The sequence below is a fragment of the Aquibium oceanicum genome (assembly GCF_001889605.1).
Taxonomy (GTDB): domain Bacteria; phylum Pseudomonadota; class Alphaproteobacteria; order Rhizobiales; family Rhizobiaceae; genus Aquibium; species Aquibium oceanicum.
The window spans coordinates 1,174,355-1,286,374 of sequence record NZ_CP018171.1; the positions used below are offsets into that span (position 1 = coordinate 1,174,355).

Genomic DNA, 112,020 nt, shown 5'->3' on the forward strand with positions numbered 1-112,020 from the left:
CGATAGGGCCGGAGGTGGCGGACGCGCTGGAGATGGCCGCCGTGACGGGCGGGCGGAAGGCGATCGCCACGGTGCTTTATATCGGCGACGATGCCGACGGTTTCCTCGCGCAGGCGCGAGACGTGATCGGCGAGGACGGCGGGGCGAGCGTCTGGTCGATCGGCGATTCTGGCAAGCTTCTTGCGAGGCTTGCAGCGCGCGACGGATACGACTTGAGAAAGCGGCTGGTTCCATTGATCGGGTTGCTCAACGGGAAGGCAGGCTTGCCCAAAACATGGTCAATCTAGGGAAGAGAGCATGAACCTCACGCCGAGGGAAAAGGACAAGCTGCTGATCGCCATGGCGGCGATCGTCGCCCGCAAGCGGCTGGAGCGCGGGGTGAAGCTGAACCATCCCGAAGCGATCGCGCTGATCACCGATTTCGTGGTGGAGGGCGCGCGCGACGGCCGCTCGGTGGCGGAGTTGATGGAGGCCGGCGCCCACGTGATCACCCGCGAACAGGTGATGGACGGCATAGCCGAGATGATCCACGACGTGCAGGTGGAGGCGACGTTTCCGGACGGGACCAAGCTCGTCACCGTGCACGAGCCGATAAGGTAGGGCGGCGAGATGCTCGAGCTCAGGCCGAACTGCGAATGCTGCGACAGGGACCTGCCGCCCGACGCTCCCGACGCGATGATCTGCACCTTCGAATGCACGTTCTGTGCGGCTTGCGCGGCAGACGTCCTCGGCGGCACCTGCCCGAACTGCGGCGGCGGCCTCGTCACGCGCCCGATCCGTCCGGCGAAAATGCTCGAACGATTTCCGGCCTCGACGAAGCGTGTCCTGAAGGCCGAGGGCTGCGCGCCGCCGGGCCGCAAGGCCGCGTAGATCGGACGGGGACAAGTGAGAGGGAAAAGATGATCAGAAAAACCGCCACCGCCGCCGTGCTTCTCGCGGCAAGCACGCTGCCCGCCTTCGCGCATCTGAACCCGGCAGAGCATGGCTCGTTCGCCGCCGGCTTCTCGCATCCGCTCTTCGGCGCCGATCACGTCCTGGCGATGGTTGCCGTCGGGCTGTGGGCGGCACTTCTCGGCGGGCGGGCGCTCTGGCTGGTGCCGGCGGCCTTCGTCGCCACCATGGCCGCCGGGTTCGGCGCGGCAGTCGCGGGGCTCTCCCTGCCCTTCGTGGAGCCGGTCATCCTCGCCTCCGTCGTCGCGATCGGTCTGCTGGCGGCGATGGCGCTGCGTGTTCCGACCATGGCCGCGATGGCGATGGTCGGCTTCTTCGCCTTCTTCCACGGCGCCGCGCATGGCGGCGAACTCGGCGCGGCCGGGGCGGCGAACTTTGCCGCCGGTTTCGCGGTGGCGACCTCGCTGCTTCACGCGGTGGGCATCGCGGCGGGCCTCGGCGTCGGCCGAGCTTTCGGCGGCGATGCCGGCCGGCTCGCAATGCGCTTCGGCGGGGTCGCGACGGTGCTGGCCGGCGCCTGGCTCGCGGTCGGCTGAGGGAGGGGGCGATGATACCGGGCGAAGTGATCACGGCCGAGGGCGACATCGAACTGAATGCCGGGGCCACCGCGATCACGCTGAAGGTCGCCAACACCGGCGACCGGCCGATCCAGGTCGGCAGCCACTACCATTTTTTCGAGACCAACGAGGGCCTCGCCTTCGACCGCGACAAGGCGCTCGGAATGCGCCTCGACATCGCGGCCGGCACGGCCGTGCGTTTCGAGCCGGGCCAGGAACGCGACGTGCAGCTGGTACCGCTCGGCGGCGACCGGATGGTCTATGGCTTCCAGCAGAAGGTGATGGGACCGCTCTGAATGGAGATCGTTCGCGCCTCCGGTCCCGGCATTCCGCGTCTACTCGGCGGGCTTGGCAGCGGCATAGATGACGGCGCCCTTGGCGTCGTCGAACTCGATCGCCAGCACGTCGTCGACCAGGATGCTGCGGGAATCGATGGCGTGGAACAGCATGGCGTTGCCGCGCAGTTCCTGGCGCAGCGCGCGCACGTCGTCGTCGTATTCGGCGAGCTTCTCGTCGATCGCGGCGGGAGGACCGCCTTCGGTTGCGGCCGCGTCGGGCAGGAAGACGATGTCGAGGCGGTCGAGATTGGTGACCTTGCGGACCGTCCCGGTGTTTTCGGCCGACTTCTCGATCGCCGCGATGACGCGGTCGGAATCGGCCGTCGCCTGCTGCTCCTCCTCGTGCACGTCGGAACCGACGATCTTCTCGATCGCGTCAGGCGCATCCAGCCCCTGCGCCTGCACGCGGATATCGGAGGCGACGAAGGCCACCAGCGCCGTCGCAAAGCCGAGGTGAACGAGTGCGTTCCCGCGATTCATGATGTCCAGCATGCCGTGCTCCGCTTCGCTTCCGGTTTCCTGTCGGTCTGCAGCGCCTTCAACGTCCGCATCCAAGGCAATGTTCCTCGCAAGGCGGGGACCTTTTGCGGATGCCGCCGAACTTCCAACATAAGTTACGCCGGAGCCTGATCAATGCCAGCACGGATTTCCCGTTCCTCCTACGCGCAGATGTTCGGCCCGACCGTCGGCGACCGGGTGCGGCTCGCCGACACCGAACTCTTCATCGAGGTCGAGAAGGATTTCACCGTCTACGGCGAGGAGGTGAAATTCGGCGGCGGCAAGGTCATCCGCGACGGCATGGGCCAGTCGCAGCACACCCGGGCGCAGGGCGCGGTCGACACCGTGATCACCAACGCGCTGGTGGTGGACCACACCGGCATCTACAAGGCTGACATCGGCCTGAAGGACGGGCGCATCGCGGCCATAGGCAAGGCCGGCAACCCCGACACGCAGCCCGGCGTGACCATCATCGTCGGGCCCGGCACCGAAGCGATCGCGGGCGAGGGCAGGATCCTGACGGCCGGCGGGTTCGACGCGCACATCCACTTCATCTGCCCGCAACAGATCGACGAGGCTCTGATGAGCGGGCTGACCACCATGCTCGGCGGCGGCACTGGCCCTGCGCACGGCACGCTCGCCACTACCTGCACGCCCGGCCCCTGGCACATCGGCCGCATGATCCAGTCCTTCGACGCCTTCCCGATGAACATCGGGCTTTCGGCCAAGGGCAACGCCTCGCTGCCCGCGGCACTGGAAGAGATGGTGCTTGGCGGCGCTTGCGCGCTCAAACTGCACGAGGACTGGGGCACGACGCCGGCCGCGATCGATTGCTGCCTGTCGGTGGCCGACGACTACGACGTGCAGGTGATGATCCACACCGATACGCTGAACGAGAGCGGCTTCGTGGAAAACACCGTCGCCGCCTTCAAGGATCGCACCATCCATGCTTTCCACACGGAAGGCGCCGGCGGCGGGCACGCGCCCGACATCATCAAGGTGTGCGGGCTGCCGAACGTAATCCCCTCCTCGACCAACCCGACGCGGCCCTACACGGTCAACACCATCGCCGAGCATCTCGACATGCTGATGGTGTGCCACCATCTTTCGCCATCGATCCCCGAGGACATCGCGTTCGCCGAAAGCCGCATCCGCAAGGAGACCATCGCGGCCGAGGACATCCTGCACGACATGGGCGCCTTCTCCATCATCTCGTCCGACAGCCAGGCGATGGGCCGCATCGGCGAGGTGATCATCCGCACCTGGCAGACCGCCGACAAGATGAAGCGCCAGCGCGGACGGCTGAAGGAGGAGAGCGGCGACAACGACAATTTCCGCGTGCGGCGCTACTTGGCGAAATACACCATCAATCCGGCCATCGCGCACGGCATCTCCAAGGAGATCGGCTCGATCGAAGTGGGCAAGCGCGCCGACCTCGTCTTGTGGAACCCGGCCTTCTTCGGCGTTAAGCCCGACATGGTGCTGATCGGCGGCAGCATCGCTGCAGCGCCCATGGGCGACCCGAACGCCTCGATCCCGACGCCGCAGCCCGTCCACATGCGCCCGATGTTCGGCGCCTTCGGCAAGGCGGTGACGAACTCTTCCGTCACCTTCGTCTCGAAGGCGGCGCTCGATGCCGGCTTGCGGGAAAAGCTCGGGGTGGAGAAGTCGATGGTGGCGGTGGAAAACACCCGCGGCGGCATCGGCAAGCGCTCCATGATGCTCAACGACGCCACGCCGCAGGTCGAGGTCGATCCGGAGACCTATGAGGTGCGCGCGGACGGGGAGTTGCTGACCTGCGAGCCGGCGACAGTGCTGCCGATGGCGCAGAGGTATTTCTTGTTCTGACACTCTTCGCCCGCCAGCCGCGAGCCCATTGGCTCGCGCCCACTTTCGGCGCAATATGCTCTGCATGAACAGGATCACTCGGATCGCGCGGCTCTCGGGCTATGAGGAGGACTTCGCGCTGTGGAGCGTTGAGCAGGCCGCGCTCTTGCGCGACGGCCGTTTTGACGGGCTCGACCGGGAGAATCTCGCCGAGGAGATCGAGAGCTTGGGACGGAGCGAAAAGCGCGAAATTGAAAGCCGGTTGAACGTCGCCATCGTCCACCTTCTGAAATGGAGGTTTCAGCCCGAAAAGCGGAAGAGCGGCTGGAAGGCTTCGATCCTGGAGGCGCGTCGAGGATTGTTGCGCACACTGCGCGAGAGCCCGAGCCTCAAGGCATATCCATCGGACGTGGTCCATGAAGAGTATGAAAGCGCCCGCATGAAGGCCGCAGACGAGACCGGCCTCCCCGAAGACGCGTTCCCCGCAGCCTGCCCCTTTACGATCGAACAGATCCTCGATCCCGGCTTCCTGCCGGACGCGCCCTGAGCGGCGCTCCCCTTCGTCCTCCAGCCAAGGCAAATCGGACTGCCCATGATCTACGTCGTCGCCACGCTCACCATCAAGCCCGGCTCGCTGGAGGCGCTGCGCGCGCCGGCGGCTGCCTGCATCGCCGAGACTCTCAAGGAGAAGGGCTGCATCGCCTACGAACTGCACCAGAGCCTCTCCGATCCCGAGAAGCTCGTCTTCGTCGAAAAGTGGGAGACGCGCGAGGATCTCACCGCGCATTCTAAGCAGCCGCATTTGGCGGTCTGGCGCGATGCGAGCGCGCCGCATCTGGTCTCGCGGGCGATCGAGATTGTCCACGCCGACAAGGTGGAGGAGTTCTGAACTCGCACCGCAAAGGCTGGCGTGGTAAGGGTTCGGTCATGGGAAAGGCTCTCGAGAAACCGCAAGACACGCTCTACGAGCGTGATTTCCACGCCTGGCTGATGGACCAGGCCGGAAAGCTGCGCGCGCGGTCGGGAAACGACATCGACTGGGACAACCTCGCGGAGGAGGTCGAGAGCGTGGGACGCAGCCAGAAGCGTGAGATCGCCAAGCGGCTCGGTGTCCTGCTGATGCACCTGCTCAAATGGGAGCACCAGCCGGGGCGGCGAAGCCACAGTTGGCAATCGACGATTTCGGAACAGCGCGCCCATCTTCAGGGCCTGATCGAAACCAGCCCCAGCCTGGTTCGGTATCCCGACGAGGCGCTCGACTGGTCGTATCGCTGGGCGGTGCGGCATGCGGCCCGCGAGACCGAGCTCCCGGCCTCGGCCTTCCCGCCGGAGCCACCCTATACGGCTGCGCAAGCTCTGGACGACCTTTTCATGCCCGGGCCGCCCTTCAAGGCGGACGAGCTCATCCGCGATTGAGGAAACTGCCCATGTACCAAGCCGTCGGAGCACCGGGGTCGCGCCTGACCCGCGTCCTGTGGATGCTGGAGGAACTCGGCGAGCCCTACGAGATCGTCAAGGCCAAGCAGCATTCCGAGACGATGCGGCGCTACAATCCGAGCGGCAAGATGCCGGCGCTGGTCGACGGCGACTTCGTGCTGACGGATTCGGCCGCGATCTGTACCTATCTTTCGAAGAAACATGCCGAAAAGGGCTTTGGACCGGAGCCGGGCCTGCGCGGCGAGGCCGAGATGGAGGCCTGGATGCAGTTCGCGCAGTCGGAGCTGGAGGCGCCGCTGTGGAACAAGCTACGCCACAAGTTCATCCTGCCGGAAACTTACCGCGCCGACGTGAGCGCGGCCACCGCGCACGACTTCGCCAATGAGGTCAAGGCGCTGGAGGCCAAGCTCGGCGGGCGGACCTACGCGCTGGGTGACCGATTCTCGGCCGCCGACGTCATCCTGGGCCATTGCGGCCAGTGGGCGCGCGGCGGCAAGTTCGCGGTGGAGTCCGACGAGGTGAACGCATACTTCGAGCGGGTGCTCGGCCGGCCGGCGCTGGCTCGCGCCCGCGAACGGGAAAAGGAAACCGCCGCCGCATGAAACTCTCGCTCAACGCCGACTTCACCAAGCTGCCCCGCGCCGGCCAAATGGTGCGCCGCGCCGATCTCGAGGCGGAAGCAGATCGTCCCATGCCCTTCGACGTGGCCGTGCTCGCCCATGACGAGCGGCATCTGCGGCGCCGCGTGATCCCGCTCGCGCATGGCGACAAGCTTCTGGTGGACCTGCCAGAGCCGGTGTCGCTCGACAATGGCGACCAACTGGTTCTCGATGACGGGCGGCGCGCCGAGATCATCGCGGCGGAGGAGGAGGTCTACGAGATCCGGGCGAAAAATCCGGTGCACTTGGCCGAACTCGCCTGGCACATAGGCAACCGGCATCTCGCCGCGCAGATCGAGGCGGACCGCATTCTCATCCTGCGCGACCACGTCATCAAGGCGATGCTGGAGGGGCTTGGCGCGACGGTGACGGACATTTCGGAGCCGTTCCAGCCGGTGCGCGGCGCCTATTCCGGCCATTCGCATGGGCATGATCACGGGCACGGCCATCACGACCATGGCCACGGCGAGGGCGACAGCCACGGACGCTTGCCGGGCGACCCGCACTACGGCCACAACCATGCCTGACGCGCCGCCGCGCGGACGTCGACACCTTCAGGAAGCGAGACGCACCTGCCCGGAATGAGCTTCTTCGATCCCCGCACCCGAAGCCGGAGCCACCGCAACCGCAAGCTCTACGCGACCTACGAGATCGCCTACACCGCCGTCGACGTGATCGCGGCGCTGCTCTTCATCGTCGGATCGGTCCTGTTCTTCTGGCAGTCGCTCTCCATCCCCGCGACCTGGTGCTTCCTGATCGGTTCGATCTTCTTCGCGCTGAAACCGACGCTGCGGATCGTGCGCGAGTTCCACATGCTGGCCGAGGGCGACTACGAGGACCTCGAGGAGGGCAAGGGCTGATGGCCGACGCGCTGCTTCGCCTGATGGCATGGCTGTCGCCGGCCTTCCCGGTCGGCTCCTTCAGTTACAGCCACGGTCTTGAACGGGCGGTGCAGGACGGTCAGGTCGCGGGTCCCGACGGGCTGGGGGCGTGGATCGAGGCACTGGTGACCCAGGGTTCAGCGTGGAACGATGCGGCGCTGTTCGCCGAAAGCTGGCGCCGCGCCGGAGCCGGCGGGGATGTCGGCGACATCGTGGCGCTCGCCGAAGCGTTGGCGGGCTCGCGGGAACGCCACATGGAGGCGACGCTGCAGGGCGGCGCCTTCGTGCAGGCGGCGCAAGCATGGGGGGCTGCGCTGGCACCGGTAGCCCCACCCCCGGCCCCTTCCCAAAAGGGGGAGGAGGACATCGAGACGGATGATCGGTTCCCGACGCCCCTGCCCGAAAACTGCCCCTATCCGGTCGCGGTGGGCGCCACCGCGGGCCGCCACCGCGTGCCGCTGGAAGATGCGCTCGCGGCCTACCTCCAGGCCTTCGCGTCGAACCAGTTGCAGGCCGCGATCCGCCTCGGCGTCATCGGGCAGAGCGATGCAGCCCGGTTGCTCGCCGGGTTCGAACCGGTCCTCGTGGCGACCGCCGCACGGGCAGCGATATCCACGCTCGACGATCTCGGCTCCTGCACCTTCATGGCCGAGATCGGGGCGATGAAGCATGAGACGCAATATTCGAGGCTTTTTCGGTCGTGAACGAGACGAAGGCGCGTGTTTTTGCTGCTCGAACGCTGAGTCGCCTGGTGGGCGAGTCCGTTTCTCAGGTGGGCCACTCCGTCGGTTCGGTCATCAACGTTGGAATAGGTCCGACACGTCCGCGAAGAACGAAGTCTCGACGAAGCGTCCGCCGACCCCACCACCGATGGGATCGCAGCGCGAAGACGGATTTCCTTCTCTGGACCATAGCGTGGCGCTTGCATTCGGGTGGTTCGGTACGTCTTGATGGTGAGAGGACGCTCGACCGCCGCATCAAGCGCGAGATTGGCGGATTGGTTGGAAAACGGATCGTCGGCGTTCGCTGGTGCGACGCCCTGCTTCAGTTCGCACTGATATTTGGGCGCGGGTCGTTTCTGATGGTGGACCTCAAGAAGCCGTATATTCTAGATGGCGATGACTGGACGCGGTTCGTTCATAACTCATCGGTGTCCAGGAGCGGAAGCGAAGGCCGTTTCCTTGTTTCGATAAAGTAGCCACGACGGAGGTCGCACATGAACCCCACCGGCCCTCTTCGCATCGGCATCGGCGGACCCGTCGGCTCCGGCAAGACGACGCTGACGGAAAAGCTCTGCAAGGCGATGCGCGAGCACTTCTCCATCGCGGTCGTGACGAACGACATCTACACCAAGGAAGACGCCATGATGCTGGCGCGGCTCCAGGCGCTGCCCGAGGAGCGCATCATGGGGGTGGAGACCGGCGGCTGCCCGCACACGGCCATCCGTGAGGATGCCTCGATCAACCTCCAGGCGATCGCCGAGATGAACCGGAAATTCCCCGACCTCGACATCGTCTTCATCGAATCCGGCGGCGACAACCTCGCCGCGACCTTCTCGCCCGACCTCGCCGACATCACGCTCTACGTCATCTCGGTGTGCCAGGGCGAGGAGATCCCGCGCAAGGGCGGGCCCGGCATCACGCGCTCGGATTTCCTCGTCATCAACAAGAGCGACCTCGCGCCCTACGTGAACGTCGACCTCGACGTGATGGAACGCGACGCGGCGAAAATGCGCGGCGCGAGGCCCTTCGGCTTCACCGACCTGTCGCGCGGGCGGGGGCTCGACGCGGTGGTGAAGTTCATCGTCGAGATGGGCGGTTTGGAGGCGGGAAGGTCGGCGGCCTGAGGAGCGTGGTTCTCACTTCGGCAGGTTCGGGAAGCACGTGCCGCCTGGCTCTCGCGGGCATCATGTCGCCCCGGCACATGCGGTGATGCGGCAGCATCCGGCACGTCGCTCGCCTTGGCGCGGACGGATCGCCGATCGATCTCGAAACCTGGCTCAGACAGGCAGCATGAACCGCTCCGACGCAAGACCGGAAGCGCGTTCATCATGGGTGACCAGATACGGACGTCGCGATCAGCTTCCGGCGCAGACTCAGAAAAGCAGGAACAGATGCGGGATCGCACCCACCTCCTGGGCCTCTTCGATGGCCTCGAGCACCGGGATCGCGGCCAGGAAGACGAGACCGTCGACAAAGGTGACGCGAAACCGACGGGTCTGGAACGTCACTTCTGCGTCGTCGCGATAGATCAACGGATTGGGCAGAAAGCGCGGAACGCGCTGCAGGTAGGAAAGATACTCGCCGCCCAGCTTCGCGGACAGGAATCGTTCCTCGCGCCGGGCCACGAAATAGAACGCTGCCGCACACACCACCATAAACAGGCAGGCGACGACGTAACTGCCCGTCTGCGCCCCGACGCCGGCGGCCGCTATCGAGGAAAAGACATACAGCGGATTGCGGCTGACGGAGTAGGGCCCGGTCGACACGACCTCAGCCGACTTGCGCCCGCCAATGTAGAGCGTCGCCCAAAGCCGTCCGCCGATCCCGATCAGGATAAGCACGAGGCCAAGCGTCTCGATGTACTCATGCATCAACTCGTCGTGAAGCGATCCCACGAAGACCAAAGTCGCGAAGGCGATCACGATGATGACTGCGAGGATGGCACGTCGGGCAGCCTGGTATCGCGACAAATCGCCTGCGTCTTCGGAATTCACCCGTCTCTCCACTGAATCGTTCGAGAAATTGCTGGCTACGCTGGCGAGAAACCGTGGCTATAGTCCGGTTGGCGCCGTCATCATTTGATTGCCACCGCGTGCCATCGTCAACCCCTTGGCCTTCCCCTTGACGCCCTCTTGCCCCCTCGCGGAGCCCGCCGGATTCCCTCATAGTAGGCTTGCCAAACCACGCACGGTCGCCTCTCCAGCGCCAAGTCTCATCCGGAAACAAGCAGAATGAACCTTACCGGCCGCCAGTATCTCGCCATTCCGGGTCCGTCCGTGGTGCCGGACCGGGTGCTGAACGCGATGCATCGCGCCTCGCCCGACATCTACACCGGCGAACTGCACGAGATGATGCCGGGGCTCTGCGAGGACCTGAAACAGGTGGCGCGCACGACGCATCATGTCGCCATCTACGTCGCCAACGGGCATGGCGCCTGGGAGGCGGCGAACACCAATCTGTTCAGTCCCGGCGATCATGCGCTGGCGCTCGTCACCGGCCGGTTCGGCGAGGGGTGGGCGCAGTCGGCCGAGGCGCTCGGCGTGACGATGCAGCGGCTTGACTTCGGGCGCCGCAGCCCGGTCGACCCCGACGAGGTGGCGCGGGCGCTGGGCGAGGACCGGGGCGAGCGGATCAGTGTCGTGCTGATGACGCACGCCGATACCGCCACCTCGGTGCGCAACGACGTCGCCGCGGTGCGGGCGGCGATCGACCGGGCCGGCCATCCGGCGCTGCTCGCCGTGGACTGCATCGCCTCGCTCGGCTGCGACCGGTTCGAGATGGACGCGTGGGGCGTCGACGTGATGGTGTCCGCCAGCCAGAAGGGAATGATGACCCCGCCCGGTCTCGGCTTTGTATGGCTGAACGAAAAGGCGCGGCAGGCGAGTGCCGGCGCGCGCTGGCGCACTCCCTACTGGGACTGGACGCCGCGGATCGAGGCGAAGCAGTTCTACCAGCGCTTCGGCGGTACGGCGCCGACGCATCATCTCTACGGCCTGCGCGCCGCGCTCGACATGCTCGTGCGCGAGGAGGGAATCGAGGCCGCCTGGAGCCGGCACGAACGCCTCGCGCGCGCCGTCTGGTCGGCCTTCGAGGCCTGGGGCGACGGTGACGGCGAGGCCGCCGGCATCGGGCTGAACATCGCCGATCCGGCCTTCCGCTCGCACGCCGTCACTACCGTGAAGATGGCGTCTCCGCGTGCCACGCAACTGCGCGAATGGACCAAGGCCAATGCCGGCGTGACGCTGGGTATCGGGCTCGGCATGGCGCCGGAGGGCGATCCGGCCGCAGACGGCTTCATGCGGATCGCCCACATGGGGCACGTCAACACGCACATGGTGCTGGGCGCACTGGGGGCGATCGAGGCGGGCATGACCGCGCTCGGCATCCCTCACGGCGTCGGCGCGCTGTCGCGTGCGGCCGAGGCGCTGGCCTGAGGTTTTCCGCCGGCTGACGCCTTCCGGCAGGTCGCCGGGACAGCATCGTCCCAGGACATCTTGCACAAGCGGCCGCGTCGCATCAGGATGGGCCGACCACGGAGGATGCCATGTCAGTCACTGCCCTTGCCGACCGCCGACCCAACCTGCCGCACTACGAGGAGCGGGTCGATCTCGCCGCCGCCTTCCGCTGGACCGCCCGGCTTAACATGCACGAGGGCGTGGCGAACCATTTCTCGCTGGCGGTGAACGAGGATGGCTCGCAGTTCCTGATAAACCCCAACATGATGCACTTCTCGCGCATCAAGGCGAGCGATCTGCTTCTGATCGACGCCAACGATCCCGCCACCATGGAGCGTCCCGACGCGCCGGACCCGACCGCCTGGGGCCTCCACGGCGCGGTCCACCGGCGCGTGCCGCATGCGCGTTGCGCGATCCACGTCCACTCCGTCCATGCCACCGTCCTCGCTTCGCTGGCGGATTCGACGCTGCCGCCGATCGACCAGAACTCGGCGATGTTCTTCGAGCGCATCGTCGTGGACGGGGATTATGGCGGGCTGGCCTTCGAGGAGGAGGGCGAGCGCTGCGCCAGCCTGTTCTCCGACCCGAAGGTCAAGGTGATGGTGATGGGCAATCACGGCGTGCTGGTGATCGGCGAGACGGTGGCCGAAACCTTCGACCGGCTCTATTATTTCGAGCGGTCCTGCGAAACCTACATCAAGGCGCTGTGGACCGGAAAGCCGCTGCGGGTGCTGCCGGACGAGGTCGCCCGCACGGTGGCGCGGCAGATGGACGAGTACCCGGTCGCCTCGGCGTCGCGGCACCTGTCGGAACTGAAGGCGATCCTCGACGAACAGGAGCCGGCCTACAGGAACTGAAGCGCGTCAGCTCTCCGGGCCGTAGACGCGGCCGAAGTAGAGAGCGGCGAGCGAGGCGGCGATCAGCAGGGCGAGGCCGACGCCTTCTTCACCCAGGATCATCACGGACATGGTGGCGATCATCATCCGACCTCGCTCTAGCGATCTGGCTCCGGGCAATGAACGGGAAATCGGCGCCCGTGTTCCCTTCAGATCGGGATGTTTGATCGCCGGCTGATCGGGCGCCGGCTGCGATTGTTCGATGGCACGACGCGCGCTACGAATGGTGTGCCACGATGCCCGCCGAAAGACGCTCCAGGGATGAGAGCGTCGCGGCACCGGCGGTGGTGGGGGGATCTTCCGTGCCGACCATGCGCGCCCGCGTCCACATGCATCTCGAGCCCGCCGCGTGGCCGCACAAGGGGCTGTCGCCGGTCAACAAGGTTCTGGCGGCGCTGATCCTGCTCGCGGTGTTCTTCGCGGTGGTGGAGACCGAACCGATCGTGGTGGAGCGCCGCGGCGCCGCCATCCTGACGATCGAGGCCTTCTTCACGATCGTGTTTCTCGTCGAATATGTCCTGCGGGTATGGATCGCCCCTGAAAAGCCGGCCTACGCGGGACGTTTCGGGCGGCTGCGCTACATTGTCTCCGTGCCGGCGCTGATAGACCTGGTCGCGCTGTTGCCCGGCCTCTTCGTCTTCATCGGCAGCGAGGCGTTCGTGGTGCGGCTCTTCCGGCTGCTGCGCATCCTGCGGCTGGCGCGGCTAGGCCGCTTCTCGATGGCGATCCACGCGATCACCGATGCGATGAAATCGCGGCAATACGAATTGCTGATGAGCCTGACGATCGCCGGCATCCTGCTTTTGATTTCCTCGACCCTGCTCTATCTGATCGAGGGGAGCGCTCAGCCGGACCGGTTCGGCAGCATCCCGCGCGCCATGTGGTGGTCGGTCGCGACGCTGACCACCGTCGGCTACGGAGATGTTTATCCAGTCACGCCCTTGGGGCGGATACTGGCGGGCCTCACCGCCATCACCGGCATCGGCCTGATCGCGATGCCCACCGGCATCCTCGCCGCGGCGTTTTCGGACGCGATCCAGACGCAGCGCAAGGAGGAACGCGACGACGTGAAGGGGGATGGCAGGTGAGATCACCACGCCGTCGTGGCATCGGTCTCGTGCCGGCAGGAGGCATGGAAGGTGTCGAATCCGGTCGGGGGTTGATCGCGACTTCGCGATCCCCAAGCATGCTACGGCTTGCAATCAACATCTAAGTGTCCGGTTATTACCATTTATGCGAAAATGCTAATAACAACCGCTTGAAAATTCTTCTATCCCGGTTATTACCACTTAAGCGAAAGCGGTGATAACACATGCAGCCGATCTCCCACATCTATCAGACGGTGTATAGCGAATTGGCTGAGAGGGCGCTGGATGCCACTTTCAAATCGGATTTCGATCTTCGCGGCCGCTTCGTCATTCAGGAGGTGAAGGGTCGGAGATACTGGTACTTCGATCTGCCGGAGGATGGCACCAAGAAGAGGACTTATGTCGGCCCGGTCGACGACGAAGAGATCACGCGTCGGGTAGAAAATTTCAAGGACCTCAAGGCGGACAACCGTGAACGGCGCCGGCTTGTGAGCACATTGGTACGGGAAGCCTATCTTCCGCGCGCCGAAGCCCTCACTGGTGATATCATTAAGGCACTCGCAGCGGCCGGCTTCTTTCGCTTGCGGGGCGTCCTGATCGGCACGGTCGCATATCAATGTTATCCGCCGCTCATCGGTGTCAGACTGCCAAATACAGCGATGGTCACCAGCGACGCAGACTTTGCCCAGTTTCACTCCATTTCCGTAGCCGTTGGAGACGCGATGCCGCCGATCTTGGAAACCCTGCGGGCGGTGGACGAGACTTTCCGGGAGATTCCCGATCGGATCGATGGCCGCAAGACGACCCGGTTCGCGAACCGCGCCGGCTACAAGGTCGAATTCCTGACGTCTAACACCGGATCGGACGACTACGGCGGCAAGCCCACCGCGATGCCCGCCCTCGGCGGTGCGTCGGCACAGCCGCTGCGTTTTCTCGATTTCCTCATTCATCAACCGATGCGGGGAGTGCTTCTTCACGGTGCCGGCGTGCCGGTTCTGGTGCCTTCCCCCGAACGCTACGCCATTCACAAGCTGATCGTCTCCAGCCGCCGCCGCATGGATGACGACCGACCGTCAAAGAGCCGCAAGGATGTCGCCCAAGCCACGGCGATCATCGTTGCGATGATGGAGCAGCGCCGCGGAGACGATGTGGCGGATGCCTTCATGGAGGCTCGCGACCGCTGGCCTGCGTGGCGCGAGGCTCTTCTGGATGGGCTGTCTTCGATCGAAGATGGCGCACGCGCGACCGTCACGGCCGGGCTGTCGAGAGGGATCGTCAATCTCGGTAGCGATCCGGAGGCATACGGACTAAAACGGTCCGCGAACGACGACGATAAGGAAAGCGAACTGCGCCGATGATTACATTGAGCGTCGAATTCCCATAGGCCTAGGTCCCGTACAGAGCCCGCCTCCGCGAACCATTGCCCCGGAGCATCTGGACCGCATGATCCGGAACGTTATCCTTCAGAGATGGCGGGTCAATTCAATCCCGGGCGAAGAAGCAAGACTTCGCGGCATCGCGCATCCCTGCCCGATCAGATGTCCAGATTGGCGACGCTCAGCGCGTTGTCCTGGATGAACTCGCGGCGCGGTTCGACCTCGTCGCCCATGAGGCGGGAGAAGAGGGAGTCCGCGTCGGTGGCGTCCGCGACCTTCACCTGGAGCAGCGAGCGCACGTTGGGGTCGAGCGTGGTTTCCCACAGCTGCTCGGCGTTCATTTCGCCCAGACCCTTGTAGCGCTGCATCGACAGGCCCTTGCGGCCGGTGGCGAAGACGCCTTCGAGCAGGTGGAGCGGTCCCGTGATCAGCTCTGACTTGTCCTTGCGGCGCAGCGTCGGAAGCTCGCCGTAGATCTCGCCCAGGCGCGGCGCATAGCGCTGCAGGGCGCGGGCGTCGGCCGAGGAAATGAGCCCCATGTCGAGGACGACCGCCTCCTTGACGCCGCGCACGGTGCGCTCGAGCACGTAGCCGCCCTGTCCCTCGTTCGAGGTGGAGGTGCGGCCGGTCCAGCCGCGCTCGGTCTCCTCGGCGATGGCGTCGAGCCGCGCGGCGATACGCTCGGCCATGTCGTTGGCGCGTCCGAGGTCGAGGAAGATTGCGGGGTCCAGTGCGCCGGCGATCGCCGCCTGCCCCACGACCTCGCGGCTGTAGCGCGTGTGCAGTCCGTTGACGAGCGAGCGCACGGCGAGCGCGTCGTCGATGAGGGAGCGCAGATCCTGGCCGGCGCGAACCTCGCCCGAGGCGAGTTCCAGCGAGGCTTCGTCGAGGCCCGAATTGATCAGGTATTCCTCGAAGGCCGGCTCGTCCTTGATGTATTGCGAGCTCTTGCCGCGCGACACCTTGTAGAGGGGCGGCTGGGCTATGTAGAGGTGCCCGCGCTCGATCAGCTCCGGCATCTGGCGGAAGAAGAAGGTCAGGAGCAGGGTGCGGATGTGGGCGCCGTCGACGTCGGCGTCCGTCATGATGATGATCTTGTGGTAGCGCAGCTTGTCGGCGTTGAACTCGTCCTTGCCGATCGAGGTGCCGAGCGCGGTGATCAGCGTGCCGATCATGTCGGAACCCAGCATGCGGTCGAAGCGGGCGCGTTCCACGTTGAGGATCTTGCCGCGCAGCGGCAGGATCGCCTGGTTCTGGCGCGAACGGCCACCCTTGGCCGATCCGCCGGCCGAGTCGCCCTCGACGATGAAGATTTCGGACTTGGCCGGATCGCGCTCCTGGCAGTCGGCGAGCTTGCCGGGCAGCGAGGTGATATCGAGCACGCCCTTGCGTCGGGTGAGCTCGCGCGCCTTGCGCGCCGCCTCGCGCGCCGCGGCCGCCTCGATCACCTTGCCGATCAGCACCTTGGCCTCGGCCGGATGTTCCTCGAACCAGGTGCCGAGCGCCTCGTTGACGAGGCTTTCGACAACAGGCCGCACCTCCGACGAGACGAGCTTGTCCTTCGTCTGGGAGGAGAATTTCGGGTCCGGCACCTTGACCGACAGCACCGCCGTCAGCCCTTCGCGGCAATCGTCGCCGGTGAGCGATACCTTTTCCTTCTTGAGCGCGCCGGAGTGCTCTGCATAGCTGGTGACCTGGCGCGTCAGCGCGCCGCGGAAGCCGGCCAGATGCGTGCCGCCATCGCGCTGCGGGATGTTGTTGGTGAAGGCCAGCACGTTCTCGTGGTAGCTGTCGTTCCACCACATCGCGACCTCGACGGTGATGCCGTCGCGCTCCGCGCGGATGGCGATCGGATCGGCGATGAGGGGCTTCTTCGACCGGTCGAGATACTTGACGAATTCCTCGAGCCCGCCCTCGTAGAACAGTTCGACCTTCTTCTCGTCGGCATGGCGCCGGTCGGTCAGGAGGATGCGCACGCCCGAGTTCAGGAAGGCCAGCTCGCGCAGCCGGTGCTCCAGCGTGCCGAAGTCGAACTCCACCATGGTGAACGTCTCGGAGGACGGCATAAACGAGATCTCGGTGCCGGTCTCGTCGCCCGCCTCGCCGGTCACTGCGAGCGGGCCGTCGGCGACACCGTGGGTGAACGACATCTCGTGGATCTTGCCCTTGCGGCGGATCTTCATCTTCAGCCACACCGACAGCGCGTTGACCACCGAGACGCCGACGCCGTGCAGGCCGCCGGAGACCTTGTAGGAGTTCTGGTCGAACTTCCCGCCGGCGTGGAGCTGCGTCATGATGACCTCGGCGGCCGAGACGCCTTCGGTGTGCATATCGGTCGGGATGCCGCGGCCGTTGTCGGTCACCGAGCAGGAACCGTCCGCGTTGAGCGTCACCGTCACTCGGGTCGCATGACCGGCCAGCGCCTCGTCGATGGCGTTGTCGACCACCTCGTAGACCATGTGATGCAGGCCCGAGCCATCATCGGTGTCGCCGATGTACATGCCGGGCCGCTTGCGCACGGCATCCAGCCCCTTGAGAACCTTGATGGAATCCGCGCCATATTCGGCCGGTGCGCCGGGAAGTTCTACGGACGTTTCGCTCATGAAAACCTGTCGTCTTGAGATCGCTGCGGCAGCGTTGAAAAGGGGCTGCGAATCAACGCCCCGACATGGATGAGATATAGGGACTTCCGCGCCGTTTTTCCAATTTTCGCGGGCATTTCGGCGGTTCTTTCACCGGCTTTGTGGCGCTTTCGCGGGGATGGACGCCGCCGCCGCCCGTTCGCGGTCGTCACGGCTTTGTGGGAGGGCCTGCTACCCCTATATTCGGCGCCGAGGAGATCCGCCAGATGGACGCCACGCCGGCCCCTTTCGTTCCGCCCGCGCCGAAGCCGCGCACCACGCCGCCATCGCTGCTGCAGATGCTGCGGATCGTCTATCGGAACCCGCTCGAACTGTGGGGCGAGCCGTCCTATAACGAAAAATGGGTCTCGATCTCGACCGGAGTGGGCGGGCCGCTGGTGATCGCCAACGACCCGGGCCTGATCCGGCACGTGCTGGTCGACAATGCGAAGAACTACAAGATGGCGCGGGTGCGCCAGAAGATCCTGCGTCCTATCCTGCGGGACGGACTGCTAACGGCAGAAGGTGAGGTGTGGAAGCGCTCGCGCAAGGCGATGGCGCCGGTCTTCACGCCGCGCCACATCAACGGCTTCGCCGCACCGATGCTACGCCGCTCCGAGGCTTTCGCCGAGCGCTACGAAGGCGAGACCGGCACGGTGGACATCGCCCGCGACATGACGCTGCTGACCTACGACATCCTGGCAGAGACGCTGTTTTCGGGCGAGATCGCAGGGGAGCCGGGCAGCTTCGCCAAGCAGGTCGACCGCCTGTTCGAGACGATGGGCCGCGTCGATCCGCTCGACCTGCTTGGTGCGCCGGACTGGCTGCCGCGCTTCACGCGCATCCGCGGCGCCCGCGCCATGGCCTTCTTCCGCCGGCTCGTGGCCGACACGGCCAGGATGCGCAAGGAGAAGCTGGAGTGCGATCCCGAGGGTGCGCCGAACGATTTCCTGACGCTGCTGCTCAAGGCGGAAGGACCGCAGGGCCTGTCGCGCGACGAGATCGCCGATAACATCATCACCTTCATCGGCGCCGGCCACGAGACCACGGCGCGCGCTCTCGGCTGGACGCTCTACTGCCTGGCGGAAGCGCCCTGGGAACGCGAACGGGTCGAGGCCGAAATCGATGCCGTGCTGGCGCGCGAGGCGGACCCGGCGAAGTGGCTCGACGCTATGCCGGTGACCCGCGCCGCCTTCGAGGAGGCGATGCGGCTCTATCCGCCGGCGGCCTCGATCAGCCGCGAGGCGCTGGCCGACGAGTTCTACGAGGACCTGCACATCCGCAAGGGCGCTCAGGTCCAGGTGATGCCATGGACCGTGCACCGGCACCGCAAGCTGTGGGACAACCCCGAAGCCTTCATGCCGGAGCGCTTCCTGCCGCATAACCGCAACCGGATCGACCGCTTCCAGTACCTGCCCTTCGGAGCGGGGCCGAGGATCTGCATCGGCGCCAGCTTCGCCATGCAGGAGGCGATGATCGCGCTCGGCGTCCTCCTGTCGCGCTTCCGTTTCGACACGGTGGCCGAGACGAAACCCTGGCCGGTGCAGAAGCTGACGACCCAGCCTGAGGGCGGTTTGCCGATGCGGGTGACACGGCGAAGGTAGTTGTGCTCATCCCGCGGCGCGGATCAGGTCGGCCGCCTTCTCGGCGATCATGATGGTCGGCGCGTTGGTGTTGCCGCCGATGAGGGTCGGCATGATCGAGGCGTCCACGACGCGCAGACCTTCCAGCCCGCGCACGCGCAGCAGTGGATCGACGACCGCTTCATCGTCGACGCCCATGCGACAGGTGCCGACGGGGTGGTAGATCGTGTCGGCGCGGGCGCGGATGTGGCGCATCAGGTCGGCGTCGGTCTCCACGCCTTCGGTGTGGATCTCCTTGTGCCGGTATGGCGCGAAGGCCGGGGCGGCGAGGATGTCGCGCATCAGCCGGGCGCCTCGAAGCAGCAGGTCCGAGTCGCGCTCATCGGCGAGATAGGCAGGGTCGATGCGCGGCGGCGCTTGGGGATCGGCGCTCGACAGCCCGACGGTCCCGCGCGAATGCGGCCTCAGCACGCAGACGTGGCAGGAATAGCCGAAGCCGAGGTGGATCCTGCGGGTGTGGTCGTCGACGATGCCGATGCAAAAGTGCATCTGCAGGTCGGGTCGCTCCGCTTCCGGCGAGGATTTGACGAAGGCGCCGGCTTCCGCGATCGGCGAGGCCAGCATGCCCGTGCCGTCGCGGCGCCATTGCAGGGCATGGCGCACCATGGCCCAAGCGCCGCGCGGACCAATGCCGAAACAGTCGGTGTGCTTCGTCTTCCACGACAGGATGAAATCGAGATGGTCCTGGAGGTTTCGGCCCACGCCGGGAAGCGCATGACGCACGTCGATGCCTTGGGCGCGTAGTTCCTCCGGATCTCCTATCCCCGACAGCATGAGAAGTTGCGGCGAGCCGAAGGCGCCGGCCGAGAGAATCACCTCGCGCCTTGCCTCGGCAAGTTGCTCCGTGCTGCCGCGGCGATAATTTACGCCGGTGGCGCGTCTACCTTCGAACGTGATGCGCGTCGCATGCGCGCCGGTCACCACCGTGAGGTTCTTGCGTTGCATGGCCGGTTGCAGGTAGGCCGCCGCCGCCGAGCAGCGTTCGCCGTTGCGGATGCCGTCGTGGAACTGCGTGACCTGGTAGAGGCCGGCGCCTTCCTGATCGGGTCCATTGAAGTCGTCGTTTCGACGGATCTGGTGCTGCGCGCAGGCTTCGATGAAGGCGTGCGCGAGCGGCCGCGGGCTCGCCTGGTCGCGGACCTGGAGCGGACCGTCGGCCCCGTGCAGTGGGTCTCCGCCGCGTTGATTGCCTTCCGCCTTGCGGAAATAGGGAAGCACGTCTTTCCACGACCAGCCAGCGCAGCCGCCCTGGGCCCAGTCGTCATAGTCGGACGGATGGCCCCGGACGTAGAGCATGGCGTTGATCGCGCTCGAGCCGCCGAGCGCACGTCCGCGCGGCTGGTAGCCGCGGCGGCCATCGAGGCCCGGCTGCGGCTCGGTCTGGAAGGCCCAGTTGTTGATTTTCGGCCGCCCGGGGAGCATCGCGGCTATGCCGACCGGAACGCGGATCAGGAGATCGCGGCCCTCGCCGCCTGCTTCCAGCAGGCAGACGCTGATCGACGGATCCTCCGACAGCCGGGCCGCCAAGGTAGCGCCGGCGGAGCCGCCGCCGGCGATCACATAGTCGAATGACATGGTCCCCTCCCGGACGCAGCCTCGTGCGACCGGGAGATGGAAGCTTCAAATCCGGGGCTTGTCCAGAGCCTTGAACCCTCAGACCATCGCGAAAATGCGTGCGGGGCCGCCTGTTCCGCCGCGGATCTTCGGTGCGCCGACGACGATGGTCGCGCCCGAGGCCGGGAGCCGGTCGAGATTGGCGATGGCCTCGATGCCGTACCGCCCGCTCGGCAGCCAGGTGTTGTGCACGATGAAGTCGGGCGACATTCCGAAGTCGAGCGAGAGTGTGTCGACGGCGATCGCCTTGACGGACGGCCCTTCCATCAGCGCCTGCGCGGCCTCGACGTGGAAGCCGGGGAAATGCATGGTCTTGCCGTCGTCGCCGACGTTGCGGAACTTGTCGGTGGCGACGTGATCGCCCCAGCCCGACAGCATGGCGACGACCGCGCCTTCAGGGATGTCGCCGTTCGCGTCCGTCCAGGCCTTCAGGTCGTCCGGCGTCACCTGTGCGTCGGCGTTCTCGGAGGCTTTGGGCCGGATGTCGACGACGACCAGCGGCGCGACGAGGTCCTCGACCGGCAGTTCGGCCACCGACTTGCCGTCGGCCGTGAAGTGGAGCGGCGCGTCGATGTGGGTGCCCGTATGCTCGTTCAGTCTGAGCTCGAAGAGGTTGAACGTGTGTTCGGCATGGTTGAACTTCTGGTCGTAGAAGAGCTGCTGCGCGCCGAAGTAGGTCGGGAAGGTGTCGTAGAGTTCGTGGGTCAGGTCCTCGGCCTTCGTCGGCATCGACTGCTGGGCAAAGAGCGGTTGCGGCGCGGCGGCGGCCCCGAGTGCCGCGGCTCCCGCGGCGGCAACTGTTCCCCTGAAGAAGGCCCGTCGCGACAGCATGTCCTTCTTGACGCCTTCGATCACGCAATGATGGCACATTTCGATGACTCCGCTGGTAATTGCCTCGCCGCATCAGGCGACAGAATGAGCCGGCAAAGGCCAGGTGGCAAGCCTCACCAGCGGCCCTGGAAGGCATTCTCGACATGTACGGGCCAGCGCCAGGGAAGCACGGCGACCATATCGAAGCGGACGGAGAGGCGGACGTAGTCGGGCTGACGGGCGAGCCACAGATCGGCCGCCGCCTCGATCCGGCGCTCGGACTGGCCGCCGATGGCTTCCATCGCTTCCGCCAGCGTGCGCCGCGCCTTCACTTCGACGATGGCGACGAGGTCGCCCTTGCGGGCGATGAGGTCGATCTCGCCGAGCTTTGTGCGATGGCGGCGTGCGACGATGCGGTAGCCTTTCACCATCAGGGCGACGGCCGCGGCGCGCTCGCTCCAGTGGCCTTTCCGGTAGGCGCGGAAGCGCCTGGCGCGCGCGTCAGCCGTCACCGCCGCGTTCCTTGAGTTCGAGGAGGCGGCGGTAGAGGTCCTGCTTGGGCGAGCCGGTCATCCGCGCCGCCTCGCCGGCGGCCTTGGAGGCGGGGAGTTCGGCGGCGAGCGAGAGGAGCAGGCGGTCGAGGTCCTCCGGGCTGGCCGCTTCCTCCTCGCCGGGCGGTGCGACGCAGACGACGACCTCGCCCTTCGGCGAACCCGCTTCGGCATAATGCTCCGCGAGTTCGGCGAGGCTGCCGCGCCGGAATTCCTCGAAGGTCTTCGTCAGTTCTCGCGCGATGGCCGCCTGGCGGTCCGCGCCGAGTGCGTCGCGCATGGCGGCCAGGCTTTCGGGCAGGCGATGCGGGGATTCGTAGAAGACGAGCGTGGCCGGCATCGCCTTCAGCGCCTCCAGCCGGGTGCGGCGCTGCCCGTCCTTCACCGGCAGGAAACCGGCGAACAGGAAAGCGTCGGACGGTAAGGTGCTGGCGGTCAGCGCGGCGAGCACGGCCGAGGCACCGGGAATGGGCACGACGCGGATGCCGGCTGCCACCGCCTCGCCGACCAGCCGGTAGCCCGGATCGGAAACGAGCGGCGTGCCGGCGTCGGAGACCAGCGCGACCGCTTTGCCCTCCGCGAGATCGGCGAGCAGGCGCGGCCCCGCGCTCGCCGCATTGTGCTCGTGGTAGGGGGCGAGCTTGCGGCGGATGCCGTAGCGATCGAGCAGCACGCGGGTGACGCGCGTGTCCTCGCAGGCGATCACGTCGGCCGCGGCAAGCGTCTCCAGCGCGCGCACGGTGATGTCGGAGAGGTTCCCGATCGGGGTGGAGACGATATAGAGCGCCGGCTCCAGCGGCCGGGCCGGAATTTCATGTCCGTCGATCAGGAAACTGCGCCTGGCGGCGGGTTCGGTGCGCAATTCTGCCATGCAGCCACACCTACAGCCGATGTCCGATCGCGCAAAGCGGCAATCGCCCCAGGCCGGCGCCTCAGGTGCCGCAGAATGTACGCAGTACGAGCTCGTGCGCTTCCGGCGGCGCGGCGTAGCGGGCCTTGTCCGGCTGCTCATCGAACGGCTTCGCGAGCACCGCCACCAGTTCCTCGAAGGGGGCGAAGTCGCCGTGGTCCTCGGCCGCGCGGATCGCCTCCTCGATGCGGTGGTTGCGCGGGATATACTTGGGGTTCGCCGCGCGCATCCGCTCCAGCCGCCCGGCATCGTGCTGCGGCTCGCGCGCGATGCGCGCATGCCAGCGCTCAGCCCACTGGTCGAACGCTGCCGGGTCGGAAAACAGCATCCGCGCGCCGTCGCCTTCGCCGTCCAGTTCGCCGCCGAGGCCGCGGAAGGTGAGGGTGAAGTCGGTCTTCTGGCTGGCCATCAGGGCGAAGAGGTCGCTGATCAGCTGGGTGTCCTCGTCCGCCTCAGTCGCCAGACCGAGCTTGTCGCGCAGGCCGCCGTGGAAGACCGGCTCGTAGTGCTCTTTGAATGTCTTCAGCGCACCTTCCGCTATCTTCAGAGCCTCGTCCGGGTCTTCGTGAAGCAGCGGCAGCAGGGTCTCGGCAAAGCGCGCCAGGTTCCAGACCGCGATGTTGGGCTGGTTGGCGAAGGCGTAGCGGCCCTGCTGGTCGATGGAGCTGAAGACCTTGTTCGGATCGAAATCGTCCATGAAGGCGCAGGGGCCGTAGTCGATGGTCTCGCCTGAAATCGTCATGTTGTCGGTGTTCATGACGCCGTGGATGAATCCGACGAGCATCCATCTCGCAACGAGCCGCGCCTGCGCGGCGATGACGGATTCGAGCAGGCGCAGATAGGGCTGGTCGCCCGCGGCGGCGTCCGGATAGTGACGCGCGATGGCGTAGTCGGCCAGTGTACGGATGCCGTCGGTGTCGCCGCGCGCGGCGAAGTACTGGAAGGTGCCGATGCGGATGTGGCTCGCCGCGACGCGCGTCAGCACGGCGCCGGGCAGGCGGTGCTCGCGGTAGACCGGCTCGCCGGTCGCGACCGCGGCCAGGCTGCGCGTGGTGGGCATGCCGAGCGCATGCATGGCTTCGCTGACGATGTATTCGCGCAGCACCGGGCCGATGGCGGCGCGTCCGTCGCCGCCGCGCGAAAACCGCGTCGGTCCGGAGCCCTTGAGCTGCAGGTCGCGGCGCACGCCGTCCGCATCGATCGCTTCGCCGAGAAGCAGCGCGCGGCCGTCGCCGAGCTGCGGCACGAAATTGCCGAACTGGTGGCCGGCATAGGCTTGCGCGACCGCCTGCATGTCGTCGGGGATGCGGCTTCCCGACAGGACGTCGAGTCCTTCGGGGCTCCGGAGGCGGTCTGCGTCTAGCCCGAGCTTTTCGGCCAGGGACAGGTTCAGCTTGATGAGCCGCGGAGCGGCGACCGGGGTCGGCGTCGTGCGCTCGAAAAAGCGCTCGGGCAGGCCGGCATAGGTGAACTCCAGCGTTGGCATCGGATTGTCGCTGGAATTCGGCGCGGCCAGCACCGAGGAAACCTGGCTGGGCATGGCGGAACTCCTCTTGCCCTCATGTCGAGAGCGTGACGTGTATGTCATCCTATGTGTTGCAGCAGGCGGGCGAGTGCAAGGTTTACCTGCTTCCGCGAAACGGAAAGCCGCGGCGAGACGGGACGACGTCGAGGTTGACGCCGCGTGACGGCTGTTGCGATGGTCCGCTATGAGCCGGCGAAGCGATGTGACCATTCCGTCGCATTTCTCCGATAGTAAGGAGCGACGGAACGGGCGGATCGTCGATTCGCTCGGATCGGACGAGGCGGACGGGCGAGTAACCTTCGGCGAAAGGAGCCAGCGCATGACCACGGTAGCGGTACTCGGAGGGGACGGCTTCGTCGGATGGCCGACATGCCTGCATCTGTCGAGCAAGGGCTACGACGTCCACATCCTCGACAATCTCAGCCGGCGCTGGATCGACACCGAACTTGGGGTGCAATCACTGACCCCGATGGACTCCATCCAGGAGCGCACGCGCATCTGGCGGCAGGAAACGGGGCGTCGCATCCATTTCCATCTGATCGATCTGGCCAAGGACTACGAAGTGCTGAAGCGCTGGCTTTCCGAGCACCGGCCGGACGCGATCGTGCATTTCGCCGAGCAGCGCGCCGCGCCCTATTCGATGAAGAGCGACCGGCACAAGAACTACACGGTCAACAACAACGTCAACGCCACGCACAACCTCCTGAACGCAGTGGTCGAGATCGGCCTCGACGCGCATCTCGTCCATCTCGGCACGATGGGCGTCTACGGCTATTCCACGGTCGGTGCGGCCATTCCCGAGGGCTACCTGCCGGTTGGCATCGAGACGATGGCGGGCGAACAGGTCAGCCAGGAGATCCTCTACCCCGCCAATCCGGGCTCGATCTACCACATGACCAAGTGCCTGGATCAGCTGCTGTTCCAGTTCTACGCCAAGAACGACGGCGTGCGGATCACCGACCTGCACCAGGGCATCGTCTGGGGCACGCACACCGACCAGACCCGGCTGCACCCGCAGCTGGTCAACCGGTTCGACTATGACGGCGACTACGGCACGGTGCTGAACCGCTTCCTGATCCAGGCGGCGATCGGCTATCCGCTGACGGTGCACGGCACCGGCGGCCAGACGCGCGCCTTCATTCACATCCAGGACTCGGTGCGTTGCATCGAACTGGCGCTCGCCAATCCGCCGACGCGTGGTGATCGGGTCGAGATCTTCAACCAGATGACCGAGACGCACCGCGTGCGTGACCTCGCGGCGCTGGTCGCAAGAATCACCGGCGCCGAGGTGGCAAACCTTCCCAACCCCCGCAAGGAGGTGGCCGAGAACGATCTCGTCGTCAGGAACGAAAAATTCCTTGCGCTCGGTCTCGATCCCATCACGCTGGAGGAGGGGCTGCTCTCGGAGGTGGTCGACGTGGCGAAGAAGTTCGCCTACCGCATCGATCGCAGCCGCATACCGGCCGCCAGCGCCTGGACGAAGGAGATCGCCAGCACGATCGACGGCAGCGAGCTTCCGGTCGTGCGCAAGGTCGCGGGAAAGTAGCCAGCCGAGGGCCGCGCGGCGGATGAGGATCGGCGTCATTTCCGACACGCACGGGCTGCTGCGGCGCGAGGCGCTGGAGCGGCTCGACGGCGTCGACCGCATCATCCACGCCGGCGACGTTGGTTCGCCCGACATCCTGCCGGAACTGGAGAAGATTGCGCCCGTCACCGCGATCAAGGGCAACGTCGATACGCAGGCCTGGGCGGATGCCATCCCGGAGACGGCGCGGGTCGCGTTCGAAGGCCATGCGATCTTCGTCATTCACGACCGCAAGGCGCTGGGTTTCGATCCGGCGCAGGAAGGCATCGGCGTCGTGATTTGCGGCCATTCTCACAAGCCGGGCATCGAGACGGTCGATGGTGTCCTCTACCTCAATCCCGGAAGCGCCGGACGGCGGCGGTTCAGGCTGCCGGTGACGGTTGCCATACTGGACCTGGACGCGGAGGGTGCCGTCGCGCACCTGCACGAGATCGTCGGCGGCTGAAGCGGGCGGTGTCAGACCGGCATGTCGCGGGGCGTTTCGATGCTGTCGGGCACTTGTGCCGGCTCGCTGGCCGTCAGGATCCGCGCCAGGGCGCCGCGCAGCTGCTCGCGCGAATAGGGTTTGTCGAGGACCGGCGCGTCGCCGATCTCTTCGAGCGTGCCACCATAGCCGGTCGCGAAGACCATGGGTATGCCGCGGTCGCGCAGGATCTCGGCGACGGGGTAGCTGTAGCTTCCGCCGAGATTGACGTCGAGGACCGCCGCGTCCATCGCCTCGGCCCGCGCGATCTCCAGTCCCTTGTCCAGGCGATGCGCGGGACCGACGACGATGGCGCCGAGATCCTCGAGCGCTTCCGCCGCTTCGATGGCGATGAGGATTTCGTCCTCGAGGAGGAAGATCCGTTTGCCGGTGATGTCGTTGCTCAATCAGTTTCCTCCGCCATCGGCACGGGGGCTTCGATGGTGCAAACGAGACCATCCGGCCGGAAATCCATGGTCACCTCTGCGTCCAGCTCCGACCGCAGGGCGCGGTCGATCATCGTGGAACCGAACCCGCGCCTGGAGGGCGTGGCCACCGGTGGGCCGTCACGCTCCTGCCAGGCGAAGCTGAAATGGTCCGCATTCTTGCTCCACCTGATGTCGAGCTTGCCGTCGCCGGTGGAGAGTGCGCCGTATTTCAGCGCGTTCGTATAGAGTTCGTGCAGCGCCATCGCCATGGTGACCGCCTGCTTGGGCATCAGCTTGACCGAGGGACCGCTCCAGTTGGCCCGCCCTTCGGCGACGAGCGTGCCGAGCGAGTGGCGCACGAGATCGACGAGATCGGCCTTCTCCCAGTTCTCGCTGGTCAACAGGTTGTGCGCCCGCGCAAGCGCCGAGAGCCGACCGTCGAAGATCGCGGTGCGCGGATCCTCGCCGTCCACGGGCCGGAATGTCTGCTTGGCGAGCGACTGGACCACCGCGAGCGAATTCTTCACGCGGTGATTGAGTTCGTGAATCAGCAGCTTGCGATGCTTCTCGGCCCGCTTGCGTTCGGTGATGTCGGCTATGACGCCGACGAGACGCGAAGGCTTTCCGGCGGCCGTGAATTCCATCCGCCCGGCGACTTCGAGCCAGCGCTTCTCGCCGTCGTCGGCGCGGAAGATCCGGCAGACGAAGCTGAAATTGTCGTCCTCGGGCACGGCTTCGCCGACTGCGTTTCGGAACGCCTCGCGGTCCTCCGCATGGAGGAAGCTGTCGAGGAAGCCGTTGCGCTCGGGCTGGCCGTCCTCTGCGGGAACACCGAAGATCTCGAACATGCGCTCGTTCGCCCACATCGAAACGTCCTTCTCGACGTTCCATTCGAACACGCCGAGTCCGGCCGCGTCGGTTGCGATCCGCCGCCGCTCCTCGCTCTCGCGCAGCCTGTCCTCCGCGGTCCACAGATCGTGCACGTCGGTGGCGGTCCCGATCCACCGTTCGACGTTTCCGTAGGCGTCGCGCAGCGGCGTGGCGCGGCTGAGATGCCAGCGGTAGCTGCTGTCGCGCATCTTGAGGCGATGGGTGATCTGGTATGGCTGGCGCAGCTTCGAGGCCGTTTCCCATTCCTTGCCGGTGATCGGGTAGTCCTCCGGATGCACCAGGAGTTCCCAGCGATACCGTCCGTCGGGCGCCACGTGAGAGGCGGTGTACTGTGCGATGCGCGAGTTCCAGTATTCGACATGGCCCTCGGCGTCGGAGGTCCAGACGAGCTGCGGCATGATGTCGGCGAGGTTGCGGAAGCGCTGCTCGCTTTCGCGCAGCTTCTGCTCGGCGCGCTCGCGTTCGGTCACGTCGACATTCACGCCGATCATGCCGAGGAAGTCGCCGCGGGCGGAGAAATGCGGCCGTGCCTCGGTCGTCCAGATCTGGTACTCGCCGTTCGCGGACAGGTATCGTCCCTTGGTGGAAACCGTCCTGCGTTCCGCGATCGCCTGGCCCATCTCTGAGCCGATGCGCGCGACGTCGTCAGGATGGATCTTGGTAGACCAGTCGAACCCGGCGATCTCCGACTCGCGTACGTTCCACTGATGGCGCAGCATCCTGTTCAGGGCCTGGCAGTGGCCGTCCGGGCCGCTGGTCCAGATCATCACGGGCGCGTCCTCCGACATCTGGCGGAAGCGTTCCTCCGACACCCTGAGTTCGTCCTCGGCCGCGCGCCTTGCCTCTTCCGCGCGGGCGCGCTCGATGCTGAAGCCGATCTGCCGGGCGATCGTCACGGCAAGATCGCTTTCGCGCCGGCCGAAGACGTGCGGCTGGGCGTAGTAGGTCATGAACTTGCCGATGGCCCCTCCCTGCGCGACCAGCGGGATAAAGCCGAGGCTGCGGATGCCCTCGCGCTCGATGGTCTGCTTGAGCCAGTCGGGCTCTTCCGTCGCCTGCATGTCGGGGACAAAGATCGGCTCCGGATCGCGATCGCCGGGGCGCCAGGGGGTGTGGCCGTCGACGGCCTTGCGGTAGCCATCCGAAAGGCCGCGCCATGCCTGGAACCGCATGACGCCGTCGTCGTCGAACAGGAGGATCGAGGCGCGCCGACAGCCCAGCGCGTCGGTGATGGCGTCGAGCGCGGCGTCGAAGACCTCTTCCTGCGAGCGGGCGCGGTAGAGCCGGTCGGTCAGGCGAAAGAGAACCACGAGTTCGTCGGCCCGTTTCTCGCCGGCTTCCGTGCGCAGACCCATCAGCTGGTCCATTGCCGCTCCATCCCAGAGATAACCGCGGATTCTATTACCGGTGGTCTGGCATGGAAAGCATTAACTTCCGATGGCTTTCCGGTGCTTTTGGCGCGGACAGCCCGGTTTTCAGGTGCGTGCCATGCCGCATTCGGGCGTCAGGGAGGGCTGTCGGGCGTCGCACCGGGCGCCGGTCGCGGCTTGTAGAGCCAGCCGAGCAGGATCGGCGTCAGGTACATCGGAACCTGGTAGCAGCCGATGAAGAGAAGCAGCGGATCGGTCACTGACACCGGCAGCGCCGTCAGAAAAAGCGCGATGTTCCGGTTTCCAGCCACGATCGCCAGCGGCGCGACGGTCTTGTCGGCAATTCTGCGCCGCAGCGCCAGCACCATCAGGAGCTGGAGGCCGAAATTGCCGGCGAAGGCGACCGAAAGCGTGAGCAGGAGGCGGGCGGGTTCCTCACGGATCGCGGGGCCGACCGCCGACATGAGGCCGACGACGACGACGGCCATGGCGATGGCCGATACCCCGTCGATGACGCCGATGGCGGCGGGCGAGGGGTGCTTCAGCACGAAGCCGCGGATGAGGAAGGCGAGACCCGCCGCCGCACCGATGATGACGAGCAGCCGGGCGGCCGAGCCGATCACCGCGCCGGCATCGCCCAGCGCCGGGGCCAGCCAGAACACCGGTATGATGGTGAGCGGCAGCAGCGCGGTTCCCAGAACCAGCAGGCGCAGTGCCGGCGCGGGATCGTTTCCGGTGAGCACGGTCAGATTGGGACTGCCGGAGATTGAGGAGGCGGCCATCATCAGGACCAGGCCGGTGGCGAGCGGACCGTTACAGCCGATCAGCGCGAAGGCGAGGATTGCGGCGGCCGGGAACCCGACCTGGTAGAGCAGCGTGAGGCCGAAGGAGGCGCGTATGTCGGCAAGGGCGCCAAAGGCCTGGCGCGGACCCACGCGCAGGGCGGCGATGAAGAGCAGGCAGGCGACCAGTTCGGCGATCCAGCCTTTCATCGCGAAGGCGAGGTCAGGCAGCGCGACACCGGCGACGAGACCCGCGACGAGCACGGCGCGGCCATGGCGCACGGGAATTGCGGCGATGCGCGCCAGCGAAGTCACGAAAGTCCCCGCAGGATGAGCATCGCCGCCGCCAGGCCGGCGACGACCAGTAGGGCCGGCCGGTAGCGGCGGTCGAAGCGTCCGCGCAGGCGCCGCGCGATCGCCAGGCCGAGAACCATCGGCGGCACCATCAGGGCGGCGAGCACGGCGTCGCGCACGCCCGCGAACCCGCTCGCGTAGAGTCCAGCGAGCGAGACGAGGCATCCGATGGCGAAGAAAGCGGCGAGCGTCGGCCGCGCGGAGGCGGCGGGCCGGTCCTGATATATGAGGGCGAGCGGCGGCGCGCCGACGGAGGTGATCGTCCCCATGATCCCCGACAGTGTCGACATGGCCAGGAGCCATGCCCGGCTGAAAGCGATGCGGCGGCCGAAGGCAGAGAGAAAGACGGCGAGGCCGATCATCAGGCCGAAGGCCAGCATGAAGCTCCGCTGGTCGGCGAGAGCGGACAAGAGCGCGGTGGCGGCAAGGACGCCGGCGATCCGGCCGATCGTGCCGAGGCCGACCTCGTCCCAGCGGATCGCCCTACGCTCGCCCCAGGCGCCCCATGCGGAGGTGAGCATGCCGAGGAAGAGCGCGGGCGCCGGCACGAGTTCGGGATCGATCAGGGCGAGCAGCGGCGCGGCGGTGAGGCCGAAACCCATGCCGAGGCCGAACTGCACGATCGCGGCGACGACGACGATGACGCCGACGAGGAGCAGCCAGGGCATGCCGAGCCCGGTGAAGGCAGCGATGTCCACCTGCGGTATGCCCTCAGTGCGCCGCGGTCTGGCGCATGTTTTCGGGCAGCCACGTCGCCAAGTCGGGGAAGGCGATGAGCACGAACACCATCACCACCATGATGAGGAACATCGGGAAGGCGGCGCGCGCTATGTAGTTCATCTCGTGATGCGTCATGCCCTGGAGCACGAAGAGGTTGAAGCCGATCGGCGGCGTGATCTGCGCCATCTCCACGACCACGACGATGAAGATGCCGAACCAGATGATGTCGATGCCGGCCTGCCGGATCATCGGCTCCACGACCGCGATGGTGAGCACCACCGACGAGATGCCGTCGAGGAAGCACCCGATGATGACGTAGAAGACGAGCAGCATCATCAGGAGTTCGAAGCGGGAGAGTTCCATCGAGCCGATCCACTCGGCGAGCCCGCGCGGCAGGCCGGTAAAGCCCATGGAGAGCGACAGGAAGGCGGCGCCCGACAGGATGAGCGCGATCATTGCCGAGGTGCGGGTCGCGCCGAGCAGGCTTTCGGAGAAACTCGCCCATGTCAGCGAGCCCTGCGTGGCGGCAAGCACCAGCGCGCCGATGACGCCGATGGCGGCGGCCTCCGTCGCGGTGGCGTAGCCGAGATACATGGAGCCGATCACCACCAGGATCAGGAGCAGGACCGGGATGAGGAAGCGCGAGTTGGAGATGCGCTCGGCGAAGGTCATTTCCGGTTCGGGATCCGGCTTGTAGTCCTTCGAGAAGCGCGAGATCGCCACCACGTAGAGCATGAACATCGCCGCCAGCACGAGGCCGGGCACGATGCCTGCGATGAACAGCTTGGTGATGGATTCGTTGATCGTGACGCCGTAGACGATGAGCGTCAGCGACGGCGGGATCATCAGGCCGAGCGTCGCGGCGCCGGCGAGCGTGCCGATCACCAGGTTTTCAGGATAGTTGCGTTTCCTGAGCTCCGGAATCGACATCTTGCCGACCGTCGTCAGCGTCGCGGCGGAAGAGCCGGAGACGGCGGCGAAGACCGTGCAGCCGACGACGTTGGTGTGCAGGAGGCCGCCCGGCAGCCGCGCCATCCAGGGCGACAGGCCCTTGAACATGTCCTCCGACAGGCGCGTGCGATAAAGGATCTCGCCCATCCAGATGAAGAGCGGCAGCGCCGTCAGGGTCCATGAGGAAGCGGAGCGCCAGATGACGGTCATCATGGCATCGCCGGCAGGCCGCAGGGTGAAGAGTTCCATGCCGACCCAGGCGACGCCGAGCAGCGCCAGGCCGATCCACACGCCGGTGCCGAGAAGCAGGAAAAGGACGAAGAGGAATATGCCGATCGGGAGGAGCTGTTCCATCGCCTATTCCGCCGTTTGGTCGATGGCGGAGGAGCGGATGTTGTCCCTGCGCGTGAGGACGAGCGTGAGAAGATTGTCAGCGAAGCAGACTGCGAGCAGGACGGCGCCGGCGGCCGCGGGAAGCTGAGGGATCCAGATCGGCGTCGCGTCCTGGCCCTGGCTGATGTCGTTGAAGGCGTAGGACCAGTAGACTGCCTTCACGGCATACCAGGCGAGATAGGTGCTCGCGGCCGTTCCGATCAGAAGGCCCCAGAGCTCGCCCCAGAACCGCTGCCCGCCGAGCGCGGTGAGAAGCAGGCTGACGCGGATATGCGCGCCGCGGTTCAGCGCATGGGCGAAGGCGAGGAAGGACGAAGCCGCCATCAGGTAGCCGGCATAGGCGGTCGAGCCGGGAAAGGAGATGCCGGTCCAGCGCGAGGCCATCTGCAGCACGATCACGATCAGGATGAGGACGAGGCAGATCGCGGCGAGCACGGCCGCGGAATCATAGATCGCGTCGAGGACGCGCCTGATGGTCGATGTCATCGAATGTCCCCGGCAATGCTGTGGAGGGACGGTCCGGCCGGAGCCGGACCGCTACACGAGGATCGGCGGAGATCACATCGCCTTGTAGGAATCGACGATTTCCTTGCCGTCGGGACCGGCGGCGTCCATCCACTCCTGCGTCATCGTCTCGCCGAATTTGGAGAGGTCGCTCTTGAGCTGCTCGCTGGGCTCGCTGACGGTCATGCCGTTGTCGGCGAGCGTCTTCAGGTAGCCGGCGGTGAGTTCCTCCGACTTAGCAGCACCTCGCTTGCCGGCCTCGGCGCCGCAATCCATGACCACCTTCTTGGCCTCGTCGCTCAATGCGTTGAAGGCGTCCTTGTTGGCGAAGACGGCGTTGCGCGGCAGCCAGGCCTGGACGTCGTAGAAGTGCGTCAGGCTTTCCCAAACCTTGGAGTCGACGCCCGTGGAGCCCGAGGAGATGAAGCTCTCGGCGACGCCTGTCGCCAGCGCCTGGCTGAGCTCCGCGGCCTCGATCTGCACCGGCGCCATGCCGGCGAGTTCGGCGATGCGGGCGGTCGCGGCGTTGTAGGCGCGGAACTTGATGCCCTGCATGTCGGCCACGGATTCCACCGGCTTCTTGAAGTAGAGGCCCTGCGGCGGCCACGGCGCGGCGTAGATGTAGACGAGGTTCTGGCTGTCCATCACCTCTTCGAGCTTCGGCTTCGCCGCTTCCCAGAGCTTTTCCGAGTCGGCGAAGGAGGTGGCGAGGAAGGGGATGGAATCGACGCCGTAGAGCGGGTTCTCGTTGGCGTGGGCCGACAGGAGACGCTCGCCGATCGGCGCCTGGCCGGTCTGCACCGCGCGCTTGATGTCGTTGCCGGCGAAGAGCGCGCCGTTCGGATGGGTGACGATCTCCAGTTCGCCGCCGGTACCCTCGTTGACGCAGGCGGCGAATTCGGCCGCGTTCTCGGAGTGGAAGTTGGTCGCCGGATAAGCCATCGGCATATCCCATTTCTCGGCGAGCGCCGCGCCGGCGGCCATGCCGGACATGGCGGTTGCGGCGAGAAGCGTCTTGAGTGTCCTGGTCATTGTCATTCTCCCATCATTATGTTGGCTGAAGTGAAGTTCCCGGTGATCTCGTCGTCTTGTTTTTCCTATTGGAAACGCGAAGGGGCGTAAGGCGCAAGGTCTAAATTCGGCCTGCGGCCGGAAACCAGCTGCGCGAGGATGCGGCCGGTCTTCGGCCCGCCGGTCAGACCGACATGGTGGTGTCCGAAACCGAGGAACATCCCCCTGGTGCCAGGCACCTCGCCTATGAGCGGAATGGAATCGGCCGGAGCGGGCCGGTGGCCCATCCATTCGGTCTTTTCCTTCCAGCGCAGGCCGGGCAGTGCGGCTTGCGCGTTCTTCAACAGGAGGTCGAACGGCGCGCGCGAGGGCGCCGCGTCGAGCCCGCCGAACTCGACGATGCCGGCGAGCCGCAGGCGTCCGTCCATCGGCGTCATGACGAACTTGCCCGACGCAATCATCAGCGGATTGCGCGGCATGACGGACGGCTCCCAAAGTTCGACGTGGTAGCCGCGCTCGCTTTCCAGCGGCACGTCGAGGCCGAGCTTGCGGCAGAGCGCCTTCGACCAGACGCCGGTGGCGAGGACTGCCGCGGAACAGTCGATGGTCTCGCCGCCGACGCGCACGCCGGTGACACGGCCGTCCGTCCGCACGAAATCCGTGACCTCGCCCCTGACCAGCCGGCCGCCATTGGCGACGACATGGACGGCGAGGTCCTTCACGTAGCGGCCGGGATCGGTGATCGTGCCGTGGTCGCCGAAGCGGGCGGCGAAGCCGAGCTTCGCATCGAGCACCGGGTCATAGGCTCGCAGTGCCTCGCCCTCGAGTTCGTCCCATACCATGCCCCGCGCCTTGCGGATGCCCCAGCCGAAGGCGTCGCCGGCATAGTGGGCGCGGTCGTTGTAGACGAAGACATAGTCCGACGGCTTCAGCCACTTCTCCGCGCCCGTTCCCGCAGCCAGCGCCTGGTGGTCGGCGAGGCTGTCGCCGACGATCGGCAGCATGGCATCGGCGATGCGGTTTACCTGTTCGGGCGTGCAGTGCGAGAGGTACTTTCGCAGCCAGGGCAGGAGGCGCGGCAGGTAGGACCATTTGAGGAAGAGCGGCTGGGCGGGATCGAATAGCATGCGCGGCGCCTTGCGCATGAGGCCCGGAACTGTGACCGGCACGATGGAGCAGGAGGCGAGCACGCCGCCGTTTCCGTAGCTCGTCCCTTCACCAGGTTCTCCGCGGTCGATCAGGACGACGTCATGGCCGTCGCGCTGCAGCCAGAGCGCTGTGGAGACGCCGACGATGCCGGCACCGACCACGGCCACGGGTGGCTTGGCGTTCTCGGACCTGGCGTCTCCCTGTACGGCCATCAGCTCCCCTGTCTGCGGCTTTCGTCTTCGACCGATCCTGCCATACGCGGACAAAATGTCAACGATTTATCGGCAAATCGTGTTTGACACATCACGCGACCCATTCCGAGACCGGCGCCGCCGCTTCGTCGAGGGGTTGGGTGACGATGTCGACCAGCGTCGGCTCGCCGGCTTCGAGCGCCTGTTTCAACACCGGTTCGAGATCGGCCGGATCCTCGACGCGCCAGCTCTTCAGCCCGTAGGCGGCGGCGACCGCGGCATGGTCGGTACGCGTGAAGTCGACGTTGTGGAAACGGGCGCCGAAGCCGGAGCGCTGACCGGCCTTGATCCAGCCGAAGACGCTGTTGGAGAGCGTCACGAAGGTGATCGGCATGCGGTAGCGCACGACGGTTTCGAGTTCGCCGACGCTCATGCCGAAGGAGCCGTCGCCCATCACCGAGACGGTCTTGACGCCGGGGCGGCCGACATGGGCGCCGATCGCCGCGCCCATCGCGAATCCGAGCGCGCCATGGGCGCGGTTGGTGATGAAGTGGCGTCCGACCAACGGCCAGCGATAGTGCGCCGAGAAATAGGGACACGGCGTGCCGGGATCGGCGCAGACGATCGCATCGGCATCGAGCAGGCGCTGGAGCGTGGCGACGACGCGCTCGGGGCGGATCGGCACCTCGTCGGAAGCGGCAAGCGGATCGAACGCGGCGAGCTTCGCCGCCCAGGCCGCTTTTGCGCGCGAAACGCCGTCGTTGCCGGAAGCCCCGCCGCGCCGCGCCACCGCCGTGGCGATCGCCTCCAGCGCCAGCCGGGCATCGCCGGCGAGCGCGACGTCTGTCCGATAGTTCGCGCCGATCACCGCCGGATCGGAATCGATGTGGACGATGCGGGCATCGGGGCCGGGCGAGCGCCAGCGCTCCGTCGTCACGGAGCCCGCGCGGCAGCCCACGTAGAGCACGAGGTCGGCCTCGTCGACCACGGCGCGTGTCGCCGGCACGCCGCCGTTCGACCCGACCACGCCGACCGCGCGCGGATCGGTCTCTGCGATGGAGCCCTGCCCGGAGACGGTGGTCGCGACGGGCAGGTCGAGCATGTCCGCGAGTTTTGCCAGCGCCTCCATGGCGCTGGCAATCACCACGCCGCCGCCGCACATCACGACGGCCTTGCGGGCCTGGAGAAGCGCATCTGCCGCCGCCTCGACCGCCGCCGGATCGGGCGCGACAGCGAGAGCGGGAAAGGTCTGGTGGCGGGCATCGGCCCAGATCTCGTCCGGCGTGACGGGATTTTTCTGGGTGTCGAAAGGCAGCGCCAGGTGCACCGCGCCTGGGCGGCCCGTGGTCATCTCGCGGAAGGCGCGGCGAAGCATGGCCGGCAGGCGCTGCGCGTCGTCCAGCGAGGCGTTCCACTTGGTGAGCGGCCGGAACATCGCCACTTGGTCGAGCTCGGTCAGCGGATACCGCCCGCGCGAGGTGGTGGAGACGTCGGAATTGATGGCAAGCACGGGGATCGAACTCTCGTTCGCCTCCACGACGCCCGGCAGGATGTACGTCGCGCCACCGCCCGACGGACCCTCGCAGACGCCCGGCCGCCCTGTGACGCGAGCATAGGCGTCGGCCATGTAGCCGGCATGTCGCTCGTCGCGGGTCAGGAGGTGGGTGATGCCGTGGTCCAGCCGGTGGAGCGCATCGTATAGCGGCAGGGTCGTGTCGCCGCACAGGCCGAAGACGTGTTTCACGCCATAGGCTTCGAGCATCTTCACCATGGCTTCCGCGCCGGTGAGCGTGTTCGCGTTGTTGCGTGAGTTCATGCCCTCGATTTCCCCGCCGATCCGATGCCATCCGGCTTCCTTACGGATCATCTGAACTGTATACAGACCTGAATACTGGTTCGAAGAGAACGGGAGAGTCAAGCGTGTCGAAACCCCCGGAGACGGACGGAATGGTCGGCGCACTGCTCGCCGATATCCGCGCGATGGCGGTCGATTTCCGGCTGCGGCCGGGCGAGCGCATCAACGAGGTCGCGCTTGCGGCAAAACTGAACGCCAGCCGCACCCCCTTGCGAGAGGCGCTCAACCGGCTGGTGTCCGAGGGCTTCGTCACGTTCGAGAGCGGACGCGGCTTCTTCTGCCGGAGATACTCCGTCGCAGAGGTGCAGGACCTCTATCAGTTGCGGCAGGCGATCGAGCGCTTCGCCGTCGAGCGCGCGGTCGAACTGGCGAGCGACAACTTGATTTCGGAACTCCGCGCCTTTCTGGAGCGCACGGCGGGCGAGGAGGGTCGTACGCTGGAGGACGTGCTCGCCTACGACGAGTACTTCCACGAGACGATCGCAGGCTGGTCCGGCAATGGCGAAATGCTGCGCACGCTGCGAAACGTCAACGCCCGCATCCGCTTCTTCCGATGGGTGGACATGCAAGCGCGACGCGGCCGCACACAGGGCGAGCATCGAGAAATCCTCGATGCAATCGGAAACAGACAGGCCGGCGAGGCGGTGGCGCTGGTCGACCGGCACATCGTGCGGCGGCGCGACGAGATCGCCGAGGCGCTGAAGGAGTGCCACGCGCGCCTGTTCGTCGACGAGGATTTCGTCCATCCTGCCTTCAAGTCGGCGGAGGAACTATGCGCGTAACAGGCGGAAAATCGATCTACGGCGCGGCGGTCGGCATCCTGATGCTCGACGCCCGGTTTCCGAGGATTCCCGGCGACATGGGCAATGCCACCACCTGGCCGTTCCCCGTGCACTACAAGATCGTGCGATCGGCGACACCCGACCGCGTCGTGCGCGGCGGTGCCGAGGGTCTGCTCGACGTCTTCGTCGCCGCGGCGCGCGAACTTGTCGCCGACGGGGTTGACGGCATCACGACCAATTGCGGGTTCCTGTCGCTGTTCCAGGAGGAGCTGGCCGACGCGGTCGGCGTACCGGTCGCGACTTCCTCTTTGATGCAGGTGGCGCAGGTGAATCGACTGCTGCCGAAAGGCCGGCGCGCCGGTATCCTCACCATCTCCGGCTCCACGCTGACGCCGCTGCACCTCGAAAAGGCCGGTGTTCCCGAGGGCACGCCGGTCGGCACGACGGAGGGCGGGCGCGAATTCACCCGCGCGATTCTCGGCAACGAACTGGAGCTCGACGTGGACGCGGCACGGCAGGACAATGTCGAGGCGGCGCGCGCCCTCGTGGTCGCCAATCCCGATCTCGGCGCGCTGGTGCTCGAATGCACCAACATGGTGCCCTACGCGGCCGACATTCGCGCCGCGACCGGCCTTCCGGTCTTCTCGATCGAGACCTTCGTGCGGTGGTTCCAGGCCGCGCTGGTGCCCCGCACCTACTGACCCTGCCTCGCCGCGTCTCTGTTTCAAACCTGTTTCGCCGCCGAAACACATCGGGCGCCGGCGGCAATCGTCAGGATACCGAACGCGCGCATTGATGCCGCAGGGCGGGTGCACGAATCCGTGCGCAGTCGCCTTGCTTGCGGATTGCTTTCGACATGAACATCTCCGTACACCCGCCCGGCCGGCACCGGGAGCGCACGCCTTCGCGCGTGGCCGGATGGCTCCGGCGCTTCCTCGCCCGCCGCGCAGCCGGCCTCGTGCTCGGTTTCGCCAGGATCGTCACCGCCGTGCGCGGCGAGTGGCAGGGCGTCGAGCCGCGCGACGTCCAGCGCATCTACTTCGCCAACCATTCGAGCCACGGGGATTTCATCCTGGTCTCCGCCGTTCTGCCGCCGCGCTTGCGCCGCCACACGCGGCCGGTGGCCGGCGCCGATTACTGGATGAAGGGGAGGCTGCGGCGCTTCGTCGGCCGCGAGGTCTTCAACGCCGTCCTGATCGAGCGCAACAGGGAACGTCGAACCGAGGATCCGGTCGATCAGATGACCCGGGCGGTGGGCGAGGGTGCGTCGCTGATCGTGTTCCCCGAAGGCACGCGCAACACCGGCGACCTGCCGCTGATGCCCTTCAAGAGCGGCCTCTACCATCTCGCAAGGGCGTGCCCGGGCATCGAACTGGTTCCGGTCTGGATCGCCAACCTGAACCGCGTCCTCCCCAAGGGCGAGATCGTGCCCATCCCGCTCGTGTGCACCGTCACATTCGGCGCCGCCCTCCATGTCGGCGAGGCCGAGTCCAAGGAGGACTTCCTTCGGCGCGCCGAGATCGCGCTGCTCTCCCTCGCACCCAACGGAAACCGGCCATGACCGCGCCGCATCCTGACCTGCTCACCCTGCTCCTGGGGCTTGCGGCCGTGCTCTTCGCGGCCTCTGCCGTCGCCTACGTGCTGCGCGTCCGGCTGTCGCCCGGCGGTTCGAACGCCGTGATCGAGAACCTCGGCGACCGGATCGATGCCTGGTGGGTGATGGCGATCGTCATGGGGCTCGCCCTGATCGGCGGACGCACCGGGGTGACGCTGCTGTTCGCGCTTTGCTCCTTCGCCGCGCTGCGCGAGTTCGTGACGCTGACCAACACCCGCCGCGCCGACCACTGGGCGCTGGCCGGGGCTTTCTTCGTCATCCTGCCGGCGCAGTACTGGCTGGTCTGGACCGGGTGGTACGGGCTCTATTCGATCTTCATCCCGGTCTACGCCTTCCTGCTGATGCCGATCGTGTCCAGCCTGCGCGGCGACACGGACCGCTTCCTCGTTCGCATCGCCGAGGTGCAGTGGGCGCTGATGATCTGCGTCTTCTGCGTCTCGCACGTGCCGGCGCTGCTCACGCTGGACATACCCGGCTTCGAGGGGCGAAACGTGCTCCTGATCGCGTTCCTGGTCATCGTCGTTCAGAGCAGCGACGTCATGCAGTACGTCTGGGGCAAGCTCCTCGGCCGCGCGAAGATCGCGCCGAAACTGTCGCCATCGAAGACGCTGGAGGGGCTCGTCGGGGGCGGCTTGAGCGCGGTGGCGCTGGGCACGGCGCTCGCCTGGATCACGCCGTTCAGCCCCATTGAGGCGGCGCTGTTGTCGCTGGCGATCGTCCTCATGGGATTCTTCGGCGGGCTCGTCATGTCGGCGATCAAGCGCGACCGCGGCGTCAAGGATTGGGGCCACCTGATCGCCGGCCATGGCGGTTTCATCGACCGGCTGGACTCGGTCATCTTCTCGGCGCCCATCTTCTTCCATCTGGTGCGCTACGGATGGTCGCTGACATGAGGACGCAGGTCCCAACCCTGGCCCGTAGCAGCGCGGCGCACGTGCTAGTCGCCTTCGCCGCGATGGGCGGCTGGGCCGTATTCGCCAACCGCATGCACGCCATGCCGGCGCCGCTTCTGGCCGGGCTGGTGCAGGGCGCGATCTCGGGCACCATCACCTATTTTCTGAAGCGGACGGTGGAGGCGCTGTCCGCGCGCTTCGAGGGCATGGGGCGCCTGTTGCTGCCGCCAGCCATCGCCTTCGCAACCTCGCTCGCTGTGCTCGTGACGCTGCATACGCTCTCCGGCACGCCGGAAATCCTGCGCACCATCGCACTGCCGCTTGCGATCTCCACCGGCTATGCGGCGCTCTACAGCCATGCGCTGTGGCGGCGCGAGAGGACATGACGCCATGACGGACGCTCCCGACCGCCGCCCGCTGGCGAGCCGCGACACGCGCTGGGCGCAGGCGCTGACCCGTAGGCTCGCCGCCACCTCCATCACGCCGAACCGCATTTCGATGGGAAGCATCCTCGCCGCTGCCGTCGCGGGCGCCTGCTTCTGGGGCGCTGGCGACACGCAGGGATGGAGCGCCGCGCTGTTTCTCGTTGCGGCGGCGCTGTTCTGCCAGATCCGGCTCCTGTGCAACCTCCTCGACGGTCTCGTCGCGATCGAGGCCGGCAAGAAGGAGCCCGACGGCGCCTTCTGGAACGAGTTCCCCGACCGGGTGGCTGACATCCTGATCCTGGTGGGCGCGGGGCTCGGCGCGGGAGGACCGGCGCTCGGCTGGGCGGCGGCGGCAATGGCGATCCTGACGGCCTACACGCGCGAACTCGGACGGGCCTGCGGGCTGCCAGCGGATTTTTCGGGTCCGATGGCTAAACAGCACCGCATGGCGGTGATGACGTTGGCCGCGCTCGCCGCGGCTGCGGCAGAAGTGTTCCTTGGCGGGGAGGTCCACACCGTGCTGATTGCGGCGCTATGGATCGTCGCCGTCGGCGCGGCTGTCACGGCCGCCCGGCGGGCCGCGCAGATCGTCATTGGCCTGCATGGGAGCCCGCACTGAGCCGATGCGCGCTGCCGAGCGGCAGCGTCAGTCGGTGCGGGGCTCCAGCACGTAGAGCCCGACGTCGATGTTGCGCGTCTTGAAGCCGGCCTCGCAGTAGGCGAGGTAGTATTCCCACAGCCGGCGGAAGCGCTGGTCGAAGCCGAGCTGTTCGACGGCCGTCCAGCTCTGCCGGAAGCGATGGCGCCACTCCGCCAGCGTGCGGGCATAGCTCTGGCCGAAATACTCGGCGCCGACGAGCTTCAGTCCGGCGTCCCTGGCGTGCTGGTCGATGAGCGCCTTCGACGGCAGCATCCCGCCCGGAAACACATGGGTCTGGATGAAGTCGGCGCCGTTTCGGTATTGCTCGTAGCGGCTCTCGTCGATGGTGATCGCCTGGATCACGGCCCTGCCGCCGTCGGCCAGCAACTGCCGCACCTTGCCGAAATAGGCCGGCCAGTACTGCTCGCCGACCGCTTCGATCATCTCGATGGACACGATACGGTCGAACGAGCCTGCGCTGTCGCGATAGTCTTCCAGTTCGATCCGGACGCGGTCAGCCAGGCCCTCGCGTTCGGCGGACTGGCGCGCGTAGGCCAGTTGCTCGGACGAAAGCGTGATGCCCTTCACGTCGGCGCCGGAGGTGGCCAGCCGGGTGGCGAGCGTGCCCCAGCCGCAGCCGATTTCGAGAACGCGCTGCCCGGGCTGCGGCGACAGGAGTTCGGCGATTCGGCGCAGCTTGTTCTCCTGCGCCTGCTCCAGCGTCTCGCCGGGTGCCCGGTAGAGGGCGGACGAATAGGTCATGCTCGGATCGAGCCAGAGCCGGTAGAATTCGTTGCCGAGATCGTAGTGATAGGCGATGTTTCGCTTGCTGCCCGACAGGCTGTTGGCCCGCAGGAGATGGCGCAGCCGGTTCACAGTGCGGGCCGGCCAGGAGCCGGAAATCGTGCGGTCGATCTGCTCCATGTTGGCCACAGCCAGTTCGAGCAGCGCGGCGAGGTCGGGGGTCGACCACTCGCCGTCGAAATAGGCTTCGGCGAAGGCGATGTCGCCACCGAGGACCAGGCGCCGCACCGCGCTCCAGCGGTTCAGGTGGAGGACGGCTTCGGGCCCCGGCGTACCGGACTGGTGTTCGAGCACCACGCCTTCGGGGGTGCGCACCGAAATCTGACCGACCGTGGCGCAGGAAAGGAGTTTGCGCAGGAAACGCGCGGCCAAGGCCCCGAACGGGCGCAGCCGACCGGACGTGTGATCAACATCGAGCGACATCAGGTTCGGCGTCCCCGTGCAGGTGTCGCGAGTTCGCTGCCACAAAGGTGATCGGCGTCTCTGGCGGAGCGGGGCGCGTCGTGAGCTTCACGCCTTTCGCCCACAGCTTCAGCGCCTCCCAGTGGATGCCGCCGATCACCTTCACGGTGAGCAGCGGATAGGCGAAGAACATCCGCGCAAGCGTGGCGTCGGTCAGCGGTTGGCGCTGTCCCGAAAAGGCCGCGACGATCAGGGGGCCGTCGCCGTCGCTCGCAGTGATGTGGATCGATGTCCGCTCGGCCGGCGGATCGACGCGAAAGTCGTATCGCATGGCCATGGAAATGAACGGAGACACATAGAACTCTTTCTCGCAATGCTGCTCGATGCTCCCGACGCTGCCATCATCCTCGATCGGTATCAGATAGCTGTGACGCTCTCCGAAGGTGTTGCTGACTTCGTACAGTAACGCATGAAGGCGCCCGTCCGCCAGATGGCAGAAGTAGATGCTGAGCGGATTGAACACGTAGCCCAGAACGCGCGGCATGCAGAAGAGCCGGATGGCGCCGCCATCCACGACGAGGCCGGCGGCGCGAAGCTGCTCTTCGACATAGCTGCGCAGCAGCCGGCCCGAGCCGTCGGCGTGGTCGCCGTCGAAAAAGCCGAACAGGTTGAAACGATTGCGCGAGAACAGCCTGAGCCGCCGCGAGAGCGCGTCGATCTCGTCCAGGTCGAGTAGCAGCGAGAACATGCGGTAGGCCAGGCGGTGCCGGCGTGGACGCAGGCGCTGGTGCATGACCTTGCCGGCATAGACGGCGGAACGGAATTCGGACATCAGGCCGCCACCAGTTCCGGGCCGCGCGGGATGTCGACGACCGAGATGCGCCCGGATTCGTCGGCGACATGCCAAGGCCTGCGCACGCCGCCCAGCGCCTCGGCCACGGCAAGGCCCGCCTGAAGCCCGTCCTCATGAAAACCGGCGCCGAAATAGGCGCCGCAGAACCAGGTGTTGCGCTCGCCCTGGAGGGACCACAGCTCTTTCTGCGCGCGCATGGCGGCGGCGTCGAAGACCGGGTGCTCGTAAATCTGGCGATACTTCACGGTTTCCGGCCGGGGTTCCATCGAAGGGTTGAGCGTCACGAAGAGCGGCTGCTCGCAGTCGAGCGGCTGCAGTCGGTTCATCCAGTACGTCACGGAGAGGCGCTTGGTTCCACCCGTGGTGTCGGCGAGATAGTTCCAGCTCGTCCAGGCGCGCTTGCGGCGCGGCATCAGGCCGACATCGGAGTGCAGGATGGCCTCGTTGCGGCTGTATTCGAAACTGCCGAGCAGTCGTGTCTCGGCTGCGTCCGCATCGGCGAGCACCCCGAGCGCCTGGTCGGCGTGCGTGGCGATCACGACATGGTCGAAACGGCGGCTGACACCGCGCGTGTCGATCACCTCGGCCGAGCCAGGGCTTCTGACCACGGACCTTACGCCGTGGTCCAGGAGAATCCGGCCCCGGAAGCGCTCGGTCAGACGCCTTACGTATTCGCGGCTGCCGCCCCTGACGGTTCGCCAGACCGGGCGTCCCGCGAGCCTCAGCAGCCCGTGGTTCTCGCAGAACCGGATGAAGGCCGCGGCCGGATAGTTGCAGATCTCGGCTGCGGGCGTGGACCAGATCGCGGCGGCCATGGGGTAGAGATGGTCCTCGCGGAAGGCGCTGCCGTAGCCTTCCGCATCGAGATAGTCGCCGAGGCTGATCTCGCCGATGCGCGCGACGTCGAACGGCGCCTGACGGTAGAACCGCAGCAGTTCGCGCAGCATCCGCCAGAAGCGCGGCCGGGCGATGTTCGCGGGTTGGGCCAGGAGGCCGCCGAAGCCGCTGCCGGAATATTCCAGCCGCCCGCCGTCGATGGAGACGGAAAAGGACATGTCCGACGGCGCGGTGGGCACTCCGAGATGGTCGAACATCGCGGTCAGATTGGGATAGGTAACTTCGTTGTAGACGATGAAGCCCGTGTCGACCGCCACACCGTCCGTTTCCACGGTATTGCTGTGGCCGCCGAGACGCGGACCCTGCTCGAAAAGCGTGACCTTGTGGCGTGTCGAAAGGAGCCAAGCCGCCGACAGGCCCGATATGCCGCTGCCGATGACGGCGATCTCGAGCGGTCGTGCTGGGGGGAAACCGGCGGCACCGGGCATTTGCGACTCCAAGTTCTCTGTGGAAGAGGCTCGCCTCGTCCCGTAACTTGTGCTCTTACGCAGCCAAGTGAGGCACGGATCACCAGCGGCGGTGTGATCCGCCCGGCGCGACCGGTCGTAACAGGGCGCATGAATGCATCCACACATCACTTCGTGGCTCATAAGGTCCTGCCCGGCTTCCATCCCTCGGGGATCGGGACGCCCGGCATGACGGGAAAGGCAAGGACAGTCCTTTCGGCGGACGATGCCCGGCGGCTCGTCGCCGCGGTCGCCATCGAGCGGGACCGTGCCGCATTCGCGCAGCTGTTCAGCCACTACGGGCCGCGGTTGAAGGCATTCATGATGCGCGGGGGGCTTTCCGCGTCCGCCGCCGAGGAACTCGCCCAGGAGACGATGCTGCTGGTCTGGCGGAAGGCCGGATACTTCAACGCTGAGCGTGGCGGCGTCTCGACCTGGATCTTCACCATTGCGCGAAACCTGCGGATCGATCGGCTGAGGCGCGAGAAGCGGCCGCGGGCGAACACGGAACTGTTCGATCCTTCCGACGAACCCGATGGGCCGGCGACGGGAGAAGCCGTTCTGATGGCGGTGCAGCGGGAGGAACGGGTGCGGGCCGCGCTCGACCTCCTGTCCGACGAGCAGGCGGAGGTCCTGCGGCTCTCCTTCTTCGGCGACAAGCCGCAATCCGAAATTGCCAGCGAACTCGGAATTCCGCTCGGCACCGTAAAATCGCGCGTGAGGCTGGCGCTCGGCCGCCTGCGCCACATTCTGGACGACCTGAAATGACGATCAATCACCATCCGAGCGACGAGACTTTGCTCCGCTACGCGAGCGGCACGCTCGATGCGGGACCGCGCCTCGTCGTGGCCGTCCATGTCGGCGGATGCCGCGTCTGCGCGGAGCGCGTGCTCCAGTTCGAGGCGATCGGCGGAGAGATGCTCGACGACATCGAGCCTGTGGAGATGAGCGCCGACGCTCTGGATCGCGCGCTGGCCAGGATCGAGGTGACGCCCGAGCAAGAGCCTTCCGCGCCGGCCGGGACGAAGCGCCGCCGCGCGGATGTCGGCATCCGGCTGCCGGAGGTTCTCGACGGTTGCGAGGTGGGGCGCTGGTGGTGGATCGGTCCCGGCCTGCGCTGGAGCCGCGTGACGCTGCCCGACGATCCGGGGGCGAACGTGATGCTGCTCAAGATCGGCGCGGGACGCAAGCTGCCGGAGCATACCCATACGGGACGTGAGTACACCCAGGTCCTGACGGGTTCCTTCGCCGACGCGCGAGGGCGCTACGTGCCGGGTGACCTGGATGAAGCCGATTCGGAGGTGGAGCACCAGCCGGTGGTCGATTCGAAGGCGGAGTGCATCTGCATAGCGGCGCTGGAAGGAAACATGCGCCTGCGCGGCTTCTTCGGCCGGATGATACAGCCACTGATCGACGGCTGAGTCCGAGCGGATGCGGCCGGTCCGCGTTCGGGTGCCTTCCCGGCTGGCGACGAAGGAGGCCTACAAATGACGCTCGCACTTGCCATCTTCGGGCTCGCGGTCGCGCTTTCCGCGATCATGACGGGCGCCTGGTGGATCGCCCTGAGAAGCGGCAAGTCCGGATGGATCGACGCGATCTGGTCCGCATCCGTCGGCGTGTGCGGCGCCCTGGCCGCAATCCTTTCCCTCGATGGAGACGTGCCGAGCGCGCGACAGCTTCTCGTAGCCGGCATGGCGCTCGCCTGGTCGCTGCGTCTGGCCTCCCATATCGCCTCGCGGACCGCCGCGAGCGACAAGGACGATCCGCGCTACGCCCAGCTCAAGCAGGAGTGGGGTGAATCGGCCCGCAGCCGGCTCTTCTGGTTTCTCCAGATCCAGGCGGCGGCCGGTTTCGCGCTCGTCGTCTCGATCATGGCCGCCGCGCACTACCCGGCGCCCGGGCTTGGCCTACGCGACCTGTTGGGCGCGGCGATCCTTCTCGCCGCGGTGCTCGGCGAGGCGGTGGCCGACCGGCAGCTCAGCGCCTTCCGGTCAGATCCGGCCAACAAGGGCAAGACCTGCGACGTCGGGCTCTGGGGACTGTCGCGCCATCCGAACTATTTCTTCGAGTGGCTCGGCTGGCTTGCCTATCCTGCCATCGCGCTGGATCTAACGGGCGGCTATGCTTGGGGGTGGGCATCGCTCGCCGGTCCGGTCCTGATGTACTGGCTGCTCGTCCACGCCTCCGGCATCCCGCCGCTGGAGGAGCACATGCTGCGGTCGCGCGGCGAGGCCTTTCGCCGCTACCAAGCGCGTGTGAATGCCTTCTGGCCCGGTCCGGCGAAACCGGCTTCGGATTGAACGGACCTTCGACCCGCGACTGAACGCGGCTGCTGCCCGGAGCGGGCCGGCGCCGTCAGGTCTGCGGATAGAAATACTGGACCACGATGAAGGCGAGTGCCGCCGAGACCGACGTGACCAGCGTACCCCAGGCGATGTCGACCACGGTGATGATCGCCGGCCAGCCGCGGATCGTCGCATGGCTGGTCAGGTCGTAGGTCGCATAGGCGAAGAAGCCGAACAGCGCGCCGTAGAGCGCTGCCGTCGTCCATTTGCCGGTGGCAAAGGCGGGCGACAGGGCGAAGATGATCATGCCGACGACATAAAGCAGATAGAACACGACCGCCGGCACGGGACTGAAATTCTCGGCCAGTACGTCTCCGAGATACTGACGGTAGAGGCGCTGCGACATGGTCGACAGCCACACGGCGTCGATGCCGAGGAAAATGATGAAGGTTGCCACGTAGGCGACCGCGTATCTCGTCATGATGCCTTCCTCTTCCTGGCTTGTGGTTGTTGCGTGTCGTCGGACCGTACGGCCCGGTAGGCTTCCATGGCCCGGTCGCGGGCGGCGTGGTGATCCACGATCGGCGACGGATAGGTCTCGCCGAGCGTCACGCCCGCGTCCTTCAGCACCGCGGCGGACGCCTCCCAGGGCTTCTGGACGAAGCGGTCGGGAAGTTTGGCGATTTCGGGCACCCAGCGGCGGACGTAGTCGCCGCCCGGATCGAACCGTTCGCCTTGGAGAACGGGATTGAAGATGCGGAAATAGGGGGCGGCGTCGGCGCCGCTGCCCGCGACCCACTGCCAGCTGGCGGGATTGTTGGCCGGGTCGGCGTCGACGAGCGTGTCCCAGAACCACTGTTCCCCGTCGCGCCAGTCGATCAGGAGATCCTTGATCAGGAAGGAGGCCGCGATCATGCGTACGCGGTTGTGCATCCATCCCGTGTGCCACAGCTGGCGCATCCCGGCATCGACGATCGGATAGCCGCTGAGGCCCCGCTGCCACGCTTTCAGCGCCTTCGCGTCGCGGTGCCACTCGAACGCTTCGTACTCGGGCCGGAATGCCCGCTCGCGCAGATGCGGGTTGTGGAACAGGAGATGGTAGGAGAATTCACGCCAGGCGAGTTCCTTGCGGAATTTCGCCGCGCCGGCGCCATGGAACTTCTTCAGCGCGGCGAGGATCTGGAACGGGGTGATCTCGCCAAAGGTCAGATGCGGCGAGAGACCGGAGGTTCCGGCCTTGCCCGGGATGTCGCGGCTGCGTTCGTAATCCGACAGATCGTCCTCGACGAACTCCCGGAGGCGGCGTCGGGCGCCGTCCTCGCCGGGAGTCCAGCTTTCCTGCAGGCCGCCGGACCAGTCGGGCTTCGTGGGCAGGAGTTCGAGTTCATCGAGCGCCAAGCCTTCCAGCTGACCTTTCCAGCCCTTGACCGAAGAGGGCGGGTCGATCGGGTCGCGGGGCTCCACGCTGCTCTCCAGCGCTTTCGAGAAGGGGGTGTAGACCTTGTAGAAACCGCCAGATCCGGTCTGGAGCAGGGACGGCTCGTGCATCAGCGCGCCGTCGAAGCTTCGTGCCACGAGTTCCTTATCGCGCAGGCTCGTCTTGAGGGCCGCGTCGATGGCCGCTTCCGCCGGATCGTAGCGGCGGTTCCACAGGACCGTGTCGGCACCGCTGACCTTGATCGCCTCTTCAACGACGTCGGCCGTCCGGCCACGTTTCAGGACCAGTCCGGCGCCGGCCTTGTTCAGTGCCTTCTGCAAGCCATGCAGCGAATGGTGCAGCCACCATCGGCTCGCCGCGCCGATGGGTCGAACGCCTTCGCTTTCCTCGTCCAGAATGAAGATCGGGAGCACGGGGCGGTCGCTGTCGGCGGCGGCGGCAAGCGCGCCGTTGTCGCGGATGCGAAGGTCGCGCCGGAACAGAACGATGACGGGAGAAGCCACGGGTCCGATGCTCACGCGCGCAGCGCCGTTGCGGCGGGATGCGGTTCTGTTTTTGGTGACACGGGCCAACCTCCTCCGGACGGTCGAACCCTTCTACGCGGCTATGCCGCGGAAGGATCAATCCGGCCTGCCGGAGCGATGGTCGCGATCGGAAGGATATCCTTTGCCGGCCTGGCCGATGGCGATGCCGGAAAAAACAACACCCGCCGGGGGAGGAGGTCCGGCGGGTGTCGTTTGTGTGGCGGACACCCGGGAGGAGGTGGGTGCCGGCCTATCCGTCGTTCACTGGGAGGAGGTAGATCCCGACGGAATTCTGCAATCTGTCAACCTCCGGTGAGGGAGGACAGCACCCGCCGAGGGAGGAGGTTCGGCGGGTGCTGATTTGTCGGCCGGCACCCGGGAGGAGGTGGATGCCGGCCGTATCCGTCAGAACCTGGGAGGAGGTAGGCTCTGGCGAAATTCCGTACTTCGTCAGATCGACTTGCGAGCGACGAAGGAAATGTCTCCGCGGGCAATCCCCAGATCGCTCAGTTCGCGGTTCGAAAGGCGGCTCAGCTCGTTCACGGTGTCGCGATAGCGGCGCCAGTTGCGGTAGTTGCGGACAAGGTTCATAACACGTCTTCTTTCGGGTAGTTTTCGTTTCGGCTGTTCTCTTGTTGATTGGAAGATAGTCGCGCCCCGTCGGCATTTGAAGCGCGGTTGTTGCATAGCAGCAATGCGTTTTGTGCAATGCAACATAAATTAACGGGCAAGTGAGTATCCCGCATCCCGGTATCGGAACGCGCGCATTGGCGCCATCGGCGCGATACGCGGGCGCGACATAGATTTGCCGGCATCGCGACCGAGAGCGCCCGCGATGGATGAGGGATGATGGCTTCATACGGTTCCAGGGTCAGGCAGGACATCTCGCGTTGGCTTGCCGAGGGACTCATCGATGCACCGACCGCGCAGGCTCTACGCAACGACGTCGAGGGCCGGACGTCACGCGGCTTCAGTTTCGGCGGCGTCCTGGCGGTGCTCGCCGCGCTGCTCCTGGGAGCAGCGATCCTGATCTTCGTGGCGGCGAACTGGTCCGCGTTTCCGCGCGTCACCCGGGCCGGCCTGCTGTTTGCACTCATCCTGGCCGGTTATGCCGGCGGCGCTCTTCTCAAACTGGCCGGCAGGGTCTCAGCCGGCGAGGCGGCTTTTCTGATCGGCGGCGCGGCCTTCGGCGGTTCGATCGCGCTCATCGGGCAGATGTACCATCTTTCGGGAGATGAGGCGCAGGCGCTGCTCGTCTGGTGCGCGGGTGTGACGGTAGCGGCGGTGATCCTGCGCTCGGCGGCGTCGACGGTGGCGGCGGTGGTCATTGCGGCCGCCTGGCTGTGGGCGCAGACGTGGGATTTCTGGAGCGCCGCGGACGTGCCGAACGAATACCTGCTCGTGCTGGCCGTGCTGTGGGTGGTTTCCCTGTGGACCGGCGCCCGCGCGGGGCGGCACCTGCTCGTGCTGTCGCTCATTATGTATGCGTCACTGGCCTATCTGCGCACCGAGCAGCTGGCGATCCCGATCCTGACGGCGCTCGTGTCGGCCGCATTCTTCGTCGCGGCGAGCGTCCGGCCGGATGGCGTCGAGCGTCTCCTTCGCCTCGGCGGGGGCGCGCCGATTCACGGGCTGCTGGGCTTCGTGGCGGGCATGTCCTTCGTGCAGTTCGCGGTGATGGACCAGCCGGCTTTCATGCTCGCCGCGCTGATCACTTTCGGCGGCAGCGTGGGCGCACTGGTGCTGGGCGGCCGCGAGAGCCGCAGGCTGCGGTGGCTCGCCTATACGGTGTTCGGCATCGAACTGTGCATCGTCTACCTGGCGACGGTCGGCACCATGCTCGGGACCGCGGGGTTCCTGATCGCCACGGGTCTGCTGCTCGCCGTCCTCGCCATGGTCATCACGCGGTTCGAGCGGCGGATGAAGGCCCCGGTGCAGGGAGGCGCGGCATGAAGCGTTCGATGCAACTCGTCGTCGGCGCGCTCATAGTCTCCGCGCTGCAGATCGGGTTCCTCTTCTCGGTCATCCAGGGGCGGGCCACGATCCTGCGCGATGGCGCGGAGGTCATGCTGAAGGTCGAGCCGGTCGATCCGCGCGACCTCCTGCGCGGCGACTACGTGCGGCTGGGCTACGAGATCTCGTCCGTCCCCAGAACGCTCTTCGAGCCGCCGCTCGCCGACGCCGACGCCGCAAAGGGAACGCCGGTGCTGGTCCGTCTGGCGCCGGGCGACGACGGGCTGTGGCGTCCGGTTGGCGCGCGGCTCGCAGAAACGCAAGCGTCCGCGATGCCCGACGGCCAGGTCGAGATCGCCGGTACGATCGACACCGCATTCGCGGCGATCGACCAGGTTCGGCTGTCCTACGGCATCGAACGCTTCTATCTTCCCGAAGGCGAGGGACGCGAGATCGAGCGCGACATGCGCGAGCGACCCTTCATGATCCTGGCTGCCATCGGGGAGGGCGGAACGGCCCAGATCAAGGCATTCTTCGACGGCAAAACACGCCTTTACGAGGAGCCGCTCTACTGAACGTGGCGAGCATAAGCATCGCGCGGGCTGGAAGTGGGAAGCAATTCGCCAGCCAAGCGCGAAAAAAGCCGCATTTCTGGGGTGTTTCCCCTTTGAAGCCGTGATGCGCGGTGATATAGACGCCCCGCTTCGGGAGGCGCGTTTGCTTCCTGAGCGGGTGTGGTGGAACTGGTAGACACGCAGGATTTAGGTTCCTGTGGCGCAAGCCGTGGGGGTTCAAGTCCCTCCACCCGCACCAGAAAGCCACTCCCGGCCCAAGGAATCCGGCAGGCGAAACGGAAAGAGCCGTTCCGCCCCGGAATTCGTGAAGACAAAGGTTTGATGATGCAGGTTACCGAGACGCTGAACACTGGGCTGAAGCGCGAGATCCAGGTGGTGGTCCCCGCAAAGGACATGGAAGCGCGGCTGCTGGAACGTCTTCAGGACGCCAAGGGCAAGGTGCGCATCAACGGCTTCCGTCCCGGCAAGGTGCCGGTCAACCACCTGCGCAAGGTCTACGGCAAGTCCGTCATGGCCGAGGTGGTCAACGAGATCCTCTCCAACTCGACCGGCTCCATCATCAAGGAGCGCGGCGAGAAGGCCGCCATGCAGCCCGAGGTCAAGATGACCGAGGACGAGTCCGAAGCCGAGAAGATCCTCGCCGGCCAGGCCGACTTCGAATTCTCCATCGCCTACGAGGTCATCCCGCCCATCGAGATCCAGGACGTGTCCGGCATCTCCGTGACGCGCGAGGTCTACGACGTCCCTGAATCCGAAATCGACGAGCAGGCGATGCGGGTCGCCGAATCGGCGCGCACCTATACGCCGAAGGACGGCAAGGCCGAGACCGGCGACCGCGTGACCATGGACTACGTCGGCAAGGTTGACGGCGAGCCCTTCGAGGGCGGGGCCGACAGCGGCGCCAACATCGTGATCGGCTCCAACCAGTTCATCCCGGGGTTCGAGGACCAGCTGGTCGGCGCCAAGGCCGGCGACGAGAAGGTGGTCGAGGTGACTTTCCCCGAGCAGTACCAGGCGGCCCATCTCGCGGGCAAGGCCGCGACCTTCGACGTCAAGGTGTCGGAAATCGCTTCCCCGGAGGCGATCGAGCTCAACGACGAGGTCGCCAAGTCGCTGGGACTGGATTCGCTCGAGCGCCTGCGCGAGATCATCAAGGGGCAACTCGAGAGCCAGTTCGGCACGGTGACACGCCAGAAGGTGAAGCGCCAGTTGCTCGACGCGCTGGACGAGACCTACAAGTTCGAGGCCCCCTCGAAGCTGGTCGAGGCGGAGTTCACCAACATCTGGAATCAGGTGACGCGCGATCTCGAATCCGCCGGCAAGACCTTCACCGACGAGGACACGACCGAGGAGGAGGCGCGCGCCGAGTATCAGCGTCTCGCTGAACGCCGCGTCCGCCTCGGGCTGGTTCTGGCCGAGATCGGCGACAAGGCGGGCGTGCAGGTGTCCGACGAGGAGATGCAGCGTGCGCTCATGGAGACGGTACGCCGCTACCCCGGCCAGGAGCAGCAGGTCTACGACTTCTACCGCAAGAACCCGGCCGCGCTGGCGGAATTCCGCGCGCCGCTGTTCGAGGAGAAGGTCGTCGACCACCTGATGACCCTGATCAACGTCACCGACAAGAAGGTCTCGAAGGAAGAGCTTCTGGCGGACGACGAGGCGGATGAGGCCAAGGCCGAGGCGGCTTCCGAAAAGGAAGCAGCGCCGAAGAAGAAGGCCGCTCCGAAGAAGAAGGCGAAGGCCGCCGAGAGCGAAGCCGTCGCCGAAGACGGCGCCGAGTAGCACGGCACGAAGAGCCGCCACCGCGCTCAAGCGGTCGGGCGGCTCCATCGAACCCAGCAAGGGTGGCGCGGCCGGATGGCTTCGCCACCCTTGCGCGTTTGGCGCCTATCCCCCATTTTAGGGGGAAGACATGCAGGTGCGATTTTGGGCCTGCCCATTCGTATGGAGAGAGAAATGGGCCGATTCCAGGTGATGACGATGACGACGGACGCGGCGCGCCGCGTGCGCGAGATTGTCTCTGGCCGCGAGGGCGCGACCGGCATTCGCGTCGGCGTCAAGAAGGGCGGCTGCGCGGGCATGGAGTACACGGTCGATCTGGTGAACGAGCCGGATTCCCGCGACGACCACGTCGAACACGAGGGCGCGCACGTCTATGTCGCGCCCGAGGCGTCGCTGTTTCTCCTGGGCACGCAGATGGGCTTCGAGACGACCAGGTTGCGCTCCGGCTTCACCTTCACCAACCCGAACCAGTCGTCGGCTTGCGGCTGCGGCGAGTCCGTCGAGTTGAAGCCCGCCGACCTGAAGGCGCTGGCGGAAGCCCGCGCGGCCAGCGCGGCCTGAGGTCAGTCGACCCACAGACCCCGTTTCCGGTGCCAGCCCTCGATGGACTCCTCCGGATAGAGGTCGAAGCGGCTGTCGCCCTCGCGGACGTCCGGTTCCACCCATGACGGCTTGTACTTGAGCATCAGATGGACGCGCTCCGGCGCCACCGGCAGTTCGCTGTCGATCGCCGAGGCGAAGGGATGGACGAGATCCGGCCAGGTCGGATCGTAGAGCCACAGCGCCGAGCCGCATTCGCGGCAGAAGCGCCGCTCGCCGGTGGACACCTCGCAGGTCGGCCGCTCCTCGTCCTCGATCTCCGCCCGGTAGAGGCCGAGATGTTCCTCTCCGGTGACCTTCATCGTTTTCGCATTCGCGCCGAGATTGATGGCGAACCCGCCGCCGCCCTGCTGCTTGCGGCAGATCGAGCAGTAGCAAAGCTGGTAGGGGACCGGCGTGTTGCTTTCCACCTCGAAGCGGACGGTGCCGCAGCGGCATGATCCCTTGAGAAGTATCGGCATGCGCAAATCTCCTATCTGAGCTGTTCGAGCACGAGGAAGAGGCCCCCGGCAATCGCGGCCGTTGCCGGCACGGTGACCAGCCATGCCGCCACGATGGTGGAGAAATGGGCGCGCCGCACCAGCTTGCGCCGCGTGACCTCCTCGCGTGAGACGGCTGGTTCTCCAGCCGGCTCGTCCTCTTCGTCGCTGTCGATCTCCTGCGTATCGGCAGTCGACCCGCTTGCGGCGCGCTCGGCCCGCAGCCGGTTGACCTTACGCTCGAGATAGGCGCGGCGGCGCGGCGAGTTCGCCGTGTACCATTCGCGGAAGAAGCCCACGCCGAAGACCGCGCCGACCGCGATGTGCGTGGAACTGACCGGCAGCCCGAACCAGGACGCCACGATAACCGTGAGCGCGGCGGAGAGCGCCACGCAGAAGGCGCGCATCGGATTGAGCTTGGTGATCTGCTCGCCGACCATCCGGACGAGCTTGGGGCCGAAGAGCAGCAGTCCGAAGGTGATGCCGAAGGCGCCGATGAGCATCACCCAGAAGGGGATGTGCACCGAGGCGACGATGCCGCTGCCGGAAGCGGTCTGCACGATGGCCGCCAGCGGCCCGACCGCGTTCGCGACATCGTTGGCGCCGTGGGCGAACGAGAGCAGCGCAGCCGAGATCACCAGCGGCAGGTTGAAGAGCTTGCGCAGGGACTGGTTGCGGTTTTCCATGCCCTGAGACTGGCGATTGACGAAGACCTGCGCGATACCCCAGGCGACGAGGAAGGCGCCGGCACCGATGATCGCGATGCCGCCGCCGCTCAGATGCACGATCTTCGACAGGCCCTTGGTGGCCAGGTAGGCCGCGAATGATCCGGCCATGATGGCGATGAGCAACGGAACCCAGCGCCGGGCGGCGGCGATCTTCTCGTCCTGATAGATGATGCGCGCCTTGATGAAGGCGAGGAAGGCGGCCGCGATGACCCCGCCCATGACCGGCGATATGACCCAACTGGCGGCGATGCCGGCCATGACGCCCCAGTCGACCGACCACAGGCCGGCCGCGGCGAGGCCTGCGCCCATCACGCCGCCGACGACGGAATGCGTCGTCGAGACCGGCGCGCCGATGGCCGTCGCCAGATTGATCCAGACCGCCGAGGCGAGGAGAGCCGCCATCATCGCGCTTATGAAGACCGCCGGTTCGCCGATCGCCTCGCGGTCGACGATGCCCTTCGAGATCGTCTGCACGACGTCGCCGCCGGCAATCAGGGCCCCGGACGTCTCGAAGACGGCGGCAAGCAGCAGCGCACCGCCCATGGTGAGCGCCCGCGCTCCGACCGCAGGGGCGACGTTGTTGGCCACGTCGTTGGCGCCGATGTTGAGCGCCATGTAGGCGCCGATCGCGGCGGCGGCCACGATCGCGATCGCGCCCGGATCGCCGGCGCTGAAGATCGCGACGGCGACGGCGACGAAGGCCATGAAGAAGAGGGCAAGACCGGGTGCCACCAGACCCCGGGCGACGAAGCTCGTGGCTTCCTCGACGCGGACGAGCTTGTCGAGGTCCTTGTCGAGTGTCGTCTTGCGCGCGCGCTCGCTTATGTCGGCCATGATCCCTTCCGCTCAGGCTCCCGCTTAGGGAACCGCGCAGCACGCGACAAGTTCATCGGGCGGTCCAATCACGACCCGGCGCCGATTTCGTGTGGAAAATGAAGAGTCGGGCGGCGAGCCTCAGGCGGAGGGCGCAAAAACCGAAAGAAGTTCGGCGAGTTCTGGTTCGCGCACGCGGCTCGCCGCGATCTGGGGCGCGAACCACTTGCGGATACGCTGGCCCTTCTCCGGCCATTTCTGCTCGACCCGATCCACCTTCATCGGAAAAACGTAAACCTCGCAGCGCTGCTCCAGCCCGGACTTGAGACCCTTGCCGTAGAAGTAGCGTCCGCTTTCCTTGTCGGAGATCGAGCCGCGCAGGCCGGCCTCCTCGGCCGCCTCGCGCATCGCCGCCTCGTGCAACGCTTCGTCGCCTTCCGGCCAGCCCTTCGGCAGGACCCAGCGGCCCGTGTCGCGGCTGGTGATCAGCATGACTTCTATGCCGCGATCGGCTTCCCGCCAGGGAAGGGCCGCCACCTGGACGCGCGCGGGCACACCGCCGAGGAACCGGCGGACCCGGTCGACGGATGAGTGCCACGTGCGTTGGTTCAGGAGCATTTTTCCCTTTCGAATCCAGCGAATCAACTTTGCCAGCTTAATTGTTGAACCGCAATCTACCAGATGTCGGTGAAGTATCTCTCAGATACGTTAAATTTTCCCGGAAGCAGACGGGCGCCCGGGGACGCCGTCCATTCTGAGCGGGAAATACTGACGGTCGCGGCGAACGAGACGCGCTCCGCCAGCATCGAACATCTTGTCAAGACGGTTAGATGTGATGTGCGGACACGATTGCAAGCCGCACGCCCGCGCAAGGCGCGTTCAGCCGCGATGGCCTTCCGAGATAGGCTGCTGGTAGGTGAAGCCCATGTCCCAGGGGAAGTATATCCAGGTATCCTGGGAGACCTCGGTGACGAAGGTGTCGACCAGCGGGCAGCCCTTCGGCTTGGCGTAAACGGTGGCGAAATGCGCCTTCGGCATCATCGCGCGCACGAGACCCGCCGTCTTGCCGGTGTCTGTCAGGTCGTCGACGATGAGGACTTCCTCGCCTTCGTTCTCCAGGAGCGCGGGCGAGATTTCCTTCAGGACCTTGAGTTCGCCCTGTTCTGTGTAGTCGTGGTAGGACGCGATCGAGACCGTCTCGATCACCCGTATGCCGAGCTCGCGCGAGATGATCGCGGCCGGCACCAGGCCACCGCGCGTGATGCACACGATTGCCTTCCATCTGCCCTTGCTGCCCGCCAGCCGCCAGGCGAGCGCGCGCGCGTCACGGTGAAACTGGTCCCAGGAAACGGGGAAGGCCTTTTCGGGAAGCGACATGAGCGGTCTCGCGCGGGCGTCAGGGAAGCTGCGAGCCTAAAGCGCAAACGGGATGGAAAGGCAAGGGGATGCTGCCTTTCGCGCCATAGGCCGGCGTTTCAGGGCTTGGCGTCGCGGGAAAACAGATAGATCGCGAGTGCGGCGGCGAGCGTTGCGGCGTAAAAGACGAAGAGCGCCTGGTAGCCAGCGGCCGAATCTGCCGCATCCGTCGCGGCGGTCACGACGCCGCCGGTCGCGAACTGCATGACGCCGACCCCGCCGATGGAGAAGAAGTTCATCAGCGTTACCCCGCGCCCGATGAGATGCGGCGGCAGGAACCCGCGCGCGTGCGCCATCAGCATTCCATAGCTCGATCCGCTGACGCCGATCACCACGAACAGGACGGTGACGGCGAACAGGCTGCCGACCGGGTTTAACGCCAGGTAGGAGACCGTGGCGACGCTGACGGCATTGCCGATGACGACCACCCATTTGCGCGTGCCGAACACGGTGTCGAGCGGCCCGTAAAGGAAACTGCCGGCGACCATGGCGAGTGCCATGTAGAGCGTCGTCTGGCCGATCGCGAGGGCATCGGCACCGTAGACGTCAAAGAGGTAGGGGCCGGCCCACAGGCCGCGAATGCCGGCGGCCGGCGCGTAGTTGAGCGCGGTGAGCGGGATGATGAGCCACAGCACCTTCATCCGCAGCAGTTCGCCGAAACCGGCGAAGCCAGAGTTCCGGCCATCCGTTACAGTCTCGCGTTCCGGATCGCGCACGAGGGCGACGAGGGCCAGCGCGGACAGGAGCGTCGCGACGCCGAGCCCGGCCATCACGCCGCGCCAGCCGAAGCTTTCCACCGCAGCCGCGAAGGGTGCCGCGCCAGAGACGTTTCCGAGCGAGCCGAGCGCCACGAACCAGCTCGTCAACACGGCGAAGCGCGCCGGGCGGAAGGTCTTGGCGAAGATGAAGAGCGAGGCCATCAGCACCGGCGCGCAGCCGGCGCCGATCAGGGTCATGGCGAAGGTGATCATGGCGGGCGTCTTCGCGGCTGCGAAGAGGAGGGCACCGCCTCCGCCGCCCGCAGCCAGCAGGACCGCCGCCGTCCGGCGCGGGCCGAAACGGTCAAGCGAGACCCCGACGGCGAACTGCATGAGGGCAAAGGCGATGAACCAGGCGCCGGACGCGAAGGAGAGCTGCGCCTTCGTCGCGCCGAGATCGGCCTCCAGCGCAGGCGTCAGCACCGCCAGGAACGAGCGGTAGAACTGCGACAGGAAATAGGCGAGGGCGAGCGCCGCTATGCCGGCCATGGGCAGGGGTCCAAAGACAAGGGCGGCGAACCACCGGGGTTCGCCGCCCTAAGTCATGCCGACGGATCAGGCAATCGCCCAACCGATCGGCGCATGTGGACCAGAAAGGCTACGCGGCGCGGGCGGGCGACTTAGCACCGCCCGGACGCCGGCGCCGCCGGAACGGCTTGCGCTCCTCGGCGCGGCCCGCATCGTGATGCGCGGAGGCCGGCTTGGCGCCGAAGCGCTGCTTGCCGCCGGACGGACGTCCCTGCCGGTTGGATTTCGGCCGGCCGTTGTTGCCGTTCGGGCGTTCCTGACGCTCCGCCGGTTCGCCCGGGACGCGCGGCCGCGGCGCCGGATCGGGCTCGCCGGTATGGTCGGCCACGAGCGGGATCTTGGCGCGGATGACGCGCTCGACGGCGCGAAGCTTCACCGCCTCCGAAGGATCGGCGAGCGTGATCGCCGCGCCATCCATGCCGTTACGGCCCGTGCGGCCGATGCGGTGGACGTAGCTCTCCGGCTCGTCCGGCAACTCGTAGTTGACGATCAGGCTGATGCCGGGGACGTCGATGCCGCGGGCGGCGATGTCTGTCGCCACCAGGATGCGCACCTCGCCGTCGCGGAAGCCGTTCAGGGCGCGCTGGCGGGCGTTCTGCGACTTGTTGCCGTGGATGACGTCGGCCGAGAACCCGTCCTGCTGGAGCTGGCGCGTCACCTTGTCCGCTCCGTGCTTGGTCCGGGTGAACACAATGACCGACTTGTAGTCCTCGTTGGCGAGCAGCTTGGCAATAACATCGCGCTTCTGCTTGGTACGGGCCTTGATCAGGCTCTGCGAGATCTCTGCGGCCGTCGTGCCCTGCGGCGCGACGGAAACCCGCACCGGGTCCTTCATCAGGCCCATCGCCAGCTTCTCGATCTCCTCGGGCATGGTGGCCGAGAACAGCGTCGTCTGGCGCTCGGGATGCGTGGCGCGGGCGATGCGCTTGACGTCGTTGATGAAGCCCATGTCGAGCATGCGGTCGGCCTCGTCGAGCACAAGCCAGCGAGTCTGGTCGAGCTTGACGTCACCTTCGCGCACCAGGTCGATGAGCCGGCCGGGCGTCGCGATGAGCACGTCGACGCCATCGCGCAGGCGCTTGACCTGGCTGAAGCGCGAAACGCCGCCGAGCACCTGTGCCGTTACAATGTGCGCACCTTTGGCAAGCGCGCGGAAGGTCTCGTCGATCTGGACCGCGAGTTCGCGCGTCGGTGCCAGGATCAGCGCATGCGGGCTCTTCGGCTTGCGATGCGCACCGAGCGCCATGATCTTGGTGAGGATCGGCAGCGCGAACGCCGCCGTCTTGCCGGAACCGGTCTGGGCGATGCCCAGGACGTCACGTCCGGCGAGGTAGGGAGGGATCGCCTGTTCCTGGATAGGCTTGGGCGAGGTGTACCCGGCGCGTTCCGTTGCCTTCAGGAGGGACCCGGTGATGCCGAGGCGAGCGAAGCCGTTTTCCTGCTCCGCGTTTACGTGAATGTTCAAAATCGTCTTCTTTCGGCGGATCTTGGGTCCGCACTGGCGCGCGGCGGGGCGCAACCTGCCGGGCATGGGGTCGGGATGTACGACGAGGCGGCGCGCCCTGGATGGGCTACGGCCGGCTGCGCTGTCGTTCCCGCGAACCTCATGCCCGCGGGGATCTTTTCACCGCTCGACCGAGTGTTCGGAAAAGGGGAAAACCAGACGCAACCGAGGTCAATTTCTGACGAGCCGGATCGAACCGGCCCAAGCGCCTGCCGCGCATATGGGGGAAAGGCCCGGAAAAAGCAAGGAGAATGTCGTCGCCCGCGTTCGGCACCGCCGCAGGGCCGTCCCGATCCGGCCGTTCCGCCCGGCTACCTTAAGCCCGTCAGCCGCCGCGGACCGACTTCCTGAAGGCGGACGGCGACATCCGGTAGGCCTGCCTGAACGAGGAGGCGAAACCCTCCGGGGTCTTGTACCCGGATCTGAGGCCGATGTCGGCGATGCTCAGCGACGAGTTTTCCAGGAGGGATCGCGCCTTCTCCAGCCGGCGCATCGTCACGAAGCTGTGCGGCGTCGTTCCGAAATGCTGCTTGAAGGCCCGAACGAAGTGGAACTTGCTCAGTTCGGCGACCGCGGCAAGGTCCGACAGCGTGACGGCGCGATCGAAATTCTCCTCGATGAATTCCACCACGCGGCGCGCCCGGATACCCGAAAGCGCGCCCTGCGCGGCTTCGTTCCACGACGGCACGCGCACTTCCAGGCGGCCGAGTTCGAGGATGGCCGTCATGGCGAGCAGATCGAGGTAGAGGGCCGAACCCGGACCTTCGTCGGACGCCGCGCCGGCGATCTTGGAAAGCGTCGCCGCGAGCTTCTGGCTTCGGAAGTAGAGCAGCGGGCGAGCCAGATCCTCGGCTTTCGGCGCGAACCCATCGCCCTCGTCCAGGCTGGAAGCATCGAAGGTAAGCGCGAGATAGCCGTTCTTCGCACCCTTCAGCGACGTCCAGCCCGTGACCGAGCAGTCGGCCGGCGCATAGGTGATGCGGTTGCGCAGATCGGTGATCGTGGACTTGCGGAGGCTCTCGACCTCCGTCTCGCCATCCTGCAGCTGGATCTGGTGAAGCGCGAGGTAGTACCGTTCGCCCGCCCAGCGATAGTCGAACGCTCCGAGATCACCGAACTCCATCCGCTCGAGATCGATGGACTTGCCCAGGCTGCGGGTGACGCGGCGTGCCGCGGCCCGGTCCCTCATGGCTACTTCTACGTTGCTGGATCCCACGAAGTCCCTCTCGGTGTGTCTTTTGACGTATCGGACGGGGTCGCGAGAATATCAAGTTCCGCAATTGCACCGAGCTTTTTTTTTGAATATGTGTCCGCAATCCGGATTTGAAATCCGCAATTTCCTTTATCAGTCTGTTGCTCGGGAATGGCCATCGGAAGGCGCTGGAGACGGGGCAAGCTAGGCAGGTTTGCCGGTGTGCGGACCTATCTGGTTATCGTGACCCTCGTAACGACCCTGCCACTTGTCATCTACGCGCTGGTCGTCGTGGATCAGCTCAGGTCGAGCGAATATGCCTCTCTGCAGCGACGTACGTCGCGCGAGGCCGCATCCGTGGCGCAGCTCGTCGGCCAGCAGCTTCGCGACATGACCACGACGCTGAAGGTCCTGGGCACAGCGCCGGAACTGGAGGCGGCCGATTTCGCGGAGTTTCACGCCCGCGGAACGGAGGCGCTGTCCGAAAGCAACTGGTTCCTGATCGTGGCGGATGCTGCGGGACGGCAACTTCTCAACACGCGCGTGCCTTTCGGAACCCCGCTCGCGACTGTTTCCGACGTCGCGACGCTGCGTGCCGTCCTGGAGACTTCCACGGCGAGAGTCTCCGACGTCTTTTTCGGAAAGACGAGCGGCACCTGGGTCTACAACGTGATGCTCCGTGTTCCGGGTCCACAAAGCCGCCCGCTGGCGCTGATCCTGACACAGAACGTGACGGTGCTCGAAAGCTCGCTCGGCAAGCGGCCGCTGCCGGACGAATGGCATTTCGCGCTTCTGGACGGGAGGAACGCCGTCGTGGTCTCCTCGAACGGCCTGGAGTCCGGTGCGCCCTTCTCGGAGCCGCTGCTCGCCCAGGTCGCGGCCGAAGACCTCGGTCCCGAGCGCGCGAGGGATACGGAGGTCCTGCTGGGTTACGCCAAAGTGCCGGGCACAGACTGGCAGGCCATCATCTGGGGGCCGAGATCGTCGGCCGCCGGACAGATTTCCGACAGCATGCGCAACCTGATCCTCGGCGGGACGGCGTTCTTCCTCATGTCGCTGCTGTGCGGTCTCTTCCTCGGCAGGCGGCTCCAGCAGTCCATCGCCGGGATCGCCCAGCGGGCCGAAAGGATGGGCCGGGGAGAGATCGTCTCTCCGCTCGACAGCGGATTCCGGGAGATCGACGGGGTCTCGGTGGCCCTGTCGGAGGCCTCCTTCGACAGGAGCCAGGCGGAGGATCGGGTCCAGACCGTTCTGGGCGAACTCTCGCATCGCACGAAGAACGTCATCCTGATCGTCCAGGCGCTGATGACGCAGACGTTGCGCCAGACCGACGATCTCGCCAGCTTCAGGACGGCGATGACGGGACGGCTGACTGCGCTGGCCCGATCGCTCGATCTGCTGACATCGCGGAACTGGGGCGACGCATCGCTGATCGAACTCATCCGGGCGCAGCTCGACGTCTTCGGCATCGATGCGGATCGCGTCGAACTCGACGGCGAGAACTTCGAGATTAGATCGGGCGCGGTGAAGGATTTCGGGATGATGCTGCACGAGATGGCGACCAACGCCACGAAATACGGGGCGCTCTCGGTACCGGAAGGCCGCTTGCGAATTCGATGGTCGGGGGAGGCTGCCGCCGACCTGTTGCACTTCGTGTGGGAGGAGAGGGGAGGCCCTTCGGTCAGCGAGCCCGATGCCCTCGGCTTCGGAAGCCGCCTGATGCAGGCGACGGCTGGAAGCCTGAACGGAACGGCGCGCTGCTCGTACGATCCCGATGGCGTGCGCTGGATCCTCGAACTGCCGCTGGCGAGGATTCGCGGCGGCCAAAGCGCCGGGCCTTCCGGAGCCGCCTGAAATCGCAGGCTCGTGAGGCCGTCTTCCGTTGCGTACCGTCAGATGATCAGGCCGGCCAGCACTTCGTTTTCCGTGATGTCCTGATAGGACCAGCCCGCATCGCGGAACTGCCGATCGAGGCGGACGAAGTTCTTCGCGTCCTTCGTCTCGAGCCCGATCAGCACGGAGCCGAAATTGCGGGCGGACTTCTTCAGGTACTCGAACCGGACGATGTCGTCGTCGGGACCGAGCAGGTCGAGGAAGTCGCGCAGGGCACCCGGCCGCTGCGGAAAGCGGAACACGAAGTACTTCTTCAGCCCCTCGAAGCGTAGAGCGCGCTCCTTCACGTCCGGCAGGCGCTCGAAGTCGAAATTGCCGCCGGACACGACGAGCACGATCGTCTTCCCCTTGAGTTCCTTGCGCGGGAACTCCTTCAGCGCGTCGATGGCAAGCGCTCCGGCGGGTTCGAGGACGACGCCCTCCACGTTCAGCATCTCGATCATGGTGGCGCAGAGCCTGTTCTCCGGCACCAGGAGCACGTCGTCTGGCCCGAACCGCTTCAGATGGCGGAACGGCTCGCTGCCGATTTCGGCGACCGCCGCGCCGTCGACGAAATTGTCCACCCTGGCGAGCTTCAGCCGCTTTCCTTCCTCCAGGCTGCGCTTGAGGCTGGGCGCGCCGGCCGGTTCGGCGAAGACGAAGCGTGTCTTCCAGCCGAGCTCCGCCAGATAGCGCGTGACGCCTGCCGAAAGACCGCCGCCGCCCACCGGCAGGATCATCATGTCCGGCACCTCACCCTCAGGCATCTGCGCGGCGATTTCGTGCGCCACGGTGGCCTGACCTTCGATGATATCGCCGTGGTCGAACGGCGGCACCATCAGGGCACCCGTCGCCTTTGCATGCTCGATCGCGGCGCCAAGGCAGGCGTCGAAGAAGTCGCCGGTCAGGCGGATCTCCACGAATTTTCCGCCGAAGACGACGGTCTTGTCGATCTTCTGCTGCGGCGTGGTGACCGGCATGAAGATCACGCCTTTCTTGCCGAGATGCCGGCAAGCGAATGCGAAACCCTGCGCATGGTTGCCGGCGGAGGCGCAGACGAAGCCGGCGGCGGGCTCGCGCTGCGACAACGCCTTGCGGAAGAAGGTGTAGGCGCCGCGGATCTTGTAGGAGCGGACGGGCGACAGGTCCTCGCGCTTCAGGAAGATTCTCGCGCCGTACTTCTTTGAAAGATGGTCGTTGAGTTGCAGCGGGGTTTCGGGAAAGAGGTCGCGCAACGCGGTCGCGGCTTCGTCCACGCGGGCGCAAAACCCGTCCTGTCTGCCTGTGTCGGACATGTCGTCCTCCCGTGCCGCTGCCTTTGGTCGTCGCGGGCTATTGCATAAACGACAGTCTCTCGCCACTCTCGCGCGAAGCGGCCCGCGGGGGACGGGTCCGCCACACTGGAAAGACCGGGGGGCTTCCTCTTCGTGCAGAGCTTCGCCGTCCGGGCCGCGATCCACATAGCCGCGATCTTCGGCATCTACCTGTCGCTCGCGATGCTGATCCCGGCCTTCGCCGACCTGTACTACGGCAACAACGACTGGCGCGTCTTCGCGCTTTCGGCCTTCTTCACCGGCGGGCTGTCGCTCGCCGTCGCGCTGGCGACCCAAGGGCGGCCGCCGGTGGTGTCGTCCCGCTTCGCCTTCCTCCTGGTGAACCTGTTGTGGTTCACCACGGCGGCGGCGGGCACCATCCCGTTTCTCGCGTCGTCCATCGACATGAAACTCTCCGACGCGGTCTTCGAATCGGTGTCGGCAGTGACCACGACCGGAAGTACCGTTCTCGTCGGCCTCGACGGCATGGCGCCCGGAATGCTCTTGTGGCGATCGATCCTGCAATGGATGGGCGGCCTCGGCGTGATCGCGCTCGGCCTCTTCATCCTGCCGTTCCTGAACGTCGGCGGCGTCTCCTATTTCAAGATCGAATCGACCGACATCGAGGACCGGCCGTTCGAGCGGCTCTCGACCTTTACCATCAGCCTGATGGCTATCTACTGCCTGCTCACGCTCGCCTGCGGCATCGCCTACGCGGCGGCCGGCATGACCGGCTTCGACGCGCTCAACCACGCGCTCACCACCATCTCGACGGCGGGATTTTCCACCCACGACGATTCCTTCGGCCATTTCCGCGACAATCTGGCGATCCTGTGGGTCTCCATCATCTTCATGTTCATCGGCGGCCTGCCGTTCTCCATCCTCATCTTGCTGACGGTGAGGGGACGGCTGGATGCGCTGCGGGACCCGCAGATCCGGGCGTTCGCTGGCTATACGGCGTCGTTCGCCGTCCTCATGACGATCTACCTGCGGCTGACAAGCGACGTTCCCTTCCTGGAGGCGCTGACGCACGCGACGTTCAACTTCGTCTCGCTGGTGACGACGACGGGGTTTTCCACGCACGACTACGCGGCGTGGGGCCCGTTCGCCGTGGCGCTCGCCTTCATCGCCACCTTCCCCGGAGGATGCTCGGGCTCGACCACCGGCGGCATCAAGGCCTACCGGTTCATCATCCTCTTCGAACTGATGGCGAACGGTTTGCGAAAGCTTGTCTATCCGAACTCGGTCCAGCCGGTGCGCTATGGCGACAGGCCGGTGGACGAGGACATGCAGCGCGCCGTGGTGCTGTTCATCGCCTCCTTCTTTGTCCTGTGGGGCTTGTCGATCCTGCTGCTCGCCTCAACGGGTCTCGACCTCGTCACCGCCATGACCGGGTCGCTGACGGCGCTGACCAACGTCGGTCCGGGGCTGGGCGATTTCATCGGCCCCAAGGGCAGCTTCGCCGATGTCCCCGATTTCGCCAAATGGGTGCTGTCGCTGGCGATGCTGTTCGGGCGGCTGGAGATCCTCGCGGTCCTCGTGATCTTCACCCCCGTCTTCTGGCGGAGGTAGGCAGCGCCCATCCGTCTCCTGTTGCGCCGCAGCGACAGCTCCGGTAAATCGGCTCGCCTGCCGTCGGAAACCGGAGGCGGCGCCGGGCGAACTGTCGGCCGAGGCGTCCAGGAGATGACCTTCCCTTGAACAGCCACGCGCTCCGTGCCGCGATCCACGTTTCGGCGATTCTGGGTATCTACCTGGCGCTGGCGATGCTGGTGCCGGCCTTCGTCGATTTCTACTACGGCAACAACGACTGGCGCGTCTTTGCGCTGTCGGCCTTCTTCACCGGCGGGCTGTCACTGGCGGTGGCACTGGCGACGCAAGGGCGGCCTCCCGCCGCCACCTCGCGCTTCGCCTTCCTGATCGTCAACCTGCTCTGGGCGACCATGGCGGTCGCGGGCGCCATCCCGTTCCTGGCGTCCTCCCTGGCGATGGACGTTACCGACGCGGTGTTTGAATCCGTCTCCGGAATAACCACCACCGGGTCCACCGTCATCGTGGGGCTCGACGCGCTACCGCCCGGGCTGCTGATCTGGCGCTCGATCCTGCAATGGGCTGGTGGGCTCGGCGTCATCGTGCTGGGCCTCTTCATCCTGCCCTACCTCAACATCGGCGGCGTTTCCTACTTCAAGATCGAATCGAGCGACATCGAGGACCGTCCGTTCGAACGCCTGTCGGTCTTCGCGACCAGCATTCTCGGGGTCTATTCCGCGCTGACGATGGCCTGCGCGATCGCCTATGCCGCGGCCGGCATGAGCGGGTTCGACGCCATCAACCACGCCCTGACCACGCTCTCGACTGGCGGCTACTCCACCCACGACGCCTCGATGGGCTTCTACGGCGACAACCTGCCGCTCCTGTGGATCTCGTCGCTCTTCATGTTCATCGGCGGTCTGCCCTTTTCGATCCTCGTCCTGCTTGCCGTCCGCGGCCGGGTCGACGCGGCCCGCGATCCGCAGATCAGGGTGTTCGCGGGCTACGTCTTCGCCTTCGGCTTCGCGGTGGCGCTCTACCTGCGGCTCACCACCGACGTTCCGTTCTCCGAAGCCTTTGCGCATTCCATGTTCAACATCGTTTCCCTGATCACCACGACCGGCTATGCGAGCCAGGATTATTCGCTCTGGGGCGCCTTCGCCGTCGCCTGCGCCTTCCTCGCAACCTTCCTCGGCGGATGTTCCGGATCCACGGCGGGCGGCATCAAGGCCTATCGGTTCATCGTGCTGTTCGAACTCATGGCCAACGGCCTTCGCCGTCTCGTCTATCCGAGTTCGGTCCAGACGGTTCGCTACGGCGACCGCGTCGTGGACGACGACATGCAGCGGGCCACGGTGCTCTTCATCGCCTCCTTCTTCGTGCTGTGGGGCATCGGAACGGTGCTGCTGGCGGCGACCGGCCTCGATTTCATGACCTCCATGACCGGTTCCCTCACGGCGCTGACGAATGTCGGTCCGGGCCTCGGCGACGTCATCGGTCCAGCGGGCAACTTCGCGCCGCTTCCAGACCTCGCGAAGTGGGTCCTCGCGCTCGCAATGCTGCTCGGCCGGCTGGAAATCCTGACCGTGCTGGTGATCTTCGCACCGGTGTTCTGGCGACGCTGAGTTTCACGCTTTGTATTGCGACGTAACAAAAAGCTAGGCCGAATGTGACCGGCCGCCATGATCCTCTCCCGCTTCGTGGTCATAGAGGGAAGATCACACGAGCGGGCGGGGAATGGATGAGGCGCGACGGCAGCCTTCCGGAACGATTTGAATTCGCGGGCCCCCTACGCATGGCGGCGCTGCTCCTGTGCGTGGCTGTGGCGGGCTGCGTCAACACGCAGGCACAGGTCCTGATCGGGACCGAACTCGTCTCATCCACGCAGAGCGAGATCGCGGCCGAGCACCGCATCTTCGTCGCGACCACCCGTGCCCGCTCCGAGAACCCGCGCGAGGTGTTCGACAACAGCCGGTCCCTGTCGCTCAGCTTCGCGCGTACCGATGTCACCGTACCGGCGATCCATACGGCCGGTGCGATCGAGCGGCCGAAATCGGGGCTGCGCGATCCCGCGCGCTTCTTCACGGCCTCCGAGGTCGCGACCTATGACGGCGAGGATGCGTTCGTCGCCGACCTGGCGGCCACGATCAAGGCGCGGGGAGGACGGGCGCTGGTCTTCATCCACGGTTACAACACCCGCTTCGACGATGCCGTCTACCGGCTGACCCAGCTCGCCCACGACGCCGGATACGACGGCGCGCCTGTGCTCTTCACCTGGGCTTCGGGGGGCAGAACGGTCGACTACATCTACGACCGCGATTCGGCGACGGTGGCGCGCGACGCGCTGGAGCGCACGCTGCGGCTGGTGGAGGAGGCGGGCGCCTCGCGCATCGACATCATTGCCCATTCGATGGGCAACTGGGTGACGCTGGAGGCGCTGCGCCAGCTCGCCATCACCGGCGACCGGGATATCGACGGCAAGCTGGGCGACGTGGTGCTGGCTTCGCCGGACGTCGATGTCGACGTCTTCAAGAGCCAGATGAAGCGCTACGGAATTCCCGACAAGCCGTTCTTCCTGATGCTGTCGCGAAACGACCGCGCGCTCAACATTTCGGGCATCATCGCCGGCAACCGGCCGCGGCTCGGCGAGTACACCAACGACGCCGAGATCGCGAGCTACGGCGTGATCGTGGCCGACGTCACCGCGCTCGAGGCCGGCGACAGGACCAACCACACCAAGTTCGCCGACAACCCGCTCTTGGTGCGGCTGCTGGGCGAACGGCTGCGCCAGGGCGACCGGCTGACGGAGACGCGCGACAATCTCGCCGAGCGGCTGAACAGCCTGGCGACCGGCATCGGCCAGACAGCAGCCTCGGCGGCAGACATCGTCATCACCACGCCGGTGGAGGTGCTGGAGACCGTAACCCGGCAGTGACAGGCGACGCTCTGACCAAGCCGGACATTCTGGGTCTCGCACAGATCTCCCTCGAAGACTTTATTGTGGCGGGGTGCTCGCCGAAGATCTTGCAGAGTACACGGCTCAGCTCGCCCACTCCTCAAAGTTCGTTAGTGCTGCGAGCGCGGGATAGGTGCGCCGATCGGGATAGCTCCAGCGATGATAGCAATTCCAGTAGCTCGTTGCCCTGGCCTTCAGGATGCGCATCGCTTCTCGGTTCTGCAGCACGAACTTCGAATAGGCGGATCGGTCCAGTCGGGTGACTTCGGAATGAATGTCGTCCGCGATCTCCAACACGTATTCGCCAAGCAGCATCACGACGAAGGGGATCGCCCATGGATCGTTCAGCGCGAGGATGGCCCGGTTAGCCCTTTGTCGAAGGTATCCATCGGTCGATCTGGTGAGAAGGCAATGTGCAACGGGCCCGACATAGTCGATCCGCGTCGCAACACCGTCGGTAAAATGAAGTCGGTAGGGGACGTGAACCCTGCTTCCGTCAACGACGAACTCCTGGGACGTCGTCCTGTAGGTGTGATCCAGAAATGGCTGGAGATCGCTCGCTGCTTTGCTGGCGATTTTCTCCCGATACGGGGGAAATGCCGTTTTCACCGCCTCAGCGAACGGCCTACTTGGCGAGAACCAATCCATTTGCCCCAAACTGCACAGGTTCCATATCGGACTTGCGCGCGCTTAAAACAGTGCCGAAGTCGATCCATGCCAGATCATTTCTCCGCCTATTCAAAGGTCATTCAGCGTCTGAATCACCCTCATACGAACAGGTCGACCTTCTCGAACTTCGTCACGTCGATGATGCCCATGTCCGAGATCCTGAGCTCCGGGATCACCACCAGCGCCAGCAGAGAGTGCTGCATGTAGGCGTTGTTCAGCGAACAGCCCATCTCGCGCATCGCGGCGGTCAGTTTGCCGGCCTTCGCGGCGACGATTTCCGCGCGCTCGTCCGACATCAGGCCGGCGATCGGCATCTCGACCAGCGCCAGTTCCTTGCCTTCCGAAAACAGCACCACGCCGCCGCCGATCTCGCCGAGGCGATTGGCTGCGGCCGCCATGTCGGCCTTGTTGGTGCCGACGACGATCATGTGGTGGGAATCGTGGGCGACCGTCGAGGCCATGGCGCAGTCGCGCATGTAGCCGAAGCCGGAGACGTAGCCGTTCACCACAGCGCCCGTGCCCCGGTGGCGTTCCACCAGCGCGATCTGGCAGACGTCGTTGCGGCGGTCCATCTGGACGATGCCGTCCTCGACGGGCAGGTCGGCCTCCAGCGCGCGCGTCGGCGCCTGGTTCTCGATGACGCCGATGACGCGCGCCCGCACCTCGTTCGCTCCCGCGGGTGCGGCGATGTCGAAATCGGCCGCCGCTAGTGTGCGCCCGAGCTTCACGGTGTTGCGGGCGCTGGCCGGATAAGTGCGAACCGGGATATCGACCTCCAGCTTCCCGCCCTTGGCCACGCGCACGCCGCGCCCGTAAACCTCGTCGATCGCGAGCGCCGCGAGGTCGGAGACGATCAGGAAGTCCGCCAGCCTGCCCGGCGCGATCGAGCCGATTTCGCGCTCCATGCGAAAGTGCTGTGCCGTATTGATCGTCGCCATCTGAATGGCGGTGACGGGCTTCAGCCCCTGCGCGATGGCATGGCGCACGACGCGGTTCATGTGACCCTCGTCGACCAGGGTGCCGGAGTGGCTGTCGTCGGTGCACAGGATGAAGTTGCGCGGATCGAGCCCGTGCTCGGTCACCGCCTTGATCTGGCTCGCCACGTCGTACCAGGCGGAGCCGAGCCGCAGCATCGCCTTCATGCCCTGCCGCACACGCGCGATCGCGTCTTCCACCCGCGTGCCCTCGTGGTCGTCCTCGGGACCACCGGCGACGTAGCCGTGGAAGGCGAGCCCGAGGTCGGGCGAGGCGTAGTGGCCGCCGACGGTCTTGCCGGCGCGCACGGTCTCGGCGATCTCGCCGGCCATGGTGGCGTCGTTGGCGGCGACGCCGGGAAAATTCATCACTTCCCCAAGGCCGACGATGTTCTCCCAGGTCATGGCCTCGGCCACGTCCTTCGGGCCGAGCGAAGCGCCGGCATTCTCAAGGCCTGGCGCCGACGGCACGCAGGACGGCATCTGGACGTGCACGTTGACCGGCATGTCGACCGCCTCGTCATGCATCAGGCGCACGCCTTCGAGGCCGAGCACATTGGCAATCTCGTGCGGATCGATGAACATTGAGGTCGTGCCGTGGGGAATGACGGCGCGGCAGAACTCCGTCACAGTGACCATGCCGCTCTCGACATGCATGTGCGCGTCGCACAGTCCGGGCACCAAGTAGCGGCCGCCCGCATCGACGACCTTGGTGCCCTCGCCGATCGCGTGGCTGGCGTTCGGGCCGCAATAGGCGAAACGCCCCGCCGCGATCGCCACGTCGGTGCCGGGGATCACCTCGCCGGAATGGACGTTCACCCAGCGCCCGTTGCGCACGACCATCTCGGCCGGCCGGCGCCCGGTCGCGACGTCGACCAGCACGGCGGCGACCTCCGTCCAGGGCTTGGGTCTGTGAAAGCGGGGCGTCTTCGGCATTCGGATTCTCCTTCGGCGGAGAATGTGCCAAGCCGCGCGACGCGGCGCCAGTCCCGATTTGCCGAAAGAGCGGCTGTCAGCGCCGCATCAGCAGGGCGGCAGCGAGGCCCAGCGCGGCCAGGCCAACGAGCGCGGTCGTCTTGGGGTTATCCCTGACGGCGGCGCCAGCGATGCGTGCCTGCCGTTTCACCTCGCGCCGTCCCGGACGGCTGCGACGCGACAACTGCCCGAGAAGGTCGGCCACGATCTCCGCTACGTCGTCATAAGCATGGCTGCCGCGGCTGGTGACCTCGTCATAGGCACGCGATCCGCGTTCCGCCGCGCTTCGGCGCAGCGAGGAGATTTCGCGCTTCATCGCGGAGACCTGGCGTTCCAGATCGTCGACGACGTCTTCGCGTGTGCGGGAGAAGGGAAGTGTCATGGCGTGCCCCGTGGCTTGAGATATCGCAGGGGCAACGCGTAGGTCGGTTCTATGTTCCAGCCAGTGACAAACGAATGCATCGTCCGACATGGGTCGGACGATTGATGGAGGGAAGGCCGGACCGGGCGGTACAGAAGTGCGCGTGGCTATTCGCTGCCCAAGGCCAGAAACCGGGAAAATAAGCCCTGTACTTCCTCGCCGCCGTGCCCGGTTGTCGCGGCCCGGCCTCCTCGCGGGTTGAACGCGGATCGCCCGGGCGGGTTCCAGTACGTCTTCTTTGAATAGGGCACGGGTGAGATTGCCGCCGCACTCGGGAGAGGCGGGACGGCCTAGGCGCGTTTCGCGCGCCTGACGACGCCAGGCTCCTTCCCGCGGCGGGAAAGCTGCTGGTCGGCGATGACGCCGATGAGGATGACGGAGCCCATGACGGCGAAGTTGAGCGAACTGGGGATGCCCAGCAGGTTGACGAGGTTCTGCAGCACCTGCAGCAGGATCACGCCGAGCACCACACCAAAGATGGAGCCCTCGCCGCCACGCAGCGAACACCCGCCGAGCACCGCCGCGGCGATCGCGTAGAGTTCGTAGAAGTTCCCGTGCGAGGAGGGCGAGATGGAGCGCGTGTACATGGCGATGAAGACCGCCGCCACCGCCGTCAGGCCGCAGCAGATCACGTAGGCGGTGATGATGACGCGGTGGGTGTCGATGCCGCTGTAGCGCGCCGCCTCCTCGTTCTTGCCCACCGCGAAGAGGTGTCGGCCGAAGACCGAACGATGCAGGATGAACCCCATGACGACGGTGATCGACAGGAATGCGATCAGGCTGTGCGGGACGCCGTAGAAGCGGCCGGCGGTCAGCCATTCCAGCATGGGAAAGCTCGCGCCGAAGGGAAAGCCCGCAGTCGCATCCTCGGTATAGTAGCGCGCCGCGCCGCGATAGATGAGCAGGCCGCACAGGGTGACGACGAAGGGCGGCAGACCCATCCTGGCGATCAGGAGGCCATGCGCCAGGCCCATCAGGCAGCCGAGCCCCAGCACGACGACGAAGGCGACCGCCGGGCTGACGGTGCCGTTCGCCACGAGATCGACGAAGATCACGCCCAGGAGAGCGATGATGGAGCCGACGGAAAGCTCGATGCCGCCGGAGATGATCACGAAGGCCTGCGCGACGGCGAATATGCCGAACAGGCCGATGAGATTGGCGGTGTTGGCGAGATTGATCGGCGACACGAACCTGGGATTGATGATCGCGACGACGGTGCCGACCACGATGATGAGGACCAGAAGGCCGAGATCCTTGCGGCTGATCATGTTGATCATGAGCTGTGCAGTTCCATGCGTGGGAGATGCGCGTCGGGGCGGCCGACGGCGAGCGACATGATCGCCCGTTCGCTCAAGGCCTCGCGTTCCAGATGTCCCGAAATGCCGCCCTCGTGCATGACGGCGACCCGGTTGCTGACGCCAATGACCTCTTCCATGTCGGACGAGATCATCAGGATGCCGACGCCGCCGTCGGCCAGTTCTCGCATCAGCCGGTAGATCTCGTTCTTGGCGCCGACGTCGATGCCGCGGGTCGGCTCGTCGAAGATCAGCACCTTCGGCGCCATCGACAACCACTTGCCCAGCACGACCTTCTGCTGGTTGCCGCCCGACAGCGAGCCGGCGGTTACAGACAGCGACGGCGTGCGGATGTCCAGCCGGTCGCGCTGCGAAGCGGCTTCCGCCTCCTCCAGAGACTGATCGACGAGCCCGCGGCGCGAAAAGCTGGGGACGCTCGCCAGGGTGACGTTCGAGCGGATGGGAAAGTCAAGCACCAGGCCGGACCTCTTGCGGTCTTCGGGAACGAGGTAGAGGCCGCGCGCGATCGCCGCCCTCGGCCGTCCAGGCGGAAGCCGCGCGCCGTCGATCCACACCTCGCCGGCAACCGGCGCATCGAGACCGAAGATCGTACGGGCCAGTTCGGTGCGCCCGGACCCGACCAGCCCCGCGAGACCGAGGATTTCGCCGCGGCGGACGCACAGATCGACGGTGCGTCCCGGGCGGTAGGAGGTGCTCACGCCTCGCAATTCGAGTATCGCCTCGCCGGGTGGGGCGGCCGGTGGGCGGTAGACGGTGGTAAGATCGCGGCCGATCATGTGCCTGATCATCGTTTCGGCGCGGATTTCGGCCCGGTCGAGCTCAGCCACGCACTGGCCGTCGCGCAGCACGACGACGCGGTCCGCCGAGCGCTCGACTTCCGCAAGGCGATGCGTGACGAGGATCACCGCCACGCCATCGGCCTTCAGTCTCGCCACGACGGCCAGAAGGCGTTCCGTTTCGGACACCGTCAGGCTCGACGTCGGTTCGTCCATGATGACGAGACGGGCCCTCATCGAGAGCGCCTTGGCGATCTCGACGAGCTGCATCTGCGCCAGCGAGAGTTTCGAAACGGGCGTCGCCGCATCGAATCCGGCGCCGAGTTGGTCGAGCAGCGGCTGCGCCGTCTGCCGCGTCCGCGCCTCGTCGACGAAACGCAGCAAGCCGCCGCGGACGGGTTCGCGGCCGATGACCACGTTCTCGCCGGCGCTGAGGTTTTCAAAGAGGTTGAGCTCCTGATGCACGAAGGCGATGCCGGCCTGCATGGACCGGGAGACCGTCAGGCGCGACATCGCTTCCCCGTCGAGGACGATCGTGCCGTCGGATGGCGCGATGACCCCGCCGAGTATCTTCATCAGCGTCGACTTGCCGGCGCCGTTTTCCCCCACGATCCCGACGACCTCGCCCGGAGCGACCGAGAGGTTAATGCCGTCGAGGGCCGTGACGCCGGGATAGACCCGACGAATACCCTTCATCTGGAGAAATGGAACAGGCAAGCGGACGGGACCCGGGTTGAAATGTCTTGCGGTCGAGCAGGCCGGCCGGGAGGTTGATGGCCGGCCTGCGGTTCGAGGCTTCAGCCGTTGATACGCGCCTTCAACTCCGCCTCGAAGGCATCGACATTGTCCTTGTCGATCATCTTGGTGGGAACGATGATCAGCTCGCTCTCCGGCACGACCGACTTGTCGCCCTCGAGATACTTCGCCATCAGCTTCATGCCCTGGTAACCCCACTCGTAGGGATCCTGGACGACGGTGCCGGCGATCGTGCCCTCCTTGACGCCGCCGAGCGTGATCGGATCCTCGTCGAAGGCGATGATGGCGATTTCGCCGAGTTTGCCGGACTCCTTCAGCACCTCGTAGATCCGCGGCGGATTGTAGGAGTAGAAGCCGACCATGCAGTCGATGTCGGGGTTCGCCGCGAGCGCGTCCTCGACGTTGCGCTTGGCGCGCGTCATGTCGATGTCGTCGCCGCGAACGTCGATCAGCTCGACCTTCGAGCCGGCGATCGTCTCCTTCATGCCCTCGATGCGCTCGCGCGCATTGTCGGCGCCGGGCAGTCCGACAAAGCCGATGCACTTACCTCCGTCCGGCAGCGCCTTGAGCGCGATCTCGCCCGCCTGCTTGCCGGCGTCGGTGTTGGACGAGCCGATATAGGCGATGCGGTTGGTGTCGGGGGCGTCGGAATCGGTGGTGAACAGCGGCACCTGGCTGCCGATCCGGTTGAGCGCGTCGGTGGACGACTTCGGATCGACCGCGCTGACCATGATGGCAGAGACGCCGGCCGCGGCCAGGTCTTCCATCAGGCGCTGCTGCACCGCGGCCGCAGCCTGTTCGGGATACTTGAACTGCAGGTCGTAGTCCGGCAGTTCGCCCTGGGCTTTCTTCACGCCAGCTTCGGCGAGCTTCCAGAAGTCCGACGCGCCGTTCACGACGAAGGCGAGGGATTTCTTGTCCTGGGCTGTGGCCGCGCCGGCGGCCATGACGGTGGCGATCGAGAGGATCGCGGCGGATAGACGTAGCTTCATGATGATCTCCATGGACCAGAGGAAATTCGGTCCGCACGCGCGAACGGCGGCGCGGTTCTGCGATCTGAACGCGGCCCGGGCCGGGCCCCGGGCCGCGGCAGACAGGTCATCCGCCGATGCAGCTGTCGGCGTTGTCCTGCATGCATTCGTCGAGGCCGGTGTAGATGATCGGCTCGACCGGCTTGCCCTCGATCATGTCGATCATGACGCTCGGCGCCCGATAGCCCATTTCGAAAGGACGCTGTCCGACCTGGACGTGGCTGCGTCCCGCTTTCAGCGCTTCCATCTGCGGGGGAAGCGTGTCACCCGCCACGATGACCATCTCCTTGGACTTCAGCTTGTCCATCACCTGGTCGGTGACCTGGGCATAGGCCTGCGGCGCGAACTGCGCCCAGCCGCCGATCAGCATGAAGGCGGTCAGGTCGGGGTTGGCCGTGAAGGTGTCGGCCATCTGCTGGTTGGCGAGGTCGGCCTGGTCGTTGGTGAAGACCGGGCAGCCGGCGATCTCGGTCCAGCCGCCTTGTCCTTCCAGCCGTTCGATGCCCTTCTCGCCGGACAGCGTGTCTCGGGTGCCGGCGGCGCGCTGATTGATGTTGTCAGCCGCCACATTGCCGAGCTGCAGGCACACGGTGCCACCTTCCGGCTTCAGCTTCTTCAGGTGCTCGGCGAACTTGACGCCCATCTGGTAGTTGTCGGTGCCCAGATAGGTCTTGCGCAGGTCCGCGTCGTCCGCGCCGAGGTCGGCGTCGATGGTCATGACCGGGATGGACGGCGCCTTCTCGCGGAGCAGCCTTGCCATCAGCGGCGCGTTCGACGGGGAGATCGCGATCGCCTTCACGTCGGGCCGGTTGAGCAGGTCCTCCACGATCTGAACCTCGCCCACCTCGTCCGCGCTCGACGCGGGACCGGTGTAGAGGCACTTGTACTCGCCGCCCGAATTCTCGTTGTTCCATTTCTGGCAGCCGAGGTTGATCTGCTCGAAGAAGGGGTTGTCGAGGCCCTTCACGACGATGGCGAGCGTCTTGTCCTGGGCGAATGCCGATGCGGCGAACGCCAGGACGGCCGCACCCGCAAGCATTATTCCGTTCAGTTTCATATCAGTCCTCCCTGTGAGTGGCTTGGGATGTCGCTGATCGCACCGGCCACGGCGGCGCGATCCTCAGCCCGGGTACCAGACCTGCCGGGGTTCATCCGGAGGCCGCACGTAATCCCAGGCGGAATCGATGAGCTTCGAAAGGTCGTAGGAGGGCCGCCAGCCGAGATCGGCCTTGGCCCGGCTGTTGTCCATCCAGTTGCTGACGTAGGGTCCGCGCACCGGCGTCGAGGGCAGGCCGCGCGTGCGCGCCAGGTGCTCGACCACCGCGGCGTAGTCGACCGGCTCGTCCATGCACACGTTGAAGAGGCGCTGGCGGGCGGCGGGCGCGGTCAGCGCGATCAGGATCGCCGAGACGAGATCGTCGACATGGACGAAGTTGCGCCGCACCGGCGTGCCGTCCTCCTCCTGGAGCAGCGGCACCGCCCCGGTCTCGCGGCTGCGCCGCGCGACCTCGGGCTCGACCATCGTCTTCCAGTCGGGTCCGCCGAACAGGTCGTCGCCGAAGGAAAGGCTGTGGCGGAAGTCGTCCTTCTCCATGATCCAGGGTGCGCGCAGGCAGCACCAGTCCATACCGTACTGGATACCGAACTGCTCCAGCATCACCTCCTCGAGTACCTTGGAGAGCGCGTAGCAACCCGGATATGCCATGTGCGGGGCGTCCTCGGTTATCGGCGCGGGATGGCGGTGGAAGAAATGGCCGATCGCGGCGTCGCCGCCGATCAGCAGGAAGCGCTGTGCGGACGGGCTGGCGCGGAATTCCTCAAGCAGCCAGAACAGACCCTTCACCGTCACGTCCATGACGTCGTCCGGCGTCTCCTTGCAGGTGGCGAGGTGCACGACGTGGGTGACGTCGCGCAGCGCCTCCCGGCAGGTTTCGCGATCGGCGATGGAGCCCCTGACCACCGAAAGCGTATCCGTCTCCGGCAATGTGCGGTTGTGGCAGAGCGCGCGGATGCCGACGTCGGGCCGCTCGGCCTGGAGACGCTCGATGAGCGTCCGACCCACTTTCCCCGTCGCTCCGGTGACCAGGACAAGCATCCGTTTCCCTCCCGCATACAGTGAAGAACAGGACGGCGAGCCTGTCAATCATTTGTATGATAAATAGGATTATACGGATTTGTATGTTGACGGCTCCGTCCGCTTTCCGGTACGTCCTCGAAGGGGAGGAGCGGGCGCATGAGCGTGTTGCGGCTGGAGGGAGTTTCGAAGCATTTCGGCGCGATTCACGCGCTGGGCGGCGTGTCGCTGTCGCTTGAGCCGGGCGAGGTCCTAGGCCTGATGGGGGACAACGGCGCGGGCAAGTCGACGCTGGTGAAGATCATCGCGGGCAATTTCCGCCCGAGCCACGGCAAGATCTTCATCAGGGAGAAGGAGACCGTCTTCCACGGTCCGCTGGAGGCGCGGCGCAACGGCGTCGAGATCGTCTACCAGGACCTCGCGCTCTGCGACAATCTCACCGCCGCGGTCAACGTCTTCCTCGGACGCGAGCTCACGCGCTCCATCGGTCCCTTCCGCATCCTCGACTATGCCGCCATGAACCGCCGCGCCGGCGAACTTTTCGCGGAGCTGAAGTCGGAGACGCGGCCGCGCGACACCGTCAAATCCATGTCCGGCGGCCAGCGGCAGGCGGTCGCAATCGCCCGCACGCGGCTGAGCGATGCCGACATCGTGCTCATGGACGAGCCCACGGCCGCCATCTCCGTGCGCCAGGTCGCCGAGGTGCTGAACCTGATCCAGGAACTGAAGCGGCAGGGCATTGCCGTCATCCTGATCAGCCACCGCATGCCGGACGTGTTCGCGGTGACCGACCGCATCATCGTCCTGCGGCGCGGCAGCAAGGTCGCCGACAAGCCGACCGCCACCACCTCGCCCGAGGAGATTACCGGCCTCATCACCGGAGCCATCGAACATGCTTGACACGGGCAGGGCCGATCCATCCGCCGGCATAGCCACGGCAATCGCGGGCCAGACCCACTCGCGCCTGTCGGGCATCCTGTCTCAGCAGGCGTTCTGGGTGTTCCTGGCGGCCGTCATCGCCTGCGTGTCGCTGTCGCTCGCTACCGAAACCTTCGCCACCTCGCAGAACCTCTTCAACGTCACCCGCAACTTCGCCTTCGTGGCGATCGTCGCGCTCGGCATGACGGTGGTCATCATCTCGGGCGGCATCGACCTGTCCGTCGGATCGGTGCTCTGCCTGTCGGCGATGGTGCTCGCGATCACCATGAACGCCGGCTATTCGCTGGCCTTCTCCGCTACGCTGGCGATCGCGGCGGCACTGCTCGTCGGGTTCATCAACGGCGCGCTGATCGCCTATCTGCGTATTCCGCCCTTCGTGGTGACGCTCGGAATGCTGTCGATTGCGCGCAGCGCCGCCATGGTGCTGTCGAGCAACCGCATGGTCTTCCAGTTCGGCCCCGACGAGAAGCTCCTGTTCTTTCTCGGCGGCGGCTCCGTCTACGGCATCCCGAACCCCGTCATCGCGCTCGTGATCCTGGCGCTGGCCACCGGCTTCATCCTCAAATGGACGCGCTGGGGCACGCACGTCTTCGCGATCGGCGCGAACGAGAAGGCGGCGACGCTGACCGGAATCGCGGTCGTGCGGCTGAAGATCAGCGTCTACATGTTCTCCGCCATGATGGCCGGCATCGCCGGTGTCCTGGAAGCCGGCTGGCTCGGCGGCGTCACCACCAACCTCGGCCAGTCCATGGAACTCAGCGTGATCGCCGCCACCGTCATCGGCGGCGCCAACCTTCTCGGCGGAGCCGGCACCGTCTTTGGATCGGTCGTCGGCGCGGCGCTCATCGAGGTGATCCGAAACAGCCTGATCCTGCTGGGAATCAGCACCTTCTGGCAGGGCGCCTTCGTCGGCAGTTTCATCGTGCTCGCCGTTGCCTTCGACCGCATACGGGCCTATCGCGAAAGCGATGGCTGAGGGCGAGAATTCGTGCGCAAGAACGACATAGGCAAAGGAACGCGAGCGGCTTCCAGCAAGGACGAGCCTCCCGGGCCGCGCGAGCCTAGGCCCCGCAAGGCGCCCGAGGCGCAGGCGATGTCGCGCTATTCCGGCACCTTCGCGCACACCATCGTGTCCAACGAGATCGGCTCGCGCATCGTGCGCGGAGACTATCCGCCCGGCTCCTTCCTGCCCAATGAGGCGGAGTGGTCGGCGATGTTCGGCGTCGGCCGCTCGGCCGTGCGCGAGGCCGTCAAGATGCTGATGGCCAAGAATCTCCTGGCCTCGCGGCCCAAGATCGGCAGCTGGGTGATGCCGCGCGAGCGGTGGAACCTGCTCGACCGCGACGTGCTCGCCTGGTACGCCGCCTCGCCGAACCGCTACGAGTTCCTGAAGACGGTGCAGGAGTTCCGATACATCATCGAGCCGGAGGCGGCGGCGATGGCCGCGCTGCGCCACGGACCCGAGCAGATGGCCGAGATAACCGCCGCCTGCCGCGAGATGGGCACGGCTCCGACGCTCGGCGAGCGCACTGCCGCCGACACGCGCTTCCACCTCGCGGTGCTGCGTGCGGCGGGCAACGACCTCTTGCTTCCGCTCGGCGTTCTGATCGACTCGGCGCTTGAACAGCTCTTCGCCTTCGTGACGCGCGAGGTGAACAACCTGCGCCACGCGCAGGACCTCCACGAGGAGATCGAGAGGAACATCCGCCTGCGCCGCCCCGACGCGGCCCGCAAGGCCGTGCGCAGGCTGCTCGAGAACACCGACAGCATCATCGAGGGACAGGACGCGGCCTGAGACGGCGGAGACTGTCCGCCGATCGTGCCGGGACGCCCGATTGTGCGCTCGATCTCGATCATCGCCTTGACCACCGCACCGTCCTGCGAGGGACGCGACTTGTCCCGTCGCACGGGCAAGCTGGTCGCCGCGGCGAACATCCGACGACGGGAAAACGCGGAAGGAATGTTCCCGCTGCTTGCGGATGCGTATGTTTTCATGCTTTGCGTAGCAGCTGGCGGTGCCGGCGTCCTAGAGAGCCGCTACGGTTCGGCCAGGGTGGGCGGAGTGGCAAGCCATGAAACTTCGATATCGGTCCAGTTTACCAGATTGACGAAAGCAAATGGCTGAGAAGTCCGAACTGGAAAGAAAAATCGAAGAACCGAAGCAATTGCGCCCCGGTTCCAAAACTATCGCGCCTATGTAGGTCCCGCGGCGCAGTACGACTTCATGGGTGCGACGCAATTTGCTCTCCTGTTCCTGCTGGGAATGCGGGAGGAGCATTCGATCCTCGATGTCGGATGCGGTTCGCTGAGGGCCGGACGCCTGATATTCCAGTTTCTGCTGCCGGGCCGCTACGTCGGAGTTGAGCCGAACAGTTGGCTCTGGCGTGATGCTCTTGCGTCGGAAATCGGTGAGGATATCGTGCGGTTGAAATCCCCGCGCTTCGTCGAAGACGATGGATTCTCGCTGACTGCTCTCGACAGGCGATTTGACTTCGTGGTGTTCCAGTCGATCTTGTCACACACGGGTGGAGACGTCGTCGATCGCCCGCTTGAGCAGGCCGGCAAGGTGCTGACTTCCCGCGGGCAGGTTCTCTTCACCGTTCTCGATGAAGCGGCCCCCACTTTTTCGAAGCTCCCACTGGGCTCCACATTTGCCGGCTGGCGTTATCCGAACTGCGTCACCTATCCCCAGGATGACATCATCGCCCGCTGCGCGAAGGCTGGGCTTCATGCTCAGAGACTGCCCTGGTATCACCCCCGTCAAAGCTGGTATCGCGCGGTGGCAGACGAGACGAATCTGATGAGCCATGGCGACCTGGCGAGTATGGGATCCGGCCGTCCGCTGTTCGATGACCGGTTCGCCTGATCATCCCGTTGTCGTGGTAGGAGCGTGCGGGGGCAGCGGCACGCGCGTCGTTGCCGAGCTTCTGATCTCCAGCGGCTTCAGTCTCGGCTATGACCTGAACGATCCGCGAGACAATCTGCTGGCTGTGCTGCTGTTCAACCGTCGCTCGGTTCTAATCGACACAGACGACGAATTCCGTACCTTGGTGGACATCTTCTATCGGCGGATGGAGGGCGAAACCGCGTTCACACCGGAAGAGGATCTGCTGCTGGAAGCCCTCGCGGAAAAAGAACGCCTGCAGCACGATGCCGATTTTCTGAGTGAGCGCCTGCTTCGGTTCAGGACGCCGGATGTGGAAGACGTCCGGCCTAAGCGGTGGGGATGGAAGATGCCTCCTTCCCACGTCATGCTGCATCGGCTGCTCAAAGTGGATCCGTCGCTCAGATACGTGCATGTCGTGCGCCATGGCCTCGACATGGCCTTCAGCACGAACCAGAACCAGCTCCGGAAATGGGCCCCGGTTTTTCTGGACCGGGACGTCAAGATATCACCGCGGGACGCGCTGTCCTACTGGTGCGAAACCCAGTCCAGGGTCCGGCGCATCGCGGATTTGTTCCCTTCTTCCGTCCTTCAGGTCCGGTTCGAGGATATCTGCCAGGACCCGACGGGCACCGGGCGCAGAATATTGGCGTTCGTCGACCATCGCGCAGCCGGCGCGATCCTGGAGCGATTTGCGGAGTATGTGACCACTCCCGCCACGATGGGCCGTCACAAATCTCGTGACCTGAGTGTCTTTCGCCCCGAAGACCTAGCGAAAGTCGAAGCCGAGGGATACCAGATCGGTCCCTGAGGATCATCCAGGCGCTGTTCGCGGATGCCCGGCAGTAGTTTCGACTGGCTGTCGGCGGTTGTTTCGGCAACTGGCGGGGATCGGATGCATCTAAAGCCTGTTGCATCTAATCCCCTCATAGCCTGCTGCCTTGAAGAAGTTTCGGCATTGTTGTGGATCGAACAGGTCGCAGATGTCGCCGACCGCTGTCGAGATGCCGTCGAAGGTTCTGGCGGCCTTCTTGCGCAGGAGTGCCTTGAGCTTGGAGAACGCCATTTCGATCGGGTTGAGGTCGGGCGAGTAGGGTGGCAGGAACAGCAGCCATGCGCCGCGCTGGCGCACGGGGTCTGCGGCACGTTCGTTCTTATGGAAGCCGACATTGTCGAGGATGACCACGTCGCCTGGGTGAGTTCCGGCACCAGCTGGGTCTCGACGTAGCGTTCGAATATCTCGCCGTTCATGGCGCCCTCGACGATCCATGGCGGCCACGAGGCCATGGCTGCGCAGGCCGGCGACGAAAGTCTGCGTGCGCCAGTGTCCGAAGGGCGCGTGTGTCAGGTAGCGCTCTCCCTTCAGCGACCAGCCTGTGCGCTTGGTCAGCCTGGTGTTGGTCGAGGTCTCGTCGATTAAGACGAGGCGGGGCAAGGCTTTGGCGAAGAACGGTTTTCGGCCCGCCGTCCAGAGCCTGCGCGCAGCCCGGACCTCAGATCGCAGCTGCTCGCTGGCGCGTAGCGCTTTTTTTGTGGCTGAGCCCGAGGCGGTGCAGCAGGCGAGCCACGTTCGAGCGGTGGACGACCACGCCACGCACCTCCAGTTCCACGCACAGTTCGTCCAGCGTCAGATCCCCGGTCGCGGCCATCCGCTCGCGCACGAAGGCGGCGTGCTGCGAAAGCTTGCCGCGTGCCCCTGCCGGCGCGGCTCCAGCGAGCCGGTTTCCCGCCGCCGTTTCATGAAGTCGTTCACGAAGCGGGGTGAAACCAGGAAGTGCCGCGCCGCTTCACGGTGGCCATGACCTTCGTCGACAAACCCGGCAACACGCTCACGCAACGCCATCGGGTGCGGCTTGCCCATCGCGATTCTCCTTCGAACCGCAGTGAATCACCTCAGAACCGCGCTGGGAATCCTGAATCAGGTCAATGGCGACACGCTTAGGAAAGCCGGAGGGTGGTCCCCCGAACTCACCCCGCCGTCAAAGCTGTAGGAGAAGGATTTATTGACACCGAGGTCTGCTGGTGCCAGGAGAGGACTGGTACCCCGATCCAAGATGCGATTGAAACTATTAAGTTTTTTGACCCACTCACGAGTTGATGTGTACCACTTCTGTGGACGCGACCCTTCGCGCCGGCCGCTGCAAGGCTCCGGAAGCGGGGCGGCCTGGTGCATGATCCGGTGCACCCGCTTGCGGTCGGAGACCGGCAGACCCATGCGCGTCAATTCCCGGTTCACGAGCGCCGTGATTGGGCGCCACGCCATTGCGCCGCGCGACTGACGACACCATCTCGCCCGGCTCGAAACTCTCCTCGATGATCCGCAGCTTCGCATCCGTTGACCACTGCCGACGGCGCGCCACGCTCGTGATCACCGCGACACGCTGACAGTCCTCGGACATAAGCCTATCCTCAAGCCTGTGCTTGAGCCTCTCTGCTTATGCCGTGTGTCCGGTCGAATTGGCGGTAGTTCACTCGGCGACCCTGACGGCTTGGCATCAGTTTTCTCGGTCAGGGCGACTTTGACAATATCCACCACGCGCGAACAGGTGGTCGGCTGTGAATTACCCTCCAATAATCTGAAGACGAACCTGCGGTACTCTGCTGTACGAGGTCTTCCTCGACACCACCTATGTGGTCAGGAGTCGCCGCCGGCGCGGTAGCCGCCACCCGCGGCGACGCAAAGGGTTATGAAATTGAAGGCTCGCTGCGCCTCGGCGCTCGCCAGCGACAGCCGTGCCTCAAACAGGGACCGCTCGGCATCAAGGACGTCGAGGAAGGCCGAGGTGCCGCCCTTGTAGCTCTCTTGTGCCAACTCGAGTGCTTGCGAGTAGGCGTTTGCCGATTCACGGAGCGCTTCGACCTGGCGCGTCTGGCGCTGCCATGCGACCAGGGCGTTTTCCACTTCCCGGACTCCATTGAGCACACTGTCCTTCCAGGCGAGATACTGCTCCCGCGCCTCGCTCTCGGCGAGTGTGACCTTTGCCTTGCGCGCTCCGCCATCGAAGATCGGAATGTCCGCCACCGGCCCGAAGGACCAGTTGAGCAGCTGGCTGGAACCGCCGGTCACCGCAGCCGCGACAGTTACGGCCAGGGAGCCGGTCAGGGTGAGGCTGGGGTAGAGGTCGGCGGCCGCGACGCCGATCGAAGCGCTCTTGGATGCCAATTGCCGCTCCGCCGAACGGATGTCCGGCCGGTTGCGCAAAAGATCCGCGGGTATGCCGCTCGAAGGCTGGAAGCGCGCCACCGGGATGCGTGCGCCTTTCTTGACCGCCTCGAGAAAGGTGCCCGGTTTCTGCCCCGTCAGATAGGCGATCCAGTTGGCCGACTGATAGAAGGAGATCTCGTAGCCGGGCAAAGATGCCTCGGCGATGTTCAGGGCGGCGAGCGTCTGCGCCACCTGCAGACCGCTCGACAGTCCGATCGCCTGTTGCTCGCGTACCAGTGCAAGAGTTTCGCGACGCGATGCGATCGTGTCGCGCGCAATCGCCGCCTGCGCCTGGTAGAGGCGCAAATTGACATATTCCGTCGTGATTTCCGATAGCAGGGTCAGCCGCGCGGTATCGGCATTGGCGAAGGACGCGTCGAGGCTCGCGAGCGACGCCTCGCGGTTCCGGCGATACTTGCCCCAGATGTCGAGAAGCCAGGAGACGTCGAGCGCAGTGCTGTTGGTCAGATTCCGCTCGCTGGTGGAGAGACTGTCGGATTTGCCGGTCGTGCCTTCGAACGTGCTGGAGGATGACCCCGACAGGCTCGGAACCGTATCCGACCTAGCAATGTCCAGATTGGCACGGGCCTGCGCGATCCGTTCGAAGGCTTGGCCGATATCGAGGTTTCCGGCCAGCCCGGAAACGACGATCCGGTCAAGCAATGGATCCTTGAACGCGTGCCACCAGCCGGTTTCCGGGGTGATCGGGCGGCCTGCGTCGGCGGCCGCGATATAGGCCGCGTTCAGCGCGATCGCCGGTGAGGCATAATCAGGCCCAACCGTGCACCCGGCAACCGAAGCCGACAGCAGCAGCGCGATAACCCTCGTAGGAAAGGTCATTTTCTTACCCGCCTTGGAATTGAAGCATGATCGACATGATCTCGGGCCGCGGCCTCAATGGCTCCGTTTCGACCAGAGCCGCAGCGCGAAGCGCTCGAAATCATCGATGAAGGTAAAGACCATCGGAATGACCAACAGGCTCAGCAACGTGGACGTGATCAGCCCGCCGATCACCACGACCCCCATCGGCTGACGGAAGCTCGGGTCGCCGTCGACGAGACTGAGCGCTGCCGGAAGCATGCCGCCCGCCATGGCGATCGTCGTCATCAGGATGGGGCGCGATCGCTTGTGACAGGCGTCGATAAGGGCGTCGATCCGGTCCATGCCGCCGCGGCGCGCTTCGATCGCATACTCCACCAGCAGGATCGAATTCTTCGACACGATCCCCATCAGGAGCAGCAGGCCGATGACCGCAGGCATCGAGAAGCTGGTACCGGACAGGACGAGCGGCATGAGCGCGCCGCCCAAGGCCAGCGGCAGGGCCATCAGGATCGTCAATGGCTGCAGGAAGTCGTGGAACAGCAGCACGAGCACGGCGTAGACGCAGAAAATCCCGATCGCCATCGCGGTGGCGAAGCTCTTGAAGAGTTCGCTCTGCCGCTTCAGATCGCCCTGCTCGATGAAGTCGACGCCGTTCGGCAGGTTCTGGTAGGCCGGCAGTTCCTTCGCCTCCGCCAGCACATCCGACAGGTTGCGGCCGTTGAGCTCGATGGTGATCGATATGTTGCGCGATCGATCGAGGCGGTTGATCTTGCTGGGGCTGGAGCCGATCGAAATCTCGGCGATCGTTCCGAGCGTCACCAGGCCGTCGGTCGCCGACACGGGAATGAGCGAAATCTCGTCGATGGATTTGCGATTGTCGCTCGAAAGCATCGCCCGGATTGGAACCTGCCGTTCCGGCAGGTTGAGCTGCGAAAGCGCCGAATCATAAGCCCCCGCCGTGGCCAGCCGGACCGCGTTCGCGATGGCCTCCGACGTCACCCCGAGGGAGGCTGCTCTCGCGAGATCGGGGCGAATGATCACTTCGGGAGATTGTACGGCAGCCGATGAGGTGACGTTGCCGATCCCTGGAATCGTCCGCACCGCAGTTTCGAGATTGTCGGCTGCCTCCTGCAGGGCAGCAGCGTCGTCGCCGGCAAGAGTGAGCTGCAACTCCGTGCCGCTGCCGCCCGAGCCGACTTCGATGCGAACGCCGGGAATCCCCTCCAGCGCCTTGCGCAGGTCCGCTTCGATTTCGGACTGGGTGATGTCGCGGTCGTCGATCGGCGTCAGGTCGACCACGAGGGTCGAAGAGGTGACGGAACTGGTGCTGCCGCCGCCACTCGGGCCGCCGCCGGTCGAGGCGCTTCCCGAGGCCTGGAAAACGGAGCGGACGTTGTCGACGCCGCCGAGGATCTTGCTTGCCGCTAGCGCGACCTCGTCGGTCTGGTCGAGCGTCGATCCGGGCGGCGTGGTGATCGTGACCTGAGTTTGGCTGTTGTCCGATGCGGGAAAGAAGCCCGTCGAAAGATGGCCGACAATGGCATAGGTGGCGATGAAGAAGATCACCACGGCCGTGAATGGAATCCAGCGATGGCGCAGCGAGCCGCGGACGACGGCGAGATAGGCGCGCATGATCCGCCCGTCTTCCGTCGCATGGTTGCCCGAGGCGCTCATCATATAGGCGGCCATCATCGGCGTGATCAGGCGGGCAACGAGAAGCGAGAACAGGACCGCCACTGAAGCGGTGATGCCGAACTGCTTGAAAATGATGCCGGGAATGCCGCCCATGAAGGCGGTGGGCAGGAAGACGGCGACCAGCGCCATCGAAGTCGCGATCACCGCCAGACCGATTTCGTCCGCCGCCTCCATCGCCGCATCGAACGGCTTCTTGCCCATGTTGAGGTGGCGCTCGATGTTTTCCACCTCGACGATCGCGTCATCGACCAGGATGCCGACGACCAGCGACAGGGCGAGCAAGGTGACGGTGTTCAGCGAGTAGCCGAGGTAGTCCATCACCAGAAAGGTCGGGATGATCGACAGTGGCAATGCAATCGCCGCAAGCAGCGTGGCGCGCCAGTCGAAGAGGAACAGAAATACCACGACGATGGCGATCAAGGCGCCCTCGTAAAGCATGTGCATGGAGGCTTCGTAGTTCTGCTCGGTCGGCAGGATCGTGTTGTAGGCTTCCTCGATCTTCACCTGCGGGTTGGCGCTCGCGAACTCGGTCATGGCCTCGCGGACGGATTCCGTCACGGCGAGGTCCGAATAACCCTTCGAGCGCTTTATCTGGGCGGCGATGACGGGCTTGCCGTTGAGATAGGCAAGGGAGGAGCGGTCGGCATGCGTGTCGACGACATCGCCGATCTCGTCGAGCCGCACCCAGCCGCCATTGGGCAGGGGTATCGGGATTTCGCGTAGTTCCGCGACGGTATCGACGGCCGCCAGGGTGCGGACCGACTGGGAGTTTCCGTTGATTTCAGCTTCGCCGCCCGACATGTCGGACTGAACCTGGTCGATACGCTGGTTGATCACATCGACCCCGACGCCGAGACCGGTCAAAAGGTCCTCGTTGAGTTCGACATAGATTTCCCGGTCGATGCCGCCGAGCCGGCCCACCTCGCCAACGCCATCGATCTTCATGACGGCGCGTTCCATGTCGTTGTCGATGAACCAGCTGAGTTCCGCCTCGTCGAGCTTGTCCGAACTGACGACATAGGTGACGAGCGGCGAGCCGTTGAGATTGACCTTGGAGACGGTCGGCGCATCCATCTCATCCGGCAGGTCGGAGCGCGCTTCGTCCACCGCGTTCGAGACTTCGTCGAGCGCGGTCTGCGGATCCTTGCCGACCTGGAAAGCAACGGAGATGGTGACCGAGCCGTCGGTTATCGTTGTCGTGACCGAATCCAGCATCGACATGCCGGTCAACTGGTCCTCGATCTTTCTGGCGACCTCGGTCTCGAGCTGCGCCGCAGCGGCGCCTTCCAGGCTCGCGCTGATCTGGATCGTCGGCAGATCCATATCGGGGAAATTCTGTACGTCCAGCCTACCGAAGGCCATCAGCCCGGTAATCGTCAGCAGGACGAATGCGAGGATGGGCGGAACCGGATTGCGGATGGCCCAGGCGGAAAAATTCATTGTCCGGCATCCTCTCCGCTCGAGGCCGCAGCGTCATCCAAAGCCGGTGCCGCGCCGGCCGCGCCGGCTGCATTGTCATCCGCATCACTGGCGGACACGAGACGCACCACGGATCCGTCGGCAAGGAAGGCGCCCCCTGCCTTGACCAGCGTCTCGTTGCCTTCGAGCCCGGATGTGATCTCGACGCGATCGCCGTTGCGTCGCCCGGTCTCGACCCGTTTGCGACTGACGGTCGTCGGCGAGCCGTCCTCGATAACGTAGACGTAGGAGAACCCGTCGCGCAGCGTGATGGCGGAACTCGGCACACTGATCGCCTGGCTGGATCCGACGTCGAAATAGCCGCTGACGAAGATGCCGGTCTTGGGGTTGGGATGGTCTCCGTCCGGCGGAACGAGCGAGACGTAGGCCGTCACCCGGCCGGTTTTTTCGGATGCGGTCGGAGCGATCTTGCGCACAGTGCCCTCGACATCGCCGATGGGTGTGGGGATGACGGCGCGGGTGCCTTCGGCGACATGACGCAGCTGCTTGAGCGGGATTTCCGCCTGCCATTCGATCCGGCTCTGGCGGATCAGCTTGAACAACTCGTCACCCGTCGCAACGACGTCGCCCAGGGAGGCCGAACGCGCCGAAATGGTCCCGTCATCGACCGCCAGTATCCGCGTGTGTTCGAGATCGACGCGCGAGGAGGCGAGCGCGGCTTCGGCCGAATCCAGATCGGCTTGCGCTTTCCGTTCAGCCACCAGGTATTCGGTTATCTGCTGGTCGGTCGCCGCCCCCGAGCCTTTGAGTTTCCGCGCCCGATCGCCGTTGGCCTTCGCCTCGTCGAATGCCGCGCGGGCCGACTCGAGATCGGCTTCCCGCTGCTGCACTTCGCTTTCGATCTTGTCGCTGGAGAGCCGCGCCAGTTCCTGCCCGGCCTTCACGATGTCGCCGACTTCACCGTCGACGGATGTGATGCGTTGCCCGGAGATTTCGGCCGAGATCGCCGCTTCCTGCCATGCGGCAAGCCAGCCATTGGCCGGAACGGTCTCCGCCCAGTCATCCATGGTGGGGTTGATGGCTTCGACCGTCAGCGCGGCGGCGGCGGCGTTCGAGCCGGCGCCTTCGTCGCCCGGGTCCTGCGCGAAGGACGGACCGGTGCAGATGAGGGTCAGCAAGACCAGGGATCGGATGAATGGCTGCATGGCAGGAAGGGTCTTTTCGGTTCGGCGCCCCGGTCAGTCCGACCGGTCGGGACAATCCCTAGCGCGGTTGCGCGTTAAGATGTGTCAAGCAGGGTAAACTTGGGAAAATCCGGTCGTCCGATTGCCTGGACTGCTCTAGAAGAAGCACCAGGAGGCTAACGGATGGCGAACGTTCTGCTCGTCGACGATGATGTCGATCTCGGCAAGCTCATTTCCGAATACCTGACGGAGGAAGGATTCAACGTCTTCCACCAGGTAAACGGGCGAGACGTGCTCGCTTTCGTCGCGGAGCACCGGATCGACGTCATCATTCTCGACATCATGCTGCCGGGGATGAACGGCATCGAGATCCTGCGCCGCATCCGCCGCGTCGACAACATTCCCGTGCTCATGATGACCGCGCGCGGCGACGAGGTCGACCGGATCGCCGGGCTCGATCTCGGCGCCGACGATTACCTCGCCAAGCCCTGCTCTCCCGGCGAGCTCGCCGCACGGCTTCGCGCCATCCTCCGCCGCGCCGCGAGTTCGCGTGCCGGCTCCGCCGACACGATCGAGGTCGGCGATCTGAGCATCGACCCGAGGGGGCGCAAGGCCCTGTGGAAGGGCACGATGCTCGCCCTGACCGGAGCGGAGTTCAACCTGATGGAAGCCCTCGCCTCGCGGCCCGGACAGATCGTCAGCCGCGGAGAGCTCTGCGAACTCGGTCTTGGACGCCCACTGACGCGTTTCGAGCGCACCATCGACGTCCACATGTCGTCAATCCGCCAGAAGATGGGGCTGCTCGCCGACGGACGCTCGCCCATCGTCAACGTTCGCGGTCAGGGCTATCAACTCGTCACGGGGTAGCTCAATTGATCGCGCGGTTCTTCAGCTATATCCTGGGTGCGATCGTTCTCAACATCGTCGTGGTGTTGGCGCTGGTCCTGCTGCTCGACTTGCCTCCGCCGGGAAACGGGCGCGCGAAGGGAGCTCAGCCCTATCTCCTCGAACTCCTGAAGAAGGCGCATGACGAGGGGACGGACGTCACGACACTTCAGCCGGTCGCGATTCCTGGAGATCCGTCGGTCGCGTTCGTCGTCCGGCAGGTCGCCGCACAGAGCGAAGCCTGCAGCGCGAACCAGACGATCGCGGTCCAGGCAGACGGCGACTGCCTGGTCATCGACATGATCGCACCGACGCCGCGGCTGTTTGCACGGATCGAATCGGTCATCCTGCCGCTGGCCATCGGCATCCTCGTCAGCATCCTTGCCGCCATTCTGCTCGCCAAACGCTTCCTGCAGCCGGTGCAGGTGATCGCCGATGGGCTGGACGAGCTCGCCGCGGGGCGGTTCGACCAGCGTGTCTCGGGTCGATTGACACGATCCGACAGGTCTTTCCGGAAACTCGGCGCGCTCGTCGACGAGGCATCGGGGCGCCTGCAACGCCTCAACCGGGACCGCGAAAGGCTGTTTCACGACATCTCGCACGAGATCCGCTCACCGCTTGCCCGTCTGCAGGTCGCGCTCGGGATCGTTCGCAGATCGCCCGCCCGCATCGATGGTCTGCTTCCGCAGCTCGAGGCCGACATCGAAAGAATGGACCGGCTGATCGACGAGATTCTGATGCTTGCACGTATCGACGGGAGCAGCCATCAGCCGATGGACTTCGGACCGATCGATCTGCTCGATATCCTCGACCCGATCATCGCCGATGCCAATTTCGAGGGTGCCGAGCGTTCGGTCACCTGTCGCTATGAAGGGATAGACGGGATCCACATCGACGGCTCCGCGGAGCTCATCTATCGCGCGCTGGAGAACGTCATTCGCAACGCGATGCGGCATACGGACGAGAGCACGGAAGTCGTGGTCGCGGGCAGCGAGGAAGGTGGTACGTATTCCATCACGGTCCGAGACCATGGACCTGGCGCCGCCGAAGACGACCTGATCCATCTCACCGAGCCATTCTACAGGGCGAACTCGGACACGCGCTCGGGTGCAGGCCTCGGGCTAGCGATCGCACTCCACGCGACGCATCTGCATCATGGCTCGATTTCCATTTCCAACGAGCCCCACGGCGGGTTGTGTGTCTGCCTCACCCTGCCAAGAAGGCCAGCTGACTGAAATGCGCCCCCGCGGATGGCGGGATCGAGCATGCCAGACGGCAGGAGTAAGCGTTACGTGGATGAGGAATTTAACCGAGTGCTTCCAAACGTCTGAGAAGGCACGTGTGCGACCTAGGACAATGGAAAACCGTTCGGGAATGCGAATTAGCCTGCCAGTGGCGCGGCAGGTTACCGCTGGCAAAAACGTATGTTCGCTTCCGGCGTCTCCTCGCCCGAAAGCAGTCGGTCGGCAAAGCGCCCCAAATCGCTAAGGACTCGTTGGCCGAGCGTCGGATTTCTCACGTTCTCTGCCAGAACCCGACAGTCAGCAGACGATTTCCATTTCCAACGAGCCCCACGGCGGGTTGTGTGTCTGCCTCACCCTGCCAAGAAGGCCAGCTGACTGAAATGCGCCCCCGCGGATGGCGGGATCGAGCATGCCAGACGGCAGGAGTAAGCGTTACGTGGATGAGGAATTTAACCGAGTGCTTCCAAACGTCTGAGAAGGCACGTGTGCGACCTAGGACAATGGAAAACCGTTCGGGAATGCGAATTAGCCTGCCAGTGGCGCGGCAGGTTACCGCTGGCAAAACGTATGTTCGCTTCCGGCGTCTCCTCGCCCGAAAGCAGTCGGTCGGCAAAGCGCCCCAAATCGCTAAGGACTCGTTGGCCGAGCGTCGGATTTCTCACGTTCTCTGCCAGAACCCGACAGTCAGCAGATGATGCGGTGGACGGCTCTCCTCCCTCCGTGCGGTATGATGGCGGGATTAGAGCTGGAGGAGCACCATGATGAGCAACATCACGACAATCGGTCTGGATATCGCGAAGTCCGTATTTCAAGTCCACGCAGTGGATTCCGCCGGCGAGATTGTCGTTCGCCGAAAGCTGACGCGAGGGCGTGTCCTCGCCTTCTTCGAGAGCCTGCCGCGATGCCTGGTCGGAATCGAGGCCTGCAGCTCTTCGCATTATTGGGCTCGCGAGCTGATCGCACGCGGCCATGATGTGCGGCTGCTGCCGGCACAGTACGTAAAGCTTTATCTGAAGCGACAGAAGAATGATGCCGCGGACGCTGAGGCGATCTGCGAGGCCGTGACCCGACCGACCATGCGCTTCGTGCCGGTGAAATCCCCCGAGCAGCAAAGCGTGATGATGCTGCATCGGGTGCGGCTGATGCTCAACCGCCAGCGCACTCAGATATCGAACGCGCTGCGGTCCCACCTGTCCGAGTTCGGGGTCGTGGCGCCGATCGGGCGGAATGGAATTGAACAATTGCTCGTGGTCATCAACGACGAGAACGACGCCAGGATACCCGCTGACGCACGGCTATGCCTGCGGATGCTGGAGGCACAGCTTCGGGTCGTGAAGCAACAGATCCTCGAAAACGATCGCCGGGTCCGGGCGAGTGCACGAGAGAGCGAGCTGGGTCGCAGGTTGATGGAAGTCCCGGGCGTCGGCCCGCTGTTGGCGAGTGCGTTCGTCGCGACCGTCGCCGATCCGCACGCCTTCAGGTCGGGGCGATGCCTATCCGCCTGGATCGGGCTCGTTCCGAAGCAAAACTCCAGCGGTGGCAAGGAGAGACTCGGCAGTATCTCCAAGGCAGGCAATCGCTACCTGCGACAGATGCTCGTCGTCGGAGCGATGGCGGTCATCCGCTTTGCCGAGCGGAACGGGACCAGGCGGCCGTGGCTCGTGCAGCTGATGGCTCGGCGAACGACCAAGGTTGCAGCCGTTGCGCTCGCCAACAAGACCGCTCGGATGGTCTGGGCATTGATGACTGGCGGTGAGCGCTACCGGGAGCCGACCGTCACATAGAACGAGACAAGGCGAGCGATCGCCGCCGAGGTTGGAAAGGGCGGACAGGAGATAATGCACAAAGCCGGTTTAAACCGCCGGATCAGGAAAACCCACTGGGGCCGCGCACTTCGAGTGCGAGCAAACGATCGGGACCTGAGACGCGCGAATGGCATTATGGCCAGCGGCACATGACAGGCCGCACCTACAGGTCGGATACATGGCCGCACCAACCAGCAGATGCAAAAGGCTCAAAGAATCCCTTGCCAACGGAGAGCCGTCCATACACGGCCCCGAAGCGGCCGCGGAGCACCATTTTTTGATCGACTGGTGCGAAAGGCGCCGACAACTGTGATAGGCTACTAGCGGATCGTTCGCTTTCTCTACGGTCCGACCTGGACAGCGTCAGCATTGCGCCTACATTCTGTCCCGTTTTCTGTGCCTTCGAGGCGCTGACGGAAAAGGAAGCGGGAATCTCGGCTGTCCGTCCGGCAGGGCAAATTGGCCATCCGGCATGGTAATCAGTGAGGGAAACGCCTTCCAGCCGATCGTCTCATGTTCGTGTAGATATCTCAGTGTTAGCCCGGCATCGGCAATCGCCGTGATCACGCCGCCGAGGGGGTGAACCCCTGATAGGTGACGTTGCCCCCAAGTTCTATCCAGTTTTGAGTTCGTTTCCGGCGGTGGTTTTGCCCTGCTGGGCGTGTGAGGCGGCGGGCACTTGCGCGCAGCTGTTGGCATGGCGCAGCGCGAGCGACCGTCGCGGGATGAAGGTTCTGGCGAACTCGTCCGGCGTCTGCCAGGAGATCTGGGAATGCGGCCGGGCGGTGTTATAGTCAGCGAGCCACACGGCGGTTGCCATGCGCGCCTGTGCCAGCGAGGTGAACAGAGTCTCGTTGAGCAGTTCGTCCCGTAGGCGGCCGTTGAAGCTTTCGATGAACCCGTTCTGCATCGGCTTGCCGGGTGCGATGTAGTGCCATTCGACACGGTTCTGATCGGCCCAGGCGAGGATGGCGTTCGAGGTGAACTCGCTGCCATTGTCGCTGACGATCATTCTCGGCCGGCCGCGTTCGGCAACCAGCCGATCGAGTTCGCGGGCGACCCTCATGCCCGAGAGCGACGTGTCGACGACCAGCGCCAGGCATTCGCGCGTGCAGTCGTCGACGATCGCCAGGATACGGAAGCGACGCCCGTCGGTGAGCTGGTCCGAGACGAAATCCAGCGACCAGCGCTCGTCGGGACGCAGCGGCACCAGCATCGGCGCCCTGGTTCCGATCGCCCGCTTGCGCCCGCCACGCCGGCGAACGGCAAGCTTTTCCTCCCGGTAGAGCCGGAACAGCTTCTTGTGGTTCACGACGAGGCCTTCGCGCCTCAGCATCACGAGGAGACGCCGGTAGCCGAACCGGCGACGTTCCTGTGCGATCGCCTTCATCCGCTCGCGAACCTCGCCGTCGTCCGGGCGGCTGGTCTCGTAGCGAACCGTCATGCGGCAGCAGCCGATGGCTTTACACGCCCGCCGTTCGCTCATCCCGAAGGCATCCTTCAGGCGAGCGACAGCTCTCCGCTTGGCCGCGGGCGTCACCATTTCTTTCCCACGAGATCCTTCAGCGCCGCGTTGTCGAGCATGGCGTCGGCCAGCAAACGCTTCAGTCGCGTGTTCTCGTCCTCCAACGCCTTCAGGCGGCGCGCCTCCGAGACGTCCATTCCGCCGAAGCGGGCCTTCCAGTTGTAGATCGAGGCGTCGCTGACCCGTGCTTGCGGCACAGGTCGGCGACCGAAACCCCGGCCTCATGCTCCTTCAGAATTCCGATGATCTGCTCTTCAGAGAAGCGGCTGCGCTTCATGTCCTGGTCCTCTCAATGGGCCAGAACGAACTTCAATCTGGATTAGATCGCGGGGGCAACGTCACCCGCAGCATGCCCGCGAAACTCTTCCAGTCCGTCAATGCCGCGCGACTTGTTACCTTCGGCGTGACGAGTGCACCGCGAAGACCAAATGTCGGATCGTTGCTCGCCTTCGAAACGGCAATGGCATAGCGGAACACCTGACCGATTGTCGCGCGCAGCCGACGAGCGGTCTCATAGTTGCCGATTCCCTCGACTCTGCGCAGGGGAACAAGGATGTCGGCGGCCGTGATATCCGCTATCGGCCGCTTCCCCAGATCGGAAGCCGCAAGGCCTAGGAGCCAACGCTTCTTCGTCAGGGTGGCGTCCGCCTTGCCTTCGCGTTGGATCTTCTTCAGGTACTCGTCCGCGATCGTTTGAAAAGTGTCTTCGGTAGCCGCACGTGTTGCGATCTTCTCCGCCTTGGCATGCGCGGACGGATCAAAGCCGGAAGCCAGTAGCCGTTTGGCCGTATCTCGTCTGGCGCGCGCTTCGACTAGAGATACAGCCGGATAGGTGCCCAGCGCCAAAAGCTTTTGCTTGCCGCCATAGCGATAGGCGAGCCGCCAGAGCTTCGAGCCTTGCGGCGTCACCTGCACGAAGAGGCCGCCGCCATCGCTGTACTTCTTGGTGGACTGGAACGGCTTTATCGCCCTCAGCTGCGTATCCGTAAGTGGCATCTGTTGGTACTCCGTAGGCGGAGGTCGTCAGCGCGGTCTCCGGTACCAACGATGCTACCAACAAATTCATAGGATACCAACGGACGATCCCGGACTGTGCAGGACGCCGGACAACAAAAAAGCCCGGGAAACCGGGCTTCTTCTGGTGTTTCTGGATTGTCTCGGACGATCTGAAGCGGGCATTTGGTGCCCAGGAGAGGACTCGAACCTCCACGCCTTGCGGCACACGGACCTGAACCGTGCGCGTCTACCAATTCCGCCACCTGGGCAGGTGCGCGGCTTCGTGTATGCGGGTCGCCCTTTCCTGTCAATGCGCTTTTCGACGATCTAGGACGCGTCGTGGTCGGCCGAGGTCAGATGCCGTCCCGGAGGGCGGGGTTCGTTCGGCGGCGGCGCGCTGGGGCGGCGGCGCGTGGCGTCTTCCTTCGTCCGCGTGTGGCTTGATTACCGGTGATCCGGCCATGAGCGCGGCACGTACTTGTCGATACCATTGGCTCCTTCGGCCACCGGCAGCCTCGCGGCTTCGATGGATCGTGCTCGGATGGGAGGTGACGCTCACCACCGACGGCGGGCTGGAGAAGATCGAGGACGTCTTCCTGTTCATCCGCGACGGCATGGACCTGTCGATCGAGCCCGTCGAGCCGGAAAGCGAAGGGACGGAGGACGTCTCTGCCGCGATCGAGGATGAGGCCGCGGCAGCCGGCGAGGCGGCCACCGGCAAGCACAGGCCCGGGCCCGCCAGGGAGCCGGTCGCGGCTGCGGCCGCTTCCGATCGCGGCAGTTCCTCGCTGCGCGTTCCCGCCGAGCGCCTGGACGAACTGATGGACCGGGTCGGCGAACTGGTGATCGCGCAGTCTCGGCTCTCCCAGCTGGCCGGTGCCAGCGACGACCTGAACCTCAAGGCCGTGGCGGAAGAACTGGAGCGTCTCGCCTCCGGGCTGCGCGACACGACCATGGGCATCCGCATGGTGCCGATCGGAAGCCTGTTCGGCCGCTTCCGCCGCCTCGTGCACGATCTGTCGGGCGATCTCGGCAAGGAGGTCGAGTTCGTCACCTCCGGCGAGGAGACCGAACTCGACAAGACCATGATAGAGCGCCTCGCCGATCCGTTGGTGCATCTCATCCGCAACGCGGTCGATCACGGGCTGGAAAGCCCGGACAGGCGCACCGCGTCGGGCAAGTCCGGGCGGGGCCGGGTGCGGCTTTCGGCCGTCCACTCCGGCGCCGAGGTCGCGATCTCGATCAGCGACGACGGCAAGGGCCTCGACGCCGCGCGCATCAGGGCCAAGGCGGAAGAGGCCGGGCTGATCGCCCCCGACGCCAAGATCGCCGACCAGGACCTCTACCAGATGATCTTCCATCCCGGCTTCTCCACGGCCGGCGAGATCACCTCGGTCTCCGGCCGCGGCGTCGGCATGAACGTCGTCAAGCGCGCCATAGAAGGGCTTCGCGGAAGCATCGATCTCTCGACGAAACCGGGCGAGGGGACGACCGCAACGCTGCGCCTGCCGCTGACGCTCGCCATCATCGAAGGCATGCTGGTCCGGGTCGGCAACGGGCGCTACTCGATCCCGCTCTCGGCAGTCGAGGAATGCGTGGAACTGCCGCCGGCCGCGGAGATCGGCGGCAACGGCCGCAACTTCCTGAACATCCGCGGCAGTCTGGTTCCCTTCCTGCGCCTGCGCGAACTCTTCAAGGTCTCGACCGATCCCGACCCCTACCAGAAGGTGGTCATCGTCTCGGCAGGCGAGTCCCGCGTCGGGCTCGTGGTGGACCAGATCATCGGCAACAACCAGACCGTCATCAAGTCGCTGTCGAAGCTGCATGCCGACGTCGACACGTTCTCCGGAGCGACGATCCTGGGCGACGGCACCGTCGCGCTGATCCTCGACGTCGCCAACCTCGTGACCTTCGGCCAGACGTTCGAGAGCCGGCTGAGAGGCGAACGCCTGAGGAGGGCAGCATGAGCCTGGGAGCGACGCAGCTGAAGGCGGAAGGCAGCATGAAGGCGCTCACCGTGGGGCTGCAGGACGAGATCTTCGCGCTTCCCGCCGAAGGGGTTCGCGAAATTCTCGACGTCGTGCCGATCACGGAAGTGCCCAATTCGCGCGCCTTCGTCGGCGGATTGATCAACGTGCGCGGCCGGGTCGTCCCGCTCGCTGATCTCAGGGTGATGTTCGGCATGGACCGGCCGCCGCCCGACAAGGACACGCGCATCGTCGTCATCGAGATCGATCTCGACGGCGAACCGACGATCGCAGGCATCCTGGCCGACAGGGTCAGGGACGTCACCGACATAGAGACGGCGACGATAGAGGAAGCACCCAAGGTCGGCATGCGCTGGCCGGCGGAGTTCGTCCGCGGAATTGGCAAACGCGGTGACGAGTTCGTGATCATCCCCGACATGGGGCGGATATTCGGGGCGGAGGGCGACAAGCTCCATGCAACCCGGCGATACGCTTTTAGGTATGGCAACGGACATGTTCAAAAATGCCTGGGGCCAACGGTTGGCACAGGCCAAGCAAATGTTGACCGAACTGAGACAGCAAGCTGGCAAGGTGGATAAGCAGATCGATCAATTGGTGGAGCGCATCGTCGAAGCCGACAACCCGCGCGTGATCAGCGCCTATGAGAACAAGATCGCCAGTCTCGAAAACGAAAAGCTTCTGATCGCCGAAAAACTGCAAACACAGAGCAAGCCACGTCATGCCCTGGAAATGTTCGAACTCCCCCTCGGATTCCTCTCAACGCCTTGGAATCTATGGGCTTCCGGGCAGATTCACCTGCACAAGATCGTGCTCAGATTGGCGTTTGCAGAGCGTATTGCCTACACCCGCAATGAGGGTTTTCGAACCCCAAAAAGTCATTACCATTCAAGATGTTAGAGAGCATGAACATGGGAAAATGTGAAATGGCGCACCCGACAGGATTCGAACCTGTGACCTCTGCCTTCGGACGGCAGCTTTACCCTGGTTTACCCTTATCTAAGCCGGGCAAATTCGTGGAAAACGCCATTTCGCGGTCGGTTAGCACGAGTAGGGGTACCCTGCTCCCGACCCCTAGTCAACGTGATCCGATCAAGACCATCGCTCGATTGGCACGAGATTGGCACCCGCACTGGCCTTGAAGGGGTGCAACGGGGGCGACTCGCATTCCGTCTGTGTTAGATACGTGCGCGAAAAAATTCGTCGCCCTCGTGGTCCGAAAGTTGATGCTTACGTCAATCTGAGATTTCAATAAGAGCCAAGCCATCGAAGGGCTGACGGTGTAGGCCAATATCGGCTATGCACGGTCGAGAATCAGGCATGGGGGACTATCGATGAACGTCAGGCCGGTACCGACCGCAGTAATCGTTCAACAGGGCAAACTCCTTGACTTTATCGATGGCCTGACGCAGCGTAATGAGACGCCCGAGGAATACGTCCGTCAAGAAATCGCAAAGTCGCTCGTCCGCGAATACGGATACCAGAGAGCAGAAATAGCGGTCGAATTCACTCTGAACCTCGGATCACGGAAGCCTCGTGCTGATCTGGTGATCTTCAATCCTGATGACCTCCATAATCAGGACAGAGCCCGACTTATTATTGAGTGTAAGTCGCAGAAAGTAAAATCCAGCGACCGCACTGACGGCGTCGGCCAGCTCAAGAGCTATATGGCTGCGTGTCCTAACGTTGGCTACGGGATGTGGACCAACGGCTTAGAACGATTCTGCTACCGGCGCGTGAACAAGGACGGCGGTGTTTCCTTCGACGAAATCCCGGACATACCAAGTAAGGGGAGAAGCGAGGATGAGGTCGAGAGACCTCGATTCGATCAGCTCAAGGCGGCTTCTTCAGACGCTCTCCTTTTCGCCTTCCGGCGCTGCCACAACTATATCGCCGGAAACCAAGGACTACAGAAATCCGAGGCATTTTGGGAACTGCTAAAAATCATCTTCTGCAAGATCCATGACGAACGCAGTTCAAACGAAGTGGAGTTCTTCGCAACGTCGAAAGAACGTCACAACATGAATGGCCAGTCCAAGGTCATAAGGCGAGTGGGAAAACTTTTCGAGGATGTTAAGTCCGAGTACAGCACAATTTTTCGCGAGAATGAGGAAATAGTTCTAACGCCGGAAGTTTTGTCATATATCGTTACGCAGCTGCAGATGTACTCTCTTTTAGAGAGTGACATTGACGTGAAAGGGCGTGCATACGAGGAAATCGTAGGGTCGAATCTTCGGGGCGATCGTGGAGAGTTCTTCACGCCGCGCAACATCTGTCAGATGGCAGTGACGATGCTTGACCCTGGCGAGCGTCACATCGTCATGGACCCAGCTTGCGGAACAGGCGGCTTCCTGATCACAGCAATGAACTACGTGATCGACAAAATTAGGGAAACCGAGATCGACAAGTGGGGCGGCAACGTCGAACGCGCTGAAACAGCAATCCGCGCCCGCGTTCAGCGGTTCGCCCAAGCGTACATCATCGGGACCGACCTGAATCCCCACCTGGTCAAAGCCTCTAAGATGAACATGGTCATGAACAATGACGGCGCTGGTGGTCTCTTTCAGGCTAACTCACTCCAATCCCCGGCTCGCTGGGACGATGGACTTCGCAGCCGGCAGGTCATGGGGCAGATCGACCTGCTCTTCACAAACCCGCCGTTCGGCTCTAAGATTCCCATCGACGATCCGGTAATCCTTGAATCATACGACTTAGGTCACGCGTGGACCTACGACGCCAAGACCGACAAGTGGACAATGCGCAACGACGTGCAAAAGTCCCAGCCTCCGGAAATCCTTTTCATCGAACGCTGCGTCCGCCTACTGAAGCCGGGTACAGGGCGCTGTGCAATAGTTCTACCAGATGGCATCCTTGGCTCGCCGGGGGCAGGCTACGTACGCGAATGGATTCTGAAGCACACCCGCGTGCTTGCTAGTATCGATCTCCACCCCGACACTTTCCAGCCGCATGTTTCGGTTCAGACCAGCGTTCTTGTTCTTCAGCGCAAGACACAGGAGGAGATTTCTGTCGAAGCGGCGGCGGGTCGGTTCAATGACTACCAAGTGTTTATGGCCGTCGCGAACCATATCGGGCACGACAAGCGGGGCAACATAACCTACGTCCGCGACCGGACGGGCAACGAAATTGTCGAGGAGATCGAAGAGCAGACCAAAGAGTACGAAGACGGCAAGCCTGTCTACAAGCGCCAGCGCACACAGAAGAAGGTTATCGACGACAACACCCTCCAAATTGCACAGGCTTTTAGAACATGGCTGTCAGAGCAAGATTAGCGCCTCCTCGTGAAGTCAGACAGCAATGGGACTGGCATAGGGTACAGTCGACATCGCTGCCCGCGTCCATGCTCTTCGGTGGCGACCGTCGTATGGAGGCAGAGAACTTTTTGGCGTCTGGTTTCGCAACTAGGAGTGCGATTGCCGGCAAACCAACTGGATGGTCGAGCCTCGTAAGTGTGGCCCGTACATGGCAACCTTCTCGCTTGAAGGGCATACAGGTTTCTGCCGACTACGGGACCCCGTTCCTCGCCGCCACTCAGGTCTTCGATGTCCGCCCAGTGCCAAGGAAGTGGCTTTCACTGGATCGCACCAGCGACCACGCCCAGCGCCTTGTTACGGAAGGCACCATCCTACTTACCTGTTCGGGCAGTGTGGGCAGGGCAACGCTTGCTGACGCCAGCATCGCCAATACTCTCATCTCCCACGACCTCCTACGCATCGACGTGAACGATGATGCTCAACGGGGCTGGGTGTACGCCTATCTCCGAGCACCCACCGTGCGCGCTATGATGACCTCCGCGCAGTACGGGCACATGATTAAGCACCTTGAGATTGGGCACCTTAACGCGTTGCCGTTCATTGAGATTCCCGAAGGGAGTAACCTCCAGTTTTCTCGAATGGCAAGAGATGTGGTTAAGTCCCGAAATCGCGCCCATGAACTCGTGTCAGCTGCGGAGGCGCGATTTGAAGCCGAGATCGGAACCCTACCCGACCTTGGCGACGGCACTGTGGGCTTCAGCGCCCCTTCGCGCGATTTGTTTGGCTCGGGGCGGCGGCTTGAAGCCCACTATCACAATCCGATCGCACGATCTGCTGACCGGGCGGTGGCGAGCAGCAACAGAAAGCTGGAGCGACTTGCCGACTTGGTCGAACAAGTATTCATTCCGGGTCGGTTCAAGCACGTCTATGGCCCCGATGGCCTGCCGTATCTCGACAGCGCACAGATTCTCGAAGTTGCTCCAGACGTTGAAAAGTACGTACTGTCGTTACAAGGCGAACGCCGAGCTGGCTACCTCGTCGAAGCTGGAACCTTGATGCTGCCTTGCTCGGGGCAACTGCACGGAATCATTGGAAGTGTAGTTCTTGCTGGGGAATGGCACGAGAACAAGGTACTGACGAACCACATAATGCGGATTACTCCGAAGCAGAAACCCAGCATTCGGATCGGATACCTCCAAGCAGTCTTGAGTCACCCAAAACTAGGACGCCCACGTGTCCTCCGAGGGGCATACGGATCGAGCGTCCCCGAGCTTTCTACTGTTGACATTGAGAACCTTGCCGTACCGCGCCTGTCCGCTATTGCCGAAACCGAAATCGCAGATGCGATGGAGGAGGCAGCAACCTTAATGGCCCATGCAAACTCGGTCGAAGACCGGATTGCGGAGGAGGCCGAACTGATAGTCCGATCCTTCTTGAGCGCGCCAGGAAAGGCGAGATAGATATGCGAGGACGAGCGGGGCACTAGGGCTGAGACTCATTCAGACCCAGAATGCGATAAGGGTTGCGAGCGCGACGGCCGATAGATAGTTGCGGGCGAGCTTGTCGTAGCGGGTGGCGACACGCCGGAAGTCCTTCAGCCTGCAAAAGGCTGCCTCTATGCGCCAGCGGCCCTTGTAGCGGACCTGACCTGCCACTGAGTTTTTCCTCCACCTGGAGTTAGAGTCCGGCTCTCGATCGAAGGACGGACAGATGAAGCGAAAGCGATTTACGGAAGAGCAGATCATCGGGGTTCTACGCGAGCACGAGGCGGGTGCGAAGGCAGGTGACCTGGCCCGCAAGCACGGGGTCTCTGAGGCGACGCTGTATAACTGGAAGGCGAAGTATGGCGGCATGGACGTGTCCGACGCCAAGCGCCTGAGGGCTTTGGAAGACGAGAACGGGAGGCTGAAGAACCTGCTCGCCGAGCAGATGCTGGAAGCCTCGGCCCTTCGCGAGCTCCTGTCAAAAAAATGGTAGGGCCCGCCGCCAAGCGCGAAGCCGTCGCGCATCTGCAGGCCGTCATGGGTCTGTCGGAGCGTCGGGCCTGTTCCATCGTCGGTGCCGATCGCACGATGATCCGCTACCAGTCGTGCCGGGCGCCGGAGACCGAACTGCGCGGCCGGCTGCGCGATCTCGCCAACGAGCGCCGGCGTTTCGGCTATCGGCGCCTGTTCATCCTGCTGCGGCGCGAGGGCGAGCCATCAGGGATCAACCGCATCTATCGGCTCTACCGCGAGGAGGGGCTGACAGTGCGCAAGCGCCGGGCGCGGCGACGCGCGGTGGGCACGCGGGCGCCGATCCTGGTCGAGGCGAGGCCGAACGCGCGTTGGTCGCTGGACTTCGTGCACGACCAGTTTGCCTGCGGGCGGCGGTTCCGCGTGCTCAACATCGTCGACGACGTGACCCGCGAATGCCTGGGCGCCATCCCCGACACGTCGATCTCCGGTCGTCGGGTGGCCCGTGAGCTGACCGATCTGATCAGCCGTCGCGGCAAGCCGGACATGATCGTTTCCGACCACGGCACGGAGTTCACCTCGAACGCGATCCTCGCCTGGTCGAAGGATCATCGCGTCGAATGGCACTACATCGCGCCGGGCAAGCCCATGCAAAACGGTTACGTCGAATCCTTCAACGGCCGGATGCGCGACGAACTCCTGAACGAGAGCCTGTTCTTCGGCCTCGACCACGCCCGCAACGCCATCGCCGAGTGGCGGCAGGACTTCAACTCTGCGAGACCTCATTCCTCGCTCGGATACCAGACCCCGGCGGCCTTCGCCGGAACTCTCGCCGCAACCGCCTCCGACGCTTCGCTCGATAAGGGCTTCGCGTCTCCACCGGTTGCTCGAACCGCGCCCTACGGCGTAACAGAAACGGCCAAGGCTCTAACCGCCGCTGGATGAAAGTTCAGTGGCAGGTCAAGGTCGGCACACCGCATGTTGAGAAGTTCACCGCGCCGCATGCCAGTTTCGATAGCCAACCGGATACCCGGTTCCAGCCACTTGGTCCGGCCTTCCGCACAAGCGGCTAGGAGCGCCGCTAGCTCGTCTGCGCGAAGCCGTCTGTTGCGTCCGGTAGCGGCCTTGGGCTTGCGGACGTTGGCGAGAGGGTTCGCCTGCAAGGGTATGTCCCATTCTCGCCGCGCGACCTCAAACACAGTGCGCAACAGGCCCAACTCCCGTATGACGGTCCCCGCCTCGACCTCTCCAAGCCGCTTGTCTCTGTGCCGGGTGAATGCCTGTGGCGTGATCCGCGCCAAGGACAGCTTGGTCCAGTCGTAGCGTAGGAATACCTCTATCCGCTTGGCTTCCGACGCATGACCGCGCTTGCCCGGCGTCACGTCCCGTACATAGCGACGCAATAGGTCAGCTACGGTTGTGCGCTCCAAGCTTGAAGGGTCGTAAGCAAGCCCGGTACGGTCCAGCTCTTGTTCGGTCTGCCGTATCCAGCGCAGCGCGTCGGCACGGTTGATGAAGTTCTTTGACCGGGGGGCGTGTCCGATACGTCGCACACGGGCCTGCCACTTGTCGTTTCGTCTCTGTAGGGAAGCCATGAAAAGTCCTTCAGTTGGCACCAGATTGGCACCGACTGCGAGTTGGACTATTTCCACCGTTAGGAGGCCGGCTCTAAACCCTTGCATTTCAAGAGCTTAAGTGGCGCACCCGACAGGATTCGAACCTGTGACCTCTGCCTTCGGAGGGCAGCACTCTATCCAGCTGAGCTACGGGTGCCCGGCCGCGGCTATTATTCCGCAGCTTGGGACGTGCCGGATGAACCGACGCGGCATAGGTGCTTCATAACCGATGCCTTGCCGCGCATCAACTGGCGAATGCGCGGCAAGGGCAGCGCGGCCCTCCTCTGGCAGAAGTCACAGGTTCGAATCCTGTCGAGTGCGCGAGTGGGGGGGTGTGCCATGCGGCCACTGCGCCTCGCCCCTAGTTCAAATCTACGGAATGGCCACTCCCGATTGGTCAAATTCACCTGAAATCAATGTGAATGCGACGACCTCAAAGACGCTGATCCTCGGCCGGAAGCCCCACGTAAGCAGTAGCGTCTCATCCGGGACGACATCAACCGAAGGAGGATCACATGAAAAGCATCAAGCTCGCTCTGGTCGCAGCCGTGTCATTGGCGTTCGTCGCCCAGGCCAAGGCCGCCGATATCGTCGATACTGCTGTCGAGGCGGGATCATTCACAACCCTTGTTGCCGCTGTCCAAGCCGCGGGGCTTGTGGACACGCTCAAGGGCGAAGGGCCTTTCACGGTCTTCGCCCCGACTGACGAAGCCTTTGCCGCCCTGCCCGAAGGGACGGTCGAGAACCTGCTCAAGCCAGAGAACAAGGACCAGCTGACGGCGATCCTCACCTACCACGTTGTGCCGGGCAAGGTGATGTCGTCCGATCTGACCGACGACATGATGGCGAAGACCGTGCAAGGCGGCGAGATAAAGATCGATCTCGACAACGGCGTCATGGTGAATGACGCAACCGTCGTCACTGCGGACGTTTCGGCCGACAACGGCGTCATCCACGTGATCGACAAGGTCATCATGCCTCCGATGTGATCTGCGCGGTTGTCTTCCTGCCGGCCACGGTGCGAATGGCCGGCAGGACAACGATGTCGATACCCTCTTATAGTAGCCGACCTCAGCGCCATTGAGCACGACGTCGGCTTCCAGTATTTTCACTGATGCTGGCGAGGGGCAGATGGACATCAGCTTGCAGAATCCACTCTTGGCGACCTACGCCGTCGCCGCCTGCGTGATGATTCTCAAAGTCGTAGGAATGTCATGGCTGATGGTCTGGCGAATGATCCAGGAGAAAGGCGGCTACCGTTCGCCTGAGGATTTGCGCAAGACGCGGCTCAATCCCAATCCGGACCCGAAGCAGATAGAGCCGAACGAACAAGTCGAGCGAATCCGCCGCATTCACCAGAACGACCTGGAGAATATACCCTTTTTCCTGGTTGCTGGTTTCTTGTTTATACTGACCGACCCGCCGCTCTGGCTGGCTTGGCTTATACTCTACGGCTACGTCGCCTCCAGGCTTCTGCATTTTGCAGCATACTTTACTGCTCAAACCCATGACATGCGCGCCAATCTGTGGACGGTCGGGTCATTGATCCTGACCTTCATGACGCTGTGGTCGCTGGTGGCGGCTTTGGCAGCCTGACACTCTGGTGAATCCGCCAGGAACGTCATGCGATGCCGATTCAGCTGGATCGACCTTCCAGCCCCCCAATCGCAGCTGGGATCGCATCCGTACCGTTGCAGTCGCGCGAGGGGTTAGAAGATGTCTTTGGCTGCTTCGCTCCCGGGCCGCACGTCCGTGGATCCGGTAGGGCCTCTGATGACCTGGTTCCTTGCAGGACCGGCGATTCGGAGCAGGTGGTTCGGGGCAGGTCGTCCACAATCTCAAGCCACGGCATTCTGCTTCCGATCCTCCCGTGAACTGCGGGCGGAAAATTCTGCGGCTCATCGATAGCGGCCGTGAAGACGACCAGATAAACCGGAAGTCATCGGATATCGTAGCAAATACCATTGTATAAATAGCGTCATTGTGCGACTGTTTTTATTACGAATTTCTTATCGCAGACTGCTTAGTATTTATTCATATAACAATAAAATCGATGCATCAAAGGGAGTATTATTCATGTTTAGATCGCTTCTATGCGCATTTTCTTTTTTATCGGCTTTTACGTTCTATCAGGAATCCGCTCTGGCTCAGGACAAGACGACGGTTCGAGACCATCGTTCCAGTGAAACGGTGAGAGATCATCGCACCCAAAAAGCCGTCAGGGACCACAGGACCAAGTCAGTGCTTCTGACGAAGGGTGAGTGCACCCAACTCGGAGGTGACGTAAAGGAAACCGGCGTCAGCATCTGTGGTTCTGCAGAATACTGCAGCCGGGTAGGCAAAGATGGAACGATCTATAGGGTGTGTATCTCGCAAGCCACCAAGGCGAGCACTTCCAGCTCATCCAAGGGCGTGCCCCGCCCGTCGAGGAGACCCACTGCAACAGCAGGAGGCAGTGCCGTTGCGGTACCGCTCACGACTGCGGAATGCGAAGGGCTCGGCGGAGTCGTCCGCAATGCCACGGAATGCGGTGTGGTGAAGAAGGCCTGCATCACCACTGACCAGAGCGGCGTCATCCGCACGGCTTGCATCAACAAGGCGACCGAATAGGTGAGGCGCGGCTTGGGGGCGGTAGCAGCTAACGGAGCGGCCGCCTCTACCCCGCTTTGCGGAGGCCCGGGTGCCCGTATGGGCGGCACGGGCGCAACTCCCTGACGCTGAGCCGTCTGGTGAGGCGGTCCGGGTAAGACGGCTCCCGCGCGATGGTCCTCGTCGCCGTCGAGCGTGAAGCCGGCTTTGATGACGACCTGGAATCACGCATCTCCATGTTCGAACGTGTCACCGCGTCTGAAGCACTTCGAACCAGCGCAAGTTCCGTATCGACTATCCGGCCCTCCCAATCGCAGCTGGGATCGCGTCCATACCGTTACAGTTGCGCGCGGGGTTCAAAATGTCTTCGGCGGCTTCGCTCCTGGACCCCACGTCTGCGGATCCGGTAGACCCACCGATGACCAGGCTTCTTGCAGGACCCGCGATTCGGAGCAGGTGGTTCGGGGCAGGTCGTCCAGGATTTCGAGCCACGGCATTCTGCTTTCGATCCCGCCGTGAACTGCTGGAGGAAAATTTTGCGGCTCATCGAGAGCGGCCGTGAAGACGACCAGATAGGCCGCAGGTCGCGGCGCGATCAGTCGGTAGGTGAGGCTGGATCCACAATCAGGGCAGAACCCGCGCTCTGCTATCGGCGAGGATGCATAGTAGCGTGGCACGGCCGCCGGAAAATGAACCGCCGATGCTGGAAATGCCGTCCATGTGCTCATTGCCGAGCCTGTCAGTTTTTGACAAATCCGACAGTGACAGTAGCCGGTGCTTATGGGCGGCATGCTGATTTCAAGTCTGATGGAGCCGCACAGACAACCTCCCTTGATGAGGTTGCTTGAGAGCATTTCCTGGCTGAAATCAAAGAGCCCCTGTGCAGGGCCTGCATTGTGTCCGCTCTTGTAGACCCGGACCGGCGCGTCATTCTCCTTGAGTTTCTTGTAGCCAAGCTCCTCGAACTCGACCTCGACCTTGCCTCGAACCTGCGACATTGCCTCGCCGGAAATCGCGATGCCTCCGGGATCAGCGTAGGCTTGTAGGCGGGCAGCAGCATTGACGCCCTCACCAAGAAGATCCGTTCCCTGCAGAACGACGTCGCCGACGGAAACTCCGATGCGCAGACGCAGCGGATTGCGATCTCCGGATCTATGCGCATCGAGAGCAGCCATCTTCTGGATCCCGATTGCGCTATGGATAGCTTCGATCGTGCTGGAGAATTCCGCCAGCACACCGTCTCCCAGTGTCTTGAAGACGCGGCCGCGATGCGCTTCGATTTGAATGGTGATGACGTTGTTCACCAGCCGCTCCAACCGGGCGAGCGTGCCTTCCTCGTCATTGGCGACCAGTCCCGAGAAGCCAACAACGTCAGCGGCCATAATGGCGGCGAGTTTACGCTCCATCGCATCGCTCCTCGCGGCAAGTGTATCGGTCCCTTGGCCGGGACTCCATCGTGGATCGTGCGCGGTTTGCGTGTATGAGACAATATGGGGCGGACTTATCGTTGGCTTTCGAACCTGATCTGAGGCAGAATCGGCCGCCAATCTCGCGGCGGGTGCCAGATGACGTTCTTCGAGTGGCTGCAGTTCGTCTACGACATCTGCGGCGGTCAGACCACGATCGAGAATTGGCGGCCGATCGCGATCGGCTCCAATCTGGCCATTGCGATCGCCTATTTCTGGATTCCCCTCGACATGGCGATCGTGTTTCGCCGCTGGCAGCGGGAAATCCCGTTTCCTTGGCTGTGGACCGGCTTCGTCGCCTTCATCCTGGCCTGCGGCGCCACCCACGTCGTACATGCCTTTCACGTGGTGCGCAGCGATCTTGCCTATTCGACGCCGGAGATCGTCGTCATGGTCATGACCGCGCTGATCTCGCTGGGGACCGCGGCCGGTTTCACCGTCATACTGCCGCGGGTCATGAAGTTCACCGCTCCCTCTGAGATGCAGCGTCGTCTGCAGGAGGCGGTCGATGCCGCCACGGCCGACCTGGAAAAGGCACTGGCGCAGGAGCGGCTCCTGCTGCGCGAGGTGCATCACCGGGTCAAGAACAACCTTCAGGTCACGGCGAGCATGGTGAACCTGCACATTCGCCGTTCGCGACAGAGCGACACCACGGACCTCGCCGCGCTTCGCGATCGAATCACCGCCATGGCGGACGTGCACTCCCAGCTCCAGGAGGCCGGTGTCGGGGCGTTCTCGGTCCGGTCCTTCGCAACCGAGCTCTGCCGCAAGCTGGCGGTTTCCTTCGGGCGCCCGGACGTGGCGTGCCGCGTCACCGGCGCCGACCTCGACATTCCGTTCGAGCGCGCCACGCCGCTGGCGCTGGTCATGAACGAAGTCGTTTCGAACGTCTTCAAGCATGCCTTCGCCGACGGCGGGGGCAGCCGGATCACCATCGAGCTCGAGGAAGCCGACGGCACCGAGACGATCAGGGTCGTCGACGATGGGGCGGGCATGCCGGACGGCGACCGCCAGGGCGGGATCGGGCTCACCCTCATCGAATCGCTCGCCGTACAGCTCGGCGGAAGCGTCGAGTGGCAGCGCGGCCCCGATGGTGGAACGGTGTTTTCGATGCGCATGCGGCACGCCGTCGACGAAGGAAGCAGCAGGCAGCCCAGATCCGCCGCGCGCGGGACCACACCTCTCGGCCCCGCCGCCCCGAGCCCCGGCATCGCTTGACCGCCGTCCTTTGCCTGCGGTCTCCGACGTAGCCTACCGCTCCGCTGCGTCGGTCTCGGGGGCAGGGGGAACGGGGTTCATCACCTGTCCCGGCTTCCTCGGCTGCGACAGCGGCGTCGGGGTCGGGGTATTGCCCTTGAGCAGGCCGGTGCCGGCATACATGCCGCCGCTCAGCTGCATCTCGAACCGTTCGCCGTCGCGCCTGCGCACCTCGTCGATCAGTTCGGCGGCCTCGTCCTTATCGGTTCCCAGCGTCATCAGTGTCTCGCGGCCGAACGAGAGTGCCGATTCGAAGGTCTCGCGGATCTGGTAGTCGACGCCGGCATGGATGAGGTCGAGCGCCGCGCCGCGGTCGAAGGCGCGCGCAAGGACGGGCGTTAGCGGGAACTCGGTCTTGAGGTGCTCCACGATCCTGAGCGCGGTCTCGGGCTTGTCGACGCAGACCAGGACCGCGCGCGCTCGCCCCGCGCCGGCCGTGTGCAGGATGTCGAGCCGCGTGCCGTCGCCGTAGTAGACCTTGAAGCCGAAATCCGCCGCCGCCTGGATCATCTCGACGTCGTTGTCGATGATGGAGACGTCCATGCCTTGCAGGAGCAGCGGCTGGCTCGCGACCTGCCCGAAGCGGCCGAATCCGATGACCAGCACGCTGCCGTCGAGCCCATCGGCGATCTCCACGCCTTCGAGCGTCTGTTCGTCGCGCGGCAGGACAAAGCGCAGGCCGAGGATGGCGATCGGGGTGATGACCATGGAGATGATGACGATGGCTGTCAGCACGGCGTTGGCCTCGGCGTCGATGATGCCGACCGACGCGGCGGCGGCATAGAGCACGAAGGCGAACTCGCCGCCCTGTGCCATCAGCACGGCGCGTTCCAGCGCTTCCGAATGGCCGTGGCGCAGGAGACGCGCGACGGCGTAGATGCCGGCCGCCTTCACCAGCATGTAGGCGACCACGTAGAGCGCGATCATTCCCCAGTTCGCCAGCACGACGGTGAGGTCGAGCGACATGCCGACGGCGAGGAAGAAAAGACCCAGGAGTATGCCGCGGAAAGGTTCGACGTCGGCCTCGAGCTGGTGTCGGAAGGTCGATTCCGACAGGAGCACGCCGGCGAGGAAGGCGCCCATCGCCATCGAGAGCCCGCCGAGCTGCATGGCAAGTGCGGAGCCGAGCACGACCAGCAGCGCCGCCGCCGTCATCACCTCCCGCGCATGGGCGTCTGCGAGGATACGGAACAGCGGGTTGAGCAAATAGCGACCGGCAACGATCAACCCGGCGATCGCCCCGATGCCGATCGCCACGTCCGTCAGCCGCTCAGCC

Annotated in this window: 103 protein-coding genes, 4 tRNA genes and 4 pseudogenes (2 of these 111 only partly in view); 57 read left to right on the forward strand and 54 right to left on the reverse strand. The window is 64.9% G+C overall.

Annotated elements, in window-relative coordinates; translation table 11 throughout:
- The 5 genes in view from BSQ44_RS05855 to BSQ44_RS05875 are tightly spaced (at most 29 nt apart) and all read left to right on the forward strand, a layout consistent with a single transcriptional unit that may run on beyond the window.
- Positions 1-287: the final stretch of an urease accessory protein UreD gene (locus tag BSQ44_RS05855; RefSeq protein ID WP_072602362.1), read on the forward strand. 550 nt of this gene lie to the left of the window's left edge; only the last 287 of its 837 coding nucleotides appear in the window; its start codon lies off the left edge, out of view; it ends in the stop codon at positions 285-287.
- A 10-nt stretch (positions 288-297) separates the two neighbouring features.
- Positions 298-600, forward strand: a complete 303-nt coding sequence (locus BSQ44_RS05860; RefSeq protein WP_072602363.1) for an urease subunit gamma — start codon at positions 298-300, stop codon at positions 598-600.
- Positions 601-609: 9 nt separating this feature from the next.
- Positions 610-870 carry a DUF1272 domain-containing protein gene (locus BSQ44_RS05865; RefSeq protein WP_072602364.1) on the forward strand — a complete coding sequence of 87 codons (261 nt, stop codon included), beginning with the start codon at positions 610-612 and terminating at the stop codon, positions 868-870.
- Between the two features lie 29 nt (positions 871-899).
- The gene (locus tag BSQ44_RS05870; RefSeq protein ID WP_072602365.1) at positions 900-1,487 is read left to right on the forward strand and encodes a HupE/UreJ family protein; all 588 of its coding nucleotides are present in this window, start codon (positions 900-902) and stop codon (positions 1,485-1,487) included.
- A gap of 11 nt (positions 1,488-1,498) precedes the next feature.
- Positions 1,499-1,804 carry an urease subunit beta gene (locus tag BSQ44_RS05875; protein ID WP_072602366.1) on the forward strand — a complete coding sequence of 102 codons (306 nt, stop codon included), beginning with the start codon at positions 1,499-1,501 and terminating at the stop codon, positions 1,802-1,804.
- A gap of 39 nt (positions 1,805-1,843) precedes the next feature.
- On the opposite strand, the gene BSQ44_RS05880 is transcribed toward BSQ44_RS05875, so the two are convergent.
- Positions 1,844-2,338, reverse strand: a complete 495-nt coding sequence (locus tag BSQ44_RS05880; RefSeq protein ID WP_235633354.1) for a hypothetical protein — start codon at positions 2,336-2,338, stop codon at positions 1,844-1,846.
- A gap of 141 nt (positions 2,339-2,479) precedes the next feature.
- On the opposite strand from BSQ44_RS05880, the gene ureC reads away from it, so the two are divergent.
- The 9 genes from ureC to ureG all read left to right on the forward strand — a co-directional run bounded on the left by ureC (position 2,480) and on the right by ureG (position 8,994).
- Entirely contained in the window at positions 2,480-4,192 is a 1,713-nt protein-coding gene (ureC, locus tag BSQ44_RS05885) for an urease subunit alpha (RefSeq protein WP_072602367.1), read from the forward strand.
- 64 nt (positions 4,193-4,256) lie between these two features.
- On the forward strand, positions 4,257-4,718 hold the full coding sequence (locus tag BSQ44_RS05890; protein WP_072607891.1) for a DUF29 domain-containing protein: 462 nt from the start codon (positions 4,257-4,259) through the stop codon (positions 4,716-4,718).
- A 45-nt stretch (positions 4,719-4,763) separates the two neighbouring features.
- A complete protein-coding gene (locus BSQ44_RS05895; RefSeq protein WP_072602368.1) occupies positions 4,764-5,060 on the forward strand; it encodes a putative quinol monooxygenase in 297 nt (98 codons plus the stop codon).
- A 38-nt stretch (positions 5,061-5,098) separates the two neighbouring features.
- Positions 5,099-5,587 carry a DUF29 domain-containing protein gene (locus BSQ44_RS05900; RefSeq protein ID WP_072602369.1) on the forward strand — a complete coding sequence of 163 codons (489 nt, stop codon included), beginning with the start codon at positions 5,099-5,101 and terminating at the stop codon, positions 5,585-5,587.
- 11 nt (positions 5,588-5,598) lie between these two features.
- Complete coding sequence (locus tag BSQ44_RS05905; protein WP_072602370.1) at positions 5,599-6,210, forward strand: glutathione S-transferase family protein; 612 nt, start codon at positions 5,599-5,601, stop codon at positions 6,208-6,210.
- Complete coding sequence (ureE, locus tag BSQ44_RS05910) at positions 6,207-6,794, forward strand: urease accessory protein UreE (protein ID WP_072602371.1); 588 nt, start codon at positions 6,207-6,209, stop codon at positions 6,792-6,794. The genes BSQ44_RS05905 and ureE overlap by 4 nt, the downstream gene beginning before the upstream one ends.
- 54 nt (positions 6,795-6,848) lie before the next feature.
- Complete coding sequence (locus BSQ44_RS05915) at positions 6,849-7,127, forward strand: YrhK family protein (RefSeq protein ID WP_072602372.1); 279 nt, start codon at positions 6,849-6,851, stop codon at positions 7,125-7,127.
- Positions 7,127-7,852, forward strand: a complete 726-nt coding sequence (locus tag BSQ44_RS05920; protein ID WP_072602373.1) for an urease accessory protein UreF — start codon at positions 7,127-7,129, stop codon at positions 7,850-7,852. The genes BSQ44_RS05915 and BSQ44_RS05920 overlap by 1 nt, the downstream gene beginning before the upstream one ends.
- A 512-nt stretch (positions 7,853-8,364) precedes the next feature.
- Positions 8,365-8,994 (forward strand): urease accessory protein UreG, encoded by a 630-nt coding sequence (gene ureG / locus BSQ44_RS05930; RefSeq protein WP_072602375.1) that lies wholly within the window; start codon positions 8,365-8,367, stop codon positions 8,992-8,994.
- A gap of 249 nt (positions 8,995-9,243) precedes the next feature.
- Here the strand turns inward: ureG and BSQ44_RS05935 are convergent, their stop codons facing one another.
- Positions 9,244-9,792 carry a methyltransferase family protein gene (locus BSQ44_RS05935; protein WP_235633355.1) on the reverse strand — a complete coding sequence of 183 codons (549 nt, stop codon included), beginning with the start codon at positions 9,790-9,792 and terminating at the stop codon, positions 9,244-9,246.
- Positions 9,793-10,101: 309 nt separating this feature from the next.
- Between BSQ44_RS05935 and BSQ44_RS05940 the strand changes: the two genes are divergently transcribed.
- The 4 genes from BSQ44_RS05940 (at position 10,102) to BSQ44_RS05955 (ending at position 14,667) form a co-directional block, all read left to right on the forward strand.
- Positions 10,102-11,304: a pyridoxal-phosphate-dependent aminotransferase family protein gene (locus BSQ44_RS05940; RefSeq protein WP_072602377.1), complete on the forward strand. Its 1,203-nt coding sequence runs from the start codon at positions 10,102-10,104 to the stop codon at positions 11,302-11,304.
- Between the two features lie 110 nt (positions 11,305-11,414).
- The gene (locus tag BSQ44_RS05945) at positions 11,415-12,182 is read left to right on the forward strand and encodes a class II aldolase and adducin N-terminal domain-containing protein (protein ID WP_072602378.1); all 768 of its coding nucleotides are present in this window, start codon (positions 11,415-11,417) and stop codon (positions 12,180-12,182) included.
- A 275-nt stretch (positions 12,183-12,457) separates the two neighbouring features.
- The gene (locus tag BSQ44_RS05950; protein ID WP_269466417.1) at positions 12,458-13,309 is read left to right on the forward strand and encodes a potassium channel family protein; all 852 of its coding nucleotides are present in this window, start codon (positions 12,458-12,460) and stop codon (positions 13,307-13,309) included.
- A 224-nt stretch (positions 13,310-13,533) separates the two neighbouring features.
- Positions 13,534-14,667, forward strand: coding sequence for a nucleotidyltransferase family protein (locus BSQ44_RS05955; protein WP_072602380.1), 1,134 nt, complete (start codon positions 13,534-13,536; stop codon positions 14,665-14,667).
- A 176-nt stretch (positions 14,668-14,843) separates the two neighbouring features.
- On the opposite strand, the gene gyrB is transcribed toward BSQ44_RS05955, so the two are convergent.
- Positions 14,844-17,288 carry a DNA topoisomerase (ATP-hydrolyzing) subunit B gene (gene gyrB, locus BSQ44_RS05960; protein WP_072602381.1) on the reverse strand — a complete coding sequence of 815 codons (2,445 nt, stop codon included), beginning with the start codon at positions 17,286-17,288 and terminating at the stop codon, positions 14,844-14,846.
- A 245-nt stretch (positions 17,289-17,533) separates the two neighbouring features.
- Here gyrB and BSQ44_RS05965 point away from each other — a divergent pair, with 245 nt between their 5' ends.
- Complete coding sequence (locus BSQ44_RS05965) at positions 17,534-18,910, forward strand: cytochrome P450 (RefSeq protein WP_072602382.1); 1,377 nt, start codon at positions 17,534-17,536, stop codon at positions 18,908-18,910.
- A gap of 6 nt (positions 18,911-18,916) precedes the next feature.
- On the opposite strand, the gene BSQ44_RS05970 is transcribed toward BSQ44_RS05965, so the two are convergent.
- From BSQ44_RS05970 to BSQ44_RS05990, 5 genes are all read right to left on the reverse strand, one after another.
- Positions 18,917-20,524, reverse strand: coding sequence for a GMC family oxidoreductase (locus BSQ44_RS05970; RefSeq protein ID WP_072602383.1), 1,608 nt, complete (start codon positions 20,522-20,524; stop codon positions 18,917-18,919).
- A gap of 78 nt (positions 20,525-20,602) precedes the next feature.
- Complete coding sequence (locus BSQ44_RS05975; RefSeq protein WP_072602384.1) at positions 20,603-21,433, reverse strand: cyclase family protein; 831 nt, start codon at positions 21,431-21,433, stop codon at positions 20,603-20,605.
- Between the two features lie 74 nt (positions 21,434-21,507).
- Positions 21,508-21,885, reverse strand: coding sequence for a YraN family protein (locus BSQ44_RS05980; protein WP_072602385.1), 378 nt, complete (start codon positions 21,883-21,885; stop codon positions 21,508-21,510).
- Complete coding sequence (rsmI, locus tag BSQ44_RS05985; RefSeq protein ID WP_072602386.1) at positions 21,875-22,795, reverse strand: 16S rRNA (cytidine(1402)-2'-O)-methyltransferase; 921 nt, start codon at positions 22,793-22,795, stop codon at positions 21,875-21,877. The genes BSQ44_RS05980 and rsmI overlap by 11 nt, the downstream gene beginning before the upstream one ends.
- A 61-nt stretch (positions 22,796-22,856) precedes the next feature.
- Positions 22,857-24,320 (reverse strand): protein adenylyltransferase SelO, encoded by a 1,464-nt coding sequence (locus BSQ44_RS05990; RefSeq protein ID WP_072607892.1) that lies wholly within the window; start codon positions 24,318-24,320, stop codon positions 22,857-22,859.
- A gap of 358 nt (positions 24,321-24,678) precedes the next feature.
- Between BSQ44_RS05990 and BSQ44_RS05995 the strand changes: the two genes are divergently transcribed.
- Together BSQ44_RS05995 and BSQ44_RS06000 are read left to right on the forward strand one after the other, a co-directional pair.
- Positions 24,679-25,905: an NAD-dependent epimerase/dehydratase family protein gene (locus BSQ44_RS05995; RefSeq protein WP_072607893.1), complete on the forward strand. Its 1,227-nt coding sequence runs from the start codon at positions 24,679-24,681 to the stop codon at positions 25,903-25,905.
- Between the two features lie 22 nt (positions 25,906-25,927).
- Positions 25,928-26,389: a metallophosphoesterase family protein gene (locus BSQ44_RS06000; protein ID WP_072602387.1), complete on the forward strand. Its 462-nt coding sequence runs from the start codon at positions 25,928-25,930 to the stop codon at positions 26,387-26,389.
- Positions 26,390-26,400: 11 nt separating this feature from the next.
- Here the strand turns inward: BSQ44_RS06000 and BSQ44_RS06005 are convergent, their stop codons facing one another.
- The 9 genes from BSQ44_RS06005 to BSQ44_RS06045 form a co-directional block, all read right to left on the reverse strand.
- Positions 26,401-26,814: a response regulator gene (locus BSQ44_RS06005; protein WP_072602388.1), complete on the reverse strand. Its 414-nt coding sequence runs from the start codon at positions 26,812-26,814 to the stop codon at positions 26,401-26,403.
- Positions 26,811-29,093: a PAS domain S-box protein gene (locus tag BSQ44_RS06010; protein ID WP_072602389.1), complete on the reverse strand. Its 2,283-nt coding sequence runs from the start codon at positions 29,091-29,093 to the stop codon at positions 26,811-26,813. The genes BSQ44_RS06005 and BSQ44_RS06010 overlap by 4 nt, the downstream gene beginning before the upstream one ends.
- Positions 29,094-29,230: 137 nt before the next feature.
- Positions 29,231-30,193 carry a hypothetical protein gene (locus BSQ44_RS06015; protein ID WP_235633356.1) on the reverse strand — a complete coding sequence of 321 codons (963 nt, stop codon included), beginning with the start codon at positions 30,191-30,193 and terminating at the stop codon, positions 29,231-29,233.
- Complete coding sequence (locus BSQ44_RS06020) at positions 30,190-30,930, reverse strand: TSUP family transporter (protein ID WP_072602390.1); 741 nt, start codon at positions 30,928-30,930, stop codon at positions 30,190-30,192. The genes BSQ44_RS06015 and BSQ44_RS06020 overlap by 4 nt, the downstream gene beginning before the upstream one ends.
- A gap of 13 nt (positions 30,931-30,943) precedes the next feature.
- Positions 30,944-32,257 carry a TRAP transporter large permease gene (locus tag BSQ44_RS06025; RefSeq protein WP_072602391.1) on the reverse strand — a complete coding sequence of 438 codons (1,314 nt, stop codon included), beginning with the start codon at positions 32,255-32,257 and terminating at the stop codon, positions 30,944-30,946.
- Between the two features lie 3 nt (positions 32,258-32,260).
- The gene (locus BSQ44_RS06030; RefSeq protein WP_072602392.1) at positions 32,261-32,782 is read right to left on the reverse strand and encodes a TRAP transporter small permease; all 522 of its coding nucleotides are present in this window, start codon (positions 32,780-32,782) and stop codon (positions 32,261-32,263) included.
- 72 nt (positions 32,783-32,854) lie between these two features.
- Entirely contained in the window at positions 32,855-33,832 is a 978-nt protein-coding gene (locus BSQ44_RS06035; protein ID WP_072602393.1) for a TRAP transporter substrate-binding protein, read from the reverse strand.
- 65 nt (positions 33,833-33,897) lie between these two features.
- Positions 33,898-35,172, reverse strand: a complete 1,275-nt coding sequence (locus tag BSQ44_RS06040) for an NAD(P)/FAD-dependent oxidoreductase (RefSeq protein ID WP_072602394.1) — start codon at positions 35,170-35,172, stop codon at positions 33,898-33,900.
- A gap of 91 nt (positions 35,173-35,263) precedes the next feature.
- Positions 35,264-36,967 carry a thiamine pyrophosphate-binding protein gene (locus BSQ44_RS06045; RefSeq protein WP_072607895.1) on the reverse strand — a complete coding sequence of 568 codons (1,704 nt, stop codon included), beginning with the start codon at positions 36,965-36,967 and terminating at the stop codon, positions 35,264-35,266.
- A gap of 104 nt (positions 36,968-37,071) precedes the next feature.
- Here BSQ44_RS06045 and BSQ44_RS06050 point away from each other — a divergent pair, with 104 nt between their 5' ends.
- The 6 genes from BSQ44_RS06050 (at position 37,072) to BSQ44_RS06075 (ending at position 41,340) form a co-directional block, all read left to right on the forward strand.
- Positions 37,072-37,788 (forward strand): GntR family transcriptional regulator, encoded by a 717-nt coding sequence (locus tag BSQ44_RS06050; RefSeq protein WP_157894519.1) that lies wholly within the window; start codon positions 37,072-37,074, stop codon positions 37,786-37,788.
- Positions 37,779-38,489: an aspartate/glutamate racemase family protein gene (locus BSQ44_RS06055; protein ID WP_072602396.1), complete on the forward strand. Its 711-nt coding sequence runs from the start codon at positions 37,779-37,781 to the stop codon at positions 38,487-38,489. Before BSQ44_RS06050 ends, BSQ44_RS06055 begins: the two co-directional genes overlap by 10 nt.
- 155 nt (positions 38,490-38,644) lie before the next feature.
- Positions 38,645-39,349: a lysophospholipid acyltransferase family protein gene (locus BSQ44_RS06060; protein ID WP_083534522.1), complete on the forward strand. Its 705-nt coding sequence runs from the start codon at positions 38,645-38,647 to the stop codon at positions 39,347-39,349.
- Complete coding sequence (locus BSQ44_RS06065; protein ID WP_072602397.1) at positions 39,346-40,296, forward strand: phosphatidate cytidylyltransferase; 951 nt, start codon at positions 39,346-39,348, stop codon at positions 40,294-40,296. The genes BSQ44_RS06060 and BSQ44_RS06065 overlap by 4 nt, the downstream gene beginning before the upstream one ends.
- Positions 40,293-40,682 carry a hypothetical protein gene (locus BSQ44_RS06070; protein ID WP_072602398.1) on the forward strand — a complete coding sequence of 130 codons (390 nt, stop codon included), beginning with the start codon at positions 40,293-40,295 and terminating at the stop codon, positions 40,680-40,682. The genes BSQ44_RS06065 and BSQ44_RS06070 overlap by 4 nt, the downstream gene beginning before the upstream one ends.
- Positions 40,683-40,686: 4 nt before the next feature.
- Positions 40,687-41,340 carry a CDP-diacylglycerol--glycerol-3-phosphate 3-phosphatidyltransferase gene (locus BSQ44_RS06075; protein ID WP_072602399.1) on the forward strand — a complete coding sequence of 218 codons (654 nt, stop codon included), beginning with the start codon at positions 40,687-40,689 and terminating at the stop codon, positions 41,338-41,340.
- Positions 41,341-41,367: 27 nt separating this feature from the next.
- Here the strand turns inward: BSQ44_RS06075 and BSQ44_RS06080 are convergent, their stop codons facing one another.
- Genes BSQ44_RS06080 through BSQ44_RS06090 form a run of 3 tightly spaced genes read right to left on the reverse strand, consistent with a single transcriptional unit; the run spans position 41,368 to position 44,745 of the window.
- Entirely contained in the window at positions 41,368-42,588 is a 1,221-nt protein-coding gene (locus BSQ44_RS06080) for an SAM-dependent methyltransferase (protein WP_072602400.1), read from the reverse strand.
- Positions 42,572-43,402 carry a DUF1365 domain-containing protein gene (locus BSQ44_RS06085; RefSeq protein ID WP_179948746.1) on the reverse strand — a complete coding sequence of 277 codons (831 nt, stop codon included), beginning with the start codon at positions 43,400-43,402 and terminating at the stop codon, positions 42,572-42,574. The genes BSQ44_RS06080 and BSQ44_RS06085 overlap by 17 nt, the downstream gene beginning before the upstream one ends.
- Complete coding sequence (locus BSQ44_RS06090; protein WP_072602402.1) at positions 43,399-44,745, reverse strand: NAD(P)/FAD-dependent oxidoreductase; 1,347 nt, start codon at positions 44,743-44,745, stop codon at positions 43,399-43,401. The genes BSQ44_RS06085 and BSQ44_RS06090 overlap by 4 nt, the downstream gene beginning before the upstream one ends.
- A 207-nt stretch (positions 44,746-44,952) precedes the next feature.
- Here BSQ44_RS06090 and BSQ44_RS06095 point away from each other — a divergent pair, with 207 nt between their 5' ends.
- From BSQ44_RS06095 to BSQ44_RS06105, 3 genes are all read left to right on the forward strand, one after another.
- Positions 44,953-45,531 (forward strand): sigma-70 family RNA polymerase sigma factor, encoded by a 579-nt coding sequence (locus BSQ44_RS06095; protein ID WP_072602403.1) that lies wholly within the window; start codon positions 44,953-44,955, stop codon positions 45,529-45,531.
- Positions 45,528-46,184 carry a ChrR family anti-sigma-E factor gene (locus BSQ44_RS06100; protein ID WP_072602404.1) on the forward strand — a complete coding sequence of 219 codons (657 nt, stop codon included), beginning with the start codon at positions 45,528-45,530 and terminating at the stop codon, positions 46,182-46,184. Before BSQ44_RS06095 ends, BSQ44_RS06100 begins: the two co-directional genes overlap by 4 nt.
- A gap of 66 nt (positions 46,185-46,250) precedes the next feature.
- Positions 46,251-47,063: a DUF1295 domain-containing protein gene (locus BSQ44_RS06105; protein ID WP_072602405.1), complete on the forward strand. Its 813-nt coding sequence runs from the start codon at positions 46,251-46,253 to the stop codon at positions 47,061-47,063.
- 55 nt (positions 47,064-47,118) lie between these two features.
- Here the strand turns inward: BSQ44_RS06105 and BSQ44_RS06110 are convergent, their stop codons facing one another.
- From BSQ44_RS06110 to BSQ44_RS06120, 3 genes are all read right to left on the reverse strand, one after another.
- The gene (locus BSQ44_RS06110; RefSeq protein WP_072602406.1) at positions 47,119-47,529 is read right to left on the reverse strand and encodes a DUF2177 family protein; all 411 of its coding nucleotides are present in this window, start codon (positions 47,527-47,529) and stop codon (positions 47,119-47,121) included.
- Positions 47,526-49,004: a cryptochrome/photolyase family protein gene (locus BSQ44_RS06115; RefSeq protein WP_235633357.1), complete on the reverse strand. Its 1,479-nt coding sequence runs from the start codon at positions 49,002-49,004 to the stop codon at positions 47,526-47,528. Before BSQ44_RS06115 ends, BSQ44_RS06110 begins: the two co-directional genes overlap by 4 nt.
- Positions 49,005-49,460: 456 nt before the next feature.
- Complete coding sequence (locus BSQ44_RS06120) at positions 49,461-49,601, reverse strand: DUF1127 domain-containing protein (protein WP_072602407.1); 141 nt, start codon at positions 49,599-49,601, stop codon at positions 49,461-49,463.
- 255 nt (positions 49,602-49,856) lie between these two features.
- On the opposite strand from BSQ44_RS06120, the gene BSQ44_RS06125 reads away from it, so the two are divergent.
- The 5 genes from BSQ44_RS06125 to sufA all read left to right on the forward strand — a co-directional run bounded on the left by BSQ44_RS06125 (position 49,857) and on the right by sufA (position 53,881).
- The gene (locus BSQ44_RS06125) at positions 49,857-50,963 is read left to right on the forward strand and encodes a DUF2157 domain-containing protein (RefSeq protein ID WP_335622619.1); all 1,107 of its coding nucleotides are present in this window, start codon (positions 49,857-49,859) and stop codon (positions 50,961-50,963) included.
- Positions 50,960-51,538 (forward strand): GDYXXLXY domain-containing protein, encoded by a 579-nt coding sequence (locus BSQ44_RS06130; RefSeq protein WP_072602408.1) that lies wholly within the window; start codon positions 50,960-50,962, stop codon positions 51,536-51,538. The genes BSQ44_RS06125 and BSQ44_RS06130 overlap by 4 nt, the downstream gene beginning before the upstream one ends.
- A 153-nt stretch (positions 51,539-51,691) precedes the next feature.
- Positions 51,692-51,776 (forward strand) — tRNA-Leu (locus BSQ44_RS06135).
- An 83-nt stretch (positions 51,777-51,859) separates the two neighbouring features.
- On the forward strand, positions 51,860-53,320 hold the full coding sequence (tig, locus tag BSQ44_RS06140; RefSeq protein WP_083534526.1) for a trigger factor: 1,461 nt from the start codon (positions 51,860-51,862) through the stop codon (positions 53,318-53,320).
- 174 nt (positions 53,321-53,494) lie between these two features.
- Positions 53,495-53,881, forward strand: coding sequence for a Fe-S cluster assembly scaffold SufA (gene sufA / locus BSQ44_RS06145; RefSeq protein WP_072602409.1), 387 nt, complete (start codon positions 53,495-53,497; stop codon positions 53,879-53,881).
- 2 nt (positions 53,882-53,883) lie between these two features.
- Here the strand turns inward: sufA and BSQ44_RS06150 are convergent, their stop codons facing one another.
- The 7 genes from BSQ44_RS06150 to BSQ44_RS06180 all read right to left on the reverse strand — a co-directional run bounded on the left by BSQ44_RS06150 (position 53,884) and on the right by BSQ44_RS06180 (position 61,335).
- Positions 53,884-54,381 carry a GFA family protein gene (locus tag BSQ44_RS06150; RefSeq protein ID WP_072602410.1) on the reverse strand — a complete coding sequence of 166 codons (498 nt, stop codon included), beginning with the start codon at positions 54,379-54,381 and terminating at the stop codon, positions 53,884-53,886.
- 11 nt (positions 54,382-54,392) lie between these two features.
- The gene (locus tag BSQ44_RS06155; protein WP_072602411.1) at positions 54,393-55,961 is read right to left on the reverse strand and encodes an inorganic phosphate transporter; all 1,569 of its coding nucleotides are present in this window, start codon (positions 55,959-55,961) and stop codon (positions 54,393-54,395) included.
- A 120-nt stretch (positions 55,962-56,081) separates the two neighbouring features.
- A complete protein-coding gene (locus BSQ44_RS06160; RefSeq protein WP_072602412.1) occupies positions 56,082-56,558 on the reverse strand; it encodes an NUDIX hydrolase in 477 nt (158 codons plus the stop codon).
- 261 nt (positions 56,559-56,819) lie between these two features.
- Complete coding sequence (gpt, locus tag BSQ44_RS06165; protein ID WP_072602413.1) at positions 56,820-57,317, reverse strand: xanthine phosphoribosyltransferase; 498 nt, start codon at positions 57,315-57,317, stop codon at positions 56,820-56,822.
- 98 nt (positions 57,318-57,415) lie between these two features.
- Positions 57,416-58,603: an MFS transporter gene (locus BSQ44_RS06170; protein ID WP_072602414.1), complete on the reverse strand. Its 1,188-nt coding sequence runs from the start codon at positions 58,601-58,603 to the stop codon at positions 57,416-57,418.
- Positions 58,604-58,712: 109 nt separating this feature from the next.
- Positions 58,713-60,173, reverse strand: a complete 1,461-nt coding sequence (locus BSQ44_RS06175; protein WP_083534528.1) for a DEAD/DEAH box helicase — start codon at positions 60,171-60,173, stop codon at positions 58,713-58,715.
- Between the two features lie 298 nt (positions 60,174-60,471).
- Positions 60,472-61,335, reverse strand: a complete 864-nt coding sequence (locus tag BSQ44_RS06180; RefSeq protein WP_072602416.1) for a helix-turn-helix domain-containing protein — start codon at positions 61,333-61,335, stop codon at positions 60,472-60,474.
- A gap of 246 nt (positions 61,336-61,581) precedes the next feature.
- Between BSQ44_RS06180 and BSQ44_RS06185 the strand changes: the two genes are divergently transcribed.
- Entirely contained in the window at positions 61,582-63,192 is a 1,611-nt protein-coding gene (locus BSQ44_RS06185; RefSeq protein WP_157894520.1) for a sensor histidine kinase, read from the forward strand.
- A 38-nt stretch (positions 63,193-63,230) separates the two neighbouring features.
- On the opposite strand, the gene ilvA is transcribed toward BSQ44_RS06185, so the two are convergent.
- Positions 63,231-64,505 carry a threonine ammonia-lyase IlvA gene (gene ilvA, locus BSQ44_RS06190; RefSeq protein ID WP_072602418.1) on the reverse strand — a complete coding sequence of 425 codons (1,275 nt, stop codon included), beginning with the start codon at positions 64,503-64,505 and terminating at the stop codon, positions 63,231-63,233.
- 132 nt (positions 64,506-64,637) lie between these two features.
- Between ilvA and BSQ44_RS06195 the strand changes: the two genes are divergently transcribed.
- The 3 genes from BSQ44_RS06195 (at position 64,638) to BSQ44_RS06205 (ending at position 68,988) form a co-directional block, all read left to right on the forward strand.
- Positions 64,638-66,095 (forward strand): TrkH family potassium uptake protein, encoded by a 1,458-nt coding sequence (locus BSQ44_RS06195; RefSeq protein ID WP_072602419.1) that lies wholly within the window; start codon positions 64,638-64,640, stop codon positions 66,093-66,095.
- 125 nt (positions 66,096-66,220) lie between these two features.
- Positions 66,221-67,678: a TrkH family potassium uptake protein gene (locus BSQ44_RS06200; RefSeq protein ID WP_072602420.1), complete on the forward strand. Its 1,458-nt coding sequence runs from the start codon at positions 66,221-66,223 to the stop codon at positions 67,676-67,678.
- A 170-nt stretch (positions 67,679-67,848) separates the two neighbouring features.
- The gene (locus tag BSQ44_RS06205) at positions 67,849-68,988 is read left to right on the forward strand and encodes an alpha/beta hydrolase (protein WP_072602421.1); all 1,140 of its coding nucleotides are present in this window, start codon (positions 67,849-67,851) and stop codon (positions 68,986-68,988) included.
- Positions 68,989-69,093: 105 nt separating this feature from the next.
- Here BSQ44_RS06205 and BSQ44_RS06210 read toward each other — a convergent pair whose 3' ends face one another.
- The 8 genes from BSQ44_RS06210 to BSQ44_RS06245 all read right to left on the reverse strand — a co-directional run bounded on the left by BSQ44_RS06210 (position 69,094) and on the right by BSQ44_RS06245 (position 78,022).
- On the reverse strand, positions 69,094-69,657 hold the full coding sequence (locus BSQ44_RS06210) for a hypothetical protein (RefSeq protein ID WP_072602422.1): 564 nt from the start codon (positions 69,655-69,657) through the stop codon (positions 69,094-69,096).
- 119 nt (positions 69,658-69,776) lie between these two features.
- Complete coding sequence (gene ade, locus BSQ44_RS06215) at positions 69,777-71,588, reverse strand: adenine deaminase (protein WP_072602423.1); 1,812 nt, start codon at positions 71,586-71,588, stop codon at positions 69,777-69,779.
- 76 nt (positions 71,589-71,664) lie between these two features.
- Positions 71,665-72,009 carry a hypothetical protein gene (locus BSQ44_RS06220; RefSeq protein WP_072602424.1) on the reverse strand — a complete coding sequence of 115 codons (345 nt, stop codon included), beginning with the start codon at positions 72,007-72,009 and terminating at the stop codon, positions 71,665-71,667.
- Positions 72,010-72,338: 329 nt separating this feature from the next.
- A complete protein-coding gene (locus BSQ44_RS06225; protein ID WP_072607900.1) occupies positions 72,339-73,313 on the reverse strand; it encodes an ABC transporter permease in 975 nt (324 codons plus the stop codon).
- Positions 73,314-73,321: 8 nt separating this feature from the next.
- A complete protein-coding gene (locus tag BSQ44_RS06230) occupies positions 73,322-74,836 on the reverse strand; it encodes a sugar ABC transporter ATP-binding protein (RefSeq protein WP_072602425.1) in 1,515 nt (504 codons plus the stop codon).
- Positions 74,837-74,937: 101 nt separating this feature from the next.
- Positions 74,938-75,843, reverse strand: a complete 906-nt coding sequence (locus tag BSQ44_RS06235; RefSeq protein WP_378215650.1) for a sugar-binding protein — start codon at positions 75,841-75,843, stop codon at positions 74,938-74,940.
- Positions 75,844-75,994: 151 nt separating this feature from the next.
- Complete coding sequence (locus BSQ44_RS06240; protein WP_114579925.1) at positions 75,995-76,984, reverse strand: substrate-binding domain-containing protein; 990 nt, start codon at positions 76,982-76,984, stop codon at positions 75,995-75,997.
- 63 nt (positions 76,985-77,047) lie between these two features.
- Complete coding sequence (locus BSQ44_RS06245; protein WP_072602427.1) at positions 77,048-78,022, reverse strand: NAD-dependent epimerase/dehydratase family protein; 975 nt, start codon at positions 78,020-78,022, stop codon at positions 77,048-77,050.
- Between the two features lie 138 nt (positions 78,023-78,160).
- Here BSQ44_RS06245 and BSQ44_RS06250 point away from each other — a divergent pair, with 138 nt between their 5' ends.
- The 5 genes from BSQ44_RS06250 (at position 78,161) to BSQ44_RS06270 (ending at position 82,635) form a co-directional block, all read left to right on the forward strand.
- Positions 78,161-78,901 carry an ATP-binding cassette domain-containing protein gene (locus BSQ44_RS06250; protein ID WP_072602428.1) on the forward strand — a complete coding sequence of 247 codons (741 nt, stop codon included), beginning with the start codon at positions 78,161-78,163 and terminating at the stop codon, positions 78,899-78,901.
- The gene (locus tag BSQ44_RS06255) at positions 78,894-79,916 is read left to right on the forward strand and encodes an ABC transporter permease (RefSeq protein WP_072602429.1); all 1,023 of its coding nucleotides are present in this window, start codon (positions 78,894-78,896) and stop codon (positions 79,914-79,916) included. Before BSQ44_RS06250 ends, BSQ44_RS06255 begins: the two co-directional genes overlap by 8 nt.
- A gap of 117 nt (positions 79,917-80,033) precedes the next feature.
- Entirely contained in the window at positions 80,034-80,735 is a 702-nt protein-coding gene (locus BSQ44_RS06260) for a FadR/GntR family transcriptional regulator (protein WP_072607902.1), read from the forward strand.
- 429 nt (positions 80,736-81,164) lie between these two features.
- Positions 81,165-81,806, forward strand: coding sequence for a class I SAM-dependent methyltransferase (locus BSQ44_RS06265; protein WP_072602430.1), 642 nt, complete (start codon positions 81,165-81,167; stop codon positions 81,804-81,806).
- Positions 81,748-82,635, forward strand: coding sequence for a sulfotransferase (locus tag BSQ44_RS06270; RefSeq protein ID WP_083534532.1), 888 nt, complete (start codon positions 81,748-81,750; stop codon positions 82,633-82,635). Before BSQ44_RS06265 ends, BSQ44_RS06270 begins: the two co-directional genes overlap by 59 nt.
- Before the next feature lie 90 nt (positions 82,636-82,725).
- Here BSQ44_RS06270 and BSQ44_RS27325 read toward each other — a convergent pair whose 3' ends face one another.
- The 6 genes and pseudogenes from BSQ44_RS27325 to BSQ44_RS06300 form a co-directional block, all read right to left on the reverse strand.
- Positions 82,726-83,418 (reverse strand): IS630 family transposase, encoded by a 693-nt coding sequence (locus BSQ44_RS27325; protein ID WP_083534341.1) that lies wholly within the window; start codon positions 83,416-83,418, stop codon positions 82,726-82,728.
- A gap of 33 nt (positions 83,419-83,451) precedes the next feature.
- A complete protein-coding gene (locus BSQ44_RS27430; RefSeq protein WP_235633321.1) occupies positions 83,452-83,685 on the reverse strand; it encodes a helix-turn-helix domain-containing protein in 234 nt (77 codons plus the stop codon).
- 385 nt (positions 83,686-84,070) lie between these two features.
- Positions 84,071-84,223 (reverse strand): annotated as a pseudogene (locus BSQ44_RS27435) (transposase); the annotation flags it as partial.
- Between the two features lie 236 nt (positions 84,224-84,459).
- Positions 84,460-85,869 (reverse strand): efflux transporter outer membrane subunit, encoded by a 1,410-nt coding sequence (locus BSQ44_RS06290; RefSeq protein WP_072602433.1) that lies wholly within the window; start codon positions 85,867-85,869, stop codon positions 84,460-84,462.
- Between the two features lie 54 nt (positions 85,870-85,923).
- Complete coding sequence (locus BSQ44_RS06295; protein WP_072602434.1) at positions 85,924-88,986, reverse strand: efflux RND transporter permease subunit; 3,063 nt, start codon at positions 88,984-88,986, stop codon at positions 85,924-85,926.
- On the reverse strand, positions 88,983-90,170 hold the full coding sequence (locus tag BSQ44_RS06300) for an efflux RND transporter periplasmic adaptor subunit (RefSeq protein WP_072602435.1): 1,188 nt from the start codon (positions 90,168-90,170) through the stop codon (positions 88,983-88,985). The genes BSQ44_RS06295 and BSQ44_RS06300 overlap by 4 nt, the downstream gene beginning before the upstream one ends.
- Positions 90,171-90,332: 162 nt before the next feature.
- On the opposite strand from BSQ44_RS06300, the gene BSQ44_RS06305 reads away from it, so the two are divergent.
- The 3 genes from BSQ44_RS06305 (at position 90,333) to BSQ44_RS06315 (ending at position 94,062) form a co-directional block, all read left to right on the forward strand.
- Complete coding sequence (locus tag BSQ44_RS06305) at positions 90,333-91,016, forward strand: response regulator transcription factor (RefSeq protein WP_072602436.1); 684 nt, start codon at positions 90,333-90,335, stop codon at positions 91,014-91,016.
- 5 nt (positions 91,017-91,021) lie between these two features.
- Positions 91,022-92,269, forward strand: a complete 1,248-nt coding sequence (locus BSQ44_RS06310) for a sensor histidine kinase (protein WP_072602437.1) — start codon at positions 91,022-91,024, stop codon at positions 92,267-92,269.
- 770 nt (positions 92,270-93,039) lie between these two features.
- Positions 93,040-94,062 carry an IS110 family RNA-guided transposase gene (locus tag BSQ44_RS06315; RefSeq protein ID WP_072607903.1) on the forward strand — a complete coding sequence of 341 codons (1,023 nt, stop codon included), beginning with the start codon at positions 93,040-93,042 and terminating at the stop codon, positions 94,060-94,062.
- A 634-nt stretch (positions 94,063-94,696) separates the two neighbouring features.
- Here BSQ44_RS06315 and BSQ44_RS06320 read toward each other — a convergent pair.
- The 3 genes and pseudogenes from BSQ44_RS06320 to BSQ44_RS06335 form a co-directional block, all read right to left on the reverse strand.
- Positions 94,697-95,885 (reverse strand): annotated as a pseudogene (locus tag BSQ44_RS06320) (IS3 family transposase).
- 32 nt (positions 95,886-95,917) lie between these two features.
- Complete coding sequence (locus BSQ44_RS06330; protein WP_072602439.1) at positions 95,918-96,604, reverse strand: tyrosine-type recombinase/integrase; 687 nt, start codon at positions 96,602-96,604, stop codon at positions 95,918-95,920.
- Between the two features lie 184 nt (positions 96,605-96,788).
- Positions 96,789-96,873 (reverse strand) — tRNA-Leu (locus BSQ44_RS06335).
- Positions 96,874-97,140: 267 nt separating this feature from the next.
- On the opposite strand from BSQ44_RS06335, the pseudogene BSQ44_RS06340 reads away from it, so the two are divergent.
- From BSQ44_RS06340 to BSQ44_RS06350, 3 genes and pseudogenes are all read left to right on the forward strand, one after another.
- A pseudogene (locus BSQ44_RS06340) lies at positions 97,141-98,571 on the forward strand (chemotaxis protein CheA); the annotation flags it as partial.
- Complete coding sequence (locus tag BSQ44_RS06345) at positions 98,568-99,170, forward strand: chemotaxis protein CheW (RefSeq protein ID WP_335622620.1); 603 nt, start codon at positions 98,568-98,570, stop codon at positions 99,168-99,170. The pseudogene BSQ44_RS06340 and the gene BSQ44_RS06345, both read left to right, overlap by 4 nt.
- Entirely contained in the window at positions 99,130-99,489 is a 360-nt protein-coding gene (locus tag BSQ44_RS06350) for a hypothetical protein (protein ID WP_157894521.1), read from the forward strand. Before BSQ44_RS06345 ends, BSQ44_RS06350 begins: the two co-directional genes overlap by 41 nt.
- Before the next feature lie 27 nt (positions 99,490-99,516).
- On the opposite strand, the gene BSQ44_RS06355 is transcribed toward BSQ44_RS06350, so the two are convergent.
- Positions 99,517-99,582: transfer RNA gene (locus BSQ44_RS06355), tRNA-OTHER, on the reverse strand.
- Between the two features lie 341 nt (positions 99,583-99,923).
- Here BSQ44_RS06355 and BSQ44_RS06360 point away from each other — a divergent pair.
- Together BSQ44_RS06360 and BSQ44_RS06365 are read left to right on the forward strand one after the other, a co-directional pair.
- The gene (locus BSQ44_RS06360) at positions 99,924-101,879 is read left to right on the forward strand and encodes an N-6 DNA methylase (RefSeq protein ID WP_072602441.1); all 1,956 of its coding nucleotides are present in this window, start codon (positions 99,924-99,926) and stop codon (positions 101,877-101,879) included.
- Between the two features lie 206 nt (positions 101,880-102,085).
- Positions 102,086-103,321, forward strand: a complete 1,236-nt coding sequence (locus BSQ44_RS06365) for a restriction endonuclease subunit S domain-containing protein (RefSeq protein WP_072602442.1) — start codon at positions 102,086-102,088, stop codon at positions 103,319-103,321.
- A 39-nt stretch (positions 103,322-103,360) separates the two neighbouring features.
- Here BSQ44_RS06365 and BSQ44_RS26490 read toward each other — a convergent pair.
- Positions 103,361-103,501 (reverse strand): annotated as a pseudogene (locus BSQ44_RS26490) (transposase); the annotation flags it as partial.
- A 70-nt stretch (positions 103,502-103,571) separates the two neighbouring features.
- On the opposite strand from BSQ44_RS26490, the gene BSQ44_RS06380 reads away from it, so the two are divergent.
- Positions 103,572-104,761 (forward strand): IS3 family transposase gene (locus BSQ44_RS06380; RefSeq protein ID WP_114579923.1). Its coding sequence is split into 2 segments (ribosomal slippage): positions 103,572-103,824 and positions 103,824-104,761, totalling 1,191 coding nucleotides; the frame shifts between segments, so codons are not numbered across the junction.
- Here BSQ44_RS06380 and BSQ44_RS26495 read toward each other — a convergent pair.
- Both BSQ44_RS26495 and BSQ44_RS06390 read right to left on the reverse strand, forming a co-directional pair.
- Positions 104,716-105,411: a site-specific integrase gene (locus tag BSQ44_RS26495; RefSeq protein WP_072602443.1), complete on the reverse strand. Its 696-nt coding sequence runs from the start codon at positions 105,409-105,411 to the stop codon at positions 104,716-104,718. The genes BSQ44_RS06380 and BSQ44_RS26495 overlap by 46 nt on opposite strands.
- 101 nt (positions 105,412-105,512) lie before the next feature.
- Positions 105,513-105,589 (reverse strand) — tRNA-Arg (locus BSQ44_RS06390).
- 358 nt (positions 105,590-105,947) lie between these two features.
- Between BSQ44_RS06390 and BSQ44_RS06395 the strand changes: the two genes are divergently transcribed.
- From BSQ44_RS06395 to BSQ44_RS26790, 3 genes are all read left to right on the forward strand, one after another.
- Positions 105,948-106,421 carry a fasciclin domain-containing protein gene (locus BSQ44_RS06395; protein ID WP_072602444.1) on the forward strand — a complete coding sequence of 158 codons (474 nt, stop codon included), beginning with the start codon at positions 105,948-105,950 and terminating at the stop codon, positions 106,419-106,421.
- 142 nt (positions 106,422-106,563) lie between these two features.
- A complete protein-coding gene (locus BSQ44_RS06400; protein ID WP_072602445.1) occupies positions 106,564-107,028 on the forward strand; it encodes an MAPEG family protein in 465 nt (154 codons plus the stop codon).
- A 480-nt stretch (positions 107,029-107,508) separates the two neighbouring features.
- Positions 107,509-108,042, forward strand: a complete 534-nt coding sequence (locus tag BSQ44_RS26790) for a hypothetical protein (protein ID WP_157894522.1) — start codon at positions 107,509-107,511, stop codon at positions 108,040-108,042.
- Between the two features lie 335 nt (positions 108,043-108,377).
- Here BSQ44_RS26790 and BSQ44_RS27145 read toward each other — a convergent pair whose 3' ends face one another.
- Positions 108,378-109,427 (reverse strand): GFA family protein, encoded by a 1,050-nt coding sequence (locus tag BSQ44_RS27145; protein WP_072602446.1) that lies wholly within the window; start codon positions 109,425-109,427, stop codon positions 108,378-108,380.
- Positions 109,428-109,586: 159 nt separating this feature from the next.
- Between BSQ44_RS27145 and BSQ44_RS06410 the strand changes: the two genes are divergently transcribed.
- Positions 109,587-110,705 (forward strand): sensor histidine kinase, encoded by a 1,119-nt coding sequence (locus BSQ44_RS06410; protein ID WP_072602447.1) that lies wholly within the window; start codon positions 109,587-109,589, stop codon positions 110,703-110,705.
- 33 nt (positions 110,706-110,738) lie between these two features.
- Here the strand turns inward: BSQ44_RS06410 and BSQ44_RS06415 are convergent, their stop codons facing one another.
- Positions 110,739-112,020: the 3' portion of a monovalent cation:proton antiporter-2 (CPA2) family protein gene (locus tag BSQ44_RS06415; RefSeq protein ID WP_072602448.1), read on the reverse strand. 545 nt of this gene lie beyond the right edge of the window; only the last 1,282 of its 1,827 coding nucleotides appear in the window; its start codon lies off the right edge, out of view; the stop codon is at positions 110,739-110,741.

What these genes read in the sequence shown, in the direction of transcription:
- BSQ44_RS27145 (WP_072602446.1), bottom strand. Translation starts at nt 109,427, where the DNA reads ATGGAGCGTAAACTCGCCGCCATTATGGCCGCTGACGTTGTTGGCTTC.
- BSQ44_RS06180 (WP_072602416.1), bottom strand. Translation starts at nt 61,335, where the DNA reads ATGAGGGACCGGGCCGCGGCACGCCGCGTCACCCGCAGCCTGGGCAAG.
- BSQ44_RS06210 (WP_072602422.1), bottom strand. Translation starts at nt 69,657, where the DNA reads ATGGATTGGTTCTCGCCAAGTAGGCCGTTCGCTGAGGCGGTGAAAACG.
- BSQ44_RS06060 (WP_083534522.1), top strand. Translation starts at nt 38,645, where the DNA reads ATGAACATCTCCGTACACCCGCCCGGCCGGCACCGGGAGCGCACGCCT.
- BSQ44_RS06035 (WP_072602393.1), bottom strand. Translation starts at nt 33,832, where the DNA reads ATGACCAGGACACTCAAGACGCTTCTCGCCGCAACCGCCATGTCCGGC.
- BSQ44_RS05875 (WP_072602366.1), top strand. Translation starts at nt 1,499, where the DNA reads ATGATACCGGGCGAAGTGATCACGGCCGAGGGCGACATCGAACTGAAT.
- BSQ44_RS05945 (WP_072602378.1), top strand. Translation starts at nt 11,415, where the DNA reads ATGTCAGTCACTGCCCTTGCCGACCGCCGACCCAACCTGCCGCACTAC.
- BSQ44_RS05970 (WP_072602383.1), bottom strand. Translation starts at nt 20,524, where the DNA reads ATGTCATTCGACTATGTGATCGCCGGCGGCGGCTCCGCCGGCGCTACC.
- tig (WP_083534526.1), top strand. Translation starts at nt 51,860, where the DNA reads ATGATGCAGGTTACCGAGACGCTGAACACTGGGCTGAAGCGCGAGATC.
- ureG (WP_072602375.1), top strand. Translation starts at nt 8,365, where the DNA reads ATGAACCCCACCGGCCCTCTTCGCATCGGCATCGGCGGACCCGTCGGC.
- BSQ44_RS06360 (WP_072602441.1), top strand. Translation starts at nt 99,924, where the DNA reads ATGAACGTCAGGCCGGTACCGACCGCAGTAATCGTTCAACAGGGCAAA.
- BSQ44_RS05990 (WP_072607892.1), bottom strand. Translation starts at nt 24,320, where the DNA reads ATGCCAACGCTGGAGTTCACCTATGCCGGCCTGCCCGAGCGCTTTTTC.
- BSQ44_RS06235 (WP_378215650.1), bottom strand. Translation starts at nt 75,843, where the DNA reads ATGGCCGCCGGCGCGGCCACAGCCCAGGACAAGAAATCCCTCGCCTTC.
- BSQ44_RS05975 (WP_072602384.1), bottom strand. Translation starts at nt 21,433, where the DNA reads ATGTGCCATCATTGCGTGATCGAAGGCGTCAAGAAGGACATGCTGTCG.
- BSQ44_RS06080 (WP_072602400.1), bottom strand. Translation starts at nt 42,588, where the DNA reads ATGTCGCTCGATGTTGATCACACGTCCGGTCGGCTGCGCCCGTTCGGG.
- BSQ44_RS06090 (WP_072602402.1), bottom strand. Translation starts at nt 44,745, where the DNA reads ATGCCCGGTGCCGCCGGTTTCCCCCCAGCACGACCGCTCGAGATCGCC.
- gpt (WP_072602413.1), bottom strand. Translation starts at nt 57,317, where the DNA reads ATGTCGCTTCCCGAAAAGGCCTTCCCCGTTTCCTGGGACCAGTTTCAC.
- BSQ44_RS06205 (WP_072602421.1), top strand. Translation starts at nt 67,849, where the DNA reads ATGGCGGCGCTGCTCCTGTGCGTGGCTGTGGCGGGCTGCGTCAACACG.
- BSQ44_RS06030 (WP_072602392.1), bottom strand. Translation starts at nt 32,782, where the DNA reads ATGACATCGACCATCAGGCGCGTCCTCGACGCGATCTATGATTCCGCG.
- BSQ44_RS06000 (WP_072602387.1), top strand. Translation starts at nt 25,928, where the DNA reads ATGAGGATCGGCGTCATTTCCGACACGCACGGGCTGCTGCGGCGCGAG.
- BSQ44_RS06300 (WP_072602435.1), bottom strand. Translation starts at nt 90,170, where the DNA reads ATGCAGCCATTCATCCGATCCCTGGTCTTGCTGACCCTCATCTGCACC.
- ureE (WP_072602371.1), top strand. Translation starts at nt 6,207, where the DNA reads ATGAAACTCTCGCTCAACGCCGACTTCACCAAGCTGCCCCGCGCCGGC.
- BSQ44_RS06350 (WP_157894521.1), top strand. Translation starts at nt 99,130, where the DNA reads ATGTTGACCGAACTGAGACAGCAAGCTGGCAAGGTGGATAAGCAGATC.
- BSQ44_RS05870 (WP_072602365.1), top strand. Translation starts at nt 900, where the DNA reads ATGATCAGAAAAACCGCCACCGCCGCCGTGCTTCTCGCGGCAAGCACG.
- BSQ44_RS06315 (WP_072607903.1), top strand. Translation starts at nt 93,040, where the DNA reads ATGAGCAACATCACGACAATCGGTCTGGATATCGCGAAGTCCGTATTT.
- BSQ44_RS06230 (WP_072602425.1), bottom strand. Translation starts at nt 74,836, where the DNA reads ATGAAGGGTATTCGTCGGGTCTATCCCGGCGTCACGGCCCTCGACGGC.
- BSQ44_RS05950 (WP_269466417.1), top strand. Translation starts at nt 12,458, where the DNA reads ATGCCCGCCGAAAGACGCTCCAGGGATGAGAGCGTCGCGGCACCGGCG.
- BSQ44_RS05920 (WP_072602373.1), top strand. Translation starts at nt 7,127, where the DNA reads ATGGCCGACGCGCTGCTTCGCCTGATGGCATGGCTGTCGCCGGCCTTC.
- ade (WP_072602423.1), bottom strand. Translation starts at nt 71,588, where the DNA reads ATGCCGAAGACGCCCCGCTTTCACAGACCCAAGCCCTGGACGGAGGTC.
- BSQ44_RS06295 (WP_072602434.1), bottom strand. Translation starts at nt 88,986, where the DNA reads ATGAATTTTTCCGCCTGGGCCATCCGCAATCCGGTTCCGCCCATCCTC.
- BSQ44_RS06410 (WP_072602447.1), top strand. Translation starts at nt 109,587, where the DNA reads ATGACGTTCTTCGAGTGGCTGCAGTTCGTCTACGACATCTGCGGCGGT.
- ureC (WP_072602367.1), top strand. Translation starts at nt 2,480, where the DNA reads ATGCCAGCACGGATTTCCCGTTCCTCCTACGCGCAGATGTTCGGCCCG.
- gyrB (WP_072602381.1), bottom strand. Translation starts at nt 17,288, where the DNA reads ATGAGCGAAACGTCCGTAGAACTTCCCGGCGCACCGGCCGAATATGGC.
- BSQ44_RS26790 (WP_157894522.1), top strand. Translation starts at nt 107,509, where the DNA reads ATGTTTAGATCGCTTCTATGCGCATTTTCTTTTTTATCGGCTTTTACG.
- BSQ44_RS06125 (WP_335622619.1), top strand. Translation starts at nt 49,857, where the DNA reads ATGATGGCTTCATACGGTTCCAGGGTCAGGCAGGACATCTCGCGTTGG.
- BSQ44_RS05900 (WP_072602369.1), top strand. Translation starts at nt 5,099, where the DNA reads ATGGGAAAGGCTCTCGAGAAACCGCAAGACACGCTCTACGAGCGTGAT.
- BSQ44_RS06070 (WP_072602398.1), top strand. Translation starts at nt 40,293, where the DNA reads ATGAGGACGCAGGTCCCAACCCTGGCCCGTAGCAGCGCGGCGCACGTG.
- BSQ44_RS06100 (WP_072602404.1), top strand. Translation starts at nt 45,528, where the DNA reads ATGACGATCAATCACCATCCGAGCGACGAGACTTTGCTCCGCTACGCG.
- BSQ44_RS06105 (WP_072602405.1), top strand. Translation starts at nt 46,251, where the DNA reads ATGACGCTCGCACTTGCCATCTTCGGGCTCGCGGTCGCGCTTTCCGCG.
- BSQ44_RS06220 (WP_072602424.1), bottom strand. Translation starts at nt 72,009, where the DNA reads ATGACACTTCCCTTCTCCCGCACACGCGAAGACGTCGTCGACGATCTG.
- BSQ44_RS06260 (WP_072607902.1), top strand. Translation starts at nt 80,034, where the DNA reads ATGTCGCGCTATTCCGGCACCTTCGCGCACACCATCGTGTCCAACGAG.
- BSQ44_RS06330 (WP_072602439.1), bottom strand. Translation starts at nt 96,604, where the DNA reads ATGCCACTTACGGATACGCAGCTGAGGGCGATAAAGCCGTTCCAGTCC.
- BSQ44_RS26495 (WP_072602443.1), bottom strand. Translation starts at nt 105,411, where the DNA reads ATGGCTTCCCTACAGAGACGAAACGACAAGTGGCAGGCCCGTGTGCGA.
- BSQ44_RS05865 (WP_072602364.1), top strand. Translation starts at nt 610, where the DNA reads ATGCTCGAGCTCAGGCCGAACTGCGAATGCTGCGACAGGGACCTGCCG.
- BSQ44_RS06040 (WP_072602394.1), bottom strand. Translation starts at nt 35,172, where the DNA reads ATGGCCGTACAGGGAGACGCCAGGTCCGAGAACGCCAAGCCACCCGTG.
- BSQ44_RS06400 (WP_072602445.1), top strand. Translation starts at nt 106,564, where the DNA reads ATGGACATCAGCTTGCAGAATCCACTCTTGGCGACCTACGCCGTCGCC.
- BSQ44_RS06305 (WP_072602436.1), top strand. Translation starts at nt 90,333, where the DNA reads ATGGCGAACGTTCTGCTCGTCGACGATGATGTCGATCTCGGCAAGCTC.
- BSQ44_RS05955 (WP_072602380.1), top strand. Translation starts at nt 13,534, where the DNA reads ATGCAGCCGATCTCCCACATCTATCAGACGGTGTATAGCGAATTGGCT.
- BSQ44_RS06345 (WP_335622620.1), top strand. Translation starts at nt 98,568, where the DNA reads ATGAGCCTGGGAGCGACGCAGCTGAAGGCGGAAGGCAGCATGAAGGCG.
- BSQ44_RS06055 (WP_072602396.1), top strand. Translation starts at nt 37,779, where the DNA reads ATGCGCGTAACAGGCGGAAAATCGATCTACGGCGCGGCGGTCGGCATC.
- BSQ44_RS06270 (WP_083534532.1), top strand. Translation starts at nt 81,748, where the DNA reads ATGGCGACCTGGCGAGTATGGGATCCGGCCGTCCGCTGTTCGATGACC.
- BSQ44_RS06255 (WP_072602429.1), top strand. Translation starts at nt 78,894, where the DNA reads ATGCTTGACACGGGCAGGGCCGATCCATCCGCCGGCATAGCCACGGCA.
- BSQ44_RS05965 (WP_072602382.1), top strand. Translation starts at nt 17,534, where the DNA reads ATGGACGCCACGCCGGCCCCTTTCGTTCCGCCCGCGCCGAAGCCGCGC.
- BSQ44_RS06130 (WP_072602408.1), top strand. Translation starts at nt 50,960, where the DNA reads ATGAAGCGTTCGATGCAACTCGTCGTCGGCGCGCTCATAGTCTCCGCG.
- BSQ44_RS06395 (WP_072602444.1), top strand. Translation starts at nt 105,948, where the DNA reads ATGAAAAGCATCAAGCTCGCTCTGGTCGCAGCCGTGTCATTGGCGTTC.
- BSQ44_RS06110 (WP_072602406.1), bottom strand. Translation starts at nt 47,529, where the DNA reads ATGACGAGATACGCGGTCGCCTACGTGGCAACCTTCATCATTTTCCTC.
- BSQ44_RS06170 (WP_072602414.1), bottom strand. Translation starts at nt 58,603, where the DNA reads ATGGCCGGCATAGCGGCGCTCGCCCTCGCCTATTTCCTGTCGCAGTTC.
- BSQ44_RS06155 (WP_072602411.1), bottom strand. Translation starts at nt 55,961, where the DNA reads ATGGCCGACATAAGCGAGCGCGCGCGCAAGACGACACTCGACAAGGAC.
- BSQ44_RS05890 (WP_072607891.1), top strand. Translation starts at nt 4,257, where the DNA reads ATGAACAGGATCACTCGGATCGCGCGGCTCTCGGGCTATGAGGAGGAC.
- BSQ44_RS06075 (WP_072602399.1), top strand. Translation starts at nt 40,687, where the DNA reads ATGACGGACGCTCCCGACCGCCGCCCGCTGGCGAGCCGCGACACGCGC.
- BSQ44_RS06045 (WP_072607895.1), bottom strand. Translation starts at nt 36,967, where the DNA reads ATGAACTCACGCAACAACGCGAACACGCTCACCGGCGCGGAAGCCATG.
- BSQ44_RS06245 (WP_072602427.1), bottom strand. Translation starts at nt 78,022, where the DNA reads ATGCTTGTCCTGGTCACCGGAGCGACGGGGAAAGTGGGTCGGACGCTC.
- BSQ44_RS05940 (WP_072602377.1), top strand. Translation starts at nt 10,102, where the DNA reads ATGAACCTTACCGGCCGCCAGTATCTCGCCATTCCGGGTCCGTCCGTG.
- BSQ44_RS05905 (WP_072602370.1), top strand. Translation starts at nt 5,599, where the DNA reads ATGTACCAAGCCGTCGGAGCACCGGGGTCGCGCCTGACCCGCGTCCTG.
- BSQ44_RS05860 (WP_072602363.1), top strand. Translation starts at nt 298, where the DNA reads ATGAACCTCACGCCGAGGGAAAAGGACAAGCTGCTGATCGCCATGGCG.
- BSQ44_RS06290 (WP_072602433.1), bottom strand. Translation starts at nt 85,869, where the DNA reads ATGACCTTTCCTACGAGGGTTATCGCGCTGCTGCTGTCGGCTTCGGTT.
- BSQ44_RS27430 (WP_235633321.1), bottom strand. Translation starts at nt 83,685, where the DNA reads ATGGGCAAGCCGCACCCGATGGCGTTGCGTGAGCGTGTTGCCGGGTTT.
- BSQ44_RS06250 (WP_072602428.1), top strand. Translation starts at nt 78,161, where the DNA reads ATGAGCGTGTTGCGGCTGGAGGGAGTTTCGAAGCATTTCGGCGCGATT.
- BSQ44_RS05915 (WP_072602372.1), top strand. Translation starts at nt 6,849, where the DNA reads ATGAGCTTCTTCGATCCCCGCACCCGAAGCCGGAGCCACCGCAACCGC.
- BSQ44_RS06010 (WP_072602389.1), bottom strand. Translation starts at nt 29,093, where the DNA reads ATGGACCAGCTGATGGGTCTGCGCACGGAAGCCGGCGAGAAACGGGCC.
- sufA (WP_072602409.1), top strand. Translation starts at nt 53,495, where the DNA reads ATGGGCCGATTCCAGGTGATGACGATGACGACGGACGCGGCGCGCCGC.
- rsmI (WP_072602386.1), bottom strand. Translation starts at nt 22,795, where the DNA reads ATGGCAGAATTGCGCACCGAACCCGCCGCCAGGCGCAGTTTCCTGATC.
- BSQ44_RS05995 (WP_072607893.1), top strand. Translation starts at nt 24,679, where the DNA reads ATGACCACGGTAGCGGTACTCGGAGGGGACGGCTTCGTCGGATGGCCG.
- BSQ44_RS05880 (WP_235633354.1), bottom strand. Translation starts at nt 2,338, where the DNA reads ATGCTGGACATCATGAATCGCGGGAACGCACTCGTTCACCTCGGCTTT.
- BSQ44_RS06065 (WP_072602397.1), top strand. Translation starts at nt 39,346, where the DNA reads ATGACCGCGCCGCATCCTGACCTGCTCACCCTGCTCCTGGGGCTTGCG.
- BSQ44_RS06025 (WP_072602391.1), bottom strand. Translation starts at nt 32,257, where the DNA reads ATGGAACAGCTCCTCCCGATCGGCATATTCCTCTTCGTCCTTTTCCTG.
- BSQ44_RS06150 (WP_072602410.1), bottom strand. Translation starts at nt 54,381, where the DNA reads ATGCCGATACTTCTCAAGGGATCATGCCGCTGCGGCACCGTCCGCTTC.
- BSQ44_RS06240 (WP_114579925.1), bottom strand. Translation starts at nt 76,984, where the DNA reads ATGAAACTGAACGGAATAATGCTTGCGGGTGCGGCCGTCCTGGCGTTC.
- BSQ44_RS06160 (WP_072602412.1), bottom strand. Translation starts at nt 56,558, where the DNA reads ATGCTCCTGAACCAACGCACGTGGCACTCATCCGTCGACCGGGTCCGC.
- BSQ44_RS06095 (WP_072602403.1), top strand. Translation starts at nt 44,953, where the DNA reads ATGACGGGAAAGGCAAGGACAGTCCTTTCGGCGGACGATGCCCGGCGG.
- BSQ44_RS06120 (WP_072602407.1), bottom strand. Translation starts at nt 49,601, where the DNA reads ATGAACCTTGTCCGCAACTACCGCAACTGGCGCCGCTATCGCGACACC.
- ilvA (WP_072602418.1), bottom strand. Translation starts at nt 64,505, where the DNA reads ATGTCCGACACAGGCAGACAGGACGGGTTTTGCGCCCGCGTGGACGAA.
- BSQ44_RS06265 (WP_072602430.1), top strand. Translation starts at nt 81,165, where the DNA reads ATGGGTGCGACGCAATTTGCTCTCCTGTTCCTGCTGGGAATGCGGGAG.
- BSQ44_RS05895 (WP_072602368.1), top strand. Translation starts at nt 4,764, where the DNA reads ATGATCTACGTCGTCGCCACGCTCACCATCAAGCCCGGCTCGCTGGAG.
- BSQ44_RS06175 (WP_083534528.1), bottom strand. Translation starts at nt 60,173, where the DNA reads ATGCCCGGCAGGTTGCGCCCCGCCGCGCGCCAGTGCGGACCCAAGATC.